This window comes from Kitasatospora sp. NPDC057595 (genome assembly GCF_042800875.1).
Classification (GTDB): domain Bacteria; phylum Actinomycetota; class Actinomycetes; order Streptomycetales; family Streptomycetaceae; genus Kitasatospora.
Map to the genome: position 1 here is coordinate 113,361 of NZ_JBHVGL010000017.1, position 103,662 is coordinate 217,022.

92 protein-coding genes, 1 tRNA gene and 2 pseudogenes (1 of these 95 cut by a window edge) are annotated in these 103,662 nt (G+C 72.4%); 47 read left to right on the forward strand and 48 right to left on the reverse strand.

Features of this window, described 5'->3' with window-relative positions; all coding sequences use genetic code 11:
- Both ACFU9E_RS24385 and ACFU9E_RS24390 read right to left on the reverse strand, forming a co-directional pair.
- Positions 1-149: the 5' end (the start) of an NAD(P)H-binding protein gene (locus tag ACFU9E_RS24385; RefSeq protein ID WP_380686561.1), read on the reverse strand. Its footprint begins 700 nt before the window's first position; the window shows 149 of its 849 coding nt (coding positions 1-149); its start codon is at positions 147-149; its stop codon lies beyond the left edge, outside the window.
- Positions 150-185: 36 nt separating this feature from the next.
- Positions 186-1,427 carry an acyltransferase family protein gene (locus ACFU9E_RS24390; RefSeq protein ID WP_380686559.1) on the reverse strand — a complete coding sequence of 414 codons (1,242 nt, stop codon included), beginning with the start codon at positions 1,425-1,427 and terminating at the stop codon, positions 186-188.
- A 229-nt stretch (positions 1,428-1,656) separates the two neighbouring features.
- Here ACFU9E_RS24390 and ACFU9E_RS24395 point away from each other — a divergent pair, with 229 nt between their 5' ends.
- From ACFU9E_RS24395 to ACFU9E_RS24425, 7 genes are all read left to right on the forward strand, one after another.
- Positions 1,657-2,637, forward strand: a complete 981-nt coding sequence (locus ACFU9E_RS24395) for an NADPH:quinone reductase (protein ID WP_380686557.1) — start codon at positions 1,657-1,659, stop codon at positions 2,635-2,637.
- Positions 2,638-2,734: 97 nt separating this feature from the next.
- Positions 2,735-4,195: an MFS transporter gene (locus tag ACFU9E_RS24400; RefSeq protein WP_380686555.1), complete on the forward strand. Its 1,461-nt coding sequence runs from the start codon at positions 2,735-2,737 to the stop codon at positions 4,193-4,195.
- Between the two features lie 84 nt (positions 4,196-4,279).
- Positions 4,280-5,065, forward strand: a complete 786-nt coding sequence (locus tag ACFU9E_RS24405; RefSeq protein WP_380715339.1) for an alpha/beta fold hydrolase — start codon at positions 4,280-4,282, stop codon at positions 5,063-5,065.
- Positions 5,066-5,134: 69 nt separating this feature from the next.
- Positions 5,135-5,704, forward strand: coding sequence for a hypothetical protein (locus ACFU9E_RS24410; protein WP_380685296.1), 570 nt, complete (start codon positions 5,135-5,137; stop codon positions 5,702-5,704).
- On the forward strand, positions 5,701-6,306 hold the full coding sequence (locus tag ACFU9E_RS24415) for a hypothetical protein (RefSeq protein ID WP_380685294.1): 606 nt from the start codon (positions 5,701-5,703) through the stop codon (positions 6,304-6,306). The genes ACFU9E_RS24410 and ACFU9E_RS24415 overlap by 4 nt, the downstream gene beginning before the upstream one ends.
- A 155-nt stretch (positions 6,307-6,461) precedes the next feature.
- Positions 6,462-10,463: an ATP-dependent RNA helicase HrpA gene (hrpA, locus tag ACFU9E_RS24420; RefSeq protein WP_380685292.1), complete on the forward strand. Its 4,002-nt coding sequence runs from the start codon at positions 6,462-6,464 to the stop codon at positions 10,461-10,463.
- A gap of 129 nt (positions 10,464-10,592) precedes the next feature.
- A tRNA-Asp gene (locus ACFU9E_RS24425) sits at positions 10,593-10,666 on the forward strand.
- 387 nt (positions 10,667-11,053) lie between these two features.
- Here the strand turns inward: ACFU9E_RS24425 and bldC are convergent.
- Together bldC and ACFU9E_RS24435 are read right to left on the reverse strand one after the other, a co-directional pair.
- A complete protein-coding gene (gene bldC / locus ACFU9E_RS24430; RefSeq protein ID WP_014137253.1) occupies positions 11,054-11,260 on the reverse strand; it encodes a developmental transcriptional regulator BldC in 207 nt (68 codons plus the stop codon).
- Between the two features lie 546 nt (positions 11,261-11,806).
- Entirely contained in the window at positions 11,807-12,712 is a 906-nt protein-coding gene (locus ACFU9E_RS24435; RefSeq protein ID WP_380685290.1) for a hypothetical protein, read from the reverse strand.
- A gap of 245 nt (positions 12,713-12,957) precedes the next feature.
- Here ACFU9E_RS24435 and ACFU9E_RS24440 point away from each other — a divergent pair, with 245 nt between their 5' ends.
- Positions 12,958-14,118: a Glu/Leu/Phe/Val dehydrogenase dimerization domain-containing protein gene (locus ACFU9E_RS24440; RefSeq protein ID WP_380685288.1), complete on the forward strand. Its 1,161-nt coding sequence runs from the start codon at positions 12,958-12,960 to the stop codon at positions 14,116-14,118.
- Between the two features lie 415 nt (positions 14,119-14,533).
- Positions 14,534-14,791, forward strand: coding sequence for a DUF3073 domain-containing protein (locus ACFU9E_RS24445; RefSeq protein ID WP_327679361.1), 258 nt, complete (start codon positions 14,534-14,536; stop codon positions 14,789-14,791).
- Between the two features lie 166 nt (positions 14,792-14,957).
- Here the strand turns inward: ACFU9E_RS24445 and purM are convergent, their stop codons facing one another.
- The 3 genes from purM to ACFU9E_RS24460 all read right to left on the reverse strand — a co-directional run bounded on the left by purM (position 14,958) and on the right by ACFU9E_RS24460 (position 18,846).
- Positions 14,958-16,046, reverse strand: a complete 1,089-nt coding sequence (gene purM / locus ACFU9E_RS24450) for a phosphoribosylformylglycinamidine cyclo-ligase (RefSeq protein WP_355362162.1) — start codon at positions 16,044-16,046, stop codon at positions 14,958-14,960.
- 76 nt (positions 16,047-16,122) lie between these two features.
- Complete coding sequence (gene purF, locus ACFU9E_RS24455; protein WP_355362164.1) at positions 16,123-17,706, reverse strand: amidophosphoribosyltransferase; 1,584 nt, start codon at positions 17,704-17,706, stop codon at positions 16,123-16,125.
- A gap of 231 nt (positions 17,707-17,937) precedes the next feature.
- Positions 17,938-18,846 (reverse strand): diacylglycerol kinase, encoded by a 909-nt coding sequence (locus ACFU9E_RS24460; RefSeq protein WP_380683062.1) that lies wholly within the window; start codon positions 18,844-18,846, stop codon positions 17,938-17,940.
- 126 nt (positions 18,847-18,972) lie between these two features.
- On the opposite strand from ACFU9E_RS24460, the gene ACFU9E_RS24465 reads away from it, so the two are divergent.
- The 7 genes from ACFU9E_RS24465 to ACFU9E_RS24495 all read left to right on the forward strand — a co-directional run bounded on the left by ACFU9E_RS24465 (position 18,973) and on the right by ACFU9E_RS24495 (position 25,290).
- The gene (locus ACFU9E_RS24465) at positions 18,973-20,256 is read left to right on the forward strand and encodes an adenylosuccinate synthase (protein WP_380683061.1); all 1,284 of its coding nucleotides are present in this window, start codon (positions 18,973-18,975) and stop codon (positions 20,254-20,256) included.
- Between the two features lie 127 nt (positions 20,257-20,383).
- A complete protein-coding gene (locus tag ACFU9E_RS24470) occupies positions 20,384-20,986 on the forward strand; it encodes a GNAT family N-acetyltransferase (protein ID WP_380683060.1) in 603 nt (200 codons plus the stop codon).
- Between the two features lie 529 nt (positions 20,987-21,515).
- The gene (locus ACFU9E_RS24475; RefSeq protein WP_380683059.1) at positions 21,516-22,379 is read left to right on the forward strand and encodes a helix-turn-helix domain-containing protein; all 864 of its coding nucleotides are present in this window, start codon (positions 21,516-21,518) and stop codon (positions 22,377-22,379) included.
- Complete coding sequence (locus ACFU9E_RS24480; protein WP_380683058.1) at positions 22,376-22,567, forward strand: DUF397 domain-containing protein; 192 nt, start codon at positions 22,376-22,378, stop codon at positions 22,565-22,567. Before ACFU9E_RS24475 ends, ACFU9E_RS24480 begins: the two co-directional genes overlap by 4 nt.
- 32 nt (positions 22,568-22,599) lie before the next feature.
- Positions 22,600-22,791 carry a DUF397 domain-containing protein gene (locus ACFU9E_RS24485; RefSeq protein ID WP_380683057.1) on the forward strand — a complete coding sequence of 64 codons (192 nt, stop codon included), beginning with the start codon at positions 22,600-22,602 and terminating at the stop codon, positions 22,789-22,791.
- Between the two features lie 250 nt (positions 22,792-23,041).
- Entirely contained in the window at positions 23,042-24,772 is a 1,731-nt protein-coding gene (gene metG, locus ACFU9E_RS24490; protein ID WP_380683056.1) for a methionine--tRNA ligase, read from the forward strand.
- 164 nt (positions 24,773-24,936) lie between these two features.
- Complete coding sequence (locus tag ACFU9E_RS24495; RefSeq protein ID WP_380683055.1) at positions 24,937-25,290, forward strand: DUF6087 family protein; 354 nt, start codon at positions 24,937-24,939, stop codon at positions 25,288-25,290.
- A 61-nt stretch (positions 25,291-25,351) separates the two neighbouring features.
- Here ACFU9E_RS24495 and ACFU9E_RS24500 read toward each other — a convergent pair whose 3' ends face one another.
- The 3 genes from ACFU9E_RS24500 to ACFU9E_RS24510 form a co-directional block, all read right to left on the reverse strand.
- Entirely contained in the window at positions 25,352-26,290 is a 939-nt protein-coding gene (locus tag ACFU9E_RS24500) for a class I SAM-dependent methyltransferase (protein WP_380683054.1), read from the reverse strand.
- Between the two features lie 29 nt (positions 26,291-26,319).
- On the reverse strand, positions 26,320-27,282 hold the full coding sequence (locus ACFU9E_RS24505; protein WP_380683063.1) for an NAD(P)/FAD-dependent oxidoreductase: 963 nt from the start codon (positions 27,280-27,282) through the stop codon (positions 26,320-26,322).
- Between the two features lie 94 nt (positions 27,283-27,376).
- Positions 27,377-28,438, reverse strand: a complete 1,062-nt coding sequence (locus tag ACFU9E_RS24510; RefSeq protein WP_380683053.1) for a hypothetical protein — start codon at positions 28,436-28,438, stop codon at positions 27,377-27,379.
- A gap of 196 nt (positions 28,439-28,634) precedes the next feature.
- Between ACFU9E_RS24510 and ACFU9E_RS24515 the strand changes: the two genes are divergently transcribed.
- Complete coding sequence (locus tag ACFU9E_RS24515) at positions 28,635-29,693, forward strand: aldo/keto reductase (RefSeq protein WP_380683052.1); 1,059 nt, start codon at positions 28,635-28,637, stop codon at positions 29,691-29,693.
- Positions 29,694-29,715: 22 nt separating this feature from the next.
- Here the strand turns inward: ACFU9E_RS24515 and ACFU9E_RS24520 are convergent, their stop codons facing one another.
- Entirely contained in the window at positions 29,716-30,624 is a 909-nt protein-coding gene (locus ACFU9E_RS24520) for an NAD(P)-binding domain-containing protein (protein WP_380683051.1), read from the reverse strand.
- 105 nt (positions 30,625-30,729) lie between these two features.
- Here ACFU9E_RS24520 and ACFU9E_RS24525 point away from each other — a divergent pair, with 105 nt between their 5' ends.
- On the forward strand, positions 30,730-31,083 hold the full coding sequence (locus ACFU9E_RS24525; protein WP_380683050.1) for a winged helix-turn-helix transcriptional regulator: 354 nt from the start codon (positions 30,730-30,732) through the stop codon (positions 31,081-31,083).
- Positions 31,084-31,134: 51 nt separating this feature from the next.
- Here the strand turns inward: ACFU9E_RS24525 and ACFU9E_RS24530 are convergent, their stop codons facing one another.
- Entirely contained in the window at positions 31,135-31,557 is a 423-nt protein-coding gene (locus ACFU9E_RS24530; protein WP_380683049.1) for a DUF350 domain-containing protein, read from the reverse strand.
- A 181-nt stretch (positions 31,558-31,738) separates the two neighbouring features.
- Here ACFU9E_RS24530 and ACFU9E_RS24535 point away from each other — a divergent pair.
- Together ACFU9E_RS24535 and ACFU9E_RS24540 are read left to right on the forward strand one after the other, a co-directional pair.
- A pseudogene (locus ACFU9E_RS24535) lies at positions 31,739-31,996 on the forward strand (glutathionylspermidine synthase family protein); the annotation flags it as partial.
- A 7-nt stretch (positions 31,997-32,003) separates the two neighbouring features.
- On the forward strand, positions 32,004-33,821 hold the full coding sequence (locus ACFU9E_RS24540; protein WP_380683048.1) for an NHL domain-containing thioredoxin family protein: 1,818 nt from the start codon (positions 32,004-32,006) through the stop codon (positions 33,819-33,821).
- An 89-nt stretch (positions 33,822-33,910) separates the two neighbouring features.
- On the opposite strand, the gene ACFU9E_RS24545 is transcribed toward ACFU9E_RS24540, so the two are convergent.
- The gene (locus ACFU9E_RS24545) at positions 33,911-35,224 is read right to left on the reverse strand and encodes a M18 family aminopeptidase (RefSeq protein ID WP_380690263.1); all 1,314 of its coding nucleotides are present in this window, start codon (positions 35,222-35,224) and stop codon (positions 33,911-33,913) included.
- Between the two features lie 314 nt (positions 35,225-35,538).
- Positions 35,539-37,368 carry an acyl-CoA dehydrogenase gene (locus ACFU9E_RS24550; protein WP_380683842.1) on the reverse strand — a complete coding sequence of 610 codons (1,830 nt, stop codon included), beginning with the start codon at positions 37,366-37,368 and terminating at the stop codon, positions 35,539-35,541.
- Between the two features lie 226 nt (positions 37,369-37,594).
- Between ACFU9E_RS24550 and ACFU9E_RS24555 the strand changes: the two genes are divergently transcribed.
- Positions 37,595-38,098, forward strand: a complete 504-nt coding sequence (locus ACFU9E_RS24555) for an SseB family protein (protein ID WP_380683843.1) — start codon at positions 37,595-37,597, stop codon at positions 38,096-38,098.
- Positions 38,099-38,239: 141 nt separating this feature from the next.
- On the forward strand, positions 38,240-39,196 hold the full coding sequence (locus ACFU9E_RS24560; protein ID WP_380683844.1) for a pirin family protein: 957 nt from the start codon (positions 38,240-38,242) through the stop codon (positions 39,194-39,196).
- Positions 39,197-39,545: 349 nt separating this feature from the next.
- Here the strand turns inward: ACFU9E_RS24560 and ACFU9E_RS24565 are convergent, their stop codons facing one another.
- Both ACFU9E_RS24565 and ACFU9E_RS24570 read right to left on the reverse strand, forming a co-directional pair.
- Positions 39,546-40,169: a TIGR03086 family metal-binding protein gene (locus ACFU9E_RS24565; protein WP_380683845.1), complete on the reverse strand. Its 624-nt coding sequence runs from the start codon at positions 40,167-40,169 to the stop codon at positions 39,546-39,548.
- On the reverse strand, positions 40,166-41,056 hold the full coding sequence (locus ACFU9E_RS24570; protein ID WP_380683846.1) for an alpha/beta hydrolase: 891 nt from the start codon (positions 41,054-41,056) through the stop codon (positions 40,166-40,168). The genes ACFU9E_RS24565 and ACFU9E_RS24570 overlap by 4 nt, the downstream gene beginning before the upstream one ends.
- 172 nt (positions 41,057-41,228) lie before the next feature.
- On the opposite strand from ACFU9E_RS24570, the gene ACFU9E_RS24575 reads away from it, so the two are divergent.
- Positions 41,229-41,885, forward strand: a complete 657-nt coding sequence (locus tag ACFU9E_RS24575) for a TetR/AcrR family transcriptional regulator (RefSeq protein ID WP_380683847.1) — start codon at positions 41,229-41,231, stop codon at positions 41,883-41,885.
- A gap of 4 nt (positions 41,886-41,889) precedes the next feature.
- Here the strand turns inward: ACFU9E_RS24575 and ACFU9E_RS24580 are convergent, their stop codons facing one another.
- The 3 genes from ACFU9E_RS24580 to alc all read right to left on the reverse strand — a co-directional run bounded on the left by ACFU9E_RS24580 (position 41,890) and on the right by alc (position 44,723).
- A complete protein-coding gene (locus ACFU9E_RS24580) occupies positions 41,890-43,203 on the reverse strand; it encodes an amidase (RefSeq protein ID WP_380683848.1) in 1,314 nt (437 codons plus the stop codon).
- Between the two features lie 58 nt (positions 43,204-43,261).
- A complete protein-coding gene (locus ACFU9E_RS24585) occupies positions 43,262-43,525 on the reverse strand; it encodes a hypothetical protein (protein WP_355362218.1) in 264 nt (87 codons plus the stop codon).
- Between the two features lie 85 nt (positions 43,526-43,610).
- Complete coding sequence (gene alc, locus ACFU9E_RS24590; protein ID WP_380683849.1) at positions 43,611-44,723, reverse strand: allantoicase; 1,113 nt, start codon at positions 44,721-44,723, stop codon at positions 43,611-43,613.
- A gap of 211 nt (positions 44,724-44,934) precedes the next feature.
- On the opposite strand from alc, the gene ACFU9E_RS24595 reads away from it, so the two are divergent.
- The 7 genes from ACFU9E_RS24595 to ACFU9E_RS24625 all read left to right on the forward strand — a co-directional run bounded on the left by ACFU9E_RS24595 (position 44,935) and on the right by ACFU9E_RS24625 (position 53,586).
- On the forward strand, positions 44,935-45,918 hold the full coding sequence (locus ACFU9E_RS24595) for an LAETG motif-containing sortase-dependent surface protein (RefSeq protein WP_380683850.1): 984 nt from the start codon (positions 44,935-44,937) through the stop codon (positions 45,916-45,918).
- Between the two features lie 111 nt (positions 45,919-46,029).
- Positions 46,030-47,040 (forward strand): LPXTG cell wall anchor domain-containing protein, encoded by a 1,011-nt coding sequence (locus ACFU9E_RS24600; protein ID WP_380683851.1) that lies wholly within the window; start codon positions 46,030-46,032, stop codon positions 47,038-47,040.
- Between the two features lie 441 nt (positions 47,041-47,481).
- On the forward strand, positions 47,482-49,596 hold the full coding sequence (locus tag ACFU9E_RS24605) for an ATP-dependent endonuclease (RefSeq protein WP_380683852.1): 2,115 nt from the start codon (positions 47,482-47,484) through the stop codon (positions 49,594-49,596).
- 486 nt (positions 49,597-50,082) lie between these two features.
- Entirely contained in the window at positions 50,083-50,814 is a 732-nt protein-coding gene (locus ACFU9E_RS24610; RefSeq protein ID WP_380683853.1) for a hypothetical protein, read from the forward strand.
- A gap of 213 nt (positions 50,815-51,027) precedes the next feature.
- Complete coding sequence (locus tag ACFU9E_RS24615) at positions 51,028-51,663, forward strand: hypothetical protein (protein ID WP_380683854.1); 636 nt, start codon at positions 51,028-51,030, stop codon at positions 51,661-51,663.
- A 54-nt stretch (positions 51,664-51,717) separates the two neighbouring features.
- A complete protein-coding gene (locus tag ACFU9E_RS24620) occupies positions 51,718-52,335 on the forward strand; it encodes a hypothetical protein (protein ID WP_380683855.1) in 618 nt (205 codons plus the stop codon).
- A 189-nt stretch (positions 52,336-52,524) separates the two neighbouring features.
- On the forward strand, positions 52,525-53,586 hold the full coding sequence (locus ACFU9E_RS24625; protein WP_380683857.1) for a phosphotransferase: 1,062 nt from the start codon (positions 52,525-52,527) through the stop codon (positions 53,584-53,586).
- On the opposite strand, the gene ACFU9E_RS24630 is transcribed toward ACFU9E_RS24625, so the two are convergent.
- The 8 genes from ACFU9E_RS24630 to ACFU9E_RS24665 form a co-directional block, all read right to left on the reverse strand.
- Positions 53,576-54,784: a DegT/DnrJ/EryC1/StrS family aminotransferase gene (locus ACFU9E_RS24630; RefSeq protein WP_380683859.1), complete on the reverse strand. Its 1,209-nt coding sequence runs from the start codon at positions 54,782-54,784 to the stop codon at positions 53,576-53,578. The two genes, ACFU9E_RS24625 and ACFU9E_RS24630, sit on opposite strands and share 11 nt — an antisense overlap.
- 28 nt (positions 54,785-54,812) lie before the next feature.
- On the reverse strand, positions 54,813-55,781 hold the full coding sequence (locus ACFU9E_RS24635; RefSeq protein ID WP_380683860.1) for a phosphotransferase family protein: 969 nt from the start codon (positions 55,779-55,781) through the stop codon (positions 54,813-54,815).
- Entirely contained in the window at positions 55,768-56,736 is a 969-nt protein-coding gene (locus ACFU9E_RS24640; RefSeq protein ID WP_380683862.1) for a Gfo/Idh/MocA family protein, read from the reverse strand. The genes ACFU9E_RS24635 and ACFU9E_RS24640 overlap by 14 nt, the downstream gene beginning before the upstream one ends.
- Positions 56,733-57,347 carry a hypothetical protein gene (locus ACFU9E_RS24645; RefSeq protein ID WP_380683864.1) on the reverse strand — a complete coding sequence of 205 codons (615 nt, stop codon included), beginning with the start codon at positions 57,345-57,347 and terminating at the stop codon, positions 56,733-56,735. Before ACFU9E_RS24645 ends, ACFU9E_RS24640 begins: the two co-directional genes overlap by 4 nt.
- Positions 57,344-58,852, reverse strand: coding sequence for a glycosyltransferase family 2 protein (locus ACFU9E_RS24650; protein ID WP_380683865.1), 1,509 nt, complete (start codon positions 58,850-58,852; stop codon positions 57,344-57,346). The genes ACFU9E_RS24645 and ACFU9E_RS24650 overlap by 4 nt, the downstream gene beginning before the upstream one ends.
- Complete coding sequence (locus ACFU9E_RS24655; RefSeq protein ID WP_380683866.1) at positions 58,849-59,727, reverse strand: glycosyltransferase family 8 protein; 879 nt, start codon at positions 59,725-59,727, stop codon at positions 58,849-58,851. The genes ACFU9E_RS24650 and ACFU9E_RS24655 overlap by 4 nt, the downstream gene beginning before the upstream one ends.
- On the reverse strand, positions 59,727-60,716 hold the full coding sequence (locus tag ACFU9E_RS24660; RefSeq protein ID WP_380683872.1) for a UDP-glucuronic acid decarboxylase family protein: 990 nt from the start codon (positions 60,714-60,716) through the stop codon (positions 59,727-59,729). The genes ACFU9E_RS24655 and ACFU9E_RS24660 overlap by 1 nt, the downstream gene beginning before the upstream one ends.
- A 93-nt stretch (positions 60,717-60,809) precedes the next feature.
- On the reverse strand, positions 60,810-61,016 hold the full coding sequence (locus ACFU9E_RS24665; protein WP_380683867.1) for a hypothetical protein: 207 nt from the start codon (positions 61,014-61,016) through the stop codon (positions 60,810-60,812).
- 158 nt (positions 61,017-61,174) lie between these two features.
- Between ACFU9E_RS24665 and ACFU9E_RS24670 the strand changes: the two genes are divergently transcribed.
- Positions 61,175-62,521, forward strand: a complete 1,347-nt coding sequence (locus tag ACFU9E_RS24670; RefSeq protein ID WP_380683868.1) for a transcriptional regulator — start codon at positions 61,175-61,177, stop codon at positions 62,519-62,521.
- 31 nt (positions 62,522-62,552) lie between these two features.
- On the opposite strand, the gene ACFU9E_RS24675 is transcribed toward ACFU9E_RS24670, so the two are convergent.
- Complete coding sequence (locus ACFU9E_RS24675; protein WP_380683869.1) at positions 62,553-63,515, reverse strand: hypothetical protein; 963 nt, start codon at positions 63,513-63,515, stop codon at positions 62,553-62,555.
- A 465-nt stretch (positions 63,516-63,980) separates the two neighbouring features.
- Positions 63,981-64,583, reverse strand: coding sequence for a TetR family transcriptional regulator (locus ACFU9E_RS24680; RefSeq protein WP_380683870.1), 603 nt, complete (start codon positions 64,581-64,583; stop codon positions 63,981-63,983).
- A 234-nt stretch (positions 64,584-64,817) separates the two neighbouring features.
- On the opposite strand from ACFU9E_RS24680, the gene ACFU9E_RS24685 reads away from it, so the two are divergent.
- On the forward strand, positions 64,818-66,371 hold the full coding sequence (locus ACFU9E_RS24685) for an ABC transporter substrate-binding protein (RefSeq protein WP_380683871.1): 1,554 nt from the start codon (positions 64,818-64,820) through the stop codon (positions 66,369-66,371).
- A gap of 273 nt (positions 66,372-66,644) precedes the next feature.
- On the opposite strand, the gene ACFU9E_RS24690 is transcribed toward ACFU9E_RS24685, so the two are convergent.
- On the reverse strand, positions 66,645-67,829 hold the full coding sequence (locus tag ACFU9E_RS24690; RefSeq protein ID WP_380683971.1) for a GDSL-type esterase/lipase family protein: 1,185 nt from the start codon (positions 67,827-67,829) through the stop codon (positions 66,645-66,647).
- A 239-nt stretch (positions 67,830-68,068) separates the two neighbouring features.
- Here ACFU9E_RS24690 and ACFU9E_RS24695 point away from each other — a divergent pair, with 239 nt between their 5' ends.
- On the forward strand, positions 68,069-68,872 hold the full coding sequence (locus tag ACFU9E_RS24695; RefSeq protein WP_380683973.1) for a GntR family transcriptional regulator: 804 nt from the start codon (positions 68,069-68,071) through the stop codon (positions 68,870-68,872).
- Positions 68,873-69,056: 184 nt separating this feature from the next.
- Here ACFU9E_RS24695 and ACFU9E_RS24700 read toward each other — a convergent pair whose 3' ends face one another.
- From ACFU9E_RS24700 to ACFU9E_RS24730, 7 genes and pseudogenes are all read right to left on the reverse strand, one after another.
- A complete protein-coding gene (locus ACFU9E_RS24700; protein WP_380683974.1) occupies positions 69,057-69,941 on the reverse strand; it encodes an SGNH/GDSL hydrolase family protein in 885 nt (294 codons plus the stop codon).
- Between the two features lie 516 nt (positions 69,942-70,457).
- Complete coding sequence (locus ACFU9E_RS24705) at positions 70,458-71,180, reverse strand: hypothetical protein (protein WP_380683975.1); 723 nt, start codon at positions 71,178-71,180, stop codon at positions 70,458-70,460.
- A gap of 106 nt (positions 71,181-71,286) precedes the next feature.
- A complete protein-coding gene (locus ACFU9E_RS24710; protein WP_380683976.1) occupies positions 71,287-73,005 on the reverse strand; it encodes a relaxase/mobilization nuclease domain-containing protein in 1,719 nt (572 codons plus the stop codon).
- The gene (locus tag ACFU9E_RS24715) at positions 73,002-73,556 is read right to left on the reverse strand and encodes a plasmid mobilization relaxosome protein MobC (RefSeq protein ID WP_380683977.1); all 555 of its coding nucleotides are present in this window, start codon (positions 73,554-73,556) and stop codon (positions 73,002-73,004) included. Before ACFU9E_RS24715 ends, ACFU9E_RS24710 begins: the two co-directional genes overlap by 4 nt.
- Positions 73,557-73,829: 273 nt before the next feature.
- Positions 73,830-74,849, reverse strand: a complete 1,020-nt coding sequence (locus tag ACFU9E_RS24720) for a DUF2637 domain-containing protein (RefSeq protein ID WP_380683978.1) — start codon at positions 74,847-74,849, stop codon at positions 73,830-73,832.
- A 259-nt stretch (positions 74,850-75,108) separates the two neighbouring features.
- Positions 75,109-76,222: pseudogene (locus ACFU9E_RS24725) on the reverse strand (DUF3631 domain-containing protein).
- 398 nt (positions 76,223-76,620) lie between these two features.
- On the reverse strand, positions 76,621-76,839 hold the full coding sequence (locus ACFU9E_RS24730; protein WP_380683979.1) for a helix-turn-helix transcriptional regulator: 219 nt from the start codon (positions 76,837-76,839) through the stop codon (positions 76,621-76,623).
- Positions 76,840-77,437: 598 nt separating this feature from the next.
- Between ACFU9E_RS24730 and ACFU9E_RS24735 the strand changes: the two genes are divergently transcribed.
- Entirely contained in the window at positions 77,438-78,733 is a 1,296-nt protein-coding gene (locus tag ACFU9E_RS24735) for a tyrosine-type recombinase/integrase (protein ID WP_380683980.1), read from the forward strand.
- A gap of 71 nt (positions 78,734-78,804) precedes the next feature.
- Here the strand turns inward: ACFU9E_RS24735 and ACFU9E_RS24740 are convergent, their stop codons facing one another.
- Positions 78,805-79,461, reverse strand: a complete 657-nt coding sequence (locus ACFU9E_RS24740; RefSeq protein ID WP_380683981.1) for an ATP-binding protein — start codon at positions 79,459-79,461, stop codon at positions 78,805-78,807.
- 251 nt (positions 79,462-79,712) lie between these two features.
- Between ACFU9E_RS24740 and ACFU9E_RS24745 the strand changes: the two genes are divergently transcribed.
- The 10 genes from ACFU9E_RS24745 to ACFU9E_RS24790 all read left to right on the forward strand — a co-directional run bounded on the left by ACFU9E_RS24745 (position 79,713) and on the right by ACFU9E_RS24790 (position 92,140).
- Positions 79,713-80,552, forward strand: a complete 840-nt coding sequence (locus ACFU9E_RS24745) for a hypothetical protein (protein WP_380683983.1) — start codon at positions 79,713-79,715, stop codon at positions 80,550-80,552.
- Positions 80,553-80,762: 210 nt separating this feature from the next.
- The gene (locus ACFU9E_RS24750; protein ID WP_380683984.1) at positions 80,763-81,533 is read left to right on the forward strand and encodes a YcnI family protein; all 771 of its coding nucleotides are present in this window, start codon (positions 80,763-80,765) and stop codon (positions 81,531-81,533) included.
- Between the two features lie 77 nt (positions 81,534-81,610).
- Positions 81,611-82,291 (forward strand): SCO family protein, encoded by a 681-nt coding sequence (locus tag ACFU9E_RS24755; protein WP_380682649.1) that lies wholly within the window; start codon positions 81,611-81,613, stop codon positions 82,289-82,291.
- Positions 82,288-82,800, forward strand: a complete 513-nt coding sequence (locus ACFU9E_RS24760; protein ID WP_380682650.1) for a copper chaperone PCu(A)C — start codon at positions 82,288-82,290, stop codon at positions 82,798-82,800. Before ACFU9E_RS24755 ends, ACFU9E_RS24760 begins: the two co-directional genes overlap by 4 nt.
- Before the next feature lie 13 nt (positions 82,801-82,813).
- Complete coding sequence (locus ACFU9E_RS24765; RefSeq protein ID WP_380682651.1) at positions 82,814-84,901, forward strand: FixH family protein; 2,088 nt, start codon at positions 82,814-82,816, stop codon at positions 84,899-84,901.
- Positions 84,902-84,910: 9 nt separating this feature from the next.
- Positions 84,911-86,209: an iron uptake transporter deferrochelatase/peroxidase subunit gene (efeB, locus tag ACFU9E_RS24770; RefSeq protein ID WP_380682653.1), complete on the forward strand. Its 1,299-nt coding sequence runs from the start codon at positions 84,911-84,913 to the stop codon at positions 86,207-86,209.
- 168 nt (positions 86,210-86,377) lie between these two features.
- Positions 86,378-87,313: a prephenate dehydratase gene (gene pheA / locus ACFU9E_RS24775; protein ID WP_380682654.1), complete on the forward strand. Its 936-nt coding sequence runs from the start codon at positions 86,378-86,380 to the stop codon at positions 87,311-87,313.
- A 546-nt stretch (positions 87,314-87,859) separates the two neighbouring features.
- Entirely contained in the window at positions 87,860-89,134 is a 1,275-nt protein-coding gene (serS, locus tag ACFU9E_RS24780; protein WP_355362268.1) for a serine--tRNA ligase, read from the forward strand.
- 86 nt (positions 89,135-89,220) lie between these two features.
- Complete coding sequence (locus ACFU9E_RS24785; RefSeq protein WP_380682655.1) at positions 89,221-90,069, forward strand: HAD family hydrolase; 849 nt, start codon at positions 89,221-89,223, stop codon at positions 90,067-90,069.
- A 169-nt stretch (positions 90,070-90,238) separates the two neighbouring features.
- Entirely contained in the window at positions 90,239-92,140 is a 1,902-nt protein-coding gene (locus ACFU9E_RS24790) for an LCP family protein (RefSeq protein ID WP_380682656.1), read from the forward strand.
- 27 nt (positions 92,141-92,167) lie between these two features.
- Here the strand turns inward: ACFU9E_RS24790 and ACFU9E_RS24795 are convergent, their stop codons facing one another.
- A complete protein-coding gene (locus ACFU9E_RS24795) occupies positions 92,168-92,932 on the reverse strand; it encodes a sporulation protein (protein WP_380682657.1) in 765 nt (254 codons plus the stop codon).
- A 178-nt stretch (positions 92,933-93,110) separates the two neighbouring features.
- Between ACFU9E_RS24795 and ACFU9E_RS24800 the strand changes: the two genes are divergently transcribed.
- Complete coding sequence (locus tag ACFU9E_RS24800) at positions 93,111-93,851, forward strand: FadR/GntR family transcriptional regulator (protein ID WP_380682658.1); 741 nt, start codon at positions 93,111-93,113, stop codon at positions 93,849-93,851.
- Between the two features lie 76 nt (positions 93,852-93,927).
- The gene (locus tag ACFU9E_RS24805) at positions 93,928-95,196 is read left to right on the forward strand and encodes a CynX/NimT family MFS transporter (protein ID WP_380682659.1); all 1,269 of its coding nucleotides are present in this window, start codon (positions 93,928-93,930) and stop codon (positions 95,194-95,196) included.
- A 43-nt stretch (positions 95,197-95,239) separates the two neighbouring features.
- On the opposite strand, the gene ACFU9E_RS24810 is transcribed toward ACFU9E_RS24805, so the two are convergent.
- From ACFU9E_RS24810 to ACFU9E_RS24835, 6 genes are all read right to left on the reverse strand, one after another.
- Positions 95,240-95,956 (reverse strand): ABC transporter permease subunit, encoded by a 717-nt coding sequence (locus tag ACFU9E_RS24810; protein WP_355362280.1) that lies wholly within the window; start codon positions 95,954-95,956, stop codon positions 95,240-95,242.
- 63 nt (positions 95,957-96,019) lie between these two features.
- Complete coding sequence (locus tag ACFU9E_RS24815; RefSeq protein WP_355362282.1) at positions 96,020-96,937, reverse strand: ABC transporter ATP-binding protein; 918 nt, start codon at positions 96,935-96,937, stop codon at positions 96,020-96,022.
- Between the two features lie 9 nt (positions 96,938-96,946).
- A complete protein-coding gene (locus ACFU9E_RS24820; protein ID WP_380682660.1) occupies positions 96,947-97,861 on the reverse strand; it encodes an ABC transporter permease in 915 nt (304 codons plus the stop codon).
- Complete coding sequence (locus ACFU9E_RS24825; protein WP_380682661.1) at positions 97,845-98,819, reverse strand: ABC transporter ATP-binding protein; 975 nt, start codon at positions 98,817-98,819, stop codon at positions 97,845-97,847. Before ACFU9E_RS24825 ends, ACFU9E_RS24820 begins: the two co-directional genes overlap by 17 nt.
- A 149-nt stretch (positions 98,820-98,968) precedes the next feature.
- Complete coding sequence (locus ACFU9E_RS24830) at positions 98,969-99,856, reverse strand: LLM class flavin-dependent oxidoreductase (RefSeq protein WP_380682662.1); 888 nt, start codon at positions 99,854-99,856, stop codon at positions 98,969-98,971.
- A gap of 123 nt (positions 99,857-99,979) precedes the next feature.
- Positions 99,980-100,168, reverse strand: a complete 189-nt coding sequence (locus ACFU9E_RS24835; RefSeq protein WP_380682664.1) for a hypothetical protein — start codon at positions 100,166-100,168, stop codon at positions 99,980-99,982.
- Between the two features lie 162 nt (positions 100,169-100,330).
- Between ACFU9E_RS24835 and ACFU9E_RS24840 the strand changes: the two genes are divergently transcribed.
- On the forward strand, positions 100,331-101,170 hold the full coding sequence (locus ACFU9E_RS24840; RefSeq protein ID WP_380715341.1) for an HAD-IIB family hydrolase: 840 nt from the start codon (positions 100,331-100,333) through the stop codon (positions 101,168-101,170).
- Positions 101,171-101,188: 18 nt separating this feature from the next.
- Here the strand turns inward: ACFU9E_RS24840 and ACFU9E_RS24845 are convergent, their stop codons facing one another.
- From ACFU9E_RS24845 to ACFU9E_RS24855, 3 genes are read right to left on the reverse strand one after another with little or no spacing between them, the layout of a single operon-like run.
- On the reverse strand, positions 101,189-102,133 hold the full coding sequence (locus ACFU9E_RS24845) for a phosphate ABC transporter ATP-binding protein (protein WP_380682666.1): 945 nt from the start codon (positions 102,131-102,133) through the stop codon (positions 101,189-101,191).
- Between the two features lie 38 nt (positions 102,134-102,171).
- Positions 102,172-103,101, reverse strand: coding sequence for a sortase (locus ACFU9E_RS24850; protein WP_380715343.1), 930 nt, complete (start codon positions 103,099-103,101; stop codon positions 102,172-102,174).
- Positions 103,098-103,283, reverse strand: coding sequence for a hypothetical protein (locus tag ACFU9E_RS24855; RefSeq protein WP_380715344.1), 186 nt, complete (start codon positions 103,281-103,283; stop codon positions 103,098-103,100). The genes ACFU9E_RS24850 and ACFU9E_RS24855 overlap by 4 nt, the downstream gene beginning before the upstream one ends.
- Positions 103,284-103,662: the final 379 nt, after the last annotated feature.

Here is a 103,662-nt window from a genome sequence, read left to right on the forward strand (position 1 = left end):
TCGAGCACGGCGGTGTCGGCCGGGGCCGGCGGCGTCAGCTTCTCCGGGGTCCGGGCGCCGGCCCGGACGTCGGCGCCGGCCGCCAGCAGGTGCGCCAGCACCTCGGCGCCGACCTGGCCGGTCGCCCCGGTGACGAGGATCTTGCCCATGGGTACGGCTCGCTTTCTGAACGTCGGTCGGGAAGGTCAGGGGGACGGGGAGGACGAGGAGGACGAGGAGGACGAGGGTGACGCGGAGGACGGCGCCGCGGCCGTCCCGGCCGGCTTGCGGCGCGGGGCGGAGAACCGCCGGGTGATCGGCGCCTCGACCAGCCGGTACAGCACCCAGGAGAGCAGCACGGTCACCGCGATGGCGAGCAACAGCAGGCCGACACCCTCGACGGTGGAGTACATCCGGGTGCCGAGCAGGTCGCGCAGCTCGGTCAGCACGACGAAGTGCAGCAGGTAGAAGGCGAAGGAGATCTCGCCGAGCCAGGTCATCGTCCGGTTGCGGAAGGGGGTGAACCGGCCGTCCCGGTCGGCGATCGCGGTGGCCGCGACCAGCAGCGCGATCGGCAGCACGGTGAGGGCCCGCTGGGCGTACAGGTAGGGCATCCAGCGGGTGGCGGCGTAGCCGGCCACCAGCAGCACGCCGGACCAGACCATGCCGATGTCGCGCCAGCGGCCGGAGCGCACCGCGAGCGCGACCAGGATGCCGAGCGCGAAGTCGACCATCCGCACCGGCGGGAGCACGTAGGCGAACCAGTACTGGGAGACCGAGGCCCCGTAGCCCCCGGGAACGCCGGGGGTGTCGGGCAGCAGCAGGTAGGCGAGGGCGGGGGTGGCGACGACGGCGGCGACCGCCCCGGCTATCCAGTACGGCAGCCGCTCGGGGCGGATCGCGCGCAGCGCCCGGTGCAGCAGCGGGAAGGAGAGGTAGAAGACCAGCTCGGCGCCGAGCGACCAGCTCGGCGGGTCGACGCTGAAGTAGGTGTTGAAGTCGGGTATCCAGACCTGCACCATCAGCAGGTTGAGCACCGCGGTGCGGACCGGGGTGTAGGCACCCGCGAACAGCACCAGGGCCAGCGCCCAGGTGACCACGTAGTTCGGGACGATCTTGACCAGGCGCCGCCGCCAGAACCCGGTCGCGGTGTCTCCGGGGCGGGCCGACCAGGTCAGCACGAAGCCGCTGAGCACGAAGAAGAAGGCCACGCCGAGGCCGCCGGCCTGGTCGGCGAGGTCGGTGAAGCGGTACTCGGCGCGGTCGTCGGCGAAGAACCGCAGGGTGGGGATCGGCAGCGCCGCGTGGTAGGCGAAGACCGCGAGGGCGGCGGGGAAGCGCAGGCCGGTCAGGGACGGCAGACGGACGGCGGCTGGGCGCGTCGTGCCCGGTCCGCTCCCGCCGGCGGGTCTCGGTCCCGGCTGGGCGAGGAGTCGGTCGGTGGCCATGGTTCCGTCCTTGGGGTCGGGCGATGGGTGGGGACGGAGGCAGGCCGGCCCCACCCGCAGACCAAGTAAACTACTCCGTGCAGATGAGAGATTGCACCGATCGGTGTAGCATCTATGTCAGGTCGGGGGACAACCCGTCCACACCCTGCTTTCCTTCCGAGACAAGGGAGTTGACGAACGATGCCGCGATCCGACGCCGCCCGTGCGCATCTCCCGCAGGATCGGCCCCATGCGTGCAGCGTTCATTCCGCAGCTCGGACCGGCCACCGTCATCCGTCACGGCGAGGTGCCCGAGCCGGTCCCCGGCCCCACCGACGTCCTGGTCGAGGTGACCGCCGTGTCGGTCAACCCGGTCGACATCTTCGTCCGCTCGGGGCTCTTCCCGACCGCCCTGCCCTTCCCGTTCGTGATCGGGCGGGACCTCGTGGGCACGGTGGTCAGGGCCGGCCCCGGCGCCCCCGGCTTCACCCCCGGTGACCGGGTCTGGAGCAACAGCCTCGGCCACCAGGGCCGGCAGGGCGCGGCGGCCGAGCGCGCGGCCGTCCCCGCCGACCGGCTCTACCACCTGCCCCCGGACACCGACCCGGCCGAGGCCGTCGCCGTCGTCCACCCCGCGGCCACCGCGTACCTCGCCCTGTTCACCCACGGCGGGCTGCGCACCGGCGAGACCGTGCTGGTCGGCGGCGGGGGCGGCAACGTCGGCGGCGCCCTGATCGTGCTGGCCGCCGAGGCCGGCGCCCGGGTGGTCGCCACCGCGAGCCCCGGCGACGCCGGGCACTGCCGGGCCCTCGGCGCCGCCGAGGTGCTCGACTACCGCGCCCCCGACCTGCCCGACCTGCTCCGCGCCGCCTGCCCCGGCGGCATCGACGTCCACCTCGACACCTCCGGCACCAACGACCTCGCCACCGCCGTCGACCTGCTCGCCCCGCGCGGCCGGATCGTGCTGCTCGCCGGCGCCCGCTCCCGCCCCGAACTGCCCGCCGGCCGGCTCTACATGAAGGACGGCTCGATCCGCGGGTTCGTCATCTCGCACGCCACCACCGCCGAGCTCGCCGAGGCCGCGGTCGCCGTCAACCGGCTGCTCGCGGCCGGCCGGCTGCGCCCGCGGGCCCTGGAGATCCATCCGCTGAGCGCCGCCGGCGAGACCCACCAGCGGCTGGAGAAGGGCGAGCTGAACGGCCGACGGGTCGTCCTGACCCCCGGGCCGTGACGGCTCGCCCCGCGTCCCCCCGCACCTCCCGCACGCCCCGCACGCCCCGCACGCCCCTGGCCGACGCTCCCCCCGACCGCCACCGAAAGGCTCCCCCATGTCCCCGTCCGCCGGCGCCGAGCAGGCCGCCGGGCCGCGCCGCTCGGGCCTCCTGCTGGCCCTGCTGGCGTTCGCCCAGTTGATCGTCTCGATCGACTACAACATCGTCTACGTGGCGCTCCCGGAGATCGGCAGCGGCCTCGGCTTCTCCGCACAGACCCTGCAGTGGGTGGTCAGCGCCTACGCGGTCGCCTTCGGCGGCTTCCTGCTCTTCGGCGGCCGGGCCTCCGACCTCTTCGGCCGCCGCCGGATGTTCGTCCTCGGCCTGCTGCTGTACGCCGGCTCCTCGCTGCTCGGCGGCCTGGCCAACGTCCCCGGCCTGCTGGTCGCGGCCCGCGCCCTGCAGGGCCTCGGCGGCGCCTTCCTGTTCCCCGCCACCCTCGCCCTGGTGGTCACCGGCTTCGCCGAGGGCCGCGAGCGCAACCGGGCCCTGTCGGTCTGGGCGGCGGCCGGCGCCAGCGGCATGATCATCGGATCGCTGGCCGGCGGGGTGCTCACCGAGGCCTTCGGCTGGCAGGCGGTCTTCTACGTCAACGTGCCGCTGGCCGGCGGCGCCGCCCTGCTCGCGCCCCGGCTGATCGCCGCCGACGGCCCGCGCGAGAGCGGCCGCTCCTTCGACCTGCCCGGCGCGCTGACCTCCACCGCCGGCGCCACCCTGGTGGTCTTCACCCTGGTCCAGGCACCCGCCTCCGGCTGGACCTCGCCGCTGGTGCTGATCACCGCCGTGCTCGGCCTCGGCCTGCTCGCCGCCTTCGTGGCGATCGAGTCCCGGGCCGGCGACCCGCTGATGCCGCTGCGGCTCTTCCGCAACCGCAACCTGTCCACCGGCGTGCTCACCACCTTCCTGTTCATGGCGAGCTTCGGCACCCTGCTGTACTTCCTGACCGTCTACTTCCAGACCGTGCACGAGTACAGCGCGCTGCGCACCGGCGTCGCCTTCCTGATCCCGATGGCCTGCGGCTTCCTCGGCTCGATGCTGGGCGGCCGGCTCGCCACCCGCTTCGGCGCCCGCAACACGCTGATCGCCTCCTACCTGTTCGGCGCGCTCGGCACCGCCGCGGCGGCGCTGGCCATGGAGCCGGACGGCAGCTACGTCGCCCTGCTGCCCGGCCTGGTGGTGCTCAGCGTCTGCCAGGGCGTCATCTTCACCACGATGTTCGCCGCCTCCTCGACCGGGGTGCACCCCTACGAGCAGGGCATCGCCTCCGGCATCGTCTCCACCGGCCAGCAGGTCGGCAGCGCGGTCGGCCTCGGCGCCCTGGTGGCGATCGCCAACGCCGGCACCGAGGGCCTGACCGGCGAGGCACTGCGCTCGGCCACCACCGACGGCCTGCGCACCGCCGTCCTGGTCGCCACCGGCGGCATCGTCGCCCTGGTCCTGGTCGCACTCGGCTTCGACCGCGCTCCCCGCCCGGCCGCGGACGCCGTCGACGACGGTGCCGCGAAGAGCCTGGCCTGACCGACCCCGCCCCGGCTCCGTTCCGCTACCCGTTCAGCCTTCCGTCCGCCCTTCCGTTCCGCTTCCCCGAGGAGAACCTCCGCCATGCCCATCGTCGAAAGCCCCAGCGCCCGCGTCTCCTACACCGTGGCGGGCTCCGGCCACCCTCCCCTGATCTTCGTGCACGGCACCGGCTTCGGCGCCGCGGGCACCTTCGGTCACCTCACCGGTGACTTCACCGACGTCCGCACCGTCCTGCTGCCGGACTTCGCCGGCTGCGGCGACACCGAGGACGACGGCCGCGAGCTCACCCCCGAACTGCTCGCCGAGCAGATCGCCGCCGTGATCGAGGCGGCCGGCGACGGCCCGGCCGACGTGGTCGGCTTCTCGCTCGGCTCGGTGGTCGCCGCCACCCTCGCCGCCCTGCGCCCCGAGCTGGTGCGCAGCCTGGTGCTCACCTCCGGCTGGAGCCGCCCGGACGACGCCTACCTGCGCAACCACATGACCACCTGGCAGGCCATCCGCGGCGACGCCGACGCCTTCGGCCGATTCGGCACCCTGACCGCGTTCAGCCGCGACCACCTCAACTCGCTGGACCACGCCGCGCTCGAAGGCATCATCAAGGGCAACCAGCCCACCGAGGGCGCGCTGCGCCACATCGACCTCAACCTGCGCGCCGACATCCGCCCGCTGCTGCCCCGGATCACCGCCCGCACCCTGGTGATCGGCTGCACCCAGGACGCCACCGTCCCGGTCGGGCTCTCCCGCGAGCTCGCCGACGCCATCACCGGCAGCACCTACGCGGAGATCGACAGCGGTCACGTCGTCGTCTACGAGCAGGGCGCCGAGTGGTCCCGCCTGGTCCGCGACTTCGTCCTCCAGGAAGGCTGATCAGCGCCCCAACAACAGTTCCCGCCCCGGGTGATGACACATGATCACCCGGGGCGTAGGGTTTCGACCGTGGACGAACTGACCTTCCGCTCGAAGGACCGGTACCACTGGTCCTGGAGTTTCGCCATCTGGTTCGGGATGGCCGCGGCCATCGCCGGCGCCCGGGTCGTGTACGACCTCGGCACCACGACCCTCCTCTGGATGACCGGCGGCATCGCCGTTCTCTCCGTCCCCCGCCTGGTGGCCCGCGACTCGTGGAGCACGGTCGGCCCCGCCGGGATCACCATCCACGGCCCCGTCCGCCGCCGCGGCCGCACCTATCCCTGGCAGGACGTCCGGTGGATGGAGGTGTACGAGACGGAGAGCCGGTTCGGGCCGTGCCGCATGCTCCAGATCCACTTCGCCAACGGCCGCAGCCGCTTCCTGACCGGGCTCGTCCAGGACCACTCGCACCCCTCGCCCGACTTCGACGAGCAGGTGTGGCGGGTGCGCAACTGGTGGCACCTCAGCACCGAGCCCGCCGCCCGGGTGCGACCGCCGAAGAAGTTCCTCGACCTGCCGACCTCCCAGCTGGTCGCCCTGGTGGCCATCGTCGTGATCGGCACCGTCGTCCCCGTGATCGTGATCCACAAGTGGTGACGCCGGCCGGGTCCGGACCCGGGGCACCGGACGCAGGCGAACTGGTCTTCCGCGGGCGGGACCGCTACCGCCCGTCCCCCGCGCACCTGGCCCTGGTGCTCCTCGTCCCGGCCGTCGAGGCCGCCGCCACCATCCGCGGCCTGGGCCTCACCGGCGCCCTGTGGCTCGCCGGCGGCACCTTCGCCTTCATCGGCCTCGGCCTGGCGCTCGCCCGGCGGAGCTTCAGCGCGGTCGGGCCCGGGGGCATCACCGTCTGCTGGGGCTTCGGGCGCGGACGCACCCACCCCTGGCAGGAGATCCGCTGGATCGACGTGCGGACCACCAAGGCCGAGGGCGGGACCGCGTCCCAGGTGCGGATGTTCCTCGCCGACGGCTGCCGCCGCGCGCTCCCCGGGCTGGCGGACAGCCCCCTCCACCCCTCCCCGGACTTCGAGGAGCAGTACCGCCGCATCCTCGCCCGGTGGGAGCTGAGCACCGAGGAGTCCGGCCGGGTCCGGCCCCGGAGGCAGCTGCGGGACCGGATCCCGCCCACGGTGGCCGGCTACCTCGTCGCGCTCGTCCTCGTCCCGCTCGGCACGCTGGTCTTCCTCCTGACGAGGTGAGCCCGGCCGCTCCTCACGCACCGCGGCCGGCCCGCTCCGGACGGTGCCGACGGCGTCCCGGGCCGCCGTTGGCAGCGGACCGGCGTCCCCTGTGACACTGGAGTCGCTCGAAAACCGAGGTGCGCCCGACCGCATCTCCTTGCGAACCTAGAGGGATGCCCGCCGTGAGTTCTCCCGCAGTCCAGTCCGCCGCCGAGTCCGCCCGGAGCGAGGGGCCCGGCATCGGCGAGCTGGCCGCGCGCCTGCCCGAGCTGACCCTGCGCGACCAGGTGCGGATCGGCCGCCGGCTGGACGGCGCGCGCCGGGTCCGCAAACCCGAGGCGCGCGCGAAGATCGCCGCCGAGATCGCCGCCGACGTCGCCAGGGCCGAGCTGGTGGTCGAGCGCCGCCGCGCCGCCGTGCCCGCCATCGACTACCCCGCCGAGCTGCCGGTCAGCCAGAAGAAGGACGAGATCCTCGAAGCCGTCCGCGATCACCAGGTGGTGATCGTGGCGGGCGAGACCGGCTCCGGCAAGACGACCCAGATCCCCAAGATCTGCCTGGAGCTGGGCCGCGGCGTGCGCGGCCTGGTCGGCCACACCCAGCCCCGCCGGATCGCCGCCCGCACGGTGGCCGAGCGGGTCGCCGAGGAGCTGCGCAGCCCGCTCGGCGAGGCGGTCGGCTGGAAGGTCCGGTTCACCGACCAGGTCGGCCCGGACACCCTGGTCAAGCTGATGACCGACGGCATCCTGCTCGCCGAGATCCAGACCGACCGCGAGCTGCGCCAGTACGACACCCTGATCATCGACGAGGCCCATGAGCGCAGCCTCAACATCGACTTCCTGCTCGGCTACCTCAAGCAGCTGCTGCCCCGCCGCCCCGACCTCAAGGTGATCATCACCTCCGCGACCATCGACCCGGAGCGGTTCTCCCGGCACTTCGAGGACGCCCCGATCGTCGAGGTCTCCGGCCGCACCTACCCGGTCGAGGTCCGCTACCGCCCGGTCGTGGACGAGGGCGACGAGGACGGCGACGCCGACGAGGCGGACCGCGACCGCGACCAGATCCAGGCGATCTGCGAGGCCGCCGAGGAGCTCCAGGCCGAGGGCCCGGGCGACATCCTGGTCTTCCTCTCCGGCGAGCGCGAGATCCGCGACACCGCCGACGCGCTCACCAAGCTCAAGCTCAAGAGCACCGAGATCCTGCCGCTCTACGCCCGGCTGAGCTCCGCCGAGCAGCACAAGGTCTTCCAGCGCTCGCACTCCCGCCGGATCGTGCTGGCCACCAACGTCGCCGAGACCAGCCTCACCGTCCCCGGCATCAAGTACGTGATCGACCCCGGCACCGCCCGGATCTCCCGCTACAGCCACCGCACCAAGGTCCAGCGGCTGCCGATCGAGGCGATCAGCCAGGCCAGCGCCAACCAGCGCAAGGGCCGCTGCGGCCGCACCTCGGACGGCATCTGCATCCGGCTCTACTCGGAGGAGGACTTCCTCTCCCGCCCCGAGTTCACCGACGCCGAGATCCTGCGCACCAACCTGGCCTCGGTCATCCTCCAGATGACCGCCGCCGGCCTCGGCGACATCGCCGCCTTCCCGTTCCTGGACCCGCCGGACTCCCGCAACATCAAGGACGGCATCAGCCTCCTGCACGAGCTCGGCGCGCTCGACCCGGAGGAGAAGGACGTCCGCAAGCGGCTCACCCCGCTCGGCCGCAAGCTGTCCCAGCTCCCGGTGGACCCGCGGATGGCCCGGATGGTCCTGGAGGCGGACCGGAACGGCTGCGTGCGCGACGTCATGGTGATCGCCGCCGCGCTCTCCATCCAGGACCCGCGCGAGCGCCCCGCCGAGAAGCGCCAGGCCGCCGACGAGCGGCACCGCCGCTTCACCTCCGAGACCTCCGACTTCCTCTCCTTCCTGTCGATGTGGCGCTACGTGCGGGAGCAGCAGCGCGAGCTGTCCTCCTCCGCGTTCCGCCGGATGTGCAAGGCCGAGTTCCTCAACTACCTGCGGATACGGGAGTGGCAGGACATCTACTCCCAGCTGCGCACGGTCGCCAAGCAGCTCGGCGTCACCATCGAGGAGGCGCACGACGACGCCGAGCCGGACGCCGACCGGATCCACCAGTCGCTGCTGGCCGGCCTGCTCTCGCACATCGGCCTGTTCGACGTGGAGAAACGCGAGTACGGCGGCGCGCGCGGCGCCCGGTTCGCGGTCTTCCCCGGCTCCGGCCTGTTCAAGAAGCCGCCGCGCTGGGTGATGTCCGCCGAGCTGGTGGAGACCTCCCGGCTCTGGGCCCGGATCAACGCGAAGATCGAGCCGGAGTGGGTCGAGCCGCTGGCCGGCCACCTGGTGAAGCGCAACTACAGCGAGCCGCACTGGGAGAAGAAGTCCGGGGCCGTCCTGGCGTACGAGAAGGTCACCCTCTACGGGGTGCCCGTGGTCGCGCAGCGGAAGGTCAACTACGGCCGGATCGACCCGGAGCTCTGTCGCGAGCTGTTCATCCGCAACGCGCTGGTCGAGGGCGACTGGGAGACCCACCACCGCTTCTTCGCCGAGAACCGCAAGCTGCTCAGCGAGGTCGAGGAGCTGGAGAACCGGGCCCGCCGCCGGGACATCCTGGTCGACGACCAGACCCTGTTCGAGTTCTACGACGGCCGGCTGCCCGACGACATCGTCTCCACCCGGCACTTCGACTCCTGGTGGAAGCAGGCCCGCCGGGACCAGCCCGATCTGCTCAACTTCGAGAAGTCGATGCTGATCAACGACGCCGCCGACGGCGTCACCGAGGCCGACTACCCGGACCACTGGCAGCAGGGCAAGCTCCGCTTCCAGCTCACCTACCAGTTCGAGCCGGGCAGCGACGCGGACGGCGTGACCGTGCACATCCCGCTGCCGGTGCTCAACCAGGTCACCGCGGAGGGCTTCGACTGGCAGATCCCGGGCCTGCGCGAGGAGCTGGTCACCGCCTGGATCAAGGCGCTGCCCAAGGCGGTGCGGCGCAACTTCGTGCCCGCCCCGGACTTCGCCCGCGCCGCGCTGCGCGACCTGAGGAACCACCAGGAGCGCCAGGAACCGCTGCTGCCGGCCCTGGAGCACGCCCTGAAGCGCCTGACGGCGGTCACCGTGCCGCCGGAGGCCTGGGACGAGGAACGGGTCCCGGAGCACCTCAAGGTGACCTTCCGGGTGGTGGACGGCCGCAAGAAGCTCGCCGAGTCCAAGGACCTGGAGGAGCTGCGGCAGCGGCTCAACCCGAAGCTGAAGGAGACGCTCTCCTCGGCCGCCTCCGGCCGGGGCATCGAGCAGTCCGGGCTGACCGGCTGGCCGGAGGGGCTGCCGGTGCTGCAGCGCACCTTCGAGCAGCGTTCCCGCGGCCACGCGCTGCGCGCCTACCCGGCCTTGGTGGACGAGCGGGAGACGGTCGGCATCCGGCTGTTCGACACCCCGCAGGCGCAGGAGCAGGCGATGTGGGAGGGCACCCGGCGGCTGCTGATGCTCTCCACCACCTCGCCCGCCAAGTCGATCCAGGGCCGGCTGGGCAACCAGGCCAAGCTCGCGCTGTCGTACAACCCGCACGGCTCGATCCCGGCGCTCTTCGAGGACGTGGTGGCCTGCGCCGCCGACCGGCTGATGACGCTCGCCGGCGGACCGGCCTGGGACGAGGCGGCGTTCGGCGTGCTGCGCGACAAGGTCCGGGCCGATCTGTACGACCTCTCGGCGGACACCACGCTGAAGACGGCCACCGCGCTGATCGCCTTCCACAAGGCGTCGACCCGGCTGAAGTCGGTGAGCAGCCCGGTGCTGCTGAACGCGGTGAACGACATCCGGCTGCACCTGGCCTCGCTGGTGCACCCGGGCTTCGTCACCGAGACCGGCTGGCAGCGGCTGCCGGACCTCAAGCGCTACCTGCTGGCGGTGGACCGCCGGCTGGAGGCGCTGCCCAACCACCCGCAGCGGGACGCCCAGCAGCTGCTGAAGGTGCAGCAGGTCCAGCAGGCCTACGGGGAGCTGCTGGCGGCCGTCCCGGCCGGGCGGGAGCCCTCCCCGGAGGTGCGGGCGATCCGCTGGATGATCGAGGAGCTGCGGGTCAGCTTCTTCGCCCAGGGTCTCGGCACGCCGTCGCCGGTCTCGGAGAAGCGGATCACCAAGGCGATGGAGGCGGCCAGGGCCACGCTCTGAGCTGCGCCGGGGGCCCTCGGGAGCCGGTTCGGAGCCGGTTCGACCTGGGGGCCCCACATGGGCTACGATCTGTCTTGTTCGCAGCGCGGCCGACAAGGACAAGCGGAGCGGACGGATCAGGAACACTCTGGTCCCGTGGAGCAGTTGGTTAGCTCGCCACCCTGTCAAGGTGGAGGTCGCGGGTTCAAGTCCCGTCGGGATCGCCGTAGTCGAAAGGCCCGGAACCGTTTGGTTCCGGGCCTTTCGCGTTTGCCGGGCCGGCCCTTTTACCCGGACTAGGTCTAGACCACAAGTGACTATGCGTGTGATGGTCGTCACCCGACATTCCCGGGAACCGGCCCTTCGGGCCCCCTTCCCGGAAGGGGCTAATTTAATATGTAAAATTGTACTGCTATTCACAGTAAATCCCCCCCACCTCTTCTCCCTCAAATCGTTATCCGGAGTTCAACATTCCGGATGGATCGCACGAGCACGGGAGTGCCGTGGACGAACTGCGCCCGGGCCCGTCGGAACAAACAAAGGGGCTGCTTACCGGACCCGGCGGAGTCCGGTAAGCAGCCCCTTCGAAAGAGCCTTGAGCGTTCGGCCGGTCAGGCCTCGGTGCGCTGCGCCGGAATACCGGCCAGCAGGGCGCGCACCTCCGCCTCACGGTAACGGCGATGGCCGCCCAGCGTGCGGATCGACGTGAGCTTGCCGGCCTTAGCCCAGCGGGTCACGGTCTTGGGATCCACACGGAACATGGTGGCGACCTCTGCCGGAGTCAGCAGGGGCTCGGCATCGGGGGTACGAGCGGTCATGAGCGGCCTCCTCGGGAGAACCGAACCAGGGCGGTTCTATCCTTCAAATTCTGCACCTTGGCCCGCGATGCCCGAAATGGCATAGACGGGCCGAGTCGGTTATAGGACGAACGGCTTGTCCTGGTGTCTACAACTACACCATCCGTCCAGCCCTATCGACCAAACCGCCAAAATTGACCCCTCACGGGTTCAAGGCCGACGGATCGCGATGGACCACCTCATAACGGGCGGTCACCTAATAGTGACATTCGGTTATGGGGGGACCAGACCCTCCGTTTCCCCGCAAAGCACGCATCGACTCCAGAACCACCCAAAAGTGGGCACGCTCACGTGAAGTTGGGCTGGTTGTCCCATTTTTGCACATAGGGGTGAGTTCGCGTCAACAGTGAGTAGTGTCACGTTCGACAGGTATTGACCCGAACCAGGACCTTGGTCACACGGGTCAGGCCGTAAGACTCTTACAGTCTGACAAGTACCACCGACACCCGCCCCGGCCAGCGATGACGCCCCCTCAGCGCGGCCCGGCCGCACCCGGGCCCGTCCGGCTCAGTTCGCGTGGCGCAGCGCCAGCACCCGCCGCCAGCGCGTCGTCAGCGCCTCGTACGCGCGCAGCGCCTCCGCCGAGTCCCCCGCCCGCAGCGCCCGCAGCCCGTCCTCCAGCTCCCCGGCCGAACGGTCCGCCAACAGCCTGTCCGGCCCCAGCAGGTGCACCAGCCCCCCGTAGTCCAGCTCCACCAGCGACCGCGGATGGAATTCCTCCAGCCACCGCCCGATCTGCTCCGCCCCCCGCACCAGCTCCCCTTCCGGCACCGCCTCGCGCAACGCCCGGTACGCCCGGGCCACCCGGCGGCGCGCCTGCGCCATCGGCGTCAGGTAGAACAACGCCGACGCCCGGTCCCCCCGGACTCCTTCCCCTCCCTTCTCCCCCGCCCCTGCGCGAACGAAGCATCGATCTTCGTCCCCGAACGGCAGGAACCACCGCACCGGCACCTCCCACCGGCTGGTGAGGATCCACGGCCGGGCGTCCGGGTGCTCCGCCCGCCAGCGCTCCCGGTCCGCCTCCGCCTCCGCCCGGGTGGCCGGCGGCAGCGCGGTGTCCAGCAGCGCCACCGGCGCCCCGGCCCGCAGTTCCTCCAGCGCCTGCCAGTTGCGCAGTCTGGTCGCCCACGGACAGATGTACAGCACCCCGTCCACCAGCCGGACGAAGGCCCGCTCGCTCTCCCGCTCCGGCAGCGCCCGGGGGGTGCGGCCCACCAGTTCGGCCAGGGCCGTGCGCTGCTCCGCCAGCGCCGCGGCGGCCACCGAGCGGCCCGCCTCCGGCGCGTCCGGGCCGTGCTCCGCCGCGAAGGCCTGCCAGTGCGCCCGGTCGGGCTCCGGGTAGGCGGCCAGCGGCTCGTAGACCCGCAGGTGCGCGGCGTAGGGCGGCAGCACGGAGGTACGGACGACGGTCACGTCCTGCATCGTCGCACGCGCCCCCCGCCGCCCGGGAGTGTCCGGCGGCGGGTGGCCGCCGCCGGCCCCGTTCGTGGACGCGCCCCCGGGGCGTGAACGGGCTGCTGGCGACCACCCCCGTCTCACCCCTCGGACAACCGGGACGAGCTTCGCCAAGGGGGCGGATCGTCGGCGCCCCCGCGACTACGCTTCGCCCTAGGCGCCCGCACCACAGCAAGCGGGCCTCGAATACTGGAGTCACCACAGTGACCGACGTACAGACCGCCGCCCCGACCCACTCCGCACCCGGCGTGCTCGGCAGGATCTTCGGCAACTCCCAGGACGGCGCCACCGGCGACGGCCACGAGCAGGTCGTCCTCTGCCACGACCGCTCCTCGGGGCTGAAGGCGATCATCGCCATCCACTCCACCGCGCTGGGCCCGGCCCTCGGCGGCACCCGCTTCTTCCCGTACGCCTCCGAGGAGGCGGCGCTGGAGGACGCGCTCAACCTCTCCCGCGGCATGTCCTACAAGAACGCGCTGGCCGGCCTCGACCTCGGCGGCGGCAAGGCCGTCATCATCGGCGACCCGAACAAGGACAAGAACGAGGCGATGCTCCGGGCCTACGGCCGCTTCGTGGAGTCGCTGCGCGGCCGCTACATCACCGCCTGCGACGTGGGCACCTACGTCCAGGACATGGACGTCGTGGCGCGCGAGACGGAGTTCGTCACCGGCCGCTCGCCCGAGCAGGGCGGCGCCGGCGACTCGTCCATCCTGACCGCCTTCGGCGTCTTCCAGGGCATGCGCGCCTCCGCCCAGGCCCGCTGGGGTCAGCCCACCCTGCGCGGCAAGCGGGTCGGCGTGGCCGGCGTCGGCAAGGTCGGCCACTACCTGGTCGGCCACCTGGTCGCGGACGGCGCCACCGTCGTCGTCACCGACGTCTCGGAGGCGGCCGTCAACCGCGTGCGGGCCGCCCACCCGGAGGTGGAGGTCGTCGCCGACACCGCCGCGCTGCTCCAGGCCAAGCTGGACGTCTACGCCCCCTGCGCGCTCGGTGGCGCCCTCACCGACGACACCGTGGCCGCGCTGGGCGAGTCCGGCACCGCCATCGTCTGCGGCGCCGCCAACAACCAGCTGGCCCACCCGGGCGTCGAGAAGGACCTCGCCGACCGCGGCCTGCTCTACGCCCCGGACTACCTGGTGAACTCCGGCGGCGTCATCCAGGTCGCCGACGAGATCGACGGCTTCAACTTCGAGCGCGCCAAGAACAAGGCGACGAAGATCTTCGACACCACCCTGGAGATCTTCACCCGGGCCGCCGCCGACGGCGTGCCGCCGGCCGTCGCCGCCGACCGCCTCGCGGAGAAGCGGATGCGGGAGATCAGCGCGCTGCGCTCGGTGCTGCTGCCGGGCGCCCGCCGGGGCTGATCCCGGTCCGGCCGGGCCCGGCTCGACCGGTGCCCGCCCGGCGCCCGACCGACGATGCGCGGGGGACGTCCACGTCCGTCCCCCGCGCATCACAATGTGGAACCGGATTCTCGATTCTGCACCCGATCGGGTGATCCAAGGTCCCCCTTGGGGGGATAATCGACGAGGAAACAACGGACCTGAGACACCTCCGGACAGCGTGCAGAAAGCCGCAAAACCTCCCCTGACCTGGGACGACCTGGTCGCGGGTGCGGCTGGTGCGCGCCACGTCACACTGACGACGTACCGTCCAGCGGCAGAAACAGGTACCGTTAATGCTCCAAGGGACGGTTCTCCCCATTCGGGCAGGCCGCTCTTGATCATGAACACGTGTCAGACTCGGGGCCGTGAGCCCCATCGTTGAGGGGGTCGACCCATGGGGCGCGGCCGGGCCAAGGCCAAGCAGACGAAGGTCGCCCGCGAGCTGAAGTACAACAGCGGCGGGTTCGACGCCAATCGTCTCTCCAGCGAGCTGGGCGTATCGCCCTCCACCTCCCCGATCGAGCCGGAGCCGATCGAAGAGGACGAGGACGACGACCCGTACGCGGAGTACGCGGCTCGTTACGCCGATGACGGCGAGGACGACGACACCGAGTCGGGTACCGGGCCATCGCAGGCCCGCCGTCGCGCGTAGTCTCCCAGTCCGAGTCTGACCAGACCGGCCTCGGTGCCCAGTGCACCGGGCCGGTTTTCGGCGTTCCCGCACCCGCGTCCGCTGCCCTCGGGCACCGGGACTCGGACAGCGGACGCGGAAGGCCCCTCCGGCGGCGCCGGAGGGGCCTTCCGCGCACCGGCCGGGCTCAGCCCGCCGTGAAGCCCTCGTAGGCGTTGTAGAGGGCCGCGCCGTCCTCGTGCTCGGCGGTGCGGTCGACGATGTCGCCCAGCACCCAGGACTCCACGCCGCGGTCCTCCAGGACCGCCAGCACGGTGTCCACCGAGTGCGGCGGGACGACCGCGACCATGCCGACGCCCATGTTGAGCGTCTTCTCGATCTCCAGGGTGGCCACCTTGCCGACCTCGGCGACGGTCCGGAAGACCGGCAGCGGGGTCCAGGTGCCGCGGTCCAGGCGGGCGTGCAGGCCGTCCGGGATCACCCGGGCCAGGTTGGCCGCCAGGCCGCCGCCGGTGACGTGCGAGAAGGCGTGCACCTCGGTGGCCCGGATCAGCGCCAGGCAGTCCAGCGAGTAGATCCGGGTCGGCTCCAGCAGCTCCTCGCCGAGGGTGCGGCCGAACTCCTCGACCTTGCGGTCCAGCTTCCAGCCGGCCTGGTTCAGCAGCACGTGGCGGACCAGCGAGTAGCCGTTGGAGTGCAGGCCGGAGGCGGCCATCGCGATCACCACGTCGCCGGCCCGGACCCGCTCGGCGCCCAGCAGCGCGTCCGCCTCGACCACGCCGGTGCCGGCGCCCGCGACGTCGTACTCGTCCGGGCCGAGCAGGCCCGGGTGCTCGGCGGTCTCGCCGCCGACCAGGGCGCAGCCGGCCAGCGCGCAGCCCTCGGCGATGCCCTTGACGATCGCGGCGACCCGCTCCGGGACGACCTTGCCGACGCAGATGTAGTCGGTCATGAACAGCGGCTCGGCACCGCACACCACGATGTCGTCGACGACCATGCCGACCAGGTCGTGGCCGATGGTGTCGTGCTTGTCCATGGCGGCCGCGATGGCCACCTTGGTCCCCACGCCGTCGGTGGCCGAGGCCAGCAGCGGCCGCTCGTAGTTCTTGAACGCGGAGACGTCGAAGAGGCCGGCGAAGCCGCCGAGACCGCCGACCACCTCGGGGCGGTTGGCCTTCTTCACCCACTGCTTCATGAGCTCGACGGCGCGGTCGCCCGCCTCGATGTCGACACCGGCGGCGGCGTAGGTGGCGCCGTTCTGGTTGGAGCTGGTCACTGCGGCCCTTTCGGGTCTGTGGTGGGGGTTGGAACAGCGGTGGGGCCCCGGTTCGCGGGACCCCACCGTGGGCTCGTTACGGGCGGCGCAGCGCGTCGGCCGCGCCCGCCCCGCCGAGCAGCGACTGGACGCCGTCCAGGTCGCTGCCGCTGGTCGGCTTGCCGCGGACCGCGGGGGTCTGCTGGCCGCCCTTGATCTCGGCCTCCAGCAGGAGCTTGCCGAGCAGCGCCGGGTCCGGCAGCTCCATCGGGTACTCACCGTCGAAGCACGCCCGGCAGAGCCGGTCCTTCGGCTGCTTGGTGGCCTCGATCATGCCGTCGATCGAGATGTAGGAGAGCGAGTCCGCGCCGAGGGTGCGGCCGATCTCCTCGATGGTCATGCCGTTGGCGATCAGCTCCGCGCGGGTGGCGAAGTCGATGCCGAAGAAGCACGGCCACTTCACCGGCGGCGAGGAGATCCGGATGTGGACCTCGGCGGCGCCGGCCTCGCGGAGCATCTTCACCAGGGCGCGCTGGGTGTTGCCGCGGACGATCGAGTCGTCGACCACGACCAGGCGCTTGCCCCGGATGACCTCGCGCAGCGGGTTGAGCTTCAGCCGGATGCCGAGCTGGCGGATGGTCTGGCTGGGCTGGATGAAGGTGCGGCCCACGTAGGCGTTCTTCACCAGGCCGGAGCCGTAGGGGATGCCGCTGGCCTCGGCGTACCCGATCGCGGCCGGGGTGCCGGACTCCGGCGTCGCTATCACCAGGTCGGCCTCGACCGGGGCCTCCTTCGCCAGCCGGCGGCCCATCTCCACGCGGGAGAGGTGGACGTTGCGGCCGGCGATGGTGGTGTCCGGGCGGGCGAGGTAGACGTACTCGAAGACGCAGCCCTTGGGCTTCGCCTCGGCGAACCGGGAGGTGCGCATGCCGTTCTCGTCGATGGCGATGAGCTCGCCCGGCTCGACCTCGCGGATGAAGGAGGCGCCGCAGATGTCCAGCGCCGCGGTCTCGGAGGCGACCACCCAGCCGCGCTCCAGCCTGCCCAGCACCAGCGGGCGGATGCCCTGCGGGTCACGGGCGGCGTAGAGCGTGTTCTCGTCCATGAAGACGAGCGAGAAGGCGCCCTTGACCTTGGGCAGGACGACCTTGGCGGTCTCCTCGATGGAGAGCTCCGGGTGGCCGGCGAGCAGCGCCGTCACCAGGTCGGTGTCGTTGGTCGCGGCCGTCCTCCCGGAGCGGGAGACGTGCTCCTCGCCGGGGAGTTCGGCGACCATGGCCGCCAGTTCGGCGGTGTTCACCAGGTTTCCGTTGTGACCGAGGGCCAGCGAGCCGTGCACGGTCGCCCGGAAGGTCGGCTGGGCGTTCTCCCAGACCGAGGAACCGGTGGTCGAGTAGCGGGCGTGTCCGACGGCGATATGCCCGTGCAACGACCCCAGCGAGGCCTCGTCGAAGACCTGGGAGACGAGCCCCATGTCCTTGAAGACGAGAATCTGGGAGCCGTTGCTCACTGCGATGCCCGCGGATTCCTGACCGCGGTGCTGCAGGGCGTAAAGGCCGAAGAACGTGAGCTTGGCGACCTCCTCGCCGGGAGCCCAGACACCGAAGACGCCGCAAGCGTCCTGGGGGCCTTTCTCGCCGGGAAGAAGATCGTGGTTGAGTCTTCCGTCACCACGTGGCACGCCTTCGAGTCTAGGCCAGCCGATCCGGCCCTCGGGCACCCGGGCGACCGGAGCTGACCGGGCGTGGGCCGGTAACGCGCGTAGACAAAACCCCTTACCAGAGACGGGTTTGCGTCTGCGGGAACGGACGGCCGACCCGCCCGGCCTTGCGGCCCGCGCCCGTTGGCGTGTTCCGGGCGGGTCCGGCGCTTCGCCCGGCGTTCGTCCGCCGTTCGTCCAACGTGAGCCTGCTCACCCGGGGGCACCGTCGGCGCGGGGCGGCGGCGCGGCGGGCAGCAGCAGGCCCCAGCACCCCGGGTGGACCGTCCAGGTGCGGGCCCGGACCGGCCCGACCGGGCGGCCGTCCGCCAGGTAGCCGAAGCCGCGGCCGGCCACCGAGACGCTGGCCGCCTTCGCCCGGAGCAGGGCGCCGGGGGCGCGGACCACGATCTCCATCACGCCCTCGCCGGCCGCCCCGCCGGCCGGCAGGGTCACCTGGACCACCCGGACCGGCCGGTGCACGTCGGCGAGCAGCCGGCCGTCCGCCTCGACCCGCAGCCGCGAGCTCTGCTCCCCGGCGCCCGGCTCGCCCCGGCCCGGGCGTCCGGTCCGCTCCGGGGTGAGTACGGTCCCCTGCTCGGCCGCAGCCAGTTTCGCCCATAGCGAACGCCAGCCGCTCGGACGGCCCACCGGCCGCCGAGATCCGCTCCCCGAGATCCGCACCCCGCCGAGCGCCACCCCGCCGCCGTCGTCGACCAGCAGGTCCAGCTTGCGCGGCGCGCCCGCCAGCACCGCCCGCGCCGCCGCCACCGGGGCCGCCGGAACGCCCAGTCCGCGGGCCGCCGCCACCTCCTCCGGCCGGCCGACCGGCACCAGGCCCACCGGGTCCGTCCCCAGCTCACGTTGGCGGTGGAGCGCCTGGAGCACCCGCTGGAGGGCCAGATCGGAACCGATCACCACCGGTCGCCTCCGGCCGCGGTGCGAAAGCACCCGGTCGAGCTCGGAAGGCGTCTCCGGACAGGCCACCTTGACGTCCGTCCCACCGGAGAGAACGTCCCTCGCGATCCGCACCGACTCGCCGTCGGACTGCCGGGCCGCCGGGTCGAGGAGCAGGAGAAGCGGCTCCGGGCCGCCGGTTGCAGGCGTGGACAGGGACGACACAACCGGTCCTTCCTCAGGTAATCTCTCGGTGCAAGAGCCCCTTGCGCTATTGCGCCAGGGGCTTCGTCTATCTCGGGGCAGACTGCGGCCTACGCAGGATGCCCCAACCGGAAGGGGTGTACGCCTGTGCCGGCACTCGTGCTCGTTGGCGCTCAGTGGGGAGACGAGGGCAAGGGGAAGGCGACCGACCTCCTCGGCGGCTCCGTCGACTACGTCGTCCGCTACCAGGGCGGCAACAACGCCGGTCACACGGTGGTCATCGGCGACCAGAAGTACGCGCTGCACCTGCTGCCTTCCGGCATCCTCAGCCCGAATGTGACGCCGGTGATCGGCAACGGCGTCGTCATCGACCCGGGCGTGCTGCTCTCCGAGCTCAACGGCCTGAACGAGCGCGGCATCGACACCTCCAAGCTGCTGATCTCGGGCAACGCCCACCTGATCACGCCGTACCACCGCACCCTGGACAAGGTCACCGAGCGCTTCCTCGGCAAGCGCCGGATCGGCACCACCGGCCGCGGCATCGGCCCGACCTACGCGGACAAGATCAACCGCGTCGGCATCCGGGTCCAGGACCTCTTCGACGAGTCGATCCTGCGCCAGAAGATCGAGGCGGCGCTGCACGACAAGAACCAGCTGCTGGTCAAGCTGTACAACCGCCGCGCCATCCCCGCCGACCTGGTGCTGGAGGAGTACCTGGGCTACGCGGACAAGATCAAGCCGTTCCTGGCCGACACCACCCTGGTGCTCGACGAGGCGCTGAAGGCCGGCAAGGTCGTCCTGCTGGAGGGCGGCCAGGGCACCCTGCTCGACGTCGACCACGGCACGTACCCGTTCGTCACCTCCAGCAACCCGACCTCGGGCGGCGCCTGCACCGGCTCCGGCATCGGCCCCACCAAGATCGACCGGGTCATCGGCATCCTGAAGGCCTACACCACCCGCGTCGGCTCCGGCCCGTTCCCGACCGAGCTGCTCGACGAGGACGGCGAGGCGCTGCGCCGCATCGGCGGCGAGCGCGGCGTCACCACCGGCCGCGACCGCCGCTGCGGCTGGTTCGACGCGGTGATCGCGCGCTACGCGACCCGGGTCAACGGCCTCACCGACTTCTTCCTCACCAAGCTCGACGTGCTCACCGGCTGGGAGCAGATCCCGGTCTGCGTGGCGTACGAGATCGACGGGCAGCGGGTCGAGGAGCTGCCGTACAACCAGTCCGACTTCCACCACGCCAAGCCGATCTACGAGACGCTGCCGGGCTGGAGCGAGGACATCAGCAAGGCGAAGACCTTCGCCGAGCTGCCGAAGAACGCCCAGGCGTACGTGAAGGCGCTGGAGGAGATGTCGGGCGCCCCGATCTCGGCCATCGGCGTCGGCCCGGGCCGCGACGAGACGATCCAGATCAACTCGTTCCTGTAGGCCGGGTCCTCCCGGGGAGGCCCTGCGGACCGCTCGGTCCGCAGGGCCTCTTCCTTTGCCCCCGGATCATTGAACTAGCACAAAAAACAATTGCCTCTAGTACATTGACGGGCTACCGTTCCGGATCATGACCGCGAAGCTGCCCGTCCCCGTCGTCCTCACCGGCCGCCACGTCCGCCTGGAGCCGCTGGAGCGCCGCCACCTGTCCGACCTGTGGGACACCGTCGGCCCGGACCCGGAGGTGTGGCGGTGGATCCCGTTCGCCCCGCCGGCCTCGGAGGAGGAGCTGGGCGCGATCCTCGACTTCCGGCTCGCCGAGGCGGCGGCCGGGAGGGCCGTGAAGTTCGCCGTGATCGAGCTCGCGTCCGGCCGGGCCGTCGGCATCACCGGTTACTACGCGTTCAGCGCCGAGGACGAGCTCGTCGAGATCGGCGGCACCTGGTACTCCCGGTCGGTCTGGCGCACCGCCGTCAACACCGAGGCGAAGCTGCTGCTGCTCGTCCACGCGTTCGAGGAGTTGGGCATGGGCCGGGTGTTCTGGAAGACCGACGCGCTCAACGACCGTTCGCGCACCGCGATCCAGCGGCTGGGCGCCCGTTTCGAGGGCGTGCACCGCCGCGACAAGCGGCGCGCCAACGGCGTCTGGCGGGACACCGCCCACTTCGGGATGCTGCGCGACGAGTGGCCGGCCGCCCGCGCCCGCCTGGAGCGGCGGCTCGCCGCCGGCTGACCGCTATTTCTCCCTACGGGGCGCCAAGTCCCGTTTGCCCGACCGCCGTTCCCGTGGCTGACGGGTCGCGATGATCTGCGCGACCACCCCGACGAAGACCACCGACACCAGCAGGCCCGTCAGCAACACCACGGCCATCAGCGATCGACCGCCGCCACGGCCCGGACCGCCCCGCCGCACACCCCGATGAGTTCCACACCCCAGTCATCGGCCAAAGCGGCGACGAGGTCAAGCCCTCGCGCACGGGTTCGGGGCGAGGGCGGCCGGACGGCGCCGCGCGACCGCCCGCGGCGCGGCCCGTCGGGCTCGGCCCCGATCCCCGGTGGAAGCAACATCGACTGTCTCCAGTCCAGTTGAGGGGTGGGGCCCGGCTGCCGGCGCAGACCGGCCCCATGGCGACGACGCTAGGGTTTCAGGGGCAACAGTTGCTACTGCGTCTGGCGCACTTCACCCTATCGAGCGACACGGTGGACCCGGTGTCCACGGGGCGGCAAACTGCACCGAAGGCACCGACCGAGGAGAGACGCGCATGCCCCCACGCCTGTCGCCCAGCGTGCGCCAGCAACGACTCGGTTCGGAACTGCGCAAGTTGCGCGAGCACGCGGGCATGACCCCGAAGGCCATGGCGGCGGCCCTGGGCACGGACGTTCCCAAGATCTCCCAGATGGAGAACGGGAAGTCGGGCATCAGCGCCGACCGCCTCCGCTCCTGGGCCGCCGCCTGCCGGTGCTCCAACCCCCCGCTCGTCGAGGCCCTGACGCTGATGACCCAGGACCGCGGCAAGCACTGGTGGCACCACTTCCGCGGTCGCGTCCCCGCCGGGATGCTCGACATCGCCGAACTGGAGCACCACGCCGAGTCCCTGCTCGTCCTGAACACCACCTCGATCCCGGGCCTGCTCCAGACCGGCCGGTACGCCGCCGCGATGTTCGCCCGGCTGCGTCCGCCGCTGCCGCGCCACGACGCCGACGTACGGACCGCCTTCCGCACCGAGCGCCAGCAGGTCCTGGCCGCCGGCCGGCCGTTCACCGCGTTCATACACGAGGCCGCGCTGCGGATGCAGTTCGGCGGCCCCGCGGTCCTGCGCGAACAGCTCGCCAGCCTGCTGGACGACGCCGAGCGCCCCGGGGTCACCGTCCGCGCGATCCCCTTCAGCGTCGACACCTATCCCGGCTCGGGCGAGGACCTCTTCCTCGCCCACGGACCGGTCCCCGAGCTGGACACGGTGCAGATCGACCTGACCCAGGGACCGCAGTTCATCGACTCGGAGGCGGACCTGGCGTCCTACCGCTCGATCGTCACCGAGTCCGACTCCCTCGCCCTGGCCCCCGAGGAGACCCGCGACTTCGTCCGGCGCATCATGACGGACCTGGAAGGCCGGCCACCCCGATGACCGACTGGCAGAAGTCCTCGATGAGCGGCAACAGCAACCAGTGCCTCGAAGTGCGGGCCGCCGACGGACGGATCGAGATCCGCGAGTCCGACACCCCCGACTCCGCCGTCACCACCACCGCCGAGGCCTTCGCCCGCTGGATCGAGGGCGTCAAACGCGGCGAGTTCGACCACCTCACCACCCGGTGACCCACCCACCCCCGACAGAGGAGCCCACCTCCATGGACAGCTGGCAGAAGGCCGCCCCCGGCGGCGAGGGCGACGACGCCCTGGAGATCCGCACCGTCAACGGCATGGTCGAGATCCGCGACCCCAGGAACGACGCCATCGTCGTCCGCACCACCCCCCGCAAGTGGGCCGCCTTCGTCCTCGGGGTGAAGGCCGGCGAGTTCGACCACTTCGTCGAGCGGTAGGGCGTGTCCCGCTCCGCCGCCCCTCCGTCCCGCGGGCGGCGGCGGAGCGCGGCGCGGCGGCCCCGGGGAAATGGACGCGAGGGGGAGGGGCGGGCTTCGCTAGGATTGGGGAGCCCACAGTGGAACGTCGCTCTGGCCGGCAGCCCGGGAGGCGGCGCCTGTGTCCGGTTCCCCTCGCCGCCCCAGACCCTGCGCCCGTCACGGCACTCCGGGACAGGGGTGCGTGCGGGAGAAATCGGAGCATCCGAGGATGGCTCGGCACCTGATCACCAGCGCCCTCCCCTATATCAACGGGATCAAGCACCTGGGCAACATGGTCGGGTCCATGCTGCCGGCGGACGTCTACTCGCGGTACCTGCGCCAGCGCGGGCACGAGGTGCTGTACATCTGCGCGACCGACGAGCACGGGACGCCGGCCGAGCTGGCCGCGCAGGAGGCCGGACTGCCGGTGGCGGAGTTCTGCGCGCGGGCGCACCACCAGCAGAAGGCGGTCTACGACGGCTTCCGGCTCTCCTTCGACTACTTCGGCCGCAGCTCCTCGCCGCAGAACCGGGAGATCACCCAGGAGATCGCCCGCGAGCTGCACGCCAACGGCTTCATCGAGGAGCGGGCGATCCGCCAGGTGTACTCCAACGCGGACGGCCGCTTCCTGCCGGACCGGTACATCGTCGGCACCTGCCCGCACTGCGGCTACGACAAGGCCCGCGGCGACCAGTGCGAGAACTGCACCCGCGTGCTGGACCCGACCGACCTGCTGGAGCCGCGCTCGGCGATCAGCGGCAGCGCGGACCTGGAGGTGCGGGAGACCAAGCACCTGTTCCTGCTCCAGTCGAAGCTGACCGGACAGGTGGAGGACTGGGTCGCCGCGCACGGCGACGAGTGGCCGGTGCTGGCCTCCTCGATCGCCCGCAAGTGGCTGACCGAGGGCCTGCAGGACCGCGCGATCACCCGTGACCTGGAGTGGGGCGTGCCGGTCCCGGCCGACGTGTGGCCGGAGCTGGCGGCCGCGGGCAAGGTCTTCTACGTCTGGTTCGACGCGCCGATCGAGTACATCGGCGCGACGAAGGAGTGGTCGGACGCGGCGCCGTCCGGCGAGCTGCGGGACTGGAAGTCCTGGTGGTACGAGGCGGACGAGACGGTCCGCTACACCGAGTTCATGGCCAAGGACAACGTCCCGTTCCACACGGTGATGTTCCCGGCCACGATCCTCGGCTCGCGCAAGCCCTGGAAGAAGGTCGACTACGTCAAGGCCTTCAACTGGCTGACGTACTACGGCGGGAAGTTCTCCACCAGCCAGAAGCGCGGTATCTTCACCGACGTCGCCCTGGAGCTGCTGCCGGCCGACTACTGGCGCTACTTCCTGATGGCCCACGCGCCCGAGTCGGACGACTCCAGCTTCACCTGGGACCTCTTCGCCTCGGTGGTCAACAAGGACCTCGCCGACACCCTCGGCAACTTCGTCAACCGGGTGCTGTCCTTCAGCCGCAAGCGGTTCGGCGACGACGTGCCGGCCGGGAACCCGGCGGGCGAGGCGGAGCAGCGGCTGGGCGCGCAGATCGCCGAACTGCTGGCCGACTACGAGGCGCAGCTGGAGGCGCTCAACTTCCGCAAGGCGGCGCAGAGCCTGCGCACCCTGTGGAGCGCGGGCAACGCCTACCTGGACGAGAAGGCGCCCTGGCTGCAGGTGAAGACCGCCCCGGAGGCGGCGGCGCTGACGCTGCGCACGGCGATGAACCTCATCCACCTGTACGCGGTGGTCTCCGAGCCGTTCATCCCGGCGGCGGCGCAGGCGATGCGCGAGGCCTTCGCGCTGCCCGCCGACGCCCCGGCGCGCACCGCCACCTGGGTGGACGCGGACGCGGCGCGGGCGCTGGACGCGGTGCCGGCCGGGACGCCGTTCACGGTGCCGCCGGTGCTGTTCGCGAAGATCACGGACGAGGACCTGGCCTCCTGGACCGAGCGCTTCGGCGGCGGCGAATAGGCACGTAGGCGCCTGGCCGCACAGGCGCGTGTTCGACGGACGGCCGTCTCCCCGTGCCGGGAGGCGGCCGTCCATCGGTTTTTCACCCGATCGTGGAATCGCCCGGCGCCCGGCGGATCGGCCAGACTGGCCGTCCCGACCGACACGCGAGGGAGGCGCCGACGATGGCCGCCGAGGACGATCCGTTCGCCGAAGAACCCCTGGCCGACGAGCCGTTGGCCCATTGGTACGCCGAGCGGGCACGCCGCCGCCGGGCCCCGGGGACGCGGGACGCGATCACCCTCGCCCCCGGACCCCGGCGCGCCGCACACCTCTTCCAGGACGTGCCCCGGCTGGTGGTCGAGTGGGACGGCCACACCTGGCAGCCCCTCGCGGTGGCACAGGACTACGCCGGGGCCTATCCGCTGATCGTCCGCCCCGAGCGGGCCTCCGGGCCGCAGGCCCTCTTCCCGCACGCGGACACGCCCGTCCCGCTGCTGCGCCGGGGAACCGGCCGGCACCGCAAGCCGGACCACTGACCGCCGTTCCGCCCGCGGCCGGACCGTCCTGCCCGCGCCGACGGCGAGTTGCGGACCTCGCCTAGACCTTCCGGGCGGTGTGCACGGTGAGGGCCGCGAGGTAGAAGGCGTCGGGGCGGGCGAGGATGCCGGTGGGGGCCTCGGGGTCCAGCAGGGCGTCCAGCGCGGCGAGGTCGGACTCGTCCAGCAGATCGGCCAACTGCCCGCGGCGGCGCGAGAGCTGGACGTGCAGGAACTCGCGGGCCGGGGTGTCCAGCGGGGCCGGGTGGTCGACCAGGAAGGTCCGGCTGCCGGTGGGGATCAGCCCGGCGGCGGCCAGCAGGGCCGGCCAGTCCTCGACCACCGCCACCGCGTCCGGGACGGACTCGCGCATCGCCGCGAAGGTCTCCTCGTGCGCCGCGTCCAGGCGGGCCTGCAGGCCGGGGCGGCCGAGGCCGAGGTCGCGCGGGAGGTAGCGGGCCGGGAGGCCGCCCTCGGCGACGGCCAGCAGACCGCCCTGGCGCAGGGCTGCGGCCAGCGCGGTCAGCGCGGCCTGCTGGTCGCCCAGGTGGTGGATCGCGTTGCCGGACCAGACCAGGTCGGCCCTGCCGAGCGTGCCGAACTCCTCCGGCAGGTCGGCGCGGTGGGTACCGACGCGACCGGCCGAGCGGGAGCGGGCGCGCTCCAGCAGGGCGTCCGACTGGTCCACGGCGACGACCTCGGCGGCCGGGAAGGCGTCCGCGAGCAGCCCGGCGACCACGCCGGGGCCGCTGCCCACGTCGAGCACCCGGTGGACGGGGGCGCCGTCCAGCAGAGCGCCCAGCCACCGGGCGGCCTCGGTGACCGCCGGCACCTTGAGTTCGGCCTCGCGCTCCAGGTGGCCGGCCAGGGCGTCCCAGTCGAACTCGGCCTCCTGACCGTGCTGGTGACCGTGCGGGTGGGCGGGCGGGTGGGCGGGCGCGTGGCCGTGGGAGTGGTCGTGGGAGTGGCCGTGCTGATGGGTGTGGGCGTGCGGGGTCATGGGGGACTCCGTCCTCTCGGTGGGTCGGTTCAGGCGGCGACGAGGGCGCGCTCGACGTCCTCGTCCACCAGGTCGTGGTTGAGCGCGAACGCCGCCGCGGCGCCCGCTCCGGCGGCGGTGACCACCTGGGCGCGCGGGTCGGCGACGTTGCCCACCGCCCACACCCCGGGCACGCTGGTGCGGCCCGTGCGGTCGGTGGTCACCCAGCCCTGCTCGTCGCGCTCGCAGTCCAGGCCGAACAGCAGGGCGTCCCGGGGCACCATGCGCGGGAAGAGGAACACCGCCTCGCGCGGCACGGCCGTACCGTCCGCCAGTTCGACGCCGCGCAGCCGGTCGTCCGTGACCACCACCCGCTTGACCTCGCCCTCGACGACCCGCACGCCCCGGACGCCGAGCCGGGCACGGTCGTCCGCGGACAGCTCCAGGGTGTGCGCGAGCAGTACCACGTCCGCCGACCACTGGCGCAGCAGCAGCGCCTGGTGCACCGCGCCCGGGTGGGTGCCCAGCACGCCCAGCGGGCGGTCGCGGACCTCGTAGCCGTGGCAGTACGGGCAGTGCAGTACGTCGCGGCCCCAGCGTTCGACCAGGCCCGGCAGCTCCGGCAGGCCGTCGCGCAGACCGGTGGCGACCACCACCCGGCGGGTGCGCAGGGCCGGGCCGCCGGCCAGGTGGACGTCGAAGGCGAGCGCGTCCGCGGCGGGCACCGGCTCGACGTGGTCCACCCGGGCGTCGAGCAGGTCGACCCCGTACCCCGCCAGTTCGGCACGGCCGGTCTCCAGCAGCGCGGCCGGGGGCACGCCGTCCCGGGAGAGGAAGCCCCCCATCCGCTCGGCAGGGGCGTTGCGCGGCTGACCGGCGTCCACCACGGCCACCCGGCGGCAGGCCCGGGCCAGCACCAGGGCCGCGCTCAGCCCGGCGGCACCGCCGCCGACCACCACGACGTCGTGGCCGTCGGTGGCGGCGGAACTCTCGGGAACGGTCCCGTTTCGCATCTCGCTCACGGCGATCACCTCCACCGCCAGGCTGCGCCGACCACCGGGAGGGAGGCAACTTTCGTTGCTGTTTCAGCAACACCCGCCCGACCGGTCAGCGGGCGGTGCGCCGCCAGTACGAGCGGGCCGCCACCGCCAGGGCCGCCCCGTACACCGCGAACGCGCCCAGGCCGATCCAGGCGACCAGCAGAGTGTCCGCCGCCGTCGGGAAGTCACCGGGCGGCACCTCCACCACCCCCGCCGTGGCCAGCGCCGACCAGCCGACGCCCACCACCCCGTACGGCGCGAGGGTGGCCGCCCCCAGCAGGGCGGGCACCAGCGGCAGCCGGCGCGGCACCGGGCGGCCGGCCAGCGGGAGGGTCCAGCGCGGGAACACCTGCCCCCAGGGGCGGACCAGCCCCCAGAGCAGGAACACCCCGAGCCCCGCCAGCAGCGCGGTCCCGTCCAGGCCCCAGGACTCCAGGGTGAGCCAGATCCCGGAGGCGCCGTTGCGCACGGAGGCGGCGTGCATCTCGGCGCCGCTCATCCCGGCGAAGGTGCCGCCGGAGGCCCAGCACAGCTTCATCGCCACGTACGGCACGAACGCCGCACTCCCCGCGAGCGCCGTGAGCTGGACCGTCCCCGAGGCGGCCGACGGGGCGGGGCGCGGGGCGTCCGACGGGGCAGGGCGCGGGGCGTCCGACGGGGCGGGGCGCGGGGCGGCCGAGCGCGGACCCGCGGAGCGCGAGCCGGCGGACGGCGCGGTGCCGGAGCGCGCCGCGGCCGCCAGCAGCCCCGCGCCGAGAGCCGCCAGCACGTGCTGCGCCGCGCCCGGCCCGCTGTCCACGCCCTGGCCGAACAGCAGCGTGATCGCGTCCATCAGCAGGCCGAAAGCGCCGGCCACGGCGAGTCCGCAGAGCGTCCAGAGCACTCCGCGCACCGCGCGACCCGGCCCGGCCGCGCCCAGCACCGCCCCGGCCGCCGCCGCGGCCAGACCCACCGCCACCACCGCCCAGCCCACCGCGGCGGCACCGAACAGCGCTGTCCCGCCCAGCGCGCAGCCCGCGCCGAACACCGCGTAGCCGACGCCCCAGGCGGCCACCGCCCGCCCGTCGGTCCGCCATCCGTCCACCCGCCGCCACCGGCCCGCCGGCCGCCGCCCGTCCACCGTCGTCATACCGCCACGGTCGCAGCGGCCCTACCGGCCGCACCTCGCCCGCCGGGACGAACCGGCTCCCCCGGCAGAGGGAAACTCCCGGGACCGCGCACCCCCGGGACCGCGCCTTGCGTTGGAGCGCACTCCAACTCCTAGGGTCGGCAGCGGAATCAGCGAACCGCACCCACCACCGACGGACCCCAGGGGGACCACCACCATGCGCTACCGCACCCTCGGCGGCACCGGCATCGAGGTCAGCACCTACTGCCTCGGCACGATGATGTTCGGCGCGATCGGCAACCCCGACCACGACGACTGCGCCCGGATCGTCCACGCCGCGCTCGACGCGGGCATCAACTTCGTGGACACCGCCGACATGTACTCGGCCGGCGAGTCCGAGGAGATCGTCGGCAAGGCCCTGCAGGCCCGCGGCGACCGCGACGACGTCGTGCTCGCCACCAAGGTGCACTTCCCGATGGGCGAGGGCCGCAACCGGGGCGGCAACTCCCGCCGCTGGATCGTCCGCGAGGTCGAGGAGAGCCTGCGCCGGCTGCGCACCGACCGGATCGACCTCTACCAGGTGCACCGGCCCGACCCCGCCACCGACCTGGAGGAGACCCTCGCCGTCCTCGGCGACCTGGTGCGGGCCGGAAAGATCCTCGCCTTCGGCTGCTCGACCTTCCCCGCCCACGACCTCGTCGAGGCCCACCACCTCGCCGAGCGGCGTGGCCTGCCCCGGTTCCGCACCGAGCAGCCGCCGTACTCGCTGCTCGCCCGCGGCGTCGAGCGCGCCGTCCTGCCGACCGTGCAGCGGCTCGGCATGGGGGCGCTGACCTGGTCCCCGCTCGCCTCCGGCTTCCTCACCGGCCGCTACCGCAAGGACCGGCCGGTCGACCTGACCAGCGGCCGGCCCGCCCTGATGCCGGCCCGCTTCGACCCGGCGCTGCCGGTCAACCAGGCCAAGCTGGCCGCGGTCGAGGAGCTGACCGCCGTCGCCGAGGGCCTCGGCCGCACCCTGCCCGAACTGGCCCTCGCCTTCCCGTTGGCGCACCCGGCGGTCACCTCGGTGATCATCGGACCACGCACCCTCGGCCAGCTGGAGTCGGCCCTCAAGGGCGCCGGCCTCGTGCTCGACGACGCCACCCTGGACCGCATCGACGCGATCGTCCCGCCCGGCACCGACGTCTACCCCCCGGACGGCGTCTGGCAGCCCCGCCCCCTCACCGACCCGGCCCTGCGCCGCCGCCTCGCCGCCGACCGCCCGGCGGCCGGCTGACCGCGCGCCGGGTGCCGGGCCGCTACGCGCGCAGGAGGTCGATCACTCCGGTGAGGTCCTCCACGCCGTGCCGGGCCGGGTCGGCGGCGAGGCGGCGCCGCATCAGGCCGAAGTAGGGGGTGAGCAGTTCGGGGCTCACACCCTGTTCCTCGGCGGTGCGCAGGAAGGTCGGCACGCCGGCGACCTGCATCGCCAGGTTGGAGACGACGCCGCCGGTGTAGTCGCCGGCCGCCAGCTGCTCGGCGGTGGCCGCGACCGAGCCGGTCATCGCGGTGAGCCAGGACGAGAGCAGCGGGGCCAGCGAGCGCGGGTCGACGGACTCGCCGCGCACCAGCGCGAAGGCGTGCGCGACACCACCGAGCATCCCGTACATCGCGCTCAGCAGCGCCACGTCGTGCAGCGCGGCGAGACCGGCGTCCGCACCCACGTAGCGGGCGTCGGCCGGGGCCGCGAGCGCCGCCCGGTGCTCCTCGAACAGCTCCTGCGAACCGCTGTAGAAGACGTACGGGCCGGCCTGCGGGACGCCGATCATCGGCGGGACGGCCATGATCCCGCCGTCCAGGTAGCGGGCGCCGCGCCCGGTCGCCCAGGCGGCGCGGGCGCGGGCCGTGCCGGGGGTGCTGGTGATCAGGTTGACGACGTCCCGGCCGGTGAGGTCGGCGTCGGCCAGCGCCTCCTCGACCGAGTCGTCGTCGAGCAGGCAGACCACCACCAGCCGGTTGGCGGCGACCGCTTCGGCCGCGGTGGCGACGACGACGGCGCCCCGCGCGGCGAGCGGTTCGGCCCGGGCGGCGGTGCGGTTCCAGACGGTGAGCGGGTGCCCGGCGGCGAGCCAGGCACCGGCCAGCGCGGTGCCCATCGCGCCGAGGCCGAGCAGGGTGAGCGGGGCGGGCGAGGTCGTCGAGGAGGTGTCAGAAAGGTTCCGTGTCATGCCGTTCAGCCTGGTTCCGCCCCCGGAAACGATCAAGTACGCACTTCGGAGTGGGTGGTTACCCTGAGGTGAGCGAACAGGCCGGCGAAGGGGTGGGGGCGGGACATGACGGCAACCGTGCCGAGGCCCGGTGCGCACGTGTGCGGGATCGACGCCGCGATGGACGTGATCGGCGGCAAGTGGAAGGTGCTGATCCTCTGGGCGCTGGCCGAGCGGCCGAGCCTGCGCTTCGGCGAGCTGCGCCGGCAGGTGCCGGGGATCACCGAGAAGGTGCTCGCCGCCCACCTGCGCGAACTGGAGGCGGACGGCATCGTGCACCGCGAGTCGTACGACGAGGTGCCGCCGCGGGTCGAGTACTCGCTCACGCCGGCCGGGCGGCGGCTCAACGAGGCGCTGGCACCGCTGGGCGCCTGGGGACGGCAGCACGTGCTGAACGGCGTCCCGCACCCGGCCGCCTGACGCCCGCTCCGGCCCGGGCGATCGCGTCGGGCCCCGGGCGATCGCGCCGGTCTAGGCGATCGCGGCGGACACGATCGCCGCCACCGCGAGGTTGCAGCTGGCGGTCACCCAGACCGCCGGGTGCGGCTCCGGGTCGACCAGGATCGCGCCCAGCTTGCCCGGCGTCAGCAGGTCCACCACCCAGAAGGCGACGGCCATCAGCACCAGCCCCAGCAGGCCGAAGCAGGCGGTGGAGACCAGGCCCTTCCCGAAGTCCTCGTAGGTGTAGAGGATCGCGGTGAAGACGATGCCGCCGATGCCGAGCAGCGCCGAGCTGAGCAGCACGGCGGCGTTGCGGTTGCGCTCCATCCAGATCTGGTGGCCGAGCCGGCCGGGCGTCAGGGCGTCCACCAGGCCGATGCCGAGCAGCAGCAGGACCACGCCGACGCCGCCGAAGGCCGCCGCCGCGCCGAGACCGTGCAGGATGTCGTTCATGGGTTGTCCAGCCCCCCGGGGTCCGTGTCGCAGGTCGCACACCGCGGGCCGGGCCGCCCGTTGCGCGGGCTTCCTCCCACGGTCAAGGATCGGCAAAAGATAACCCATCGCGGTCGGGCTCCGAGCGGGAACGGAACCTCCCGCACCATCGGCTGCACGCGTACCGTCGGACGCCGCTGTCGGCGCCCCGGACCGGTACGGCGCCGAGGGCCACTGCCACCAGCAGCTCCACCCGCTGCCCGACTTCGACGGCAACCGCCCGGTCCTCGGCACCTGGGTGGTCGACGGCGGGGCCGCCGGCCTCGGCATCCGCGAGACCGACGACAGCCCCATCACCCACCAGGGCGCCCGCTTCCTGCCCCACCTCGTCGCCCGAGCCCGTCGTCCCGTCCGGGCATCCCCGGGTGCCCGGAATGCGGACACCCGCCGTGCGGTTTGATGGGGTTATGGCATCTCGTGCACGTGTACGCGCCCCCGAGCTGGTCGGGGCAGGCGGTTGGCTGAACACCGGGGGCAAGGAGCTGACGCTCGCCGACTTCCGGGGCAAGATCACCATTCTGGACTTCTGGACGTTCTGCTGCATCAACTGTCTGCACGTCCTCGACGAGCTGCGGGAGCTGGAGGAGAAGCACCGGGACACCGTGGTGATCGTCGGCGTGCACTCGCCCAAGTTCGTGCACGAGGCCGACCACCGGGCCGTGGTGGACGCGGTGGACCGGTACGAGGTGCACCACCCGGTGCTGGACGACCCGGCGCTCGCAACCTGGAAGCAGTACGCGGTGCGGGCCTGGCCGACGCTGGTGGTGATCGACCCGGAGGGGTACGTGGTCGCCCAGCACGCCGGCGAGGGCCACGCGCACGCCATCGCCCGGCTGGTCGAGGAGCTGGAGGCCGAGCACGCGGCGAAGGGCACGCTGCGACGCGGCGACGGCCCGTACGTGGCGCCCGAGCCGACCGCCGGGGACCTCAAGTTCCCCGGCAAGGCCGTCCGGCTGCCGAACGGCCACTTCCTGGTGGCCGACTCCGGCCACCACTCGCTCGTCGAGCTGGAGGCCGACGGCGAGACCGTGGTGCGCCGGATCGGCGACGGCGTGCGCGGGCTGGTGGACGGCACCGCGCCCCGGTTCAGCGAGCCGCAGGGCCTGGCGCTGCTGCCGGAGGGCACCGTCGACTACGACGTGATCGTCGCCGACACCGTCAACCACGCGCTGCGCGGCGTCCGGCTCGCCGACGGCAAGGTGACCACGCTGGCCGGCACCGGACGGCAGTGGTGGCAGGGCTCCGCGACCGAGGGACCGGCCCGCGAGGTGGACCTCTCCTCGCCCTGGGACGTCGCCTGGTTCGACGGCCGGGTGTGGATCGCGATGGCCGGCGTCCACCAGCTGTGGGCGTACGACCCGGCCACCGGCACCGTCGGCGTCGCGGCCGGCACCACCAACGAGGGCCTGGTCGACGGCCCCGTCGCCGAGGCCTGGTTCGCCCAGCCGTCCGGCCTGGCGGTCTCGGCGGACGGCGAGCGGCTCTGGGTCGCCGACTCCGAGACCTCGGCGCTGCGCTGGGTTTCACGTGGAACAGGGACCGTGCACAGCGCCGTCGGCACCGGCCTCTTCGACTTCGGGCACCGGGACGGCGCGGCCGGTCAGGCCCTGCTGCAGCACCCGCTGGGCGTCACCGTGCTGCCGGACGGCTCGGTGGCCGTCAGCGACACCTACAACCACGCGCTGCGCCGCTACGACCCGGCGAGCGGCGAGGTCAGCACGCTGGCCACCGACCTGCGCGAGCCGTCCGGCGCGGTGCTGGCCGACGGCGACATCGTGGTGGTCGAGTCCGCCCGGCACCGGCTGACCAGGCTGCGGCTGCCCGAGGAGGCCGTCCGGGTGGACGCGGTGGCGCACCGCACCCAGCGGGCCGCCACCGAGGTCGCCCCGGGCGCCCTGCGGCTGGACGTGGTCTTCCAGGCCCCCACCGGCCAGAAGCTGGACGAGCGCTACGGCCCGTCCACCCGGCTGCTGGTCAGCGCCACCCCGCCCGAACTGCTGGTCTCCGGCGCGGGCGCGGACTCCGCGCTCTCCCGTGAGCTGGTGCTCTCCGACACGGTGACCGAGGGCGTGCTGCACGTCTCGGCGATGGCGGCGTCCTGCGACGACGACCCGGCGATCGAGTACCCGGCCTGCCACGTCCACCAGCAGGACTGGGGCGTGCCGGTGAAGCTCACCGTCGACGGCGCGCGCCGGCTGCCGCTGGTGCTGGCGGGCCTGGAGTAACCGGCCCGCGGCACGGACACGGGGCCCGGCGAGTTCGCACTCGCCGGGCCCCGTTCGTTCCGCGTCCCGCACCTGCGCCCCGCGGGGGCTCAGCCCTCCAGGAACGCCTTGATCGCGCTCGCCAGCAGGTACGGGTCCTCCGCGCCGCACAGCTCGCGGGCCGAGTGCATGGAGAGCGCCGCGATGCCGCAGTCCACGGTCTGGATGCCGAGGCGGGCCGCGGTGATCGGGCCGATCGTCGTACCGCAGGGCATGGCGTTGTTGGAGACGAAGGTCTGCCACGGCACGCCGGCCTTCTCGCAGGCCGCCGCGAACACCGCCCGGCCGACGCCGTCGGTGGCGTACCGGTTGTTGACGTTGACCTTGAGGATCGGCCCGCCGTTGGGCAGCGGGTGGTGGCCCGGCTCGTGCCGCTCGCTGTAGTTCGGGTGGACGGCGTGGCCCATGTCGGAGGAGAGGCAGACGGTGCCGGCCAGCGCCCGGGCCCGGTCCTCCAGACCGCCGCCGCGCGCGTACACGCTGCGCTCCAGGACGTTGCCGAGCAGCGGGCTCTGCGCGCCGGTGTCCGACTCGCTGCCGGTCTCCTCGTGGTCGAAGGCGGCCAGCACCGGGATGTACGGCAGCACGGCACCGTCCGTCTCGGCGGCGGTGGCCACCGCGGCCAGCGCGGCGGTGGCGGCGTGCACCGAGAGCAGGTTGTCCAGCCGCGGGCCGGCCAGCAGCTCGCGGTCCCGGCCCAGGTAGGAGGCGGGCTGGACGTCGTGGGTCATGAGGTCCCAGCCGGTCACGTCGGCCGCGTCGACCCCGGCCCGCTGGGCGACGTAGCCGATCAGCGAGCCCTCGTCGACCGGACCGAGGCCCCAGATCGGGGTGAGGTGGCGCTGCTTGTCCAGCTTCATGCCGTCGTTGACCTGGCGGTCCAGGTGGATCGCCAGCTGCGGCACGCGCAGCAGCGGCTCGTCCAGCTGGACCAGCCGCCGGCTGCCGTCGCGCAGCGTGAGCCGCCCGGAGAGGCCGAGGTCCCGGTCGAGCCAGGTGTTCAGCGGCACCCCGCCGTAGATCTCCACCGCCACCTGCCGCCAGCCCGCCGACCCGGTGTCCGGGATCGGCTTGACCCGCAGGTTGGGCGAGTCCGTGTGGGTGCCGACCACGCGGAACGGCGTCTCCGGGCCGGCGCCGGCCGGCACGTACCAGGCGATCAGCGCGCCGCCGCGGACGACGTACCGGCCACCGGCCACACCGTCCCAGGAGTCCGTTTCCAGCACCTGCCGGAAGCCGGCTTTCTCCAGACGCTCGGCCGCGCTCGCGACCGCGTGGTAGGGCGACGGCGAGGTGCCGAGGAAGGCGATCAGGTCATCGGTGTGCGTCCGGTCGAAGAAGGCCTGGCGGGCGGCGGTCGACATGCTGCTCCTGGGTCGAGGGAGGGCCGGGGCCGAAATGGGGGATCAGCCTCGCACCTTGAGCATATGCCCGTACACGGACATGACACTCGGAGCATCCCAACGGATGCACAACACAGACAGAACCGTGAACTGACGCCCCCTTCACCGCTGCTGGGCCACCGGCGGGCCGGTCGGGCCTCGACCGGGCCTGCGGACACGCCGAAGGGCCCGGTCGGGGGGACCGGGCCCTTCGGCGTGAGGGTGGGGTCAGGCGGTCGGGAAGGTGCCGCGCGCGGCGCACCCGGTGCAGGGCGGCGGCGGGAGACGGGTGGGCGTCAGAACGCCTCCTCCGCCAGCTCCATGATCTCGTTGTCGATGCCCTCGGCGATCAGGCGCTGCGAGGCGACGGTCGGCAGCACGTTCTTGGCGAAGAAGCGGGCGGCCGCGACCTTGCCCTGGTAGAACGGCACGTCCTTCTCCGAGGCCCCGGCCTCCAGCTTGGCCAGGGCCACCGCGGCCTGGCGCAGCAGCAGCCAGCCGACCACGACGTCGCCGGAGACCATCAGCAGGCGGGTGGTGTTCAGGCCCACCTTGTACATGTTCTTGACGTCCTGCTCGACCGAGGAGAGGTCGGCGAGCAGCTTGCCGACGATGGCCTCCAGGTCGCCGGCGGCCTTGGCGAGCAGCTCGCGCTCGGCGGCCAGGGCGTCGCCGCCCGCGGCCGAGCCGAGGAACTTCTGGATCTGCTCGGACAGCGCGGTGAGCGCCTGGCCACCGTCCTTGACGATCTTGCGGAAGAAGAAGTCCTGGCCCTGGATGGCCGTGGTGCCCTCGTAGAGGGTGTCGATCTTGGCGTCCCGGATGTACTGCTCGATCGGGTACTCCTGGAGGTACCCGGAGCCGCCGAAGGTCTGCAGCGACTGGGCGAGCTGCTCGTAGGACTTCTCCGAGCCGTAGCCCTTGACGATCGGCAGGAGCAGGTCATTGAGGCGCTCGGCGGCCTCGTCGCGCTCGCCGCGCAGCTTGGCGGCCGCCATGTCGTCCTGGGTGGACGCGGTGAACAGCACCAGGGCGCGCATGCCCTCGGCGTACGCCTTCTGGGTCAGCAGCGAGCGGCGCACGTCCGGGTGGTGGGTGATGGTGACGCGCGGGGCGGTCTTGTCCAGGAACTGCGAGATGTCGGCGCCCTGCACGCGCTCCTTCGCGTACTCCAGCGCGTTCAGGTAGCCGGTGGAGAGGGTGGCGATGGCCTTCGTGCCGACCATCATCCGGGCGAACTCGATGATCTTGAACATCTGGCGGATGCCGTCGACCTTCTCGCCGAGCAGCCAGCCCTTCGCCGGGTGCTTGGCGCCGAAGGTCATCTCGCAGGTGTTCGAGGCCTTCAGGCCCATCTTGTGCTCGACGTTGGTGGCGTAGACGCCGTTGCGCTCGCCCAGCTCGCCGGTCTCCCAGTCGAAGTCGAACTTGGGGACGATGAACAGGCCCAGGCCCTTGGTGCCCGGCTTACCGCCCTCGGGGCGGGCCAGCACCATGTGGATGATGTTCTCGGACATGTCGTGCTCGCCCGAGGTGATGAAGCGCTTGACGCCCTCGATGTGCCAGGAGCCGTCCTCCTGCTGAACCGCCTTGGTGCGGCCGGCGCCCACGTCCGAGCCGGCGTCAGGCTCGGTGAGGACCATGGTGGAGCCCCACAGCCGGTCGGTCATCCGCCTGGCGACCTCCAGCTGCGCCTCGGTGCCCTCCTCGGCGATGACGCCGGCGAAGGCCGGGCCGGAGGAGTACATCCAGATGGCCGGGTTGGAGCCCAGGATCTGCTCGGCGAAGGCCCAGATCAGCGAGTTCGGGGTGACCTGGCCGCCGATCGACTCCGGGATGCCCAGGCGCCACCACTCGGCGTCCATGAAGGTCTGGTAGCTCTTCTTGAAGGCCGCCGGGATCGGCGCGGTGTTGGTCTCCGGGTCGAACACCGGGGGGTTGCGGTCGGTGTCGGTGAAGGACGCCGCGAGGTCGTTCTCGGCGAGGCGCGCGATCTCGCTCAGGATGTTCTTCGCGGTCTCGACGTCCATCTCCGCGAACGGTCCGGTGCCGTACACCTGCTCGCGGCCGAACACCTCGAAGAGGTTGAACTCCACGTCCCGCAGGTTGGACTTGTAGTGACCCATGGCCGTTATCTCCGGTTCGTCGCTTCCGGGACATCTCCGCGTTCGGGCGCCCGTACCCACCAGTAGGCCTCATGATGCTACCCAGCGGTAACTTGTTTCAAGCCCCCGTCGGTGAATCCTCTGCGGATAACCGTATGAACGTGGTCACGTCCCACAAGCCGGGACGGCCACACCTTGTCAGGATCGACGCCCGCGCGGGGCCCCGCGCTCCCGATAGCCTGTCCGTGTGTACGGCTATGACCAGAACGCGTACCCGGGCGACCCCTACCAGCAGCAGGCGGGGCCGCAGCCGGGCATGAACGGCATGCCCGGCCCGGGCCCGTACGGCGAGCAGCCGCCGAGCGCACAGCAGTCCCTCTATCCGGAGCCCTCGCCACCGTCCCTGGCGGACGCGGTGCGGGCCTTCACCACCGGCTCGATGGCGGTGGAGGACTTCCAGGCCATCTTCATCACCTCCAAGGTGCACTGCCCGCGCGGCGACCGGCCGGGCTTCCTCGCCCTGCACAACACCCCGACGCCGGTCATCCCGATGTTCAGCTCACTGAAGGAGCTGCGCCGCTACGCCGGCAAGGACTCCAAGCACTTCACCGTCACCGGCGCCGAGGTCCTCGACCTGCTGCCGACCGGCTACGGCTTCGCGCTGGACATGGAGGGCGAGCACCGGATGGTGTTCGACGCCAAGGCGGTCGAGCAGATGGTCGACTTCACCATGCGGCGGATGTACGGCTGACGGACGATGGTCGGAGGGCCGCCCGGCCCCGCCCGCCGGTCGGCCCGCGCGGATTTGGTTCAAAATTCAACTTGCTTCTTGTTGAGGATTGAACTAATCTCGTGGACACAGGCCAGAGGAGCACCCCCGAAGGAGGCCGACATGCCCGCCGTGACCGTCGACAACCCGCTGACCCTCCCGCGCGTCACCACCCCCGACCCCGCCGTCACGAGCGCCCGGCCGGTCCTCACCGTGGCCACCGCTCCCGAGGGCTTCGAGGGCGAGGGCTTCCCCGTCCGCCGCGCCTTCGCCAAGATCAACACCAAGTTCCTCGACCCGTTCATCATGATGGACCAGATGGGCGAGGTGGACTACGCGGCCGGCGAGCCCAAGGGCACCCCCTGGCACCCGCACCGCGGCTTCGAGACCGTCACCTACATCATCGACGGAACGTTCATCCACCAGGACTCGCACGGCGGTGGCGGCACCATCACCGACGGCGACACCCAGTGGATGACGGCCGGCTCGGGCCTGCTGCACATCGAGACCCCGCCGGAGTCCCTGGTGAGGTCCGGCGGCCTCTTCCACGGCCTCCAGCTGTGGGTGAACCTGCCCGCCTCGGACAAGATGATCGCCCCGAAGTACCAGGACATCCGCGGCGGCAGCGTCAAGCTGCTCAGCACCGAGGACGGCGGCGCGCTGCTGCGCGTCATCGCCGGTGAGATCGACGGCCACCAGGGCCCCGGCTCCACCCACACCCCGATCACCATGATCCACGCCTCGATCAACCCCGGTGCCCAGATCACCCTGCCCTGGCGCTCCGACTTCAACGCCCTCGCCTACGGCCTCGCCGGCAACGGCTCGGCCGGCACCGAGCACCGCCCCTTCCACCGCGGCCAGGCCGTGGTCTTCGGCGACGGCGACTCGATCACCATCCGCGCCGACGAGAAGCAGGACTCCCGCGACAACAACTTCGAGGTCGTCCTCCTCGGCGGCCTGCCGATCCGCGAGCCCGTCGCCCACTACGGCCCGTTCGTGATGAACAGCCACCGCGAACTCCAGCAGGCCATGGAGGACTTCCAGGCCGGCCGCCTCGGCACCATCCCCGCCGACCGGTAGTCACCCCCGTGACGCCCTCGCCCCGGCCCCCCGCGTACGGCTACCGCAGCCGCGCGCAGCGGGCCGGGGCTTCGTCGTGAGCCGTGCGCCGTACGCGCGCCGCCCCGCCCGCCCCGGTGGCAGGGCGGGGGATCCGGCCCTACCGTCGGACCACGGACGCACGTTTTGGCCGAGGGTGAGGAGCGAGGGATGTTCTGGCAGTTCATCGTGGTGACGGCCGCCTCGTTCGGCTTCCCGACCGCCGCACTGCTCTTCTTCATCGGCGGGCCCCGCTTCCCCGACGATGAGCTCGACGACCGCCGGTAGCACGAAGACCGGCAGCACGGCGGCCCGTGGCGGCCGGCGGGCTTCAGCGCACCGGGACCGCCCAGGCCGGGTCACGGCCCAACAGGGCCAGCGCGCGCCCGAACGGGCCGGCCGAGCCGTCGGCCGCCCGGACGGCGGCGAAGGCCCGCCCCGGCGCCCGGTCCGCCGCGGTCGCCGGCACCGCCCCGGCCACCGCGAGCAGTGCCCCGGCGAGCGGCGGCTCGTCCTCCACGGCGGCCACCAGCCGGGCCGGCGAGCCCAGCGCGACCGCCACGTCCCAGGCGTGCACCAGGGTGTCCAGCAGATGGAAGCCGACCGCCTGTTCGAACGGGAACGGCTCGTCGGCACGGATCTCCGGCAGCAGGAGCGGGGCGGGCCGCGGCGTCGCGGCGGCGAGGGCGAAGGCCGCGGTCAGCCGCGCCGCCGAGTGCCGGAACGCGCCGGCCGGATCACCGTGCACCGGGACGTCGCGCCAGTGCGCGAGGTCCGCCCCGGCGCCGTCGGCGGCGGCCGCGAACCCCCGGTGCTGCCCGACCGCGTGCTCCAGCAGCCGCCGCAGCGACCAGCCCGCGCAGGGCGTCGGCAGCACCAGCTGCTCCGGCCGCACGGTGTCCACCACGGCGGCGGCCAACTCCAGGGAGCGGCTGTGCAGTTCGAGCAGGCTCACACCGCACCCGCCTCGGTCGCCGCGGTCGGCTCGGCCGTCCCGGCGGACAGGAAGCCGATCACCTGGTCGATCACGGTCGGCTCGGTGAGGATCCGCCGGTGGCCCAGCCCCCGGGTGGCCAGCAGCTCCAGTCGGTCCCCGTACGCCGCCCGCAGCCGGCGGGCCTGGGCGAACGGGACGACGTCGTCCTGCTCGTCGTGCGCCACCAGGATCGGCGGGGCGATCTCCTCGGGGTGACGGGTGGCGTCGAAGTGGCTCCGCACGTCGGCGACCCCGGGGAACATCGCGCCGCCCTCCGCCCGACGCGTCAACTCCCGACGCACGGTGGCGTTCAGGCCGAGCCTGGCGCAGAACCCGGCGGGCAGCCAGGAGACCTCGGCGACCCCGGCCACGGCGGCCAGCCGCCCGGCCCGCAGCCCCTCGCGCAGCGCCAGGAAGGCCGCGTTGACGCCCAGCGAGTGGGCGATCACCGCCTCGAAGGCTCCGTACTCCTCCTGCAGCCGCAGCGCGATGGTGCGGTGGTCCAGCACGGTGGCGGTCCGGCCGCCGGAGTCGCCGTGCCCGGGGGCGTCGTAGCCGACGGCGGTGAGGCCCAGTGCGTTCAGCCGGGGCACGAAGTCCGCGAACCGGGAGGCCCGGGACTGCCAGCCGTGCATCAGCAGGACCGGCCGCCCGCCGTCGCCCCAGCGGTGGACGACCACCCGCTCGCCGCGGTGCCGCAGCGTCCCGGTGACGGCCCGGTCGTGCACCTCGCGCTCGCGGGTGCGGACCCGGCCGCGCCGCAGCGGGTGGCGGTAGAGCTCGAACGCGGCCCGGCCGGCGAGGCCGGGGGCGGCCAGCGAGACGGTGTTCAGGGTGGTGCGGATCAGTGCGACGGCCGGGTCCATGCGGAACTCCCTGTGGATGCCGAGCTGCGGATGCCGAGCTGTGATTGCCGAGGGCAGGGGCCGAACTGGGCGAGATATTAGCACGACCGTTCGTGCTTTTTTCTGGTTGGCAGGCTGCCCGGCTACCCTGGCGGCACGGACGGACGACCGGAGGACTGAGGTGAGAGCGGTGGTGGCCGGAGCGAGCACGTCCCGCGCGGACGGACGGGTGCAACGCGGCGAGGAGACCCGCCGGACGGTCCTGCGCCGCGCCGTGGAGATCGCCTCCGTCGAGGGCCTGGACGCCCTGTCGATCGGCCGGCTCGCCACCGACCTCGGGCTCAGCAAGAGCGGGGTCTTCGCCGGCTTCGGCTCCAAGGAGGAACTCCAGCTCGCCACCGTCCGGGCGGCCCGGCGGATCTTCTCCGACGCGGTGCTCGACCCGATCGCCGCCGAGCCCCCCGGGCTGCGCAAGCTGCGGCTGCTCTGCGAGTCCTGGCTGGCCTACGCGCGTGCCCGGGTCTTCCCCGGCGGCTGCTTCTTCTACGAGGTCAACGCCGAGTACGACGCCCGCCCCGGCCCGCTGCGCGACGCCCTCGCCGCCAACTGGCGGGAGTGGCACGCCACCGTCCTCGGCCTGGCGGCCGGCGCCCGGGACACCGGCGAACTGCGCGCCGACGCCGATCTGGAGGACATCACGTTCACCCTGATCGCCCTGCTGGAGAACGCCAACCCGCAGGCCCTGCTGCTGGACGAGGACACCCCGTACGAACGCGCCCACCGCGCGGCGCTGCGCCGGCTGCGCGCGGACGCCACCGACCCGGACACCCCCGCGCTGCGGGCGGAGTAGGGCCTCAGGCGTCCAGCACCCGCTCCAGGACCGCCGCCCCGGCGAGCAGCCGCTCGTCCGCCCCGGCCTCGCCGACCACCTGAAGGCCCAGCGGCAGGCCCCGGACCGTCACCCCGGCGGGCAGGCTCAGCGCGGGCAGCCCGGCGAAGCTCCACGGCAGCGACATCACGGCGCTGCCGGTGCTGTCCAGCCCGAGCGGCGCCGGGCCGGTCGCCGAGGGGGCCAGCAGCAGGTCCACCCCGGCCCGCCGGCGCTGGGCGGCGAGCCGCGTCCGGAACGCCTCGCGGGCGCGCAGCGCCGCCTCGTACGCGGCCCGCTCGACGCCCCGGCCGTGCCGGATGCCCGCCACCGTCTCCGGCCGGTAGAGGGCGCCGAAGCGCTCGAACCACTCGGCGTGCGAGGCCGCCATCTCGAACCGGTTGATCGTCCGGAGCTGCCGCTCCAGCTCGGTGAAGTCCGGCAGCGCATCGACCTGGCGGACCATCAGCCCTCGGGCGGACAGCAGCTCCAGCTGCCGCCGGAAGGCCTCCAGCGCCTCCGGTCGGGCCCGCTCCAGGTACGGGCCGACCGGGACGCCGAGCACGGGGACGTCGTCGTGCCCCGGCTGCGGCCGGTCGTCCCAGTCGTCGCAGAGCAGCGGGGCGGCCAGCGCGACGCCGGCCAGGTCGGCGGTGAACAGGCCCACCGTGTCGAGACTCGGCGCGTTCGGGATCACGCCCGCCGCCGGGATCCGCCCGTGCGTCGGCCGGAAGCCCACCACACCGCAGTAGGCGGCCGGGCGGACCACCGAGCCGACCGTCTGGGTGCCGATCGCCAGCGGCACCAGCCCCGCCGCCACCGCCGCCGCCGAGCCGCTGCTGGAGCCGCCCGGGGTGTGGCCCGGGTGGTGCGGATTGCGGGTCGGTCCGGGGGCGCCGCCCGCGAACTCGGCGGTCACCGTCTTGCCCGCGATCAGCGCCCCGGCCGCCAGCAGCCGGTCCACCACGGTGGCCTGCGGTCCGGCCAGGACGCCCGGCGGCAGCGCGGAGCCGGCGTGCGTGGGCAGGCCGTCCACGTGCGCGATGTCCTTGATCCCGACGGCCACCCCGTACAGCGGCGGCGCCTGCGCCGGATCGGGGTGGCGGGCGGCGAGCGCCCTGGCCTCGGCGTGCAGCCGGTCGGCGCGGCCGGCCTCCGGCACGAAGGCGTGGATCAGCGGGTCCACCTGGTCGATCCGGGCGCAGAGCCGGTCGACGTGGACGGCCAGGGCGGGTACGCCCGCACGCAGCGCGGCGGCCTCACGGATCAACGACCGTGGCCGGACCAGGGATTGCTCCATGCCGACCACGGTAGCCCCGGCCCCGGCGGGACCGTTCACCGCACCACCGGTGCGGCGCTCACTCCGTCGGCCAGGCCGATTCCCGCTGGTCACCGGGCCGGCCCGGCCGGTGCTCGTCGCCCAGCCAGGGCGCCTCGCGCAGCAGGTAGGCCCCGCAGGTGTGGCAGCAGAGTTCGCGGGTGCGGCCCCAGTCCGCCGCCTCCCGGGCGGGTGCCCGCTCGTCCAGCTCCCGGCCGCACATCGCCACGCTCCCGCCGCCGCGGACCATGTGCCACATCCGCACCCCGGCGGAGGCGCCGCCGGGGGCGTACTCGGCACGCATCCGGTGCATCATTACCCCATCGTCCGGCGGCCCGGCGGGCCCGGCAAGCGGAGCGGCCCCCGATGCCGGACCGGACCTGCGGGAGTCAGACCAGCCCGCCCCAGAGCCGCAGCCGGGCGATCCCGCCGTCCGGGAAGACGTCCAGCCGGACGTGGGTGGCCGGGCGCGGGGCGTCGATCACCAGGCGGTGCACGGCGTCCGGCTGCAGCCGGGTGCGCGGCACCAGCTCGAACCACTCCCCGGGGTCCGCGCCCCGCTCGTCCCGGCCGGACAGCGCCGCCCAGCCGGCCGCGTTGCCGACGTAGTAGCCGGTGTCGATCTCCACCGCCCGGACCGCGCCCCGCCCGGCCAGCCGCAGCCGGACCCAGTCGTGGCCCGCGTCCCGGCGCCGGCGGTTCTCCCAACCGTCGCCCATCGCCCGGGACTTCCCGGGCAGGAGGAGGCTTGCCGGGGCGGAGTAGTAGCGGTCCGAAGCGTCCTCGACGGCGCCGCCGTTCTCCACCGCGGCCAGGTCGAAGGTGCCGAGCGCGGCCAGCCAGCCGGGGTCGGGACGGGCCTCGCCGTGCACCCGGAAGCGGGCGATGCCGCCGTCGGGGTACTGGCTGAGCCGCAGGTGGGTGAAGCGGCGGCGGTCGGCGACGGCGAAGCCGTTGGCGGCGTGGCCGCGCACCGGGGAGCGGGGGACCAGCGGGTGCCAGCCGGTCGCCGCGGCCAGCAGCTCCTCCGGGCCCGGGGTGCCGGGGAGTTCGGCGCCCTCGACGGCGATCTGCCGCGGGTGGTTGCCCCGGAAGTGCGCGGTGTCGACGACGACGCCGTGCACGACGCCCGGCACGCCCAGCCGGACCAGCGCCCAGTCGTGGTCGTCCTCGGCCGGGTGCGGGCGGTCGGCGCCGGCGCCCCGACGGCGGCGGGTCTCCCAGCCGTCCATGAGCTGGCCCTTGTTGCCGAAGGTGTGCGGGCGGAACTCGGCCGGCCGGGGCAGCAGCAGGTTCTCCCGTTCGGCGAACAGCTCGTCGTTGGCGGCGACGACGGCGCCGCCGAGCCGGCGGTCGGCGAGGTCGACCAGGGCGGTGAACGGGAACTCGGCGGCCCGGTAGTCGGCGTACGGGTCACCGCCCCCGTACGGCGGGGCGTCCGCGTCGGGCAAACGGTCCGGCAAGCGGTCGGGGCTCGGGCTGGCGTTCGCTTCGGCGGTCATGGCTCCACCCTCGCCCCGACGACCGGTCAGGTCCATCACCGGGAACCGGGCCAGGCGTCCGGCCGGGGTCGCTTTCCGGCCACCCCGGATGAAGGCCCTTCGCCCACGTCCCGTAGGGTGCCGCTCCTGCGACGCCACCGGGCTCTCGGATCCGGTCGCCAAGTTGCCCATATTCGGACATAGTTCATCAAGAAACGCTGGAGCCAAGACCTTGCGCTCTTCCCGCCTCCTGGCCGCGTCCACCCTGCTCGTGCTCTCCCTCGGTGCGACGGCCGGCGCGGCCACCGCCGGCGCCGTCGCCGTCCCGCCCACGCCGTCGGCCAGCGACACGGCCACGGCCACGGCGTCCGCGACGGCCACCGCTACCGCTACCGTCACCCCGAGCGCCACCGCCACCCCCTCGGCGAGCACCTCCCCGAGCGCCACCACCACGGCCACCCCGACGAACCGGCCCTCTGTCCCGCCGACCTTGCTGCCGACCACCGCACCGGGCTCCGGCTGCTCGGGCGGCGTGTACCAGGGCTACGACTGGCTGAAGGTCGGCGGCACCGGGCTGTGGGGCACCACCATCGCCCCTGGTACGACCCAGGAGACCTCGGTCACCTGGGAGAACCTCAGCGAGGTCGAGCTGCCGAAGTTCCACACCTACCTCTACCTGTCCGTGTTCGACCGGGAGGACGGCGTCGACAGCCACGCGTGGGACAAGGACTACTTCACCGTCCAGTTCCGCGCGCCCGGCCAGGACTGGAAGCCCGCGCAGATGAACAACTCCTCCGCCGATACCGGCACCTTCCGGCTCGGCAAGGGCGAGAAGCTCACCCTCCAGTTCCGCATCACGCCCACCGCCAAGGCGCCGCTGGCCAAGTACTCGGGCAACTTCGGCGGTGGCGACACGGCCATGGACAACACCGTGCTGCCCCACCCGGCCAAGCCCGACAAGAACGGCTGCACGCAGTACATCAACTACTACGAGGGCGAGTTCAAGCTGACCCTGGCCGGGGCCACCGGTACCGCGTCCACCTCCGCCAAGCCCTCCGCCTCCGCCTCGCCGGCCGCGGCGAGCGGGCCGCACCTGGCCGAAACCGGCTCCAGCTCCAACACCCTGCCGATCGCCGTCGGCGGCGCCGTCGTGCTCGCGGCCGGCGCCGGGACGCTGCTCGCGCTGCGCCGCCGCAAGGCCGGCGCGCACGGCTGATCGCCGACCGAAGAGGTCCGAGGGGTACGCACAACCGTTCGTATCCCTCGGACGTCCACCTGACAGAGCCTTGACCACCCGTCACCGCCAACGACCGCCGGAGCCGTGATCGTGCGCACCTCCCGTCTGACCGCCGCAGCCGCCCTGCTCGTCCTGACCACCGGGATGACCGTGGCCGGCACCTCCGGCGCCTTCGCCGCGGACCCGACCTCCGAGCCCTCGGCCACCGCGACCGCCGAGCCGACCGGCGCGCCGACCACCGAAGCGACCGCCGAACCGACCGACACCCCGTCGGCGACGGCCACCCCGACCGCCACCGGCACGGCCACGCCGACCGCGACCCCGTCCGCCACGCCGACGCTGCCCTCCGGCTGCATGTACCAGCGCGACGTCAAGATGCCGGTCCACGTCAGCCCCGCCGAGTTCACGCTCGTCAAGGACGGCACGGCGCAGGAGATCGCCGTCTCCTTCCAGAACACCAGCTCGACCACGCTGACGGACTTCGCGCTCACCTACAAGATCGACTCCACCAAGGGGCTCTGGAAGCCCAAGTCGGAGGTCAAGGTCCAGAACGGCGCCTGGAAGCCGGCCGACGCGACGACCGACCACGGCTCGGTGTCCCTCGGCTCCTTCCAGGTCAAGCCGAACGAGATGATCACGGCGACGATCCGGCTCACCGTCTCCGACTCGCCGTGGCAGGAGTTCCACCTCTCCCTCGACGGCGCCTCCGAGGTTCTCCCGTACGGAGTGGGCCCGCAGAACGTCAAGTACACCTGCAACCGGCTGATCGGCGCGTACTCCTCCACCGTCAAGGCCGTCGACAAGGCCCCGGCCACGGCGTCCCCCTCGGCCACCACCACTCCGACCTCGACCGCGTCCGCCACCCCGACCGCCACGGCCACCACCACCCCGACCGCGAGCGGCTCGCCCTCGCCGAGCGCCACCGTCCGCCCGGCCGGCACCACCGGCGGCTCGACCGGCACCGGCGCCACCGGCACCCGCCTCGCCGACACCGGCGCGAGCAGCGCCACCACGCCGATCGCCATCACCGGCGGCGCCGCCGTCCTCCTCGGCACCGCCGCCCTGCTGGTCGCCCGCCGCCGCAAGCCCACCCGCGACTGACCCCCACCACCACCGGCCCACCCGCCCCGCCCCCGCGGGCCGGGGCGGACCCGTCAGGACGCCCGGGGGAGCAGGGCGTCGTCCTGCCACTTGAGGATCTTTTGATCCCCGCAAGCCCGTGACCTGCGAGTTCGACCGTAAAAGTGCCGCTGACCAGGCGAAACTACCTTCAGTAGCTCGCACTGGTCAGCGGCACTTTTGGCCCTCATGTGCCCTGGATGTGCCCCCATCTCGTATCAGTTCGCAGCGCCGCGCATTCGGACTTCACACACGTATCCGAAGGACGGTCCTGCGCTGCTGTCGTCCCACGGAAGGACTCTTCCCAGCCCGTTCGGTTGGTTAGCGGGTCCACGGCCGCCGAGTTCGCGGTGTGTCGACTCGTGCGCGTACACCGACAAGGCGCCTGACTTGGAGCTGATCCTCTAAGGTGATCGACGGTGGGTGGACTACAGCGAGGAACCGGCGTTGCGTATTTCTCAGTTGATCATCAGGAACTTCCGAGGGATCCGGGAGTTGACCCTGCCGATGTCGTCCTTCGGGTGCATCATCGGTGAGAACAATGCCGGGAAGTCCACCGTCCTACAGGCACTGGACGTGTTCTTCAACGGGCCTTCGCTCAAGCCGACCGACTACTACGATCGCAGGATCAATCTGCAGATCGAAGTCACCCTGACCGAGATCGGTGATGCTGACCTGGCTCGACTCGTACCAGAGCACCGACAACGAATTACAGAGGTTGTCGAGGACGGGCGATTGGTACTGGCAAGGGTCTACGGTGAGAGCGGCAAGGGAGCGCTCCGTCGAATGGCCATGGTGCCCAAGGAGGATCGGTTCCGCCCAGAGGCGGTTGCCGAGGTAGTGGCCAAGAAGGCCGGCGCGGAGTTGCGCGAAGCTGCTGTCTTCGTCTTTCCGGAGTTGCAGGGCGTCCTGGCTGCGAAGACGACTCAGAAGGCTGTCAAGGAGGCCGTGCAGGACCTGATCGATGCTCTGCCGGAGGCGGAGTTGGAACTCAGGGATATTGGGTTGTCGACCGGTATCGATAGCTCCGTGCAAGCGCTGCTGCCAGAGGTGATCTACATCCCGGCGGTGAAGGATCTCAGCGACGACCTCAAGACGAGCGAAGCGGCATCCTTCGGCAAGCTTCTGGGGATCTTGTTCAGCCAGACAAAGGGACACTTCGGAGAGATGGAGGAGGTCTTCAGCCAGCTACACAAGGCACTGAACCTCCAGGTGCATCCCGATGGCTCGACCAAGGATGAGCGACTTCCCCAGGTCCAGACGATTGAAGCAATGCTGGAGGGCAACCTCCAGCAAGCGTTCCCGCGGGCATCGATCAGCATCGAGTTCCCGCCGCCGGAGCTTCGCAGCGTCCTGTCGAACGCCCGGATCGCGATTGACGACGGTATTCGAAGTGACTTCAAGAGCAAGGGGGACGGACTTCGCCGCTCGGTCACCTTTGCGATCCTGCGAACTTATGTCGACCTTCGCGCTAGTGAGCGGGAAGTGGACCAGGGCGCGAGCCCTCGTCCCTACCTGTTGCTCTTTGAGGAACCTGAACTTTTCCTCCACCCGCAGGCGCAGCGCCAACTGTTCGAATCTCTCAAGGTGTTTGCGGAGGACAACCACGTCCTGGTCAGTACGCACTCCAGTAGCTTCTTTAGCCCTCAGGCCACTGGAACCTTCGTCAAGCTGGCCAAGGACTACACTATTTCCCCGCCTGAGGCCAAAGCGTTCCCCATCGATCTATCAGACCTTGCACTGAAAGATCAGTTCCAACTGATCCGGCAAGAGAACAATGACGCTGCCTTCTTCTGTAACGACGTCCTGTTGGTGGAAGGGGACAGCGACCACATTCTAATGCCACACCTGGCTAAGTCACTGAACGAGAAGTGGGATTTTGAGCAGCGCTCCATCGCGATTGCCCGCCTTGGCGGAAAGGCTCGGGTGGCAAGGTATCGGGGGTTCTTCGAGCGATTCGGGGTCCGGGTCGCCGTCTTGGTTGACCTGGACGCCATCACTGATGGTTTCGACAAGCTCGGGGCTGGTAAGTCGAGCACCGAAATTCAGCAGCAGTTGGTGAAGAGGTTGGGAGATTTGGCGTCAGCGGGAGGAGAGCTGTCGCGTAAGCAACTGCAGTCGATGCAGAAGTCGGGGGAGATCAAGCGGCAATGGCAGGCAGTAAAGGGCGCTAGGGAGAAACAAGCCGCAGGACTTGGAACGCTTGACGAAGTTGTGGCCGCGATGGATGCCTTCTTCGAGGGGAATGAAACACGGGGGCAGCGGCGAGCCGAGTTGGCGAATCCGACTGACGAGCAGGTTAGGGAGCTCAAGGTGCAACTCCTCGAGCAGCTTCGCACTGAGCGGATCTATGTCCTCGAACGTGGTGACATCGAGAGCTACTATCCGCGAGGCAAGGGGACGGATAAGCCCGCCCAGGCGCAGGAGTTTTGTGAACAGTATCCGGACGGCGACTCAATCCGGGTGCTGCTGAACGGCGGCTCCGCTGTCGACAGTTGCGAGTTCGACGCGATTTTTGCCAGCTTGTTCGAGGGGTGAGCCTAAAATGCTTTCGGTGATCGGGAGGCATGCGCTTCGCGAATATGGGCCCATCGAGGTGCGGCCAGTAACGGTCGGTCAGGTCGGGGCGGTGCCGTGGTGGGGACTGGGCTCACCCCCCATGGCTTGGCAGCGGGGTAGGTGTCGGCGAACCGGCACTTCTTACGGAGCATCTGCGCGCGGACGCTGATCGCCAAGGGTGCTTCCAGCTCTGGGTGCCCCGAGCTGGAAGCACCGAGGTTTGGCAGTGGGACGCTCAACCGTTGAGGATCTGCCAATGGCTTTCCCGTGTCGTCCCGACCTCTGATAGGTCGGCAGATGGGGCCAACGTACTCTGCAGCCCGACCGGTCGGAGGCGGACTCACAGCCCAGGCAGCGTACCTGCTGGGCGACGCGCGTCAGCACGGTTTCCCAATCTAGATCCAGTTGCTCGGCGGTCGCTGCGAGAGTCAGGAACACCTCGATTCCCGCTACCTACGGAGCGATATGCCGGACAATGCCTTCCCCATCCGTCTCACTACGCAGCCCTCTGTGCTGCCGGGCCCGATTTCGGGACCGAGGGCCACTCCGGCGGGCGCTCAGCCGTGCACCGGGATGCCCGGCTGCGTCATCGATCACTCGGACTCGACCAGCTATGGGGCTCCGTGCAACCAGTTCGACCACCACGGCCCCGAGCACACGATCCACGGGCCTCTCGGAAATCCGGTCTTCACCGTCCGGCGCACCTGGCTCGCAGAGGAGGGCTGTGAGCCGATCATCGAAGGTTGGGGCTACGGTGCCGACCTGGAGATGAACCAGGACGAGGCTCGAGGCTACGCCGCGCAGCTGCGCGACCAGGCTAACCGGATCGACGAAGAGGCCGAGCGGCTCGCTGCTGTCGGATGCCCGCGAGCTGTCGTTGATGGCTGCCGTGCTCATCCGTGGTGCGTGAAGGGCATTGCACCACACTCGGACTGCGAGGGTGCCGAGATCACCCTTACGGCGGTCGACCGCCGTAACCCCGGCCACGTCGGACCCTATCTCGGCGCACACCTGGCGACCTTCGATGGCGAACCGATCTGCGGGATGCTCCTCGACAACTGGACGGATCTCAACGCCGCCGACCTCCGCCAGGTGATCGAAGACATCGAGGCGTACCTCCCGAAACTCAGGATCCTCGCCGCGCAGCTCGCGGAGGCCGAAGTCAGGAGCGCGGCTGCTCAGGGAATCTCAGCTTGAGCATTGTCCACCCGCACCAATGACCACAAGCGCCGCCTGACGGAGCAACTGCCGGGCGTTGTGGGCTGAACTCGCTGGTCTCTGGCTCACCCTGCGGCGTCCAAGCCCGCCGGTTCCGGCCGACAGCGGCCACCTCCGACGTGTCGGAGGTGGCCGCTAACGTGATCGGTCAGGTCGCATCTCGGCGATCTGCTTGCGGGAGAGGACTCGACCGTGGTGAACAGCATCGTGCGGGCTGCCTGGGTGCCGGACGACGATCCCGAGCGGGAGTGGGAACTGGCCGCGGACCTTGCGGTGGCGTGGGTACGGCGGGAGTGCGCCGAGCAGGACGCCTCCGGTGTTCTTGTGGTCAACGCCTTCGGCGTGGAGGAGCAGATTCCGTCGTTGCGCACCTTCGCGGCCGAGCACACTGTCACGACCCGGCGCGCTGCGCGGAGCCGTGTGGGCAGTGGCGTCGGTCCCGTCCTGGCCTACGTGCCGGACGAGAAGGCTCTCAACTTTGCTGCGGGACTCGCTCGTGGATCGTCGCTCGCCGTCGTGGAGAGTATTGGCGGCTTTCCGCTCGGCGGCTGGGCCAGTCAGCTGGGTGCGGTTGATCTGACCAGGCCCGATGAGCAGCCGGCAGCGCTCCGTCCCGAGATGGCGAAGGCCATCGAGCGACTGAACCTCTACAAGAACAACGGCTTCGGCGACCGGTTCGGCAAAGAGCAGGCTCACCGCATCCTGCTGAGCCTGCAGAGCGCGGGGGTGCTGGAGCGAGATGTTCTCCTGGGTGCGCTGGCAGCCCGGGGCGCCACCGACCGGGCCGTGCGCAACCTCGGCAAGCTGATCGACGGGCTCACCCACTGAGCAGTCGAAGAAGAGCATGGCAGCTCCCCTCGCTCGCGAGTATCGTCCGGCGCCATGGATGAGACGTTCTGGACTGCGGTCAGTGCGATAGCGGCCCTCGTGGCTGTCGGTCTGACGGTCTGGGCGACGCGGCAGGCAGCCGCCGCAGCTTCGGCGTCCGCAACGGCGGCTCAGGAGATGACGAGGATCGAACGGGACCGCTGGCATCGGGACCTCACGCCCGAACTGCGGTTCATCTTGGACGGTTCCACGGGCTCTCCCAGGGCGCTGCGGATCGAGTTGGTGGGGCCGGTCGGCCTCGATCGTCTTGACCGGATCACCCTGTCAGTGCGGGACGAGGCCGGCATTGACCACGCGGCGCTCGCCGCGGATCCTGATCACCGGCCCCAGGAACTGGCGCGGATGATCTGGGGGCCATATCGCTTCCGGCCGGATGTCAACGGCGTCATGGAGCCGGGCCGGGAAGTCGTGCTCGTTGGTCTGGAGCGCGGTGAGCAACTGATCCGCCTCATGGAGTACACGCCGGCTCCGAGCTGGTTCGAGAGTGACCCATTGGGTTGGCTCACCCGCAACGCAACGCAGCCCGTGCGTCTGCGAGCGGAGTGCCACCGGGACGGACACCGGCCATGGACTGTGGTCGCCGAGCTCCCTTCCCAAGCGAGCGGAGGATGACGGCGACGATCACCAGATCTTCGCCCGGCGACTACTGGCAGTGTCGTTGACCTTGGCGTTCATCGGCGCCACCGGACGATGAGGTCTAACCGGCAACTTGGTGGGACTCGTCGTCCGAACCGTGACCAGGGCGGCTGAAACCTTCTGAACCGACCGCTTCGATGCCTCGGCTCCGCTAGCCTGCTAGGGGTGACGGACGCGACTTTCGGCGCTCTGTGTAGCGCTCGGTACAGCGAGATCGCAGAGGATCTGGCGGTTCTCAGCGAGGCTTTCGGGCTGGGTGAGGTCCGGGAGTGCCGCTTCCTGTCGGACGGCTTGATGAATGGGAACTGGCGGCTGGATACGGCCGAGGGCTCGTTCGCGTTGAAGCGAATCATGGATGTGCCGTTGCCCCTGGCACGTCGGAACCTGGCTGTGCTGTCGGCGCTGGTCGACGATGGCCTGCCGGTGGGTAGGGCGAGGATCTCCTCGGCTGGGGACGCGGTGGTCGAGGTCGCTGGCCGTGGGTACTGCCTGACCCCATGGACAGAGGGGAACCACCAGCCGGGTACGGCACTCTCGATCGAGCAGGCCGGTGACCTCGGAGTTCTCCTCGGTCGGATCCATCGGAGCTTGAACGGTGAGCGACTGGCGGGCCTACTCCCGCCGGGGCCGGAGCAGGTGACCGTCTCGGTGACCACGCCCGCCGAGGCTCACCAGGAGACGGACCGCTTCCTCGCCTTGATCGTGGGGCTGGAGAGCCGGACGGCGTTCGACGCCGAGGCGGCCGTGGCGCTGGCCGAGCGCAAGGTGCTGTTGGAGAGGTACGGGCACGAGCGTCCGGCTGGCGAGGTGGCGGTCGGCCCGATGGGGTGGACGCATGGTGACGTGCAGCATCGGAATGTGTTGTGGCGGGACGGTGCGATCGTCGGGGTGATCGACTGGGACCGGATTCGGGTGCGGCCGTTCGGCGAGGAGGTCGCCCGTACCGCCACGGTGCAGTTTGGCGGTGAGGACGGCTTCCTCGACCTGGACCGGACTTCGGCGTTCGTGGCCGGCTACCGGTCGGTGGTGCCGATCCCGGTGCCAGCGCTGGCGGACGCGGTGGAGCGGCTGTGGTGGAAGCGCATGTCGGACTACTGGCAGTTGGTCTTCCACTACGACCGCGACGATCACTCGTGCGATCACCTGTTCCTGCCCGCTGAGCGGTTCCTGGCGTGGTGGACGGAGCGGCGCGAGGACGTGCAGGAGGCGTTCGCGGCTATGCCGTGAGCACGATGCGCGACAGGACGGCGGCGAGGGCTTCGGCCACCTGCTCCATGTAGCCCGGGGATAGGACCTGCGGCACCTTGAGGACGATCATCTGGCGCAGGGCCTTGTAGTAGTTCGGCAGCTCGTCCCTGCTCGGCGGTTGGTAGGGGCTGTCGGCGAGGTGGGGCCAGTAGCGGGCGGCCAGGTCGAGGCGTTGCAGCAGCGGGGTCTGGGTCCAGTCCTCGTACTGGGAGCGGACGGGGATGCCAGCGGCCCGGCATTTCTCGTGGAGCTCCTTCGGGTCGGGCACGCGGACGTTGATCGTCAGCGGGGTTCCGTACCAGCCGCGGACGGAGAGTTCACCGATCGCGGGCCAGGCGACGGGCGCGTCGTACTCCTCTAGGGCTTCGCGGAGGGTCGCGAGGTTCTGTTCGGCGGCGAGCATCCGGTCGGGCAGGGAGTGCAGTTGCTGGCGGGCGATGGCGGCGGAGAGGGCGGGCATCCGGTACTTGTAGGCGGCTCCGGTGTCGGCGAGCGGCTTCAGTTCGGGGAGGGTTAGTTCGGCGGCGAGCCGGGCGGGGTGATGGCCGAGGGTGAGGGCGCGCTCGTAGACCTCCCGGTCGGAGGTGGTGAGGACGCCGCCTTCGCCGCCGGAGACGGACTTGGACTCCTGGAGGCTGAAGCACCCGGCGGCGCCCCAGGAGCCGACGGCCCGGCCCTGGTAGAGGGCTCCGTGGGCGTGCGAGCAGTCCTCGACGATCGGCAGGTCAGTGACCTCGGCGAGCTGGTCCATGCGGGCGGGGATGCCCCAGGTGTGGGTGGCGAGGACGGCGGAGCACTCGTCGGCGACCCGGGCGACGGCGGTGGCGGCGATGTTCGGGCTGTCCGGCTCGATGTCGCAGAAGACGGGGTAGCTGCCAGCCTGGAAGACCGCAGTGATGGCGGAGATCCAGGTCATCGGGGAGACGGCGACGCCGGCTTCGGGGTTGGCGCCGACCGCGTGGAGCGCGGCGTGCAGGGAGGCGGTGCCGGAGTTGAACGACAGTGCGTGGCGGGTGCCGATGAGGCGGGCGAAGGCCGCTTCGAGGGCGTTGGTGGCCGGGCCGCGGTTGATCTCGGAGAGGTGCCCGTCGTCGAGGAGCTTGAGGGCGGCGTCCTTCTCGGCCTGGCCGTACTTGGGCTCGCGGGGGAACGGGAGGGTGACCTTGGGGTCGTTCATGGCGTCCTTCCAGTCGGGGTGGGGCTGCCTACGGGCGGCGGCGTCCGGCGGAGTGCTCGTTGGGGGTGATTCGGGGGACGGCGGTGAGGTGGCCGTCGTCGAGGTCGTCGAGGTCGGCCTGGATCTGTGCGGCCCGCAGCCGCACCATGTCCTGGTCGTCGAAGGCGACGTGAACGTGCAGGAGCGAGACCGCGATGCGTAGGCGGAACAGGACGAGGGGCAGCAGGCTCTCGGCAGGCAACGGTCCGTCGAAGTAGCCGGTGAGGAGGGCTTCGGTCATCGGCGCGGGTTCGCGCAGGGACCAGCCGGCGAGTTCGGCCAGTGGGTCGCCGCCGCGGGCGCTCTCCAGGTCGACGACTCCGGTGATGTGGTGGCCGTCGGTGAAGAGGTGGCGGCCGACCCAGTCTCCGTGCAGGAGCTTGGGCGTCGTCACCGGGAGGCGGTCGGCTCCGGCTTCAAGGACGAAGCGGGCGCGGTTCAGCAGCCCGGGCAGGTGAAGGCCGCCCAGGCTGGGGGCACGGCGGTCGGGTAGGGCGAGGAACCAGCCCTGGATGGTGGAGTGTTGGCCGACGCCCTGTCCGTCGAGCTGGCCGAAGCTGCTGACCTCGATGGTGTGCAGGCGGCGGAGGACCTCGCTGGCCCGGACGGCGGCGTCCAGGTCCTGCGGCTGCGGCGGCTCCGCTTCGATCGGCCAGCCAGGGCAGCGGGCCTCGACGCACGCCTCTCTGCTGTGCCAGAGGACGCGGGCGGCGGGGATTCCCGCTTCGCGCATCCGGGCGGAGGCCCAGGCGGCGGTTGGGTAGCGCGAGCGGCTGCCCGCTCGGCGGACCTTGATGACCAGCTCGTCGCCGTCGCGGGTGGTGGCGGCGAAGGGAAGGCTGTCGGTTCCGGACCGCATAGGCGTGAAGCGCGCGCCGGTGGCGTCGAAGCCTGCTTCGGTGAGTGCGTCGAGCAGCAGCGGGTGCGGGCGGTTGATCACGGTGTCAGGGGCGGACATCGGGCACCTCCGGCACCGGGACGGGGCGGCGGCTGGTCGCCGATTGGAGGGCGGCGTCCAGCAGGGCGATGGAGCCGAGGTTGCCAACGGCCGGGACGGGTACGGCGCCAGGCTGGTGGAGGGCGTCCACCATGGCGGTGATGCAGCGCTGGTACGCCGGCGGGCCAGTTTCGGCCGACTTGGGGCTGCTGGCCGGGTCAGGTGCCCAGCGGGTGGCGAAGTCCTGGGCCTCCACCCGCCAGTCGCCGTTGGCATCGGTCCGCAGGAGCGGGTCCGCGATATACCCGCCCCGGTAGGTGAATAGGGAGCCGTCGGCGAACCGCATGGTGATCATGGCGATCGCGCTGTGCGGGGTGAGGAAGCCGGTCGGCGTCTCGGTGCAGGTGACCTCGGTCGGCGGTGCGGTGACCAGGGTGCGGACCTGGTCGAAGGCGTGCACCGCGAGGTCGGTGGTGACGGGCAGGTGCTGGCTGCTGCGGAAGCCCGGGCCGGGGAGGGTGACGAGGGTGTCGGCGGCGACGGCGAAGGGCGCCCGGCCACCGAGGTGGACCGTGTCGCGGAAGGCGAGGAAGCCAGGGTCGGTGCCTCGGTTCTGCATGACGGCCAGCAGCAAGCCGCGCTCGCGGGCGAGGTGGACGAGGTCGAGGGCGTCGGGCAGGTTCAGGGCCAGGGGCTTCTCGGTCAGGACGTGGAGGCCGTGGGCGAGGGCTTCGTGGCTGACGCGGTAGTGGTGGTCAGGCGGAGTGAGGTTGACGACGACATCGACCGGGGCCAGCGCGAGCGCCTCGTCGAGCGTCGTGGCGAACTGCGGGCTCAGCTTGTACCGGTTCCCGAGTGCTCGTGCCGCCTGCTGGTCGGGGTCGACGAAGGCAGTCATCTCGATGCGGCCATCCGCGAGCAGGGAGCGGACCCAGCGGCTGGCGATGGCGCCGCAGCCGATCAGCGCGGCCTTCACGATGCCTCCCGCAACGCGTGCTCGCCGAGGCGGCGGCGGAGGCGGTCGAGGGCGCGTTCGGCGAGTTCCTCGGGCGACCCGATGGTGGTGTCGAGGCGGACGACCACGGAGGCGAGCGGGTGGTCGAAGTAGGCGTTGAAGTGCTCGCTGAAGTGGCGGTCGTAGAAGATCGTCGGCATGCCCTTGCGCAGACGGGCCCGGCGGGCGAGCACGTCCGGGTCTGCGGTGAGGACGACCGTCAGGTCGGGCATCGCCACAGCCCTGCTGGTGACGGCGTGCTGGGCCTGGTCGTCGCAGTCGAAGCCGCTCATCCGGCCGACGGCGTGCGCGTGGGCGAGGAGAGTGTCCACAGTGCGGTCGAGGATCACGTCCCGGCCCTCGGCAAGTGCCTGTCGGGCTTGGGCGAGCCGGAGGTCTTCGACGTCGAGGAACTGGGCGATATTGGCGAGTTGGTGGTCCGGGGTGAAGGGTTCGGGGGCCGGCAGCCGGGTGGGGTCGGGGCTGGCGTGAAAGTAGCAGGGGATGACGGCGGGCCGGTTGAGGTGAGGGGTGAGCATGGCGGCGAGCGTGGTCTTGCCGACGCAGCTGACGCCCTCGATGCCGAGGATCACGGTGTCTCCCTGTCCTTGGTGCGGCGGTTGCTCTTGGGGGCGAGTGCCGAGTGCCTGCTGCCGGTGGCGGCCCAGCGGGCGAGGGCGGTCATCGGGCCGATGCTCTTGAGTAGGAGCCCGGCCATCGTCTCCGCGCTCTGCACGGCGGTCTCCCGCATGGTCAGCGAGCGGCCTTCGGCCTTGGCGAGTTGCCGGACCGGTGCGACGGTGGCTGCCCAGAGCGCGACCGTGGCCGCGGCTCGGACCGGTGGGCGTGTGCGCGGTCCGAGCGCGAGGGCCAGGCAGGCGGCCGTCGCGGGCGAGACCAGCAGCCAGGCCATGCCCCGGTAGGCACCGATGGCGAGCGCTGCGGCGTGGTCGAGGCGGCTGCCGTGGCCCTGGGCGTGCCAGCGGGCGGCGCACTGCGGGTAGTCGAGGTAGCTCTGGAACCAGCGCTCGCTCTGGGACAGCAGCTCGGGCAGGTACTCGGCCGCCGGCACGGTGGTGGTGAAGGGGAGGCTGTCGACGGGGATGCCGTCCAGGGTGAGCCGGTAGCCGAAAGCGACATCGTCGAGGACGGTGAAGGTCGGCAGCCCGCCGACCTGCCGGAAGACGTCGGCGCGGACGAGCAGGCCGTGGCCGACAGTCTGGGCAAGGCCTCGCCAGCTCCGGCCCCGGCAGGCGGATTCGGCGTACCCGCGGAGGTTGGGGATCTCGCGGCGGAGAGTCCACAGCGTCTGGGTGCGGGCAGCACCTCGGCACAGGGCCTGTTCCCACCAGGTGTCGGCGGCGCCTTGGGCAGCGAAGCGGGCGGACTGCTGGACGACACGGGGCAGCTCGCCGTCCTCCGCTCGTCGGTGGGCCAGGAACTCGGCGGTGCGTTGCAGCAGCTCCAGGCTGGGGCGGGAGTCCACGTCGTAGACGGCGACGTACTCCTCGGCGGAGTCGGCCGCGAGCTGTTCGACGGCGGCGTTCACCTGCGCCGCCTTCCGCCCGTCGCCCTCGTAGTGGACGTGTCGGACCACCGGCTCACGGAGGCCCGCGATCCCGCTCGCGATGACGTCCGCCGTCGTGGGGAAGGCCGACAGGGCCTCGGCAGCCGTCGCCAGGGTGAGCACACGCTCGCCGGTCTTGGCCAGGGCTTCGGCGAGGGCGGTCAACTCCTCACTGGTCAGCTGCGGGAAGCGCTGCACCGTGAGGTCGTCCGCCGTCGCCCCGGCGAGCCGGCCGACGAGGTGTGCGCGTTCGCGCTCCTCGCGCGCCGTGGACACCAGAGTCAGTGTCGAACCCGGGAAGCCGCGCAGGAGCGGCACGAACCACACCAGGGCGTCGGTGATGTGCTGCTGCTCGCGCAGCACCGGGATGACGACGTGCAGCACCATCGGCTGCACCGAAACGGCCGGGGCGGGCCGGTCGACGTGGGCCAGCGTTTGGCGGACCTGCCGCAGCCCGTTCACGTTGCGCGCGGCCACGGCGGCGGCGAGCCACCAGGACGGCCGCCGCCAGAGCGGCTTCCGGCCGTTCACTCGGCTCCTCGCGAGTCGGCGTAGTCGTGGAACAGTCGGTAGGTGTCCTGGAGCTGGCCTTCCGGGTAGTCGTCCTGCCAGGGCTTGTCGGGGCCGGCGAAGTGCAATAGGGCGGCGGTCTGCTCGTCCTCCAGGAGCTGGGCGAGCGGGCTGTCGGCCTCGGCGTAGTGGATGAACCCGGGCTGGGCGGCCTGCGGCGACATGGCGAAGGTGTTCCAACGCCGCTCCAGCCGGTGCCAGTTGTCGTCGACGGCCCAGTTCAGCGCGTCCTGGTCCCAGAACCGGACCTTGTCCGGGTGCTCGGACAGGAACTGCCTGGACCGGTCGAAGACGCCGAGTCGCTCGCAGCGGTCGAGGTCGATGAGCATGACGCCGCTGTTGAAGTAGTCCCTGCCGTACGGGACGCCGAGTTTCTCCCAGCCGGGCAGCTGGATGCCGCGGCCGATGACCGGGTTCTGTGGGTCGCGCACCGCGCCGACCGGGCGCCCGTCGAGGGACTGCCTCAGCAGCGGACGCAAGTCCCCGAGCACCAGGGTGTCGGCGTCCAGGTAGAGCACCCGGCGCTCGTCGGGGATGACCTCCGGGATGGCCAGGCGCACGTACACCGCGCCGCTCACCCAGTCGGAGACCGGGTAGCGCGGGTCGGTCATGGGCGCCGGCCGCAGCTCGGTCCGCAGGCCCGTGCGGTCGGCGTCCCGCAGGATCGCCTGCCGGTTGGCGTCGCTGATCTGCTGGTCGAGAACGATCAGGCGGAGCTCGTCGACGGCGCCCGGGTGGGCGGCGGCGATCGAGTGCATCAGCGTCCGCAGCGGGCGGGCGTATCCGTCGTCGACCCCGCAGACGAGCGCGGGCAGCGGGTGGGAGGCGGTGTTCACTAGGCACTCCTTCCAGTGGTGGCGGTGGTGGCCTGGCAGGGGAAGTGCTGATCGGCCCAGTCGACGGTCCGGCGCAGGCCGTCGCGCAGGTGGGTGGTGGGCTCCCAGCCGAGGTGGACGCGGGCCGAGGCGATGTCGGGGCAGCGGCGCTTCGGGTCGTCGGCGGGCAGCGGCACGAAGGTGATCGCGGACGAGGAGCCGGCCAGTGCCCGGATCTCTTCGGCGAGCTGGAGCATGGTGATCTCGTGCGGGTTGCCCAGGTTCACCGGTTCGGTGTGCTCCGCCACGGCGGCGGCGAGCAGGCCCTCGACGGTGTCGGCCACGAAGCACAGGGAGCGGGTCTGGCTGCCGTCGCCGGCCACGGTGAGCGGCTCGCCCGCCAGCGCCTGCTGGATGAACGCGGGCACCGCGCGGCCGTCGTCGGCGCGCATCCTCGGCCCGTAAGTGTTGAAGATCCGAACGATCCGGGTGCGGGTGCTGCCGGAGCGCTGGAAGCACGAGGTCAGGGCCTCGGCGTACCGCTTGGCCTCGTCGTACACACTCCGAGGGCCGACCGGGTTCACGTTGCCCCAGTACCGCTCCGGCTGCGGGTGCACGAGTGGGTCGCCGTACACCTCGGAGGTCGAGGCGAGCAGGAACCGGGCCCGCTTGGCCTCGGCCAGCTCCAGGGCGTTGAGGGTGCCCATCGCGCCGGCCTTCAGGGTGGCCAGCGGGTGGCGGGCGTAGTCGAGCGGCGACGCGGGCGAGGCCAGGTGAAAGACGAAGTCCACCGGCCCGGCCACGGCGAACGGCCTGCTCACGTCGTCGGTCTGGAAGCTGAACCGCCCGGCCGAGCGCAGGCCCGACAGGTTGTCGAGGCGGCCGGTCAGCAGGTTGTCGACGCCGACCACCTCGGCACCCAGGTTGAGCAGGCGCTCGCACAGGTGCGAGCCGATGAACCCGGCGGCCCCGGTGACGACGGCGGTGCGGCGGGCGAAGGCGCTGGCCACTGCCGTGGGCGGCGGTAGTTCTTGCGGGTAGGACACGGTGCTTCTCCTCCAACTCGCTGGTGGGTGGCGGGCTGAGCACGGAGCCGTGGCTCCTCAGGCGGTCGGCTCCCGATCCGGGACGGCGCGTGCTGGCGGTGCCGCGTACTGGTGCTCGGCGCCGAGCTGGTGCTGGGCGACGGTCCCGAGCAGCACCAGCGCCGCGACGTGACCGAGCCCCCACAGCACCGTGAACCGGACTCCCAGCGGGTCGCGGTGCGCGCCGCGGTGGCGGCCTCGCTGTGCGCTCGCGGCTCTGTCCATGGGCCCTTCCCTCCGCTCTCCTCGGACGACGGCCGGTCCAGCGTCACGGCGAGGCGGAGCGTCGCGGAACGTTTCCAGGGGGTTTCTCTCCGAGAGCACCCTGGCTGCGGCGGGTAGCAGTACGCTCACCAACAGGGCCTCAAAAGCCGGGGGTTGAGATGGTCGAAGGCACGCTGGCGGTCCACCCGCTCACCTACCTGCTGCAGTCGCACAGGTGGGGAAAGAACCAGTTCGCGGGCATGATGCGCGACCGCGGTGCCGCGCTGAAGATCCACCTGGCGACCAACCGGACCCTGGTCTGGAAGTGGGAGCAGGGCCAGGAACCCGAGCCGGACGCCCAGTACGTTCTGGCCGATCTCCTGGGCGTCAATCCCCGTACTCTGGTTGCCAATCCGTGGCCGGGATGGCTTCCTGTCTGGGAGGTGACCGGCGTCACGGCGCCGTGGACGAAGGCCGGTACCGTGGACGTACTGGTGGAACTGGTCAGGAGTGGTCGTATGGATCGGCGGGGCTTTCTCACCATCACCGGGGCCGCCATGGCCACCGTCGCCGCGAGCTGGGCCTCGGCCTCGCCCGCCTTCGCCTCCGCCCTGAACGGCGACCAGGTGACCGACTCCATGGTCGACACCCTCGAAGCCCGCGTCGCCACCCTCCAGACCCTGGACGCCCAGATGGGCGGCGCCCGCCTCATCGAACAGGCCCGCGGCGACCTGGCGATCATCACCACCCTGCTCAAGCAGGGCCGCCACACCGAAGCCGTCGAGGCCCGCCTGTACGGACTGGCCGCCCAGGTCAACTACATCGCCGGCTGGATGGCCTACGACAGCGGCCTGCGCTCAGCCGGCCAGCAGTACTACCTCGGCGCCCTGCGCGCCGCCAAGACCGTCGGGAACGACGCCCTCGGCGCCTTCCTGCTCGCCGAGATGGGCGTCCACCTCTCCGACGCCGGCAACCCCGCCGAGCGCGTCGCCCAGGTCGAGACCGCGCTCGCCAACACCCCCTCGACGATGCAGCCCGGCGTCCGCAGCTACCTCGAACTCCACCACGCCGAGAGCCTCTCCCGCGACGGCCGGCACCAGAAGGCCGGCTCCGCCCTCAACCGCGCCCACGACCTCTGGTCCAGGAACGGCGGCGACCAGCTCCCGACCTGGCTCTCCTGGTACGGCGACGCCCAGCTCAGCTCCACCGAGGGCAAAATCATGCTCCGCGCCGGCCAGGTCGAGCGCGCCACCAGCGCCCTCGCCTCCTCCATCGACCACGCCGTCCCCCGCGACCAGGCCGTCCGATCCGGCCGCCTCGCCACCGCCCGCCTCGCCGGCAAGGACCTCGACGGCGCCCTCGACGCCGCCAACCGCGGCCTCGGCCTCCTCGAAACCAAGGTCCACTCCGTCCGCGCCGTCAACCGCCTCACCAAGTTCGACAGATACCTCAAGCCGCACGCCGCCGAGTCCGCAGTCGCCGAGTTCCGCGAGCGCCTGCGCGCGCTGCCGGCCATGGCAGCCTGACCGTTGCCAGATCGGTGACGTCGGGGCCGCGCTACTGGGCTGCCGCCAGGCTGCCCAGGTGCAGGCCAGCTGCCCTGGTAGCGCGCAGGGCGTCCCTGGCGCGGGCCGCTCCGCCGCGGGTGGCCGCCTCACCTTCGCCGACGGCGACCGTGCGCGTGCCGAGGCCCACGCAGGGGCGGCAGATGCCCGCCTGGGGCACCGGGTCGTGGCACTTGGCGCACTCGGCGTACCGTGCCGCTGCGGGCCGCATGGCGGGCTGGACGGGCGGCATCTTGCGCTCCAGGCGGTAGCGGAGCACCGCGACCGCCGAGTGCACCGGGGCGGGCAGGCCCGGCAGCAAGGCCTGGGCGAGGTCGGCCTGGGTCGCGCCGCGTTCCAGCCACCGTGCGACGAGGGGTGCGAGGTCCTCGGCTTCGGCCTGGCCGAGCCGCAGGCGCGGCTCGGGGCGGATCACCCGGAACAGCGTGGCGACCGCCTCGCGGACCTGCTCGTCCGGCACCGCCACGGGATGCTCGCCGGTCTCCTCCTCGGAGTCTTCCGCCCGCCCTCCCGCCCTCGCCTGCGGCTCGTCGGCGAGGACCGGCTCGCCGGCCTGCTCGGCGGGGAGGGAGGGTTCTTTCACCAGGTCCTTTACAAGGGCGTCAGCACCGCCGGTGGTCGCTTCACCGGAGACCGGACGGGTGGCACCCGGCAGCACCGTGAGCTGCGGGGTGTCGTAGACGTGGGTCTCGGTGATGATCGTGCCGTCGGCCATGCGGATCTTCTCGACCCGGTAGAAGCCCGCCTCGGCCAGCTCCTTCAGGGCCTTGCGGATGGCGCCGCGTCCCTGGGGACTGGTGTCGGCCATGTGCCGACCGTCCTCGCGCCAGCCGTCGGGGCGGGAGAGAAGGTCCGCGAGCAGGCCGCGGGCGGTGTAGGAGAGCCGTCGGTACTGCAGGACGGCGTTGGGTAGCACGGTGAAGTTGCGCACGTGGGCGCTACGATGGACTCGCATCGGGAGTTACAGCTCCTGGTGCCGGACCCCGGGGTGTTGCGAGCACCGCCGGGGTCGCCTATTTTCGGTTGGACTACGGAACGTAGCACACGTACGGCCGGAAGATCCAAGGATCGCGAGCGATCACGATCACACCCTGCAGCCAATGACGGCAGGGGAGTTGGTGCGTCGAGCCGGGCTTGCTTCCGCAGGAGGCCGCCACCGGTTGGTGGCGGCCTCGATGCCGGTCAGGCCAGGTTCCACACCGTGTCGGCGAGCAGCCCGTCTGGGCCGAGGCCGCGGCGCATCCGCTCGAACGACCCCCACCCCCGATCGTCGCGGCCAGTGCCGCGAGGGTCCCCGGATTGAACACCTAGCCGTCACTACTGCCAGTGATCGGGATCTGTCTTCAGCGCCCAAGGGCGCGCGGTGCCGTCCGGACAGCCGGTTGCATCGCCCAGCGGTGCCCGGGGTGCCGGAATCGGGTCAGCCGGTGGTGCCGAGCGCGTCCCGGTAGGCCTTGTGCCAGCCCGCCACCGTGTCGGTCTCGGGTGCGATCAGGACGTGGTGGCGCAGCATGCCTCCGAAGAGCGTTCCGAGTGCGGTCGGGCGCAGGTCTGTGGCCGGGTCGACGCCGAGCCGCTCGGCCGCGACGGTGATGATGCGTTCGGTGAAGCCGTCGATCACGACCAAGGCGTAGTTGTGCACGGACCTCTGAGCGTCGATCAGTGCCCGGCGCAGTCGGCGGCGGCGCTCGGTGTGATCGACGGGCTCCTCCAGCCGCCCGTCGGTGACGGTCAGCGCGTGGTCGAGCGCGCCCCACAGTGGGAGTTCGGCGGGGGCGGCGGCGAAGGCGTCGAGGATGGCCTGGCCGAAGTCCCAGCCGAACAGCAGGGCTTCCTTGGTCGGGTAGTAGCGGAAGAACGTGCGTTGGGCGATGTCGACGCGGCGGCAGATCTGGTCCACGGTGGTGCGTTCGAAGCCCTGCTCCTCGAACAGGTCGAGCGCCGTGGAGCGGATGCTGTCGCGGGTGCGCGCCTTCTTGCGATCGCGGAAGCGCTGCTCCCCCGCGGTGTCCGTCCCCTGCATCGTGCGTCCGTTTCCTCTCGGCGAGGTGAGTGCGGATGGGGCCGCCGAGGGGGCGGCTGCCGGTACCGAACCACGCCCGAGCGGGGCCGTTCAAGGCGGGTGTCGAATCTTCCGGGTCTCGTCATCTGAACTTTACACAACTGCCTTTTGGCAGTTGTGACACCTCCGGAATGGTGTGGGGCATCAGCGGCCGGGCTTCCCGGACCGTCCCCCACACTCCCGAACCGAGGAACCATGAAGCGGCACTACCTCCTGGCATCGGCGGCTCTCGCGTCCGCGCTCGCCCTCACCGCCTGCTCCGCGTCCGACGGCGCGGTCTCCGGCACCGGTGCAGGCACCGCCGGCGCGGCGGGCGACGGGCCGGCCGTGGACGGGGGCACGCTCAAGATCGGCCTGGACCGGCCGTTCGCCAAGCTCGACCCGGCCGACGCCACCCTGACCTCGATGCCGATGATGATCCTGGCCAACGCGCTCTACGACCCGCTGATGGTCAACGGTGACAACGGCGCCGTCCAGCCCTACCTCGCCAAGTCCTTCACCTCCGACGCGGCCGCCGCGGTCTGGACCCTCGACCTGCACGAGGGTGTGAAGTTCAGCGACGGCAAGCCGCTGGACGCCCAGGCCGTCGCCGACCACGTCGCGCGGCTCGCCAAGCCGGAGAACAAGTGCGCCTGTGCCACCGACGTGGCCGCCATCGGCGCCACCACCGTCACCGGACCGACCACCGTCACCTTCACCCTCAAGGCTCCCGACGCCGCCTTCCCGAACATGTTCACCCGCTCCCTCGGCTACGTCTCCGAGGCGCCCGCCGCGCCCGACACACCGGCCGTCGGCTCCGGCCCTTACACGATCGAGAGCGTGCAGCCGGGCGTCTCCGTCACCCTCGTGCGCAACCCCTCCTACTGGGGCGCCAAGGGCCACGCCGACAAGCTCGTCTACAAGGTGCTGCCGGACACCGACAGCCGCTACCAGTCGCTGCGCTCCGGCGACGCCGACCTGATCTGGACCGAGACGCCCAGCCAGCTCAAGCAGGCCGCCGGCGACGGTCTGCGCACCGCCACCGGGCCCGGCGGCACCAGCACCGTCGTCTTCAACACCAAGTCGGCGCCCTTCGACGACGTGCGGGTCCGCCGGGCGGTGCAGTACGCGATCGACCGCGAGGCCCTGGAGAAGGTCGTCTACCTCGACCAGGGCAAGGTCTCGGACGGCCCGATCGGCTCCCGCTCCCCGTACCGCACCGCCGCCACGTACCCGGCCCACGACGTGGCCAAGTCCCGTGCCCTGCTCGCCGAGGCGGGTCACCCCGACCTCTCCTTCGAGTACCTGGTCGACGGCCGCCCCGAGGGCCAGCAGCGGGCCACCGTGCTCCAGCAGATGCTCGCCGAAGCCGGAATCAAGATGACCATCAAGCCGCTCGACCCGGCGGGCCTGGGCACCGCGCTGTTCCAGCGCAAGTTCCAGGTGATGGACTTCCTCACCAGCATGTTCGGCGACACCGACACCGCGCTCAGCAGCCTCTACCTTCCCAACTCTCCGTACAACTTCATGAGTTGGTCCGACCAGGAGGCCTCGCAGGCGATCGCCGAGGGCCGCGCGTCGACCGACGCCGCCAAGCGGTCGGCCGCCTACCAGCGGGCGGCCCAGCGGGTCGTCGGCGAGGTGCCGATGGCCTTCCTCACCGAGAACACGGGCGGCTTCCTCGCCTCCGCCAAGGTCGCCGGACTGCCCGACCTGTCCAAGCGCACCATCCTCAACGTGTCCCCCGCCGCGCTGTGGGTGAAGAAGTAGCACCTCGGACCCTGTGCATCGCCGGCTGCGCTGCCGGCGATGCACAGGAGACCGTCGCACGGCCCTCCCGCCCCGAAGTCCTCCGAGGCGGACGCCCCCGTCGTGCTGCGGGCCACCGGCCCGGCCGGCGGAGTCGTGGGCCGGGGGCCTATGCCGGAGCCGTTCAGCGCCGACAGGCCCCGGCCGTGTGGGCCGGGGCCTGTCGGGTGGTCGGGGCGGTACGCGGCCCTGGGGTCGTAGAACTTCTCAAGGGCGCACCAGCTCTCCGCTCGGCTACGGGGCGAAGGGGCCCGGGGCGGTGAAGGCGTGGGCGGCGAAGCGCTGGGCGATGTGGTGGTGGGTGGCGGCGTCCGGGTGGAGCTGGTCGGGCAGCGGGAGGGCGGTGGCGTCGGCCTCGCCGTAGAGGGTGCGGCCGTCGAGGTAGTGGAGGTTCGGGTCGGCGGCGGCGCGCTGTTCGACGATGCGGGCCAGTTCGTCGCGGATGACGCCCAGTGTCAGCTTGCCGCTCGCGCGCTCGGCCGGGTCGCCCGTCGCGCGGAAGCGGATCTGTCCGGCTGCGAGGGCGGTGAGGTCGAGGGTGCAGGGGCCGGGTGTGTCCTCGACGGCGGGGCACAGGATGGGCGAGACGACCAGCAGCGGGGTGTCGGGATGTCCCTCGCGGATGGTGTCGAGGAAGCCGTGGACGGCGGAGGTGAAGCCGCGCAGGCGCATCAGGTCCTGGTTGACCACGTTGATGCCGATCTTGACGCTGATCAGGTCGGCGGGGACGTCCCGAACGGTGCGGGCGGTGAAGGGGTCGAGCAGGGCGCTGCCGCCCAGGCCGAGGTTGATCAGCTCGACGTCGCCGGCGGCGGCGGCGAGGGCGGCCCAGGTGGTGGTGGGGCTCGCGGCGTCGGAGCCGTGGCTGATGGAACTGCCGTGGTGCAGCCAGACCTTGCGGCCCCGGTCCGGCGCGGGCTCGACGGGGGCGTCGGTCCGCAGGGCGACGAGTTCGGTGGTCTCGTTGTAGGGCAGCCAGATCTCGACGTCCTTGAGCCGGTCGGGCAGGCCGTCGAAGCGGAGGGTGCCGGTGGGGCCGGGGCGGTGCTCGGCGGTCCTGGTGGCGATGTCGATGGTCAGCGTGTCGCCGCCGGTCACGCTCGCCTGGTCGGCGAGCCGGCCGTCGACGAGCAGGTCGTAGACACCGTCGGGCCGCGCGGGGAAGCCCGCGTAGACGGTCTTGGTGGGGACGGTGTCCAGTTCGAGGGCGGTGGCCCGGGTGCGGAAGGCCAGCCGCACGCCGGAGGGCTGGGACTCGACCCTGGCCAGCTGCGGGTCCGCGCACTGGGCGCGGGCCCGGGCGGGCAGCCGGTGCGGCAGCAGGCCGCGCTCGGTCCACTCCAGGTCGAGGGCCCCGCGCAGCAGGTCGGCGGTGATGGGCGTGGTGATCCAGGTGCGCGGATCGTGCTGGTGGTCCATGGTGTCGGCCTGCCCGTCGGGGTTGTCGTGAGTGGCGATTCATTCGATGGGGGTGCCGGGGACGGGGCCCTTCACCAGGCGGCTGTGCAGGTATCGCAGGGGCTCCGACCAGGCATCTAGATGTCTAGACGTCGCAGATGCTATCCCTCGTCGGGCGACCCTTGGATGAACGACGGGGGAACTTCACGGATCGTGCACCGGGAGCTGGCCGCCGGCGCCGGATCCGTAGGATTCGCCACGTGCCGACACCACGAAGCAGCGGTCCGCTGTACCTCCAGTTCGCCGATGAGATCCAGGAGCGCATCGACACCGGCCAGTACCCGCCGGGCTTCCGGCTGCCGAGCGAACCGGAGCTGGCCGCGCACTTCGACGCCAATCGACTGACGGTCCGCCAGGCGATCGCGGAGCTCGAACGTGCGGGCGCGATCGAGATCCGGCGCGGGGTCGGCACCTTCGTGCGCCGACCGGTCGTGCGGGCCACGATCGACGTCAACCCGAACAGCGCCCGTCTCGACGTCGACGGCCGGAGCACGCCCCTGCCCGTGCACGATCTGCAGGGCACGGAGGAGCGGACCGTGGAGGTGACGGTCGGCTCGGACCTGGCGCCCGACCGGCACGCGGCCGAGCACCTGCGGCTGCCCGCCAGCGCGCTGACCCGCCTCGATACCCTGATCACGGCCTCCGGCCGGCCCTGGGCCGTGAGCAGCTACTGGGTGGCCACGCGACTGCTGCCTGCGGGCTTCGCGGAATCGACGGAGTCCCGCAATACGACGGTGGCGGTGGCCGAGGCGATCGGCATCGAACTCGTCTACGACTGGCGGTCGTTCAGCGCGATCGCCGCCGACATCGCCGACGCGCGGCGGCTCGGCATCGGGGCGGGCAGCCCGCTGCTCGTGCGCGAGGGGGTCAACTGCGCGCCGGACGGACAGCCCGCGCTCTACGTGCGCCGGCGGATCTACGGCGAGAACGCCAGCTACGTGCTGCGCTACCGCACGTGGCCCCGGGAGGGCGAGGATCCGGACGGCGCGGACGCGGGAGACTGAGGCGCTCGCTCGATCGGCTCCCCTTGGCGCCCCTCAGCAGGGCCTCGGTCGGCGCGGCCTGACGGAGGGCGGCCAGGCGCCGATTGAACGGGTCGACGACGTTCAAGCGGCACCTGCCCTCGTGTAGTGTGCGCTATTCCGGCGTCGGCCGCGCCGGCTGGGCCAGGGCGGCCCGCCGTGCGCGTCAGCCGACGCCGGCGGCCCGCAGCGCGGTTTCGACGGCCGCGGCGGTGTGCTGCTGGCCGACCGCGTTCGGGTGGAACGGCGCGAAGGCGCCGGCCGGGACGAGCGGCTCGACCCAGCGCGTGGACGCGCTCTGGCAGGCGTCGTGCCCGATGCTCGGGGTGTAGGTGTCGACGTAGGTGGCGCCGTTGCTCTCGGCGGCCCCCCGCAGCATGGAGTTGAGGGCCCGTTCGACGTTGTCGAGGTAGGCCGTGTCCTTGGTGGTGAGGGTCAGCCGCGGCCAGCAGTTACCGCTCTGCGGCAGGACGTTCGGGTAGCCGACGACGAAGACTTTGGCCTGGGGTGCGAGCCGGTGGATCTGCTGGATGGCGCCGGCGATGTTCACCTCGTCGGCGGCGATGGCGTCGGTGAAGGTCGATTTGTAGTAGTCCGCGCACGGGGAGCCGATGTCGAAGATGTTCAGCGCGTCGATGGCCTCGCAGCCGCGGACGGCGGTGCTGAAGGTGTTGTTGTCGTTGCCCCCTATGCCCAGGGTGACCACCGACGTGGAAAGGGTCAGGGCATCGAACTGCGGCGGCGAGTCCGCCGACTGAGCGGACGCCATGTCACTGATCTCCGCGCCGGAGCAGCTGGCGTCGACGAGTTGCAGCCCGAGGCTCCGGGTCACGACGTGCGGGTAGTTGTCGGTGTCCTGATTGCAGGCGGACGGCGTGCCGGGAACACGTTCGGTCAGAGTGCCGGCCGCTGTATAGGAATCGCCCAGGGCGACGTAGGTGCCTTCGGCTGCGGCGGCCGCCCGGGCCGGGGCGGCCTGGGCCAAGCTCGCGGTGAGCGTGAACGCGAGGCAGGCCGCGGCTGCGACGCCGGCGGTCTTCGTGGGGGTCATCGGGTTCTCTTCCCGTTTTCGTGACGACTGGTCAGCAAGCGAGCGGGCACCGTGGAACGAGCGATGCCCTTCGCCAAGTGGCCGTACGGGCCCCGCCGGAGCTCTCCGGCCTGGCATCTAGATGTCTAGATGCCGCAGATGCTATCCCTCACCGAGCCGCACCCGGCTGAACAGCAGAAGAACTTCACGGACGCGGCAGCTCCCTCCGCTGCAGGGCAAAAGGTCAGTCCGATAGGGAACTTGGGGGGATGCAATCTTCAGAGGCCTCGCGGCCGCCGGCGTCATGGCGGTCGCCGCCGTCGCGCCGACCTTGATCAGGTTCACCGACCAACGCCGCCAGCGGGTCGCGCCGGGCACCGGGCGGCCAGGCAAGGCAGCAGGCTGTCCGACATCGGACAGTCACGGGCTCCTCTCGCCCACGACGTCAGGCTGGCGGTGCATGCTTCGCGATCGCCGAGGAAGACATCAAACCGTCACCCTGGCCTGGTGGTTGCCGGGCCAGGGTGACACAGACGATCAGTCCTTGCCGCGAGCGACGATGTCTCCGGGCTCGGGAGCGATGATGTACATGAGGCTCTCGTACTCGGCGCGGTCCTCCTTGGTCATGGCTGAGCCGGGGTCGCGGATCAGGCTGCCGTCGGGGAGGTGGCCGTAGTACTTGGTGAGCAGGGCGTCGAGGGCGCGGGGAGCGTCGGCTTCCTGCTCGCGTTCGAGTTCGAGCTCACGCTTCATCTGTGCGAGGACGGCGTTGACCTCCTCCCGGGTGCAGCTGCGCGCGAGGGCCTGTTCCTCCTTGGTGAAGGGGCGTCCGTCGTGGTGGGTCCAGGTCTTGGTGTCGAGGTATGCAGGGATGTTGGCGTCGAGCAGCAGGGTGACGGCCTCCGGCCGTATACCAACCTTGATGCGGCGGCTGAGACGCTGGTACTCGGCGCGGTCCTGGTCGGTCATGGCGGCGGCGATGTCCTCGTCGGTGGCGCCGCTGGGGAGCTTGATCGCGTACCGGTACTTGAGGACACGGAGGTTGTGTTCCGGGTCACCGAGGCCGTGATCGAGCCCGATCTTGTAACAGGCGAAGAGGGTCACGAGCTCCTCGTCGGTGGCGTCGTCAGCGAGCGCCTGTTCGGCGTCGGTGAAGGGGCGCCCGTCATGGTGGGACCAGGTGCTGGTGTCGGGGCGGGTGATGAAGTCAGCGTCGTTGAGCAGCTTGATGACGTCGGTGCGGCAGGTGTGGTCGGTCATGGGGATCCTTGGGGAGTGGATGCGGGTTGCCGTGGCAGGGGGTGTTGTGCGGTGGTGCGGCCGGCTTCCGTTCGGCGCGGCACGCCGGGCGAACGGCTCTGGGGATTCAGCGCCTTCGGTGCTGCGGGCCGGGTCCGGACCGGTGTGGTGCCGCCGGTCGGGCCGCGCTGGACGCGGTCGTGGTGAGCCTGGTGGTGCGGAGGCGGGCGGCGTCGGCGGCGCGGTTGGGTTTGGGGTTGCGGCTGGTGTGCTGGATGCGGCCGAGGAGGACCTTGGCGGGCTGGCGGGCCGTGGAGAGTTCGCGGCGGGCGGCTGCCTCGGTGAGGAGTTGGCGGGGCTGGTGGCCGCCGGCTTCGGCGTCGGCGAGGACGGTGGCGAGGGCGGGCCAGGTGGGGTCGGCGAGGATGCGTGCGGCGTAGTCGGGGACGGCGGCGCGCAGGTCGTGGGCGAGGTCGTTGATCGTCTCCTGGGCGGGCTGGCGGTGGGCGAGGGCGGCGAGGTGTTCGGCGGCGGCCCGGTCGTAGGCGGCCTGGAGGTGCTGGACGGCGAGCTGGGCGGCCTGGGCCTGCTGGTGGTGGCCTCGGGCCTGGTGCCAGCGGCCGGCGAGGACCGCCGCCCAGACGAGGGCGGCAATCAGTGCGGCGAGGGTGCTGCCGCCGGGTCCGTCGGCGGCGTGAAGGATGTCGCGGGCGGCCCGTCGCAGGTCGGCGGCGGCCTGGTGGTCGGCGCGCACCTGGGAACGTTGGGCACGGGCGTACACGCGGGTGGCGGCTCGTAGTTCGGCGCGCAGCTCGTGGGGTGCGGCCTGGGTGGTGGCGTTGATGATGTCGCCGAGGGCGGTGATCTGGGCCTGCACGAGGGCGTCGGCCCCGGTGTCTCCGTCGGCTTCGGCGAGGTGGAGGGTGTCTAGGGTGTCGGTGGTGCGTTGCCAGCTGGTGCTGTGGCGGTAGCGGCGGGCGGTGGGGTGTTCCTCCGGGGTGCTGGTGGAGAGGAGTGCTTGGAGCTTGGGCAGGGAGAGGTCGGGGGCGATCTTGCTGCCGGAGAGGTAGTTGGGTGTGCCGTCGGCCTTGAGGTCGCCGGGCCGGGCGACGGAGTAACCCCGCAGGTCGCCGGAGGGCAGTCGGCGGATGTTGACCTCGACGCCGTCGGCCTGGAGGTAGGCGAGGAACTCCTCGATGTCGGCGGCGTGGGGGATGGCGTCGCGGATGCGGTCTTCGAGCCAGGCGCGGCTGGTCTGGTTCCAGCCGAGGCGCTTGGCCTTGTGCATCTCGGCCTGGGTGGGGCGTTTGGCGGCGGTGCCGTCGCCGGGCTTGAGGCGGCGCAGGCCGTAGTCCTTCTCGATCTGGCGGCAGGCGTCGGCGGCGCGTCGCCCGCTGCTGTGGAGTTTGGGGCGGCGGCCGTCCTCGCGGACGGTGGTGGCGACGATGTGGATGTGCTCGTCGGCGTGGCGGACGGCGATCCAGCGGCAGGCGAGGTCGTCGCCGTCGGGGGCGATGCCGGCGGTCCGCACGATGCGGTGGGCGATGTCGGCCCACTCGGTGTCGGAGAGGTAGCGGTCCTCGGGGGCGGCGCGGACGGGGCAGTGCCAGACGTGGTTGGTGAGCTTGAGGCCGACTTCGCTGTTGCGCAGGTGGACGGGCTCGTCGAGGTGGCGGGCGAGCTGGGTGAGGGTCGCCTGCTCGTCGCGGCCGGGGTCGGGCATGGCGAGCATCGCGAAGCCGGCGACGATGTGCGGGTCGTGGTGTTCGTCGTGGCGCCCGGGGCCGTAGAGGTAGGCGAGCAGGCCTCGGGTGTTGGAGCCGGGGTCCTTGATGGCGGCTATCACGGGTGGGGCGGGGGCTCCTGGGTGGTGGACGGGCGGAATGCGTGGGCGATCTCGGTCTGGAGGCGGAGCAGTTGGTCGATGGTCCGGGGGCTGTGGTCCGGCCGGTCGTAGCCGCCGTTGTCGGCGCGGGCGATCTGGTTGAGGTTGTTGCCCAGTCGGTCGTGCCTGCGCAGGAAGACCGAGCGGAAGTGGTGGGTGGCCCGCCGTTCCTCGGCGAGGGGGAGGTCGATGAAGAACCGGCCGTCGATGAATGCCATGACGACGTCGGCAGCGAAGCCGGACATGCCGTTGTAGCCGTGGGCGAGGGCAGCTGCTTGCAGCCTGGCGTGCTCGTCGGGCTTGAACCGCAGCGGTCCGATGCGTTCCTCGCGCTTGACGCCCTCGAACCGGCGGTTGCGCGGCTCGGCTCCGCCGACCTCGGTGGCGCTGTCGTGGCGGCGGCGGTTGGCGAGGATCGCCGTCTGCACGGTGTGGAGTTCGTCCGGTTCGGGGCCGCCCTCGGCCTCGAACCCCTGGCCCGGCGCGCCCTCGCGCCGGACCTGCTCCGCCACCCCTGGGGCGGAGCCTCCCCGTGTCCGGCCGCGAGTCGGACTCGGGGTACTACTGGCTCCGCCAGGGGCATCCGGGCCGAACGCCCGCCGCAGGTCACGGGCGAACGTAGGCGAGTCGAGAAGCGCTTCCAGACCAGTATCGGGGTGGTCGGCGTGCTCGGGGTCGTGCTGGCGGTTCGTCAGGGAGAACTCCTTGGGGCGGACGGGAGCAGGGGACCGGACCGGACGGAGACCGGACCGCAGGGCGGCAAGCCCGGCTCCTCGGTACGCAGATCAGACGTCGGCGGGGCCGTGGTCGTCCGGTTCGTCCGGGCGGACCATCTTCATGACCGTGGTGAGGCGCTCGTCGGAGAGCGTGAGGCCCTGGGCGCGGACCGCGTCCCGGACGACGGACCGGCTCAGCCTCCCCTTGTCCGTCCACGCCTGGACGGCGATATCGGCCAGTTCGTCGAGGGAGGCGCCCGGCGGACGGCCGGCGGGCTTGGACTCCTCGGGGTGAGCGGTATTTCCGCTCGGCCTCTGGCCTGAGGCTTTCCCGTCCGTACTGTCGCCGGTCCGGGCCGTACGGTCCAGGTCCGTCCGCAGAAGGCACTCACCGTCGGTGGGGCGGTCCGGGTGGAACTGTTCGTCCGGGTCCGGTCCCGGGTGACCGCCTCCGTCCGGTCCGGTCTGCCGGACCGCCGTGGTCTGGTCCGGTCCGGCGGGCCCGTCCACGGTCCGGTGGTCCGGTCCGGTTTGCCGGACTGTCATCATCTGGTCTGGTCCGGCGGACCGCCAGGTGTCCGCAGACCGTCCGTACCCAGGCACGGGGACCACTGCCCCGCCGTCCGTCCGGACCGTGGGTCGGACGTGGCGGATTGTGTGGATACCGAGGTGGACAGCTCCGGCGAGGGCGAGCGGGGAGATGGCGGACAGGACGGCGACGGGGGAGTCACCCAGATGCAGGCCGCTGGTGAGGGGCAGGGCCTGCTGGTTGAGGCGGACGGCGTGGAGGGTGTTGGCCCAGATGCTGGCCGCAGTGGAGAGGCCGAACAGCAGCCATACGTAGGAGCGGGCGGTCAGCGGGGCCGTACGCAGGAGCAGGAGGGCGCGGACGCTGTAGGCGACGAACCCGTCGATGATGAGGGGGAACAGGTAGGCGAGCTGGTCGCGGATGTGGATGGCGAGGGCCATCTGGCGCAAGGCGTCGTAGGAGAGGGCGAAGCCGGTCGCGGCGAGCAGGCCGATCGCGGAGTAGTCCCAGGCGGTCACATGGCTGGTGCGGGCCGTGCGGTCCGTGGCGGCGTCGGACATACGGGTGGTGGTCCTCCGTAGGGTGGTCGGGGTGTTGGAGGTGGTGGGCCGTCGCATCCGTCTTCGGGCGTCCACGGCCCTTGCTCGGCTTGGCCTGTGGCACCGCTGGAACCGTCCCGCCCGCCGTCCTGGGCGGCGCGCCCGGAGCATGGCGGCGGGTCGGCCGTGGGACGGCTGGTGGGGTGTGGTGTCCCCGTGGCGGCGTGTGGGTCTTGGGATGCGACGGCGGGGACGGCATCTACCGTTTCGGGCGGAAGTGTCAGGAGCCGGCGGTCGTTCCGGTGGGACGCGGGTGGACCTTGGGGCAGTAGCGGCGCCAGGAGTCGACGAACTTGTTGAAGGTGTAGCCCTTGCGCTGGGTGCCGTCGGGCAGGCGGATGTTGGCCGAGGAGATCTGATAGTCCTTCAGCAGCCCGGCCAACGCGCGGGCGGTGAGGCCGCCGCGCCCGTGCTCGGCCCACGGCGCCTCGGGGTCGTCGTTCAGCGCCGCGAGGACGGCCGTGGTGGGCAGGGTGTCCGGATCGCCGTGAGCGAAGAAGATCCTGCGGATGTCGGCCAAGATCCTCGCCCCGCCGCAGTTCTCCTCCTCGATCTCCTCCTCGGCCGCGACCATGCGGACGCACGCCCGGCGGGCCCGGCCCGGCCACGAGCCTCCGGCGAGGTCGGCGACCGCGACCAGGGGCTCCCAGGTATCGGCGGCCCGGTCCTCGACGGGCATGTCCGGCTCCATCACCTGGGCCTGCTCGGCGACCTCGGAGGCCCAGAGCGCGAGCTTGGCGCGGGTCTCCCGCAACAGGACACCGTCACGGCGGTCCCGCAGCGGCGCGACGACCTCGCCGTCGGCGCGCCGACGCATGCGGATCGCGATCGACCGGTCCATGATCGTGTCCGGCAGGTCGCCGATGCCGGCGAGGGCAGCCATGGCGAAGGTGTCGAATCTCCCGGGCCTGGTGGTCGTTGCCGACGGCCCGGGTCACCGGGCGGTTGCGCTGGTGCCCGGCGTTGAGCAGACCGCGCAGGTCCTCGTACTTCTCGGCGGTCCGGGGATTGCCGAAGATGGTGTCGACCTCGTCGACCAGCAGGGTCCTGGGCCGGTCGCTGATCGTGCGGTAGATCGCCGCCGCGCTGGTGTTGACGGTGATCAGCGGGTCGTGGACGGTCTCGACCAGGACATCGAGCAGGCGGGACTTGCCGCACCGGCGGGCCGGAGCCACGATCGCCAGGCGCGGCGCGTGGTGCCACACCGCCTGCAGGTGCGTCGCGGCCGCCCATAGCGTGACCGCGTCCAGCGCCTCGGCAGAGGGCAGGACCGCGTACCGGCGGATGTGGGCGTGCAACTCCGTCAGCAGATCGGCACCCGGTGACTGCGGCATCGCGTCGAGGTCCGGCGTGCCGTCTGCCGCAAGGTCGTCGTCGTGCGCGCCCGACTCTCCACCGGCTGTGGATTCGGCCAGGGGCTGGGCGTGGAGGCTGGCGCCGGGCTGGCCCGGGTTGGCGACCGGCGGCCAGGCGACCTCGGGCAGGTGGGGCGTGCAGGTGATGGCGGGGACTCCAGACTGCGGTGCGGCGGCAAGCTGCCGCACCGCGAAAGGGACAGAGGATCACACGAGATGGGGGTGCCGCAGAGTGGGCCTTCGCCAGGCGTGAGCGGTGCGGCGGCCAGCGCGAACGGTAGGACCGCTCGGGGCCGGGATCCATCGTGGGGCGCAAGATCAGCCGACGGCGGACGAAACGGCTTCCGGGCTTCGGCGCGGTGGTGGGACGAGCGGGATCAGGCGGCGGCGTGGTCGGCGCGCTGGCCGTCCAGCCAGGCCTCCACCTCCGTCCAGCGGTAGCGCAGGTGCCGACCGACCTTGATCGCGGTTGGGCCCTGGCCGCGGTGCCGCCAGGCGTACACGGTGCCCAGCGGGACACCGAGGTACGCGGCAAGCTCCTCCGCGGTGGCCAGTGGCCGGCGATCGGTGGTGGCGGCGCGGAACGTCTTGGGCAAGAGGTCTCCAACGGGTAGGGGATAGGGGGTGTGCGGGCACGCCGAAGAATCCCCAAGAATGGGGCGTCGCGAGGCCGCGAGGAGGGAAGTCTCCATGCAACCCGGCTCGGAACCTAAAATGGGCCCGAGGCTGGCTTGCTGGCCGCCCGACGGGAGTGTGGAGGTTCCACTTTCGCGGCGGCCGTTGAAGACGCTATCTGCTGGCATAGCTCCCGAGCCAGGAATTCGGCGGTTTCCCCGAAAAAAATCTTGATCAGCCCCGTCACAGGCGTCCCACCAGGGTGGAAGGGGCGATACCCCGGGCTCCCGACCTTCCCTGACCGGCTCCCAGGCTTCTGTGCGGACCCACCCGAAAAGCACCCTGGAAGCCCGGGACGATTCGGAACGATCGGACACCATCCAGTCTTCCCGGGACGATCCGGCGACTTCTCCTTGACAAAAGGCTGCCGGTCGATAAACATCCAACACCCGCCCCGGGAGAGCGACTTTCGTGCGCCTCCCAGTGCGCCGCCTATCAGGCGTCGCGCCTCACGTCACCACTTCACCCAACCGCCGGCCACAGGCCGCGCCCTCCCATGCCCCCGACCGAAGGAGCCGAATGGCGACCGTCTACGACACCTGGCACAAGACCTACCCCCGCCCGACCGACAAGCCCTGCCGCGAGCACAAGGGCAAGTACCCCACCACCGACCACGGCAAGGGCAAGCGCTGGCAGGTTCGCTACCGCGACCCCGACGACGTCCAGCGCAAGGAGGACTTCGAGCTCAAGACCAAGGCCGATGACCGCGCTGCCGAGCTCAAGGTCATGCTCAAGGACGGCACCTACGTCGACCCGAACGCGGGGAAGACGACCGTGGCCGAGTACGCCGAGACGTGGCTGGAGGCCGTCACTCCCGGCCCGACCACCTTGGAGCGCTACGACGGCGTGGTTCGCAACCACATCGCGGCCCGCCTGGGGACGTTGGAGCTCCGGGCGCTCAAGCCGACCACGATCAAGCGCTGGGTGAGGCGGCTTCAGGACGAAGGCTTCGCGCCGTCCACCATCGGCTGGTACGGCTCGGTCCTGATCATGATGCTGGATTCCGCAGTTGACGACGGAGCGATCGCCACCAACCCCTGCCGGGCCAAGTCGGTGAGCTTCCCGAAGGTGGAGAAGGAGCCGGTCGTCCCGTGGTCCGTAGAGCGCGTCCACGCGGTCATCAACGGCCTACCGGAGCGCTTCCAGGCCGGCGGCTCGGTCGCGTTCGGCTGTGGGTTGCGACAGGGCGAGGTCTTCGCCCTGTCCGTCGACGACATCGACTTCCGCCGCCGCATGGTGACGGTGCGACGGCAGGTCCGCTTCGTGGCGAAGAAGATGGTGTTCGCGCTACCGAAGGGCGGCAAGGTCCGGCAGGTACCACTGCCCGATGGTCTGGCGCGCGCGTTGAAAGCCCACATGAAGAGGTTCCCGCCGAATCGGGTCACGCTCCCCTGGCGCCTCGCCGATGGTGAGGCCCACACGGCGAACCTGCTCTTCACCGATGACAGCGCCAAGCCTTACCACCGCAGCGTCTTCAACGCCGGCGCGTGGAAGCTGGCGCTCGTCGCGGCCGGGGTGATCCCGCCGCGCGAGAAGGGGGCGAAGTATTTCCAGGCGGCCCCGGACGACGGCATGCACGCCCTACGGCACGCCTACGCCTCGGTGCTGCTGGATGCCGGCGAGACGATCAAGGCGCTCGCTGCCTACCTCGGCCACAGCGACCCGGGCTTCACGCTCCGGACCTACACCCACCTGATGCCGACCAGCGAGTCGCGGACCCGTTCCGCGATCGACAGGGTGCTTCCGGGTGCGGGCGCGGGGCACACCGCGCCGAAATCCGAGGGCATGTGCCCCACATGTGCCCTGGCGGCCTGATCCCTGTCTCGCCTGCGCCGCGACCTCGGCCCCAGTAGTGGCCATTTGCGCAGGTCGGAGAGCCGTGAATGTTATGAGGCCCGGCGGAGCAGGGCGTCGTCCTGCCACTTGAGGATCTTGTCGAAGCTGACGATCGCGCCGCGCAGCGGGTGGTTGCGGAGCTGGACGTGGTCGGTGAGGGCGTGGATGAGGAAGAGGCCGCGGCCGGACTCCGCGGTGAGGTCCGGCAGGCCGTCGAGGTCCAGGGGCCGCAGCAGGGGCAGCGGCGCCGGTTCCGCGGCCGGCGGCAGGACGTGGGTGTCGTACGGGCGGCCGTCGCGGCGCGGGCGGTGGGTGGTGAGCAGCGGACCGGGGACGGTGGCGCGGCCGTGCCGGGAGCGCGGGCGGGGCTGCGGGCGCCCGGCCGGGCGGGCCGTCGGCGGCGCCGGGGCGGGGGCCGGACGGCGCGCCGCCGGGGCCGCCGGGCCGGGCAGGCCGGGGCCCGAGTCGGTCACCTCGATCCGCAGCAGGTCGCCGCTGATCGACGCGGTGACCTGGTAGCCGTCGTCGGGCCGGCCGCCCGCGCCGTGCTCGACGGCGTTGGCGCAGGCCTCGCTGAGGGCGACGCCGAGGTCGTGGGCGATCTGCGGATCGACGCCCGCGGTCGCCATCGCGCCCAGCAGTATGCGGCGGGCCAACGGCACGCTGGCCGGGTCGCGCTTGAGGTGCAGAGTCCACCAGATGTCCACGGGAGGTCCCTCCTGGCTGCGGCTCCACATATAACGAGGTATCTCCGGGCGGTGCGCAGGTGAACCGTGCCCGGGGTCCGCTACCGCCCGTTCGGCGGATGGACGGGGGGACGGGCATGTGCCGGGCGGCGCGTGCCCGAGGGGTGCGCGGGGTGGCGCGCGGGGTGGCGTGCAGGGCCGGTCGGGGCATTCGTAGGGATTTCCCACCCTGCCGGTCCGGCGGGGGTAGGCGATGAGATGATGGCCCGGCCATGACTGCCCCAGCCGCCGCCCCGCACCCGGGCGCCCCCGCACCGGACGCGCCGGTGGGGGCCGCCGCCTGGGACCTGCGGCTTGCCAGGGCGGTCCCGTTCGCCCTGGTGTGCACGCTGATAGCGGCCGCCGGGCACGCGCTGGCGGGCGGCGGCGACGTCGCTTTTCCCGCACTCGCGACCGGTTTCGCCGCCACCCTGGTGCTCGCCACCGCCTTCGGCGGGCGGGAGCGCTCGCTCGGCGCGATCGCCGGGGCGCTGGCGGCGGGCCAGTTCGGGCTGCACTGCCTCTTCCACTCCTTCGCCGGCCACGCGGCCTCCGGCGCGGCCGGTCCGCACCACGGCGGTCCGCCGGGCTCCGGCCCGCTGACCCTGCCGCAGGTGGCCGGCCGGCTGGTCTGCAACGAGGGCCGGCCCGGCACCCTGGCCGGCCTGCCCGGCAGCCCGACCGCCGAGCAGCTGGTCGCCGGGGCGGGCCTGGACCCGCACGCGTACGCGACCGTGCCGTGGTGGCAGGGCGGCGTGCTCGGGATGACACCGACGATGCTGGCGGCCCACCTGGCCGCGGCCCTGGTGGCCGGCTGGTGGCTGCGGCGCGGCGAGGCAGCGCTCTGGCGGCTGGTGCGGATCGCCGCGTCGGCCGCGCACGCCCGCACGGCGGCGCCGCTGCGCACCGCGTGCGCCCTGGCCGCGGTGCTGCTGCGCGGCCTGTTCGGCCTGCCCGCCGGCCCGGTCCGGCGGTCCACCCGCCGGGGCGGGGACGACCCGCTGCCGGCCGGTGCCGTGCTGCGGCACAGCGTGGTGCGGCGCGGCCCGCCGCTCGGGGCCCTCGCGTACTGACCCGCGTCCACGGCGCCCCCGGTCCCCCACCGGCTCGGGCCCGACGGCGGACGGGTGTACGCGCAGCCGAGCCGTACCCGCCCGACTCGCGCGGTCCTGCGGCCCTCCCCCACCTCCTCCCCACGCCGCGCGGCCCCGCCGCGGCACGGATCCTCCCGTGCCCGGAAGCGGGCCTGCCCGCCGAGCCTCCGAACGGAGACCACGAACCCCATGCGTTCCCTTTCCCCCCGCCGTACCGCCGCCGTCGCCCTCGCCGCTGCCGCCGCCGTGGTGGCGCTGGCCGGCCCCGCCTCCGCGCACGTCACCGTGAACCCGGGCAGCGCCGACCAGGGCGGTTACACCGCCGTCGACTTCCGGGTGCCGAACGAGAACGACGCCGCCGGCACCGTGAAGCTGGAGGTCAACCTCCCGCTGGACCACCCGCTGGCCTCGGTCCGCACCCAGCCGCTGCCGGGCTGGACCGCCACCGTCGAGAAGGCCAAGCTGGACAAGCCGCTCAAGGTGCACGGCAACGACGTCAACGAGGCCGTCTCCAAGATCACCTGGACCGCCGACGCCGGGGTGAAGATCGCCCCCGGCCAGTTCCAGGAGTTCCGCGTCTCGCTCGGCCCGCTGCCGACCGACACCGACAGCCTGGTCTTCAAGACACTGCAGAGCTACGAGAACGGCGACGTCGTGCGCTGGATCGACGAGGCCAAGGACGGCCAGCCGGAGCCGGCCAAGCCCGCCCCGGTGCTGAAGCTGACCAAGGCCCCCGCCGGTGACGGCCACGGCGTGACCGCCACCGCCTCCCCGTCGGCCGCCGCCGACACCCACGCCGCCCACGGCGACGCCGCCACCGGCGACAAGGCCGCCTCCGACGACAAGGCGAGCGACTCCACCGCCCGGGTGCTCGGCGTCGTCGGCATCGTGGTCGGTGTGATCGGCACCGCCGTCGGTGTCCTCGGCCTGCGCCGCAAGAACGGCGGCTCGGCCTCCTGACCCCAGCACCGGTGGGGCCGCACCCGGCCCGGGCGCGGCCCCACCGGTGCTCCACCGCACACGATCGGACCTCTCCCATGCCCCGCTCCGCCCGCTCCGCCCGTTCCGCCCGCCTGGCCGGCGCCGCCGCCGTCGCCCTGGCCGCCGCGCTCACCCTGACCGCCTGCGGCTCCGACGCCGGCGGTTCGGCCTCCCCCGCCAAGGTCGTCCAGCAGAAGTCCGACTCGCCCTACGAGGGCACCGTGCTCGGCAAGAACTTCGAGAAGCCGGACCTCCAGCTGACCGACACCTCCGGCCAGCCGTACGACCTGCGCCAGCAGACCAAGGGCCGGACCACCCTGCTCTTCTTCGGCTACACCAGCTGCCCGGACGTCTGCCCGACCACCATGGGCGACATCGGCGTGGCGATGAAGAAGCTCTCCCCGGAGGAGCGGCAGAAGGTCGACGTGGTGTTCGTGTCCACCGACCCGAAGCGCGACACCCCGCAGGTGCTGCGCAGCTGGCTGGACTCGATGGGCAGCGACTTCATAGGCCTCACCGGGGACCTGGAGAAGGTGAAGACCGCCGCCAAGGCGCTCGGCATCCTGATCGAGGACCCGGTGATCAACGCGGACGGCACCGTCACCTCCACCCACGGCGCCCAGGTGCTGGCCTTCCTGCCCTCCGACGACAAGGCCCACCTGCTCTACCTGAGCGGCACCGAGGTGAAGACCTTCGAGCACGACCTGCCGCTGCTCGCCAAGGGGGTCGCCGCGTGAAGGGCCCCCTCGGATTCCGCCGGACGGCACTCGCCGGGGCGGCGCTGGCGACGGCACTGGGCGCCGGCGCGTTCCTGGTGGCCTGCGGGGCGGACGGCGGGAACGGCGCCGCCGGCGGCGGAGCGTCCGCCGGCGCGGCGGCCCGGCTGAGCGTCGCCGACCCCTACATCCCGCTGCCGCCGAGCGGCGGCATGGCGGCCGGATACCTGACGGTGCGCAACGACGGCGGCCAGGGCGACGAGCTGGTCGAGGTCTCCAGCCCCGGCGCCTCCTCGGTCACCATGCACCGCTCCACGGCCACCACCATGGAGCAGGTCGACAAGCTGGACGTCCCCGCGCACGGCGCGCTGCAGCTCGCCCGCGGCGGCACGCACCTGATGATCATGGGGTGGCAGAAGGCCCCCGCCCTCGGCGACGAGCTCGAACTCGACCTGACCTTCGCCCGGACCGGCACCATCTCGGTCAAGGTGCCGGTCAAGGAGCTCACCTACCGCCCCGGCCAGCAGTAAGGGACACCGCACGATGCTCACCGCACCGGGACTGGCGGGACGGCGGATCGCCGGGCTGATCGGCGTGCTCGGCGCCGTCCTCGCGCTGCTGCTCGGCGGCGCCGGACCCGCCTCCGCGCACGCCACCCTGCAGTCCACCGACCCCGCGCAGAACGCCGTCCTGCCCGCCGCCCCGCAGTACGTCACGCTGACCTTCAGCGAGGCCGTCTCGCTCTCCTCGGACTCGGTGCGGGTGCTCGACCCGGCCGGCAAGGCCGTGGACGCGGGCAACCCGGGGCACGCCGACGGCAAGGACAACACCGCCCGGGTCGGACTCGGCAGCGGGCTCGCCAACGGCACCTACACCGTCGCCTGGCGGGCCGTGTCGGACGACTCGCACCCGATCGGCGGGGCGTTCACCTTCTCCGTCGGCGCGCCGTCGGCCACCACCGTCTCCACCGCCGCGCTGCAGGGCGCCGAGGCGGACGGCCTGGTCGCCGCGGTCTACGGCACCGGCCGGGCCGTCGCGTACGGGGCGTTCGCGCTGCTCGTCGGGGCGGCCGGCTTCGTGCTGCTCTGCTGGCCGGCCGGGGTGGCCCGGCGCCCGGTGCAGCGGCTGCTGATGGGCGGCTGGGTCGCGCTGCTGGTGTCCACGGTCACGGTGCTGATGCTGCGCGGCCCGTACGAGCGGGGCTCGGGGATCGGCAAGGCGTTCGACCTGTCGCTGGTCCGCGCCACGCTGGACGAGCGGATCGGCACCGCGCTGGCCGCCCGGCTGCTGCTGCTCGCGGCGAGCGGGGTGTTCCTGTCGCTGCTCGTCGGCCAGCTCGGGCAGCCCACCGGCCGGACCGCCCCGGCCGCCGGCACCGCCGGGACCACCGGGACCACCGGGGCCGGGTCGGCCGCCGGGGACGCCGAGGAGGCCGAACTGCGGGAGCTGGAGCGGCGCGCCGCCGAACGCCCGCAGCGCGAGGCCCGGCTGGGCCTCGGGGTGGCCGGACTGGTGCTGGCCGTCGCGCTCTCGGCGACCTGGGTCGGCGCCGACCACGCCTCGGTGGGCATCCAGGTCTGGCTCGCGCTGCCGCTCGGCATGCTGCACCTGGTCGCGATGGCGCTCTGGCTGGGCGGCCTCGCGGCGATGCTGGTCGGGCTGCGCGAGGGCATCGGCGCGGACGTCGCCGACCGCTTCTCGAAGCTCGCCCTCGGCGCCGTCGTGGTGCTGGCCGGCACCGGCGTCTACCAGTCCTGGCGCGGCCTCGGCAGCTGGAGCGCGCTGACCGGCACCGACTACGGGCGGCTGCTGCTGGTGAAGACCGGCTGCGTGATCGCGATGCTCGGCGCCGCCTGGATGTCCCGGAGCTGGCTGGCCCGGCTGCGGGCCGCCCCGGAGGAGGCGGCGGAGGTCGCCCCGGCGGCGGTCGCCGTCGCGGCCGGCGGCGTCGGCGGCGGTACCGGCGGCAGCGCCCCGGACGCCGGTGACGAGGACTCCGACGACCCGGTCCGGCGGGCCCAGCTGGCCCGGCAGCAGGCCGCCCGGGAGAACGCCGACCGGGACCGCGGGCTCACCCCGACCCGGGCCGGGCTGCGCCGCTCGGTGCTGGTCGAGGCGGCCGTCGCGGTGGCCGTCCTGGTGGCCACCACCCTGCTCACCAACGCCCCGCCCGGACGGGTGGCGGGCGAGGTCGAGGCCGGGGCGGCCAACGGCACCGCCCCGGCGGCCGGCGCCGCGGCCGGGGGCACGACCGGTGGGGCGCCCGCCCCGCAGACCGTGCCGGGCCGGACCGTGGAGCTCGCCCTCCCGTACGACACCAAGGGCCGCACGCCGAACGCCAAGGGCACCGCGACGGTCACCCTCAACCCGGCGGGCAGCGGCTCGAACGAGGTGCACCTCAAGCTGGACGGCACGGACGGACAGCCGGTCGAGGTGCCGGAGGTGCAGCTCGCCTTCACCCTGCCGGACCGCGACCTCGGCCCGCTCACCGTCCCGCTCACCCCCGAGGGCACCGGGCGCTGGACCGGGACCGCGCAGCTGCCGCTCGCCGGGAACTGGGTCGTGTCGGTGGTCATCAGATCCTCCGACATCGACCAGACCACGGAGATCAAGCAGCTGAAGATCGGATAGGGACGGATCATGGCCACGGAGACCGGCACCGACAGCACCACCGGGCAGGACGGCACGTCCGACGGCACCGCCACCGGCTTCACCCGGCGGGCCCTGCTGGGCACCGCCGGGGCGGGCCTGGTGATCGGCGCGGGCGCCGGGGCCGGCACGGCCGTGGCCGTGGACCGGCCCGGCCCGCACCGCCCGGCGGCCGCGTCCGGCGCCGGCCTCGGGCCCGCCCGGGTGGCGTTCCACGGCGAGCACCAGGGCGGCATCCTCGAACCCCAGCAGGCCCGGGTCCAGCTGGCCGCCTTCGACCTGGCCGGCGGGGTCGGCCGGGACGGCCTGCGCACCCTGCTCCGGCGCTGGTCCCGGACGGCCGCCCGGATGGCCGTGGGCGAGCCGGCCGACGAGTTCGAGAACCAGGTCGCCCTGGACGCCGGCCCCTGCTCGCTCACCGTCACCTTCGGCTTCGGCGCGGGCCTGTTCGACAAGGCCGGCCTGGCCGACCACCGCCCGGCCGGGCTGGAGCCGCTGCCGGCCTTCCCGGCCGACGCGCTGGACCCGGCGCGCGGCGACGGCGACCTGTTCGTGCAGATCGGCGCCGACGACGCGCTGGTCGCCGTGCACGCGCTGCGGGTTCTGCAGCGTCAGGCGGCCGGCACGGCAGCACTGCGCTGGCAGGCGTCCGGCTTCGCCCGGACGCCCGGCGCCACCGCCGCGCCGATGACCGGGCGCAACCTGATGGGCCAGATCGACGGCACCAACAACCCGCAGCCCACCGAGGACGGCTTCGCGGCCAAGGTGTTCGTCGCCGCCGGGGGGGAGCAGCCGGCCTGGCTGGCGGGCGGCTCCTTCCTGGTGTTCCGGCGGATCCGGATGCTGCTGGACAACTGGGAGGCGCTCCCGGTGGACCGCCAGGAGCGGGTGATCGGGCGGCGCAAGTCGGACGGCGCCCCGCTCGGCGCGCCCGCCGGGGCGGGCGAGCGGACACCGGTGGACCTCGCCGCCCAGGCCCCGGACGGGTCGCTGGCCGTCCCCTCGGACGCCCACATCCGGGTCGCGGCACCGGCCGCCAACGGCGGGGCCGCCATGCTGCGGCGCGGGTTCTCGTACCACGACGGGCTGCTGACCGACGGCTCGCCGGACGCCGGACTGCTGTTCCTCGCCTTCCAGGCCGACCCGCGCAAGGGGTTCACCCCCGTGCAGCGCAAGCTGGCCCGGGGCGACGGGCTCTCCCGCTTCCTGCGGCACGAGGCGAGCGGCGTGTACGCCGTCCCGCCGGGCGCGCCGCAGGGCGGGTACATCGGGCAGACCCTGCTCGACTGACCCGTCCCGGTGCCCGACCCCGCGCCCGGGCCATCCGCCGTCCACGGATCGTCCGTCCTCCTCCCACGGAGCGGACCGCGGTCACAGGAGGACGGCGGAGTGGCTAAGGTGACTCCTTTCGGCGATCCGCCGTTGTTCCCCACAGGTCCCGTTCCCCTTGGAGGCGTCATGTCGGCAACCCGCTACACGTACCTCGGGCCGGCGGGCACCTTCACCGAGGCGGCCCTGCGCACCCTGCCGGAGGCGGCGACCCGGGAGCTGGTGCCGATGTCCTCGGTGCAGCTGGTGCTGGACGCGGTGCGCGGCGGCGAGGCGTCCGGTGCGTTCGTGCCGATCGAGAACTCGGTCGAGGGCGCCGTCACGGCGACCAACGACGAACTGGCCTCCGGCGCGCCGCTGATGATCTACCGCGAGGTGCTGCTGCCGATCACCTTCGCGCTGCTGGTCCGCCCGGGCACCGCGCTGTCCGACGTGAAGACGGTCACCAGCCACCCGGTGGCCCAGGCGCAGGTCCGCCGCTGGCTGGCCGCCAACCTGCCGGACGCGCACTGGGAGTCCGCCGCCTCCAACGCGGACGGCGCCCGGCTGGTGGCCGAGGGGCGGTACGACGGGGCGTTCGCGGGCGAGTTCGCGGCGCCGATCTACGGTCTCGACCCGCTGGTCAAGGACATCGTGGACGCGCAGAGCGCGACCACCCGGTTCGTGCTGGTGGGGCGACCCGGCCGGGTCTCCTCACCGACCGGGGCGGACAAGACCTCGATGGTGGTCTGGCTGCCGGACGACCACCCGGGCGCGCTGCTGGAGCTGCTGCAGGAGTTCGCCGTGCGCGGGGTCAACCTGATGCGGATCGAGTCCCGGCCGACCGGGGAGGGGCTGGGCAACTACTGCTTCCTCATCGACTGCGAGGGGCACCTCAGCGACCGCCGGGTGGGCGAGGCGATGATGGGCCTCAAGCGGATCTGCCCGCAGGTGCGCTTCCTCGGGTCCTATCCGCGCGCCGGCCGGCAGACGTCGGAGCACCAGCGGCCGGGTACCTCGGACGCGGATTTCAGCGCGGCGTCGGACTGGCTCTCGCGCTGCCTCGACGGCCGCGGGGACATCTGAGTCCGGTCGGGTCGGGCCGAGTGCGGCCGAGTCCGGCCGGCCGAGCCGGTCGGACATCCGGGCGCCATTCGGCGGCCACGTGTCCTTTTCGAACCGTTTTCCACCCCGCCGGGCGGCCGTCCACAGGGCGGTCGCCCCGGTGCGGGGCTTGTCCACAGGGGTGGGCACTGTCCACAGGTCCGAGTTATCCACAGGCCTGGGGATGAATCGACAAACCGGTTTAGCCACTGCACGTTTCGGTCGGATCATCGGTTTGCGTCGCAGAGATGACTAATCGGACCAGAGTCACCCGGGTGCCAGCAAATCACCCGTCCGAGTGCTTCAATTCGCTCACCCGAGAAGGTCAATTCAGGTTTGAAACCCGAATTCCATGGTTCGCCTCCTCGTCCACCGGCGCCGCCCCACGATCCACAGCCTCCGCCCCGAACCTGTGGATAACCAGCCTCCGGGCGGTTTCCCACAGCGGTTATCCACAGGCTGGAGCGAGTTATCCCCAGGGGAAAACCGGTACCGGTGGACAGGCGCCCGCCCGGTAGGCTTGGGCCCGTGATTGACCTTCGCCTGCTCCGTGAGGACCCTGACCGAGTGCGCGCCTCGCAGCGCGTCCGTGGCGAGGACGTCGACCTGGTCGACGCCCTCCTCTCCGCCGACGAGCGTCGCCGGTCCTCGGGCACGCGCTTCGACGAACTGCGCAACGAGCAGAAGGGCCTCGGCAAGCTCGTCGCCAAGGCCCAGGGCGAGGAGAAGGCCGCCCTGCTCCAGCGCACCAAGGAGCTGGCCGCCGAGGTCAAGGCCGCCGACGCCGAGCAGACCGAGGCCAAGGAGGAGGCCGAGCGCCTGCTCCGCTCGCTGGCGAACCTCATCGACCCGGCCGCCCCGGTCGGCGGCGAGGAGGACTTCGTCACCCTGGAGGAGATCGGCACCCCGCGCGACTTCGCCGCCGAGGGCTTCGAGCCCCGCGACCACGTCGAGCTGGGCCAGCTGCTCGGCGCGATCGACACCGAGCGCGGCGCCAAGGTCGCCGGTGCCCGGTCGTACTACCTGACCGGTGTCGGCGCGCTGCTGGAGCTCGCCCTGGTCAACATGGCGATCGCCCAGGCCACCGCCGCCGGCTTCACCCCGATGATCACCCCGGCCCTGGTCCGCCCGGCCGCCATGGACGGCACCGGCTTCCTCGGCCAGGCCGCCGAGAACGTGTACTTCCTGGAGGGCGACGACCGCTACCTGGTCGGCACCAGCGAGGTCCCGCTCGCGGCGTACCACATGGACGAGATCCTCGACGCCGAGAAGCTGCCGCTGCGCTACGCCGGCTACTCGTCCTGCTTCCGCCGCGAGGCCGGCACCTACGGCAAGGACACCCGCGGCATCATCCGCGTCCACCAGTTCGAGAAGGTGGAGATGTTCGTCTTCACCACGCCCGAGGACGCCGAGAACGAGCACCGCCGCCTGCTCCAGTGGGAGAAGGACTTCCTCAACGCCCTCGAACTGCCCTACCGGGTGATCGACGTCGCCTCCGGCGACCTCGGGGCCTCGGCCGCGCGCAAGTTCGACATCGAGGCCTGGATCCCGACCCAGGGCAAGTACCGCGAGGTCACCTCGACCTCCAACACCACCGAGTACCAGTCGCGCCGCCTCGCCATCCGGATGCGCGAGGAGGGCAAGGTGCGCCCGCTGGCCACGCTGAACGGCACCCTGGTCGCCGTCCCGCGCACCATCGTGGCGATCCTGGAGAACCACCAGCAGGCCGACGGCTCGGTCGTCGTGCCCGAGGCGCTCCGCCCGTACCTCGGTGGCCGCGCCGTCCTGGAGCCGGCCAAGTAGGACCGCCGCCGGTGCCGGAACCGGCACCGGCCGCAGCCGCGGCGACGCGGACGCAGCAACGAAGCAACTCCCGGGAGACACGGCCCATGAGCACCACCAGCCCCAGCCCCGTCTCCCCCGTGGACGGTGGCGACCTGCCCTTCAAGCTGGTCGCCACCGACCTCGACGGCACCCTGCTGAACAGCGTGGAGAGCGTCTCGGCGCGCAACCGCGCGGCGCTGGCCGACGCCACCGCGGCCGGGGCGCTGCACATCATCGTCACCGGCCGCTCGGCCACCTGGGCCCGCCCGGTCTTCGACGAGATCGGCTACCGCGGCATAGCCGTCTGCGGCCAGGGCGCCCAGGTCTACGACGCGGGCGAGCACCGGCTGCTCACCTCGCTCACCCTGGACCGCCGGGTGGCCGCCCTCGCGATCCAGCGGATCGAGGAGGAGACCGGCCCGCTGGCGGTCGCCGCCAGCCAGGACGGCCTGGACGGCGACGTGCTGGCCGGCCCCGGCTACGAACTGCAGATCGGCTCCGAGCTGCCGGTGGTCCGGACCGCGAAGGACGAACTGCTCAGCGCCCCGGTCAGCAAGCTGTACATCCAGCACCCCGAGCTGACCGACGACGCCCTGGCCGAGGCCGCCCGCCACGCGGCCGGCGACCTGGTCGGCGTGGTGATGGCCGGCGCCGGCATCGTCGAGCTGCTGCCGCTCGGCCTCTCCAAGGCCACCGGGCTGGCCGTCGCCGCCCACCGGCTCGGGGTGAAGGCCGCCGACACCATCGCCTTCGGCGACATGCCCAACGACGTGCCGATGTTCGGCTGGGCCCGGCACGGCGTCGCGATGGCCAACGCGCACCAGGAGCTGCTCGCGGTGGCCGACGAGGTCACCCTGAGCAATGACGAGGACGGCGTCGCGGCCGTGCTGGAGCGGCTCTACCCGAACGGGTGAACCTCGCCGCGGCCCCCGCCGGTTCAGCCGTTGGGGTGATGCTGCGGTGAGCCGCCACGGCGAAGCCGCGGGTCGGCGGGGGTGCGGCCGTCCCGGGCCGCCGGGCGGGCACCGGAGGGGTTTGTATGCTCCCAGGGTTGCCCGCTTCCGCCGCTGAGAGGTGCGCGCCATGTCAGTCCAGTGGGACCAGGGCCCGCCGGATCCGGCTGGGCGGCGGCGCGCCGACGGCGGCGTCCGGACCGAACCCCCCGAAGAGGCCCCCGGCCGGTTCCCGCTGCCGCGTTCCGGCGGCCGGGCCGAGGCCCGCCGGGCCGCGCAGGGCCGTACCGGGCAGACCCTCGCCGCGCAGACCCGCGTCGCGCAGGGCCGGATGGCACCGACCCGCGCCGCCCAGACTCACACCGCACAGACCCGGGCCGCCCAGACTCACACCGCGCAGGCCCGGGCCGCCCAGGGCCGGACGACGCCGGCCCGCACCGCCCGGACCCGCACCGGTCGGCGGGCGGCGGCCCGGTGCGGCCGGCGCGGCGCCCGGCGGCTGATCGCCTGGTCACTGGCCGGGATGCTGGTGGCCCTGGCCGGCGCCGGCGCCGCGGTGTACTACCGGCTGAACGGCAACCTCCGGTCCTTCGACCCCGACGCCATCGCCCCCGACCGCCCGCCCGAACCCAGCGCCGACGCGCACGGCCACCGGCCCGTCAACGTGCTGCTGATCGGCTCCGACTCGCGCGCCGGAGGCAACGGCGACCTCGGCGGCGGCAACGAGGGCGGCGCCCGCTCCGACACCACGATCCTGCTGCACGTCCACGCCGACCACCGGCACGCGGTCGGCGTCTCGATCCCGCGCGACGCCCTGGTGACCGTCCCCCGGTGCAAGCTCCCGAACGGCGGCTGGACCCGGGAGCAGCCCGGGCAGATGTTCAACTCCGCCTTCTCGGTGGGCAATTCCGAGTCGGGCAACCCGGCCTGTACGCAGAACACGGTGGAGAAGCTCACCGGCATCCGGATCGACCACACCATCGAGGTCAACTTCGCCGGCTTCGCCGCGATGACCGGCGCCGTCGGCGGCGTGGACGTCTGCCTGCCGAACGCCGTGCACGAGGGGAACATCAACCCCAATCTGGGCCGGAAGGGCAAGGTGGTGCTCACCAAGGGCCGCCAGCGGGTCTCCGGGCAGCGGGCACTGGACTACGTCCGGCTCCGGCACGGCATCGGCGACGACTCCGACGTCGGGCGGATGAAGCGTCAGCAGGCCTTTCTCGCCTCGCTGCTGGCCCGGATCAAGACCAGGGGCCTGAACCCCGGCACGCTGCTGCCGCTGGCCGACGCCGCGACCCGCTCGATGACCGTCGACCCGGGCCTCGACTCGGCCGCCAAGCTGGTGGACTTCGCCCTGACGCTCAAGGACATCGACCTGCACGAGGTCAAGTTCCTGACCACGCCCTGGCGTTACAACGGCGCGCGGATCGACCTGGTGCACCCGGCGGTCGACGCCCTGTGGCGGACCCTGCAGGCCGACCGGACCATCGACGGCCAGGACGCCACCGGCCACCAGCCGGACGCGGTCGCCGCGCCGCCCGCACCGTCACCGGCCGCACCACCGTCCCCACCGTCCACCCCGACGGCACCGACCGCCCCGAGGACCCCACCGCTCCCGCCGCTCGGCGCCGACGGTGCGCCGATCCGGGTCACCGTCCAGAACGGCACCGGCACCCCCGGCCTGGCCGCCCGGGCCGCCGACACGCTCCGGGCGGCCCGGGTCACCGTGGCCGGGACGGCCACCGCGCGCGGCACCGCCCGGGCGGCGACCACCACCGTCGAGTACGGGGTCGGGCAGCGGAGCAACGCGCAGAAGGTCGCCGCCCTCTTCCCGGGCGCCGCGGTGGCCCCCGGGCCGGGCGCCGGGATCAGCCTGCGGCTCGGTCTGGACTACGCCACCGGCGCGGCGTCCGGCGGGCCCGCTCCGGCTGCCGCCGGGCCGTCCGGCGGCCCGGCCCCGCTGCCCGCCGAGGTGGTCGGCCAGGCCCGCTCCGCCGACGACGACATCTGCAGCAACGTCTCCTACGGCTGACGGAGGGAGCGGGGGCGCGCGGGGGCCTCAGAGCGCGGCGCGGATCCAGCCGTCCACCAGCTCCGTGAGGTCCTCGCCGGCCTGGCCGTGGTCGACCACATGGGTGCGGATCACGTCCCCGCCACCGCCGAACAGACCGCCGCGCCGGTCCGCCTCCAGCACCACCTCCACCTTGCCCGGGGTGGTCACGAAGCTGACCTCCAGCGAGTTGCAGGCGTGCGCGTACCGCGGCGCCGAGGAGAACTCGATCTCCTGGTAGAACGGCAGCGTCTGCCCGGTGCCGCGGATGTGCCCGGCCTCCAGGTCCGCCGAGCGGAACCGGAAGCCCAGCTGGAGCAGGGTGTCCAGGATCCGGCGCTGCACCGGCAGCGGCTCGACCTCCAGCGGGTCGGAGTCGCCCTTGTCCAGCGCGCCGGCGATGTCGACCTCGGTGCGCACCCCGAGCCGCATGCCGTGCAGGTGCTGCCCGGCGATGGTGGTGACCGGCGTCTCCCACGGCACCTGGACGGCGAACGGGATCGAGCGGTTCTCGCCCGGCGCCAGCTTCAGCGGCGCGGTCACCGAGAAGCGGGCGAACGGGTACAGGCCGGTGCTCTCGCCGTCCTCGTGCTCGATCTCCACCTGGGCGACCAGGGTCAGCGTGATCCCCCGGATGTCCGCCTCCACCGTCCCCCCGGTCAGCTCGACCGTGCCGGCCATCGTCCCGCCGGGCTGCACGACCGGCGTGCTCAGGACGGTGTCGACGCCGGGACCGCCGACGCCCAGGGCACCGAGCAGCTTCTTGAACACCATGCGGACGCTCTCCTCGTATCAAAGGGGTGTGGACTCACCGGTCGTCGGGAGGAACGCCAGGCCGACGCGAGCGGTTCCCGCGCTGTTCACCGCCGGTTGTAGGATGACCGGACAAGCAGTTGTAGGATGACCGATGACCAGCCCGTAGCCGGCCCACGCCCGGGGAGGAGAGCCCGCCATGAGCAGCGCCCACAGCGCCCAGGACACACTGCAGACCGCCGGGCGGCGCTCCCTCGTCGACACCGCGATCGAGCAGCTGCGGGAGCAGCTGAGCGCCGGCGTCTGGCCGGTCGGCTCGCGGATCCCGACCGAGCACGAGCTCGCCGAGCGCCTCGGCATCGGACGCAACACCGTCCGCGAGGCGATCCGGGTCCTGGTGCACGCGGGCATGCTGGTCTCCCGGCAGGGCGAGGGCACCTTCGTGCGCTCCACCAGCGACCCGGCCGCCGTGCTGCGCGGCGTGCAGCGCTCCGGGGTGCGGGACGTCCTGGAGGTCCGCGCCGCGCTGGAGACCGAGGCCGCCCGGCTGGCGGCGCTGCGGCACACCCCCGAGGACATCCGGCGGATGCGGGCCGCGCTGGCCCGCGAGGCCGAGGTGATCGCGGCGCACCCCGAGCGGGCCGGCCGCGAGGCGACCGTCGAGCACGACCTGGAGTTCCACACCGCCGTCGTCGAGGCCGCGCACAACCCGGCACTGACCGAGGTGTACCGCTACTTCGGCGCCTCGGTGCGCGAGTCGATGCGGACGGCGTTCGGCGACCACGAGATGCCCGAGGTGGTCGTGGCGACCCATCAGGCCCTCGTCGACGCGATCGAGAGCGGCGACCCGGAACTGGCCGAGCGCGCGTGTCGCGCGCTGCTCGCCGAGCCGACCGCGGCCGTCGAGCAGCTCCTCGCCGCCATCGCCGCCCGGAAGTGAACGGGCCGAGGCCCCCGTTCCCCGCTCACCCGGTGTGCCCCCGCACGCCTTGAACTCCACGAAAGCAGCACCACCCATGGCCGTCACCCGTGCCCAGCAGCCGGTTGCCACCACCTCCGCGGGTACCGTCCCGCTCCCCGTCCGCAGCCGGCTGGCGCACCCCGCGCTGCTGCTGACCGGCATCGTGCTGGTCGCCCTGAACATGCGCGCCTGCCTGGCGGCGGTGTCGCCGATGGTGGCCGAGATCCAGCACACCTTCGGGCTCTCCGCCACCGCGAGCGGGCTGATCACCACCGTGCCGGTGCTCTTCCAGGGCGTCGGCGCCCCGCTCACCCCGCGGCTGACCCGGCGGTTCGGCACCGAGCGGGTGGTGCTGGGCGCGGTGCTGGTGCTCGGCGCGGGCGTGCTGCTGCGGGTGCTGCCCTCGGTGGTGGCGCTGTACGCCGGGTGCGTGGTGATCGGCGTCGCGATCGCCGTGCTGAACGTCTCGATGCCGGGCCTGGTCAAGCGTGAGTTCCCGGGCCGGGCCGCGGCGATGACCGGCGTCTACTCGACCACCATGCTGGTCGGCGCGACGATGGCGGCCGGCCTCTCGGTGCCGCTGGAGCACGCGCTGGGCGGCGGCTGGCAGGCCTCGCTCGGTTCCTGGTCGGTGCTGGCGCTGGTCGCCACGGTGGCCTGGCTGCCGCAGGTGCTGCGGGCCCGGGCCGCCGCCGGGACCACCGCCGGAAGCACCGCGGCGCCGGTCGCGCCGGCCGCCGCCTCCCGTCCGATCGAGGGCATCTGGCGCTCGCCGCTGGCCTGGCAGATCAGCCTGTTCATGGGCATCTCGTCGCTGCTGGTCTACACCCTGGTCGCCTGGATGCCGACCATCCTGGCCGACCACGGGATGGACCGCGGCGAGGCCGGTCTGGTCTTCGCCTTCTCCAACCTGGTGCAGGTGGCGGGCGCCTTCCTGGTGCCGCTGTTCGCCGGCCGGATGACCCGCCAGCGGGCGCTGGCCGTCTCGATGGCCGCGCTCAACGGCCTCGGCATCGCCGTCCTGCTGATCGCCCCGGTGCCCGGCGCCTGGGTGTCGGCCACCATCCTCGGTGTCGCCCAGGGCGGTTCGCTCGGCCTCGGACTCGCCTTCATCGTGCTGCGCACCGACAGCGTCGCCGGCGCCGCCCAGCTGGGCGGCATGTCGCAGGCGGTCGGCTATCTGGTCGCGGCGGCCGGCCCGGTCGGTGCCGGCGCCCTGCACCAGCTGACCGGCGGCTGGACCACCCCGCTGGCGCTGATGCTGGTGCTGGCCACCGTGGTCGCCGTCGCCGGCTGGGGCGCCGGACGCGACCGGACGCTCTGACCCCGTCCGCCCCCGCCGGCCCGGGCCGGGCGCGCCCCGCTCCTCACTCCTCCGAGGCGAGGGTGAGCCCGGCCAGCCGCACCGAGGCCAGCGCGGTCGCCGCCACGCCGACCACCAGCAGCAGCGGCACGGCCGCGCCGAGCGAGACCGCCGAGGTGATCGAGCCCTCGGCCGCCACCGACTCGGCCACCGCCAGCCCCCACTGCTGGATGCTGAGCGTGCGGGCGCCCGCGACGAAGTTGCCGACCAGCGACTCCCACACCAGCGCGTACGCCAGCCCGGCCACCACCGCGTGCCGGGTCACCACGCCGAGCAGCAGGAACAGCGCGCTGTACGCGGCCCCGGCGACCAGCGCGGCGACGGTGTAGGCGAGCGCCAGGCCCTCCTTCGTCCCGTACAGCAGCAGGCCCGCGAGCAGCATCGGCAGCGCCGCGAAGGCCCAGGTGGTGCCGATCGCGACGGTCAGCTTGGTGGTGATGATCTTCCACCGCGGCAGCGGCTTGGCCAGCAGGTAGACGATCGAGCCGTCGTCGATCTCGGTGGCGATGGCTCCGGTGCCGACGACCAGGCCGAGGATCGGCAGCAGGGTACCGAGGCCGAGCTTGCCGAGGACGTTCACGACGAGCTCGTGCTTGTCGCCGTTCGACCCGGCGGTGATCGCCGAGACGGCCAGCAGCAGGGCGGGGACCACCAGCAGCAGCAGGCCGCGGCGGCGGCCGAGCAGGCCGCGCAGCGTCAGCCTGGCGACGGTCGGGTTCATGGTGGGTCGGCCTTCCTGAGGTCCTGGAGGTGGGTGCCGGTCGGCGGGACGGCGTCCGGGCCGCTACGCGGAGACGAGGTAGGAGAACACGCTCTCCAGCGACTCGTCCGCCGGTGCCACGGTGTACAGCCGGATGCCGGCCCGCTGGGCGACCTTCGGCAGCAGGGTGGTGAACCCCTGGAAGTTCACCGCCTGGATCCGCAGCGCCCGCTCCTGCAGGTCCAGCTCGATGCCGGCGGTCGACGGGTCGGCGATCAGCGCCGCCGCGAGCCGCCGGTCGTCGCTGGAGCGGACCAGGTAGCGGTGCGGGCGGTCGGTCATCAGCCGGCGGATCTTCCGGAAGTCACCGGAGGCGGCGTGCCGGCCGGCCACCACGACCTCGATGTGCCGGGCCAGCTGCTCGACCTCCTCCAGGATGTGCGAGGAGAACAGCACCGTCCGGCCGTCCGAGCCGAACCGCCGCAGCAGGTCCATCAGCTGGAGCCGCTGGCGGGGGTCCATGCCGTTGAACGGCTCGTCGAGCAGCAGCACGGCCGGGTCGTGGACCAGCGCCGAGGCCATCTTGACCCGCTGCTTCATGCCCTTGGAGTAGGTGCCGGTCCGCCGCTCCTGGGCGTACTCCATCTCGACCAGGGCGAGCGCCTTGCGGGCCGCGGCACCCGGGTGGGGCAGCCCGTGCAGTTCGGCGTTGGCGAGGACGAACTCCCAGCCGGTCAGGTAGTCGTACATCGACTCCCGCTCGGGGACCAGGCCGATCTGCCGGTACACCTCCTGGTTGCGCCAGATCGGCGCGCCGTCCAGGGTCACCGCCCCGGTCGACGGCGCCAGGAAGCCGCTCATCATGTGGATCAGGGTCGATTTGCCGGCCCCGTTCGGCCCCAGCAGGCCGGTGATTCCGGGGCCGATCGCCATGCTGACGTCGTTGACGGCGACCACGTTCCCGAACCAGCGGGAGACCTTGTCGATGGTGATGGTGGCCATGACGCCCTCTCAAACGTTCCGGTAGCGGCGCAGCAGCAGCCGGTACGAGCCGGCCACCATCGCGACGGCGACGGCGGTGAACACCAGCAGGCCGAGCCCGCCCGGCGCGTGCATCCGCTCGGGGCCGGTACCACCGAGGTCGAACAGCTCGTTGACCAGGCTCTCCACCAGCCCGCCCGGCGACAGCAGCACCGCCCACTGGGTGGAGTCCGGGAGGTTCCCGCCGACGGCGACGGTGGACATGCTCATCCCGACCACGACCGCGACCACCGTGGTGCTGACCGCGAGATAGCCCATGATCGCGGCCACCCCGAAGCCGCGCCGCGGCGTGGCGGCGGCGATCACCACCGCGACCGAGGTCGGCACCAGCGCGTACAGCACCGCGGCCACCAGGCCGTAGCAGAAGTGCTCGGTCTGGTCGCCGAAGTCCAGCTTGATCAGCAGCGAACCGACGTACAGCACCACCAGTGGCGCGACCATCAGCAGCAGCTGGGCGCAGGCCATCGCCCCGAACTTGGCCCGAACGTAGTCGGCGCGGGTGATCGGGCGGGAGAAGTACAGCGGCACGGTGTGGTGGCGCAGGTCCCGGGAGAACAGCACCGGTGCCTGCGAGGCGAGGAAGATCGAGGTCACCAGCCCGATCGCGCTCAGGTACTGCGCGTAGTCCACCGGGAGCCGGTCGGACGCGGTCATCAGCGCGACCGCCACGATGATCACGGCCGGCACGGTGGCCGCGCCCAGCACGATCATCGGCAGCACCTTGGACTTGCCGGACCGTCCGAGGCCGTACGCGGCGCGCAGGCTCTGGGTGAACAGCGAGCGCGTGGCGTACGCCCGGCCGAGCCGGGGGCCGGTGTAGCCGCGGTAGCCGATGTCGTGGATGACGCCGGTGTCGACCGGCCTGAACTCAGGAGGCAGTGACATCTGCGGTAACCCCCTCGTTCTCCGTCGTCCCCGCGTCCCGGGTGAACAGTTCGGCGACCCGGTGCCGCCGCTCCTCCAGCCGCACCAGCCCCAGCCCGAGGTCCGCGACCGCGTCCCGGATGGTGTCGTACGTGTCGTCACCCGCCAGCCGGACCAGCAGGATCCGCGTGCCCTCCGGCTCCACCGAGAGCCCCGCCGCCGCCAGCCGCTCGCGCACCGCGGCGCCCGCGTCCAGGGCGTGGTCCTCCGGGTGGTCCGTCACCTCGACGGCCAGGGTGGCCGTCGTACCGGTGAACGAGGCGGTGGACGAGGAGCGCAGCAGCTTGCCGCCGTCGATGACCACCAGGTGGTCGCAGGTGCGCTCCAGCTCGCCCAGCAGGTGGGTGGTGACCAGCACCGAGATGCCGAAGTCCGTGTACACCCGGCGGATCAGCGCCAGCATGTCGTCCCGGCCGACCGGGTCCAGACCGTTGGTCGGCTCGTCCAGCAGCACCAGCTTCGGGTCGTGCACCAGCGCCTGCGCCAGCTTCACCCGTTGCTTCATGCCCGTCGAGTAGCCGCCCATCGGGCGGTAGCGCTCCTCGTACAGCCCGACGTGCCGCAGCGTGTCCGCCGTCCGTTCGCGGGCGGCGGCGGCCGGCAGTCCGGCCATCCGCGCCATGTGCACCACGAACTCGGTGGCCGAGACGTCCGGCGGCAGGCAGTCGTGCTCCGGCATGTAGCCGACCTGCTCGCGGATCTCCGACCCCTGGGTGGCGATGTCCAGCCCGAGCACCCGCCCGGTCCCGGAGGTCGCCGGGGCCAGCCCCAGCAGGATCTTGATGAGTGTGGACTTGCCCGCCCCGTTCGCCCCCACCAGACCGACCACCCCGGGCTCGACCTCAACGGTCAGCTGATCGAGGGCGGTCACCCGGGGGAACCTCTTGGTGAGGCCGTCCGTCTTGATGACAGTGGACACGTTCCTCACCGTAGTGTCCGGCCCCGCGCCCGGTCATGAGCTGCGATGACGAGCCCGCCTGCTGCTCGGGTATGACGCCGCCCCGCCCTTCCCCTAGGGGACACCGCGCCCGCCCCCGGGTACCGGACCCCGGGGGCGTCGACGCGCCCTCAGGCCAGCTGGGCGAGGCCCTCGGTGGCGATCCGCTCGAAGACGGCCAGGTCGTTGGCGAAGATCGAGTCCGGCACCGGCCAGTGGATCACCAGCTCGGTGATGCCGACCTCCCGGTACGTCCCGGCCCAGTCCACGAAGGCGTCCAGCGACTGGAGCGGCTTCTCCGCGGTCGAACCCTGGAGCAGCACCTTCTCCAGTGTCGCGACGTCCCGGCCCCGCTGCTCGCAGGCCGCCGCCAGCTTCGCGATCTGCTGGGCGACCACCGCCGGCGCCTGCTCCACCGGCACGTCCGCCGGGGCCTTCGGGTCCCCGTACGTCACCCAGCCCTGCCCGTACTCCGCGGCCAGCCGCATCCCGCGCGGCCCGGCCGCGGCGACGTAGAAGGGCACCCGCGGGGTCTGCACGCAGCCGGGGATGTTCCGGGCCTCGACCGCCGAGTAGTACGCGCCCTCGCGGGTCGTGGCGTCGCGCAGCAGCAACTCGTCCAGCAGCGGCAGGAACTCCCCGAACCGGTCCGCCCGCTCCCTCGGCGACCACGCCTCCTGGCCCATCGCCGTCGCGTCGAACCCGGTCCCGCCGGCCCCGATGCCCACCGTCAGCCGCCCGCCGGACACGTCGTCGAGCGTGATCAGGTCCTTCGCCAGCGTCACCGGGTGCCGGAAGTTCGGCGAGGTCACCAGCGTCCCGATCCTCAGCCGCTCGGTCGCCGTGGCCGCCGCCGTGAGCGTCGGCACCGCGCCGAACCACGGCTCGTCCCGGAACGACCGCCACGAGAGGTGGTCGTAGGTGTACGCGGCGTGGAACCCGAGGTCCTCGGCCCGCCGCCAGATCTTCTGCCCCTCGCCCCACCGGTGGATGGGGAGGATCACCGTGCTCAGTCGCATGGCCCCGACCCTACGCGGGCCGCCGGGGGCGGTGCGGGAGGCGGGGAGCCGGGTGCGGGGAGGTCAGGGGTGGGGAGGTCAGGGGTGGGGAGGTCAGGGGTGGGGAGGTCAGGGGTGGGGAGGTCAGGGGTGGGGGCGCTGGGCGGGGAGGCGGAGGGGGTGGGCGGGGCTGCCGCGGCGGGCGAGGTCGGCGAGGGTGTCGAAGAGGATGTCGCCGATCAGCACGGGTTCGCGGGAAGGCGGCGGGACCGCCTCCTCGGGGAGGGGCGCGGGCTCGATCTCGATCTCGTCTGGGACCTGGCGAGTTCGCATGGCTCTTCCTGCCGACGGGGTGGCCGAGGAGAGTCCTGCCCGGTCGGAGGCGGTGGGACACCCCGGAAGCGGGCTGATCGGCCGGAACTGGCGCAGCGGGGGCCGAAACGTGCGCCGGACGGGGAGTGGGGGAGAGCGGCGGCGGTGGGCGAAGATGGAGCGGTGACCACACCGCGCACCGCTCCCCCGACCCGGCTGATCGCCACCGATCTGGACGGCACGCTGCTCTGCTCCGGCGGCACCGTCACCGAGCGAACCGCCGCCGCCCTGGCCGCCGCCGAGGCGGCCGGGATCCAGGTGGTGTTCGTGACCGGCCGCCCGCCGCGCTGGATGCAGCAGGTGAGCGCGCACATCGGCGGCCACGGGGTGGCGATCTGCTCCAACGGCGGCGCGGTGGTGGACGTGCGGCGCGGCGAGCTGCTGGAGTCCTTCCCGCTGGCCGGGGAGGACGCGCTCGCGGTGGTGGCCCGGCTGCGGGCGAAGCTGCCGGGCACCGCGTTCGCCTTCGAGTACCCGGCCGGGTTCGCCCGCGAGCCCGGCTACGAGGTGCGGATGTGGGGGCAGGACGAGAACCACCCGGTCGGCCCGGCCGAGGAGCTGCTCGGCCCGGGCGGCCCGGTGCGCGGGCTGTACAAGCTGCTCGCCAAGCACCCGGACCTGGACCCGGACAAGCTGCTGAGCGAGGCCCGGGACGCCGCCGGGGAACTCGCCGAGATCACCCGCTCGGCGCCGATACCGCTGCTGGAGATCAGTGCGCCCGGCGTCACCAAGGCCAGCACGCTGGCCCGTTGGTGCGCCGGGCGGGGGATCGACCGGAGCGAGGTGGTGGCCTTCGGCGACATGCCGAACGACCTGGAGATGCTGGCCTGGGCCGGCACCGCGTACGCCGTCGCGAACGCCCATCCGCAGGTGTTGGCGGCGGTGCCGCTGCACACGATGAGCAATGAGCAGAACGGCGTCGCCGCGGTGCTGGAGGAGATCCTCCGGCACCGCGGCGACTGAGGGCGCGAGCGGGTCGGATCAGCCGAAGCGGCCGTTGACGTAGTCCGAGGTCCGCTGGTCGTGCGGCTGGTGGAACACCTGCTCGGTCGGCCCGGCCTCGACGATCCGGCCGGGGGTGTCGTGGGTGGCCAGGAAGAACGCGCAGCTCTGCGACACGCGCTGGGCCTGCTGCATGTTGTGGGTCACGATCACGATGGTGAGCCGGCCGCGCAGCTCGGCGATGGTCTCCTCGACCCGGCGGGTCGAGGTCGGGTCGAGCGCCGAGCAGGGCTCGTCCATCAGCAGGATGTCCGGCGAGACGGCCAGCGACCGCGCGATGCACAGGCGCTGCTGCTGGCCGCCGGAGAGCGAGCCGCCGGGGGCGTCGAGGCGGCTGGCCACCTCGTCCCAGAGGCCGGCCTGGCGCAGGCTGGTCTCCACCAGGTGGTCGCGCTCGTCCCTGGCGACCTTGATGCCGGCGAGCTTGAGCCCGCTGGAGACGTTGTCCTTGATGGACATCGCCGGGAACGGGTTGGGCCGCTGGAACACCATGCCGATCCGGCGGCGCACGTCGGCGGGGCGCCGGCCGGGCCGGTAGACGTCGTCGCCGTCCAGCAGCACCTCGCCGGAGAGCGCGGCGCCGCGGACCATCTCGTGCATCCGGTTGAGGATCCGCAGGTAAGTGGACTTGCCGCAGCCGGACGGGCCGATCAGCGCGGTCACCTCGCCGGCGGGCATGGCGAGCGAGACCCGCTCCAGCACCTTGCGGGAGCCGAACCAGGCGGAGACGTCCCGGGTCTCCAGTCCGGCGAGGGCGGGCTCCTGGTCGTAGCCCTCGTAGTGCGCGTCCTGCGGGTACAGCAGGTGCTGCCCGTCGTAGCCGTCGTGGTCCGCTTGGTCGGCGTGGCCCGCGTAGTCGGCGGCCGGCAGCGTCATGGTGGTCTCGTCGGGCCCCGGGGCCTGGTCGTGCGGTAGGTCGGTCATCGGTGCATCCGTCATCGGTACGGTCCTCCGGGCGCGCTTCAGTAGAGGTTGGGCAGCAGGGCGGCGGCGTTCTCGTAGACCGCCCAGAGCAGCGCGCCGATCACCGGCGCGAGGCTGAGGTAGGCGGCCGAGCGGTGCCAGTACCGGGCGAGCACGACGGCGGCGACGACCGCGCCGAGCAGGCCCAGCGTCCACAGCTGCAGTGCGGCCAGCGCGCCCTTGTCGGCGGCCAGCGCCTTGTCGAACGGCACGGTGGCGGGGCGCCCGCCGGGGTTGGCCGCCGGGTCGCCGTCGAGCCGGGCGCCGATCAGCACCGTCGAGCTCGCGATCCAGTTGGAGTCGCTGGTCACCAGCACCAGGCGGTTGCGCACCGGGTCCACGATCGGGTGGTCCTCGTCGCCGTACACGTTGACGGTGTAGGTGAAGGTGCCCTGCCCGGTGGTGGCCTGGATCTTGTCGCCCACCCGCAGCTTGGTCAGCTCGCCGAACGGCGCCCCGAAGGTCGCCCCGCGGCCGAACACCACCGACACCCCGGTCTGCCCGGGCAGCGCGGTGTCCCGGCGGTGGCCGGGACCGCGCATGAGGTCCCGGCCGGTGGTGCCCTCCACCACGACCGCCTGGTGCAGCCCGATCGCCGGGATGTCCAGCAGCGCGACGGGGGCGCCGTCCCCGGCCTTGCCGGTCGGGGCGGTCGCCTTGCCGAGCTGGTCCCGGAAGGACTTGTAGGAGGTGGACTGGAAGTGCTTCTCCTGCACGTGCGAGAGCGTGAACAGGTAGCCGACGAAGCCCATGGTGAGCGCCGCCAGCAGGCTCACCGCCCAGGCCGCCTGCAGGAACCGGACCCGCTTCGCCGTCCGGCCGGAGCCGTCCCGGCCCGGCCCGGCCGCGGTGGGCGCGGGCCCGGGGGCCGCCGGGGCCGGCGCGGGCTGCGCCGCGCCGACCGGCTTCTCCAGGGCGGGGGCCGTCATGACCGGCCGCCCGTCTGCGAGCGGCGGCGCAGCAGACGGCGGCCGAGCAGCGGCGGGACGACGACGACGGCGAGCAGTTCGAGCGCGGTCAGGACGCTCAGCGTCCAGTCCTCGGGCCGGCCGCCGACGTTCACCACGTCGGCGGCGACCTCGGTGGTGCCGCCGCCACCGCGCGCGACCACCTGGCCGGTCTGCGGGTCGACGGCCTGCTCGGCGCCCTGGCCCTCGCCGTCGGCCGAGGCCGCGGCGTTCGGGTCGGCGGCGACGGCCCCGGCGTTCGGGTCCGCGGCCGTGCCACCGGTACCGGTGGCACCGCCCGTCCCGCCCGTGCCACCGGTACCGCCGGAGCCACCGGTGGCGGAGCCGCCGGTGCCGGAGCCGGAGCCGCCGGTGCCGGCGGTCCCGGGGGCCTTGGTGCCGGTCTTGTTGCCGGTGGCCTTGTTGCCGCCGGTACCACCGGACGTGGCTGCCGCGCCTCCGGCGGCCGCGGCACCCGCGCCGCCCGCCGCAGCGCCGCCCGCCGCAGCGCCGAGGGCGAGGCGCGGTCTCGTCGACACCTAG

Bases quoted from the DNA above. Each gene is read 5' to 3' on its own strand.
- ACFU9E_RS24845 (WP_380682666.1), bottom strand. From the start codon at position 102,133: ATGACCGACCTACCGCACGACCAGGCCCCGGGGCCCGACGAGACCACC.
- hrpA (WP_380685292.1), top strand. From the start codon at position 6,462: ATGCCCGCCGTGAGTTCTCCCGCAGTCCAGTCCGCCGCCGAGTCCGCC.
- ACFU9E_RS24570 (WP_380683846.1), bottom strand. From the start codon at position 41,056: ATGGACCCGGCCGTCGCACTGATCCGCACCACCCTGAACACCGTCTCG.
- ACFU9E_RS24785 (WP_380682655.1), top strand. From the start codon at position 89,221: ATGAGCACCACCAGCCCCAGCCCCGTCTCCCCCGTGGACGGTGGCGAC.
- ACFU9E_RS24500 (WP_380683054.1), bottom strand. From the start codon at position 26,290: ATGACCCCGCACGCCCACACCCATCAGCACGGCCACTCCCACGACCAC.
- ACFU9E_RS24690 (WP_380683971.1), bottom strand. From the start codon at position 67,829: ATGGACCACCAGCACGATCCGCGCACCTGGATCACCACGCCCATCACC.
- metG (WP_380683056.1), top strand. From the start codon at position 23,042: ATGGCTCGGCACCTGATCACCAGCGCCCTCCCCTATATCAACGGGATC.
- ACFU9E_RS24520 (WP_380683051.1), bottom strand. From the start codon at position 30,624: ATGACACGGAACCTTTCTGACACCTCCTCGACGACCTCGCCCGCCCCG.
- ACFU9E_RS24720 (WP_380683978.1), bottom strand. From the start codon at position 74,849: ATGTCCGACGCCGCCACGGACCGCACGGCCCGCACCAGCCATGTGACC.
- ACFU9E_RS24540 (WP_380683048.1), top strand. From the start codon at position 32,004: ATGGCATCTCGTGCACGTGTACGCGCCCCCGAGCTGGTCGGGGCAGGC.
- ACFU9E_RS24445 (WP_327679361.1), top strand. From the start codon at position 14,534: ATGGGGCGCGGCCGGGCCAAGGCCAAGCAGACGAAGGTCGCCCGCGAG.
- ACFU9E_RS24805 (WP_380682659.1), top strand. From the start codon at position 93,928: ATGGCCGTCACCCGTGCCCAGCAGCCGGTTGCCACCACCTCCGCGGGT.
- ACFU9E_RS24830 (WP_380682662.1), bottom strand. From the start codon at position 99,856: ATGCGACTGAGCACGGTGATCCTCCCCATCCACCGGTGGGGCGAGGGG.
- ACFU9E_RS24835 (WP_380682664.1), bottom strand. From the start codon at position 100,168: ATGCGAACTCGCCAGGTCCCAGACGAGATCGAGATCGAGCCCGCGCCC.
- ACFU9E_RS24475 (WP_380683059.1), top strand. From the start codon at position 21,516: ATGCCCCCACGCCTGTCGCCCAGCGTGCGCCAGCAACGACTCGGTTCG.
- ACFU9E_RS24495 (WP_380683055.1), top strand. From the start codon at position 24,937: ATGGCCGCCGAGGACGATCCGTTCGCCGAAGAACCCCTGGCCGACGAG.
- ACFU9E_RS24470 (WP_380683060.1), top strand. From the start codon at position 20,384: ATGACCGCGAAGCTGCCCGTCCCCGTCGTCCTCACCGGCCGCCACGTC.
- ACFU9E_RS24750 (WP_380683984.1), top strand. From the start codon at position 80,763: ATGCGTTCCCTTTCCCCCCGCCGTACCGCCGCCGTCGCCCTCGCCGCT.
- pheA (WP_380682654.1), top strand. From the start codon at position 86,378: ATGTCGGCAACCCGCTACACGTACCTCGGGCCGGCGGGCACCTTCACC.
- alc (WP_380683849.1), bottom strand. From the start codon at position 44,723: ATGACCGCCGAAGCGAACGCCAGCCCGAGCCCCGACCGCTTGCCGGAC.
- ACFU9E_RS24810 (WP_355362280.1), bottom strand. From the start codon at position 95,956: ATGAACCCGACCGTCGCCAGGCTGACGCTGCGCGGCCTGCTCGGCCGC.
- ACFU9E_RS24530 (WP_380683049.1), bottom strand. From the start codon at position 31,557: ATGAACGACATCCTGCACGGTCTCGGCGCGGCGGCGGCCTTCGGCGGC.
- ACFU9E_RS24800 (WP_380682658.1), top strand. From the start codon at position 93,111: ATGAGCAGCGCCCACAGCGCCCAGGACACACTGCAGACCGCCGGGCGG.
- ACFU9E_RS24580 (WP_380683848.1), bottom strand. From the start codon at position 43,203: ATGGAGCAATCCCTGGTCCGGCCACGGTCGTTGATCCGTGAGGCCGCC.
- ACFU9E_RS24665 (WP_380683867.1), bottom strand. From the start codon at position 61,016: ATGGACAGAGCCGCGAGCGCACAGCGAGGCCGCCACCGCGGCGCGCAC.
- ACFU9E_RS24675 (WP_380683869.1), bottom strand. From the start codon at position 63,515: ATGCGAGTCCATCGTAGCGCCCACGTGCGCAACTTCACCGTGCTACCC.
- ACFU9E_RS24505 (WP_380683063.1), bottom strand. From the start codon at position 27,282: ATGCGAAACGGGACCGTTCCCGAGAGTTCCGCCGCCACCGACGGCCAC.
- ACFU9E_RS24560 (WP_380683844.1), top strand. From the start codon at position 38,240: ATGCCCGCCGTGACCGTCGACAACCCGCTGACCCTCCCGCGCGTCACC.
- ACFU9E_RS24405 (WP_380715339.1), top strand. From the start codon at position 4,280: ATGCCCATCGTCGAAAGCCCCAGCGCCCGCGTCTCCTACACCGTGGCG.
- ACFU9E_RS24635 (WP_380683860.1), bottom strand. From the start codon at position 55,781: ATGTCCGCCCCTGACACCGTGATCAACCGCCCGCACCCGCTGCTGCTC.
- ACFU9E_RS24755 (WP_380682649.1), top strand. From the start codon at position 81,611: ATGCCCCGCTCCGCCCGCTCCGCCCGTTCCGCCCGCCTGGCCGGCGCC.
- ACFU9E_RS24815 (WP_355362282.1), bottom strand. From the start codon at position 96,937: ATGGCCACCATCACCATCGACAAGGTCTCCCGCTGGTTCGGGAACGTG.
- ACFU9E_RS24610 (WP_380683853.1), top strand. From the start codon at position 50,083: ATGCCGGACAATGCCTTCCCCATCCGTCTCACTACGCAGCCCTCTGTG.
- ACFU9E_RS24745 (WP_380683983.1), top strand. From the start codon at position 79,713: ATGACTGCCCCAGCCGCCGCCCCGCACCCGGGCGCCCCCGCACCGGAC.
- ACFU9E_RS24790 (WP_380682656.1), top strand. From the start codon at position 90,239: ATGTCAGTCCAGTGGGACCAGGGCCCGCCGGATCCGGCTGGGCGGCGG.
- bldC (WP_014137253.1), bottom strand. From the start codon at position 11,260: ATGACCGCTCGTACCCCCGATGCCGAGCCCCTGCTGACTCCGGCAGAG.
- ACFU9E_RS24670 (WP_380683868.1), top strand. From the start codon at position 61,175: ATGGTCGAAGGCACGCTGGCGGTCCACCCGCTCACCTACCTGCTGCAG.
- ACFU9E_RS24700 (WP_380683974.1), bottom strand. From the start codon at position 69,941: ATGACCCCCACGAAGACCGCCGGCGTCGCAGCCGCGGCCTGCCTCGCG.
- ACFU9E_RS24735 (WP_380683980.1), top strand. From the start codon at position 77,438: ATGGCGACCGTCTACGACACCTGGCACAAGACCTACCCCCGCCCGACC.
- ACFU9E_RS24395 (WP_380686557.1), top strand. From the start codon at position 1,657: ATGCGTGCAGCGTTCATTCCGCAGCTCGGACCGGCCACCGTCATCCGT.
- ACFU9E_RS24480 (WP_380683058.1), top strand. From the start codon at position 22,376: ATGACCGACTGGCAGAAGTCCTCGATGAGCGGCAACAGCAACCAGTGC.
- ACFU9E_RS24545 (WP_380690263.1), bottom strand. From the start codon at position 35,224: ATGTCGACCGCCGCCCGCCAGGCCTTCTTCGACCGGACGCACACCGAT.
- ACFU9E_RS24585 (WP_355362218.1), bottom strand. From the start codon at position 43,525: ATGCGTGCCGAGTACGCCCCCGGCGGCGCCTCCGCCGGGGTGCGGATG.
- ACFU9E_RS24390 (WP_380686559.1), bottom strand. From the start codon at position 1,427: ATGGCCACCGACCGACTCCTCGCCCAGCCGGGACCGAGACCCGCCGGC.
- ACFU9E_RS24705 (WP_380683975.1), bottom strand. From the start codon at position 71,180: ATGACCGACCACACCTGCCGCACCGACGTCATCAAGCTGCTCAACGAC.
- ACFU9E_RS24630 (WP_380683859.1), bottom strand. From the start codon at position 54,784: ATGAACGACCCCAAGGTCACCCTCCCGTTCCCCCGCGAGCCCAAGTAC.
- ACFU9E_RS24685 (WP_380683871.1), top strand. From the start codon at position 64,818: ATGAAGCGGCACTACCTCCTGGCATCGGCGGCTCTCGCGTCCGCGCTC.
- ACFU9E_RS24620 (WP_380683855.1), top strand. From the start codon at position 51,718: ATGGATGAGACGTTCTGGACTGCGGTCAGTGCGATAGCGGCCCTCGTG.
- ACFU9E_RS24795 (WP_380682657.1), bottom strand. From the start codon at position 92,932: ATGGTGTTCAAGAAGCTGCTCGGTGCCCTGGGCGTCGGCGGTCCCGGC.
- ACFU9E_RS24850 (WP_380715343.1), bottom strand. From the start codon at position 103,101: ATGACGGCCCCCGCCCTGGAGAAGCCGGTCGGCGCGGCGCAGCCCGCG.
- ACFU9E_RS24510 (WP_380683053.1), bottom strand. From the start codon at position 28,438: ATGACGACGGTGGACGGGCGGCGGCCGGCGGGCCGGTGGCGGCGGGTG.
- ACFU9E_RS24820 (WP_380682660.1), bottom strand. From the start codon at position 97,861: ATGTCACTGCCTCCTGAGTTCAGGCCGGTCGACACCGGCGTCATCCAC.
- ACFU9E_RS24680 (WP_380683870.1), bottom strand. From the start codon at position 64,583: ATGCAGGGGACGGACACCGCGGGGGAGCAGCGCTTCCGCGATCGCAAG.
- ACFU9E_RS24400 (WP_380686555.1), top strand. From the start codon at position 2,735: ATGTCCCCGTCCGCCGGCGCCGAGCAGGCCGCCGGGCCGCGCCGCTCG.
- ACFU9E_RS24765 (WP_380682651.1), top strand. From the start codon at position 82,814: ATGCTCACCGCACCGGGACTGGCGGGACGGCGGATCGCCGGGCTGATC.
- ACFU9E_RS24525 (WP_380683050.1), top strand. From the start codon at position 30,730: ATGACGGCAACCGTGCCGAGGCCCGGTGCGCACGTGTGCGGGATCGAC.
- ACFU9E_RS24550 (WP_380683842.1), bottom strand. From the start codon at position 37,368: ATGGGTCACTACAAGTCCAACCTGCGGGACGTGGAGTTCAACCTCTTC.
- ACFU9E_RS24485 (WP_380683057.1), top strand. From the start codon at position 22,600: ATGGACAGCTGGCAGAAGGCCGCCCCCGGCGGCGAGGGCGACGACGCC.
- ACFU9E_RS24515 (WP_380683052.1), top strand. From the start codon at position 28,635: ATGCGCTACCGCACCCTCGGCGGCACCGGCATCGAGGTCAGCACCTAC.
- efeB (WP_380682653.1), top strand. From the start codon at position 84,911: ATGGCCACGGAGACCGGCACCGACAGCACCACCGGGCAGGACGGCACG.